This window comes from Roseateles sp. (assembly GCF_965262435.1).
Lineage (GTDB): Bacteria > Pseudomonadota > Gammaproteobacteria > Burkholderiales > Burkholderiaceae_C > Paucibacter_A.
The window spans coordinates 5295530-5410872 of the sequence record NZ_OZ253537.1; the positions used below are offsets into that span (position 1 = coordinate 5295530).

Sequence of the window (115343 nt, forward strand, 5' to 3'; positions counted from 1 at the left end):
GCTCATCTGCTGGGCGAAGAACATGGCCGACACATTGACCCCAACCACCTGCCCGTCTTCGTCGACCACCGGACCGCCGCTCATGCCCGAGTTGATGCTGCCCGAGTAATAGATCAGCGGGTCAAAACTGCGCTCAACCAGGCCGTTGAAGGTGCCCTCGACCACGGCGAAGGCCACGTCGTGCGGGTTGCCCATCGAGTAGATGCGGTCGCCCTTGGCCAGTGGCCGCTCCACGGGGCGGAAGCTCAGGGCGCCCCGCCCCTTCAAGGCACCGGTGGGCGCACGCAGCAAGGCCAGGTCGCGGCGCACATCGAAATCCAGCAGCTCCAGCTGACCTTCCTGGCCCTCGGTGCTGGCAAAGCGCAGGCGATAACGCTCAGGCTCCAGGGCAAACTGGCTGATCACGTGGTAATTGGTCAGCACATGGCCATCTTCGCTGACCAGAAAGCCCGAGCCGACCGAAGCCTGGCTGTCCTGGTTCTTGAGCAGGGTGCGGATCTGCAGCAACTGGCCGCGCGTGCCCTCGTAGACACGCCTGGCCGTCGCCGAGACAGCCGCCGGTGGCGCCGATGCGGCCGCTGCAGGCGCCGGCACTGACGCTGGGGTGGGCTCAGGGGCCGCTTGGCTGACGGCGCCGCAGAGCAACAGAGCCAGCGTCAGCAGCCCACGCCAGGACGGCGCGCGCCGCGTCGGATTCAAGGTCGTCAATTGCAAGAGGAAACTCCTCAAGTTCCAGGGAAGCGGCGATGCTAGCCGGTTTGCGCGCCCGGCATGGGCCGGAACACGGCCGCATCGGCATAGAAGTCGGCGGTTTCATTGCCGGGCCACCAACCTGGCACGCCCAGAACCGGCAGCGGCAGGAAAGGCTTGCTGGCCAAGGTCTCGGCCGCCATCCAGGCACCGGGCCGCGCGGGATCGGCCATCTCGGGCAAGAGCAGCACATGGGCGCAGATGGGCTTGCGCGGGTGCATCAGCTTTTCCAGCAAGGCATGGCCGAACAGATGCAGCCGCGCCTGCTGCCACAAAGGCCGCATAGGACCGAACAAGCGGAGCCAGTCACGCTGACGCAAGGCATCTTCCAGCGCGCGGGGTGCTTGCAGAAAGGCAGCGTTTTCGTCGAACAAGGTCAGGGCATCGCGCAGCGGCCCGCGCCGGGTCTGTACGCCACCGCTCTCGGCCAAGGCTTGCTCATGCATGGCGTTGAGGCGGGTCTTGATGGCCGGCCAATGCAGCCAGATCAGGCCGTTGAGCAAGTCATGCGCGTTGTCGCGCGTGGGCACCCGGGCCGTGCGGTGGATGAAAGCCTCGTAGGCCTCGCCCTCGGGCAGCTCGTCCTGGGCAACAAAGCGCAAGGCACCGGCCGCCAGCGGGATGGGCTGGGCACGCAGCTGGTCGTTCAGCGCCTCGGCGACGCTGGCGCCTGCAGCCAAGGCGGCACTCAAGACCTGACCCCGCTGCCGGTAGGGCGCCAGCCAGGCGGCGCCCCAGTCGATGTCCGCCGAGAGCCTCGCGTTCAGAGCAGCTTCCAGCCCAGGGTTTCGCCGCCGCGCAGCGGCTTGATCTCGGCTGCGCCGAAGGGCACAGCGCTGGGCAGGGCCCAGTCCTGTTTGACCAGGGTGACCTGGCCGGTGTTGCGCGGCAAGTTGTAGAAGTCGGGGCCGTTGAAGCTGGCGAACGCTTCCAGCTTATCCAGCGCACCCATGGCCTCAAAGGCCTCGGCATAAAGCTCAAGCGCCGACATGGCGGTGAAGCAACCGGCGCCGCAGACCGAGTTTTCCTTCATTTGCGAGGCGTGCGGCGCGCTGTCGGTGCCCAGGAAGAACTTCTTGCTGCCCGAGGTGGCGGCCTCGATCAAGGCACGGCGGTGCAGCTCGCGCTTGAGCACGGGCAGGCAGTAGTAATGCGGACGCAGGCCGCCGGTGAAGATGGCATTGCGGTTGTAAAGCAAGTGCTGAGGCGTCAGCGTCGCGGCGGTGAAGTCGTCGGCGCTGCTGACGTAATCAGCCGCTTCCTTGGTGGTGATGTGCTCGAACACCACCTTGAGCTCAGGCATGTCGCGGCGCAGCGGCTGCATCACGCGGTCGATGAAAACGGCCTCGCGGTCGAAGACATCGATGTCCGGGTCGGTCACCTCACCGTGCACCAGCAGCAGCAAGCCGGCGCGCTGCATGGCCTCTAGGGTCTTGTAGGTTTTGCGAATGTCGGTCACGCCGGCATCGCTGTTGGTGGTGGCGCCTGCGGGGTAGAGTTTGAGGGCGACGACACCGGCATCCTTGGCGCGCTGGATCTCCTCGACCGGTGTCACATCGGTCAGGTACATGGTCATCAGGGGCTGGAAGCTCAGGCCTGCGGGCACGGCAGCGAGGATGCGCTCGCGGTAGGCGACGGCTTGCGCGGCCGTAGTCACCGGCGGGCGCAGATTGGGCATGATGATGGCGCGGGCGAATTGGCGGGCTGTGTAGGGCAGCACGCTTTGCAAGGCCGCATCGTCCCGGACATGCAGATGCCAGTCATCGGGCCGGGTGATACTCAAGGTCTGAGGAGCCGCCGAGACGGCCGCAGACGAGGACGAAGATGTGGAGGGGGAAGATGTATGCGCCATGAGCTTGATTGTCCCAAATCCTGCCGCGCCCTGGGCGGCTGTGCCGGCTTCGGCCTAGAAGCAGCCAACCTGGCCGCGGCGCAATGCAAACCCGGCCGGCCATGAACGCAACGCCCCCCATGGACCCCGAGCTGCAACGTGCCTATGGTCTGCTCGACCAAGGCCAGCTGGCAGCCGCCCGCGACTTGGCTCAAAGCTGCCTGGAAGCGGCCCAAGACGACGAGTTGGCCACCAGCCGCGCCGCCATCGCCCTGGGCCTGATCGCTGCCTATGACTCGCGCCACGAGGAGGCCATGCAGCGTTTGCTGCCTCATGTGCCGGTGCTCGAAGCCACTGAAGCCCGCCAGGAGCTGGGCCGGGCCTACAGCATCCTCGGCTTCTCGCTCGGCATGCTGGGCGACCCGGAGCGCGGCCTGGAATGGGCCAGCAAGGCCCTGGCCCTGGCCGAACAGCAGGGCGCGGCACGTGAGCTGGTTCGGGCCCACCTGAACCGCGCCGTGCTGATCAGCCAGATGGGGGACTGGCAGCTCGCCGAGCAGAGCCTGAGCATCGGCATCGAGCAAGCACAAACCCATGGCTACGGTCTCTCGGCCTGCGCCGGCCTGGCCAATCTGGCCGAAATCCATCTGGCCCAGGCCTTGCGCTGCCGCGAGCTCCACGACGACGCAGCCGCCAGCCGCCATGCCCAGGACTGCAGCCGCTGGTACGAGCGGGCCGCCGAAGCCTGCATCCTGCATGGCCACAAAAGCATCCTGGGCGAGACCCATGTCAAACACGCGCGCGCCCTGGTCCTGCAGGGTCAGCTGACCGGTGTGCCGGCTTTGCTGCAGCTGGCCGCCCCGGTGGCCGCCGAGAACGCGGCCCTGCGCGCGGAGCTGGGCCTGACACGCGGCATGGCTGCGGCCGAAGGGGGCCGCGAGCAGGAAGCTCGTGAGGCCCTGGAGCGCGCGCTGGTGACCGCGCAAGAATGCCGCGAACCCGATTTGACCCATCAGATCCTGTTCGAGCTCAGCCACCTGGAGCGCAGCTACGGCCATCTGCAAGCGGCCCTGCAACGCTACGAACAACGCCATCAGCTGATGATGGAGCACTACAAGCGCCGCCTGCGCATGGTGGCTCGTAGCGCTGAGGTCTGGGCCGAGGCCGAACAGGCGCGCCTGAGCGCACGCGCAGCCATCCAGCGCGAAGCCGCGCTGATCCGCAGCCAGACCGAGCTGATGGCGCGCGCCGCCCAGCTGCAACAAGACGCCATGTGCGATGGGCTGACCGAGCTGCTGAACCGGCGCGGCCTGGAGGCGCAGGCGCGAGCCCTCTGGGACGCAGGCCTCGTTCACAGCCAGCTCACCTTGGCCTTGATCGATGCCGACCATTTCAAGCATGTCAACGACCAGTGCGGCCATGCCGTTGGCGATGCCGTGCTCAAGCAGCTGGCCCGGCTGCTGCAGCAGGACATCCGCGCCAGCGATGTGCTGGCGCGCCTGGGTGGCGAGGAATTTGTTCTGCTGCTGCCGGAGCGGCCCCTGGGCGAAGCTCGGCAGATCTGCGAGCGCGTGCGTCAACGCGTGGCCGACTACGACTGGTCGCGCTGTGGCACCTCGCTGCCGGTCAGCGTCAGCATCGGTGTCGCACAACGCCAGCCCGGCGATGACCTCGAAGCCTTGCTGAGCCGAGCCGACAAAGCCATGTACGCTGCGAAATCAGGCGGGCGCAACTGCGTCTGCGAGGCCGGCGCCTGAAGGCGTGAAGCCACGCGAACAAGTCCACAAAGCCCTTGCGACTCACGCCAGCAAACTGGAGCGAAGCGTGGCAGCATCGAGCCACCCGGGTGCAGCAGCTCGGAGCTTCTATCTTTCCGCTTCAGGAGTGCATTTCATGACCTCGACCCCTTTGCGTTTCAACGCCGCCCTGGCCCTGCTGGCTTCGGTCGGCTTGGCGGCCTGCAGCAGCATGCCCGAAGAGACTCCGGGACCGGCCGCCAAGGAAATGATCTACGCCGTCACCAGCGCGCAGCAGCTGATCCAGTTCAATGCCGGCCAACCACAAGTGCTGCTGAGCAGCAAACCGCTGCGCGGCCTGGCGCCGCAGGAACGCCTGCAGGGCATCGACTACCGCGTCGCCAAAGGCCAGCTCTACGGCTTGGGCGCGAGCGGCCAGCTCTATCGCATCAACACCCAGGACGGCAGCGTCAGCGCCGTCGGCACTCCCTCCGCACTGCCCTCGGAAGGCGCGCAAGAATGGGGTTTTGACTTCAACCCGACCGTGGACCGCATCCGTGTGGTCAATGACGCGGGCTTCAATCTACGCCTGCATCCCGACACCGGCGCGGTGGTGGACGGCAATGCCGAGCAAGCAGGATTGCAGTTTGACGGACGGCTGGCTTTTGATGCCGGTGATGTGAATGCCGGGAAGCCAGCAGCCATCGTCGCCGCGGGCTACAGCTACAACAAGCGCGACGAGAAGGTCACCACCAACTACGCGCTCGAGGGCCGGCAAGGCCTGCTGGTGCACCAGGGCAGCAAGGAAGGCGTGCAGCCCATGATCTCGCCCAACAGCGGCCGCTTGTTCACCATCGGCTCGCTGGGCCTGGGCGCCTTCGAGCGAGCCACGCTTGATGTGTCGGATGTATCGAACACGGCGTACTCGGCGATCAGCCGTGGCGCCGGCTCGGTCTGGTACCGCATCGACCTGGAGACCGGCCGGGCCACGCGCATCGGCACGATTGGCGGCGGCGCGGCGGTGGTGGGAGCGGCGATCGAGCCCTGAAGCCGCGGCAAGGCCGAGGCACAGCCGGTGACCTGGGCTGGAAACCCGGGCCATCGGCACCCGTCAATGCTGCAGGATCTTGGCGAGGAAGTCCTTGGCGCGCGGTGAGCGCTCCTCGGGTTTGCCGAAGAAGTCTTCGCGCTTGCAGTCTTCGACGATCTTGCCGGCGTCCATGAAGATGACGCGGCTGCTGACCTTTTTGGCGAAGCCCATCTCGTGGGTCACGCACATCATGGTCATGCCTTCCTGGGCCAGCTTGACCATCACGTCGAGCACCTCGCCGACCATTTCCGGGTCCAGCGCCGAGGTGGGCTCGTCGAAGAGCATGACGATGGGGTCCATGCTGAGCGCCCGCGCAATGGCCACGCGCTGCTGCTGGCCGCCGGAGAGCTGCCCCGGGAACTTGTCCTTGTGCGCCGACAGGCCGACGCGATCCAGCATCTTGAGGCCGCGGGTCTTGGCCTCGTCGGGCGTGCGGCCGAGCACCTTGATTTGCGCCAGAGTCAGGTTCTCGGTCACGCTCAGGTGCGGGAACAGCTCGAAATGCTGAAACACCATGCCCACACGCGAACGCAGCTTGGGCAGATTGGTCTTGGGGTCAGCCAGCGAGATACCGTCAACGACGATGTCACCCTTCTGGAAAGGCTCCAGTGCATTGACGGTCTTGATCAGGGTGGACTTGCCCGAGCCCGAGGGGCCGCAGACCACCACCACCTCACCTTTTTGGATGCTGGTGGAACAGTCGGTCAGCACCTGGAAGCTGCCGTACCACTTGGAGACGTTCTTGATGTCAATCATTTGAAATTCCTATACGGCGCATCAGCGGATGATGGCGATCTTCTTTTGCAGGCGGCGCACCAGCATGGACATGCCGAAGCAAATGGCGAAATAAACCACCGTGGCCACCAGATAGGTCTCGACCGGGCGATTGAAATTGCGCCCTGCAGTCTCGAAGCCTTTGAGCAGGTCATAGGCGCCGATGGCGTAAACCAGGGAAGTGTCCTGGAACAGGATGATGGTCTGGGTCAGCAGCACCGGCAACATGTTCCGGAAGGCCTGGGGCAAGACCACCAGCTGCATGGTCTGGCTGTAGCTCATGCCCATGGCGTAACCAGCATGGGTCTGGCCCTTGGGCACACTCTGGATGCCCGCGCGCATGATCTCGGCGTAGTAGGCTGCCTCAAACAAGGTGAAGGTCAGCACCGCCGAGATCTCGGCACCCAGCGGCCGGCCGATGACGAAGGGGATCAGCAGGAAGAACCACAGAATCACCATCACGAGCGGAATGCTGCGCATGGTGTTGATGTAGGCGGCAGCCGGCAGGGCCAGCCAAGGCTTGCTGGACAGACGCATCAGGGCCAGCACCGTGCCCAAGGCGATACCGCCCACCATGGCCACCAAAGTCAGCTGCACCGAGAAGTAAAAGCCCTGCAGCACATAGCTGCCGATGACGGGCCAGTCGAGAAAAGCGAAATCGAGATTCATTGGGCGCTCCCCACCATGCCGGGCACACGGGCACGCAATTCAATGAAACGTGCCAAGGCGAAGATGGCGATCGAGGACACAAAGTACAGGCCGGTCACGGCCAGATAGATCTCGATGCCGCGCGAGGTTTCTTCCTGGGCCTGGCGAGCAAACATGATGAGCTCAGGCACCGACACCGCAAAAGCCACCGCCGAATTCTTGACGATGCCCATGGCCTCGCTGGTCAGCGGCGGGATGATGATGCGCAGGGCCACCGGCAGCAGCACATAGCGGTAGGTCTGCGGCAAGGTCAGGCCCATGGCCAGGCCGGCATTGCGCTGACCACCGGGCAGACTCTGGATGCCGGCCTTGACCTGCTCGGAAATGCGCGCCGAAGTGAAGAAGCCCAGGCCCAGCACCACCAGCAAGAAGCTGGGGACCGTCTTGAGCACAGGCAGCAACTCTGGAATCACGAAGTACCAGAGGAAAACTTGCACCAGCACCGGAATATTGCGAAACAGCTCGGTCCAAGCATCGCCGATCAAGACCAGCGCGCGGCTGGGCGTGGTGCGCAGAATGCCGACCAGCAAGCCGAAGAACAGCGCCACGATCAAGGCCAGGCCGGACACTGAAAGCGTCCAGCCCCAAGCCGACATCATCCAATCCAGGTACGTGATTTCGCCTGCATTGCCCATGCAACGCGGCATCACCTCCTGGTCTATGGTGTTCTTGCAGAACACCTGCCAATCCCAAGTCGTCGCCACAGCAGCTCTCCGATCAGAAAAACAGCGAGGCCACCGGGCGCGAAATCCCGGCAGCCTCGTTCATGCAGACAGCAAAATCCGTCTGGCTTCAGCTTGCGCTGCTCAGACTCACTTCTTGGCGTAGTCCTCGGCCGGCTTGTCGTTCGGGTGGGCCCAGGCGTTCTTGGTGTTGTCGTTGGCCGGCATGCCGACCTTGGTGTTGGTCGGCGGGATGGGCTGTTCGAACCACTTGCTCCAGGTCTTGGCGATGTCGCCCGACTTCATTTGGGCCGTGATGCTGTCGTCCACAGCCTTCTTGAAGGCCGGGTCGTCCTTGCGGATCATGATGGCGATCGGCTCGACCGACAGCACTTCACCGACGATCTTGAAGTCGGCCGGAACCTTGGCCTTGGCGATATTGCCGGCCAGGATGGCGCCGTCCATCACGAACGCGTCGGCACGACCCGACTCCAGCAGCAGGAAGCTGTCGGCATGATCCTTGCCGAAGACTTCCTTGAAGTCCACGCCGGTGGCGCGCTCATGCTTGCGCAGCAACTGCACCGAGGTGGTGCCGGTGGTGGTGGCGACGTTCTTGCCGTTCAGTTGGGCGATGCTGTTGATGCCCGAGCTGGTCTTGACGGCGATGCGCACTTCTTCGACAAAGGTGGTGACCGCGAAAGCCACATCCTTCTGACGCGAGGCGTTGTTGGTGGTGGAGCCGCATTCAATGTCCACGGTGCCGTTCTGCACCAGCGGAATGCGGTTCTGCGAGGTGACCGGCTGGTACTTCACGTCCAACTTGGCCAGGCCCAGCTGCTTTTGCACATCGGCCAGCACCTTTTGGCAGATCTCGACGTGGTAGCCCACGTACTTGCCGTCGCCGAGGGTGTAGGACAAGGAGCCCGAAGACTCGCGCACACCCATGGTGACGCTGCCGCTGTCCTTGATTTTCTTCAGCGTGTCCTGAGCCTGAGCCAGGCCGGTGGCTGCGAACAGGGCGAGTACAAGCAGGGATTTCTTGTTCATGAATGAGCACTCCAGAATCAAAAGACTTCAGTTGCGGGAAGGAGAAAAGCGGCGGCCGCAGGCAATGACAGAGCAGACCACGTGCGGGCCCGCTGCCAAATACGTGTTTTTACGAAGGCCCCGACAGCAATAGCAGGCACTCAGACGATTTTCTGCTGGGTGAGGAAGTCCCAGAGCGCTTGAACACCTGGTTTGCTGCGCCGGCACAGCTCAGGCCGCTCGCGGTAGATGCGCAGCTCCATGGTCAGTTCGAACTGTCCCGCAGGCGCGGCCTGCACCAAGCGCTGAGCGTGAAGCTCTTTCTTGACCGAACTGGCCGGCAAGAAGGTCAGCCCGTGCCCCTCCAGCGCCATGGCCTTCAGGCCTTCGGCCATATCGGTTTCGTAAATGGCGTCCAGATTCAAGGGCAAGGGCGAGGCCTTGACGATCAGCTCGACCAAACGACCCAGGTAGGCGCCCGAGGCATAGCTGAGGAATGGAATCTTCTGACCTGGATGCCCGGGCAGACGGAACATGGGCTCGCCATGACCGTCGGCGCGAGCATAGGCCGCCAGCGTCTCGTGGCCCAAAGAGGCCATCTGATAGCGCTCGGGATCCAGCTGCAAGGGCTGGCTGGCATGGTGATAGACGATCAGCAGGTCGCAATTGCCTTCGCTGAGCTGCAACATGGCGTCGTGCACGTTCAGGGCGTTGAGGCGGCACTTCAGGGCGCCAAAGCGCTGGCGCAAGTCCATCAGCCAATGCGGGAAGAAGCTGAAGGCCAGAGAATGCGGCACGGCAAACTCAATCATGTCCTGTCCGGCGGACTGGTGGCTGCGCAGCATATTGCGCGTCGCCTGCAAGTTACCCAAGATCTCCACGGCCTGTGCCAGCAGAGTTTCACCGGCCCCCGTCAGTCGCGTGGGGTAGGAGGAGCGATCGACCAAGTCCACTCCGGCCCAGGCCTCGAGCGCCTGAATGCGGCGCGAGAAGGCCGGCTGGGTGACATGCCGGAGCTGGGCTGAGCGCGAGAAGCTGCGCGTCTCGGCCAGACTGACGAAATCTTCGAACCACTTGGTTTCCACGGTTTCAGTGTAGCCGCGCTGGCCACCCCCCATGAAAACCCTCTGCCGCTTGAATTTCCGGGCACGCAGCCCCCTCAAGTGGAGGGGGCCAGGTCACGCCATCCGTGCATGTCTGTGATTACAGTCGAGCCCAGGGGAAAACGGACACCACGGTAGCTTCGCAGGATGCAGCCGTCACCCGGCATCACTGCAACTCACTACCCATCAATCAAATCAACGGGATAGTTTATGAACGCTTTCAAGACATTGGTGGCATCCGCCGTGCTGGCCGTCGCCGCACCGGCCTTCGCTGGCGCCGTGATTCCTCAGCTGACGTTTGAGACGATCGGCGACATGGCGAATTTGAGCCAAGCGGGCAACAACCCCTACGCTGGCCTCGGCATCGGCTTTTCCGGCAATGCATTCGGAATTCGCAGCAGTCGCGATGCTGGCGGCTCGGGCAACTTTTTCCGCGACCCGGTGAATTTGGGCGCGCTGGCGATGTTCAACGACAGCCCGACACAAGAGAACGTGCTGACCTTGACAGTCGAAGGCGGCTTCGCAGATTTCTTCGCAATCGAGTACACCGGCCGGCGTGGCGCCAGCGGGCGCGTTGAGCTCTATGACGAGCAAGGCCAAATGCTCAGCAAGGAAGATTTCAAGCCGACGGCTGGCTCTTGCCCCAGCAGCAACGACGACCTGTGCATCTGGGAAACCACCAAGTTTGAGTTCACTGGCATGGCCCATTCGATCAAGCTGTTTGGAAGCACTGCAAATTACTTCTTCGACAACATCCAGATGGGCCAGCCCGGTTCGACCGTGCCAGAGCCAAGCAGCTTTGCACTTGGCTTTGCTGCCTTGGCAGCCTTGAGCCTGAGCCGTCGCCGCAGCGCTCGCTGATTTCAAGCAGTATGCAGGCCAGCCCCAGTGGGGGCCTGGCACCTTTTCAAACGCCGGACCTGGCAACAGGCCCGGCGTTTTGCTTGGCGCGCACCGTTCTTGCGGACGGTTTTGCCTCAGTCGCCCGACGCGCCCCCGGCCTGCTGCAAACGCCACATCCGGGCGTACTCGCCCTGCAAGGCCAGCAATGTGGCATGCGAGCCGCGCTCGACAATGCGGCCGGCCTCGAGAACCAGGATTTCATGCGCGTCCACCACCGTCGACAAACGGTGCGCCACGACCAGCACCGTCTTGTTCTGTGCCGCGGCCTCCAGCTCGGCCTGAATCGCTCGCTCGTTGCTGGAATCCAGGGCTGAGGTCGCCTCGTCAAAAATCAGCAAGGGCGGGTTTTTCAGCAAAGTGCGGGCAATCGCGACTCGCTGCTTCTCGCCCCCGCTGAGCTTCAGCCCACGCTCCCCCACCATGGTTTCATAGCCCTTGGGCGTGGCACTGATGAAGCCATGAATATGGGCCGCGCGCGCCGCTTCCTCGACCTCGGCCTGCGTGGCTCCCGGTCGCCCATAGGCGATGTTGTAGGCCACCGTGTCGTTGAAGAGCACCGTGTCCTGCGGCACGATGCCAATGGCACGACGCAAGCTGGACTGTGTGACCGAGCGCAGTTCTTGGCCGTCGATGGTGATCCGCCCTGAGTCCACGTCATAGAAACGGTAAAGCAAGCGGGCCAGCGTGCTTTTGCCTGCGCCGCTGGGGCCCACCACAGCCACCTTCTTGCCCGCCGGGATCTCGAAGCTCAGCTCATGAAGAATCGGGCGGCTGGGGTCATAGGCGAAGCTGACTTTATCGAAGCGGACGGCCGCCCCTGTGACCTGCAGTTCGCGCGCATCGCTGAGGTCGGCCACTTCGCGCTCGCGCTCCAGCAAGCTGAACATCTTGTCGAGGTCGGTCAGGCTTTGCTTGATCTCGCGGTAGATCACGCCGAGAAAGTTCAGCGGGATGTAGAGCTGGATCATGAAGGCATTGACCATGACCAGATCGCCCAGGCTCATGGTGCCCGCCACCACGCCGGCCGTGGCGCGCCACAGCATCAGCACCAAAGCGCTGGCGATGATCAGCTGCTGGCCGGTGTTCAGCAGCGACAGCGTGGACTGTGACTTCAGCTGAGCGCGGCGCAACTTCTCCAGGCTTTCGTCATAGCGCCTCGCCTCGAAGTCTTCGTTGTTGAAGTACTTGACCGTCTCGTAGTTCAGCAGCGAGTCGATGGCCTTGCTGTGTGCCACCGAATCGAGCTCATTGAGCTGCTTGCGAAACTTGGTGCGCCACTCGGTCACCGTGATGGTGAAACCGATGTAGAGCACCAGGGCGCCGAGCGTGATCCAGGCGAAAGATGCGTCGAACTTGAAGGCCAGCAGGCCCAGCACCAAGGCCACCTCGATCAGCGTCGGCACGATGCTGTAGAGCGAGTACGAGATCAGCGAATGCACGGCGCGCGTGCCACGCTCGATGTCCCGGGTCATGCCGCCGGTCTGGCGCTCGAGATGGAAACGCAAGCTGAGGTCGTGCAGATGGCGGAACACCTGCAGCGAAATGCTGCGTGCCGTGCCCTCGGTGGCCTTGGCGAAGATCAGCTCACGCAGCTCGGTGAACAGCGAGGTCGACAGGCGCAATCCGCCATAGGCGATCAGCAAGCCCAAGGGCAGCACCAGCATGCTTTCGGGCGAGCCCGGCTTGATCGCCAAGCTGTCCACCAAAGACTTGAGCAAGAGCGGTACGCCCACATTGCTGAACTTGGCTGCCAGCATGAAGCCCAGGGCCAGGCCCACACGCCAGCGGTAGCGCCAGAGGTAGGGCAGCAGCTTGCGGATGGTGGCCCAATCCGATCGCACAGGGGCCGCCGCAGGTGCGGAAGCCGGGGGGGCTGTCAAGGCAGCAGTTCGATCACGCATGTGTTGTCGTCGTCAAAAATCGGCAGGCTTCGGCCAAGAGGAGGCGGCCCTGCCGCATCGGGTGTCAGGGCTGGATTCTCGGCGCTTTGTTCGCCAGAGGCCGAGCCGTCGCCAAATAGGGACGGCAGTCCAGCGCAGCCGCAGACTCAGCCAACTGCGGCCGATTCGATTGGCGGACAATTCAGGTCTTCTCGAATCAGGAAACTCCATGAGCAGCAGCAGTACGCCCACCGACAGCACCCCAGCCGCATCCGCCAGCACCGGCGCCCCAGCCCTGCCCCGCGAGCTGGTGTTGCGCGTGATGCCCATGCCGGCCGATGCCAACGCCAACGGCGACATCTTCGGCGGCTGGATCATGGCGCAGGTGGACTTGGCCGGCTCCGTGCAGCCGGCGCGTTTGTCGCGCGGCCGAGTCACCACAGTCGCTGTCAACGAGTTCATCTTCAAGCAGCGCGTCTCGGTCGGCGACCTGCTGTCCTTCTATTCGCAGATCACCCGCATCGGCCGCACCTCCATCACCGTGCACGTCGAGGTGGTGGCCGAACGCAACCCCATGGACCCACAGGTGGTCAAGGTCACTGAGGCCAATCTGACCTATGTGGCCATCGACGACCAAGGCAAGCCCCGCCCTTTCGCTGAGCAAGCCTGATCAAGAGAACGCCTCCAACAGACCCATGAGCTCATCGGTTCTGATCCTCGGCGGCGGCGCCATTGGCAGCGCCGTGGCGGCTTATCTGTCCGAGGGCGGATGGCACGGCGAGATCCGTGTGCTGGAGCGTGACCCGAGCTATGCCCAGGCCTCATCGGCCCTGTCGGCCGCCTCGATCCGCCAGCAGTTCTCCACGCCGCTGAACATCGCCCTGTCGCAGTTCGGTCTGAAATGGCTGCGCGCTCATCCGGAATGCGGCCTCAGCGAGCAGGGCTACCTGTATCTGGCCGACACGGCCGAGCGCGCCGATGGACTGCGGGCACTTCATGCAATCCAAACCGCGGCCGGCGCCGACATCGCACTGATGCCGCCAGCCGAATTGAAGCAGCGCTGGCCTTGGCTGGCCTGTGAAGACTTGCACTTGGGCAGCTGGGGCCGCAGCGGCGAGGGCTGGTTTGACGGCTGGGCCTTGCTGCAAACCTTGCGTGCGCAAGCGCTGAGTCAGGGCGTGCGCTACTTGGCCGATGAAGCGGTGGAACTACAGCGAGAAAGCCACGGTGCGCTCAGCGGTGTGCGCACACGACAGGGTCAGGTCTTGCAAGCGGACCTCTATGTGCTGGCCACCGGCGCCTGGTCGGGCAGCCTGGCGGCCACGGCGGGCCTGGACCTGCCCATCAGCGCCAGGCGGCGCAGCGTTTACGTCTTTCGCAGCCCCGAGCCTGCGCCGGGCTGCCCGCTGCTGATCGCCCCAAGCGGCCTCTGGTTGCGGCCGGAAGGGCCGAACCAGTTCATCTGCGGCGGCACGCCGCTGAACGACGCGCCCGGCCTGCTGCTGGACCCGGAGGCCGGCCTGTTTGAAGAGTCGCTCTGGCCCGCCATGGCCCAGCGGGTGCCGGGCTTCGAGAGCCTGCGCCTGGAACGGGCCTGGGCCGGCTACTACGAGATGAACGACTTTGACCACAACGGCCTGGTCGGCGCCCTGCCCGACTGCGCCAATCTGCTGCTGGCCTGCGGCTTCTCGGGCCATGGCCTGCAGCATGCGCCGGCCGTGGGTCGCGGTCTGGCTGAGTGGATACGCAGCGGCCGCTTCGAGACCCTGGACCTCAGCCCCTTGAGCCCGGCGCGGTTGGCAGCGAACCAGCCCTACCGCGAGCTCAATGTCATATGAACTGGGTGCTCAGTCAAATTTGGAGAAGTCCGGCGCGCGCTTTTGGAAGAAGGCCTGGAAGGCCTCCATGGCCTCGGGTGAGCGCAGCTTGGCGGCGAAAATCTCAGCCTCGACCTTGATCACCTCGTTCAACTGCTCCTGGCTGTGGCGGCGCATCAGGCGCTTGCTTTCGCGCACGGCACCGGGCGCCAGGGTGTTGAAACGCTCCGCCACGCGGCGGGCATGGGCCACCACCTCGCTGCCGGGCAGCACGGCGTTGGCAATGCCGCATTCCACCGCATCAGGGCCGGTGAAGGGGTCGCCCAGCAGCAGCTTCTCAGCCGCCTTGACATGGCCCATCAGGCGCGGCACGACCAGGCTGGAGCCGAACTCGGGCACCAGGCCCAGGCCGACAAACGGCATGGCGAGGCGTGCGTCATCGGCCACGAACACGAAATCGCAATGCAGCAGCAAGGTGGTGCCGATGCCGATGGCGGCGCCATTGACGGCGGCAATCACCGGCTTCTCGCAACCCAGCAGGGCACGCATGAACTGGAACACCGGCGCGTCTTCATCGCGCGGCGGGCGGCTCATGAAGTCGTCGATGTCATTGCCCGAGGTGAAGATATTGGGCTGACCCTGGATCAGCACGGCACGCACGGTCTTGTCGCTGTTGACGGCGATCAGGGCCTCGGCCATGGCTTCGTACATGGCGCCGGTCAGCGCATTTTTTCTTTCCGGGCGGGCGATCTCGATCGTCGCCACGCCATTGACCACTGCCGTCTTGATGCTCATCTCAAACTCTCCTTGCAAGCCTGCCATTGTGCAGGCTTGGGTTTCATGCGGGCGGCTGCACTCAGGCCGGCGGCTTGAGCTGCTGCCAATGGTTGGCCAGGTGCATCAGGTGGGCACGCTCGTACTGGGCGCGCGTCAACTCACCGTAGGCGAAGTGCAGGGCGTAGGCGCCCTGGTGGCTGCTGAAAGCCTCCATCGCGTCGAGCAGGCGCTGCACCGCCGTCTTCAAGGACAGCGCCGGGTCCAGCGCGGCCGCGCCGGGAATCGGCTCGTCCAGGCTGTGCGACATGGCGCCGCGCGCATCGAACCAGCTCCAGGCGGCCGCCCCCGCCGTGGCGCGAAACCAAGCGGGCTTGAGCTCAGGAAAGCCGCGCACCGAGTACTCGATGCTCTGCGCCGTGTGCTGCAGCATCTGCACCAGATTCCACTGCGCATTGCCGTGCAGGCGCGGCTCACCGAACAGCAACTCCAGCACCGCCTCGCGGGCATAACGCCAAGTCTTGAAGGACTGCAGCTCGCCGCTGCAGCCCGCCAAAGCGGTAGGCGCCAGCAGCAGCGCGCTGGCGCGCAGAAACCGGCGCCTTGCAGCGCCGTGCGGCTGCGACATCAGAGGCGCTCGAGGATACCGGCGGCACCCTGACCTGCACCCACGCACATGGTCACCATGCCGTACTTGCCACCGGTCCGGCGCAGTCCGTGGATCACGCTGGCGGCGCGAATGGCACCGGTGGCGCCCAGCGGGTGGCCCAGGGCAATGGCGCCGCCGTTCGGGTTCACTCGTGCGCGATCCAGCACGATGCCCTTGCTGTCCAAGTCATTCAGCACGGCCAGCGACTGGGCCGCGAAGGCTTCGTTCAGCTCGACCCAGTCCAGATCGGCAGCGGTGATGCCGGCCAGCTTGAGCGCCGCAGGGATGGCCTCGATCGGGCCGATGCCCATGATTTCCGGCGGCACGCCGCGCACGGCGAAGCTGACGAAACGGGCCAACGGGGTCAGGCCAAAGCGCTTGACGGCGGCTTCCGAAGCCACGATCAGGGCGCCGGCGCCGTCCGAGGTCTGCGAGCTGTTGCCGGCAGTGACTGACCCACGGGCAGCGAACACCGGCTTGAGGCGGGCCAGACCTTCGATCGAGGTATCCTTGCGCGGACCTTCGTCGATGCTGACGCTGCGACGACGCTCGATGATGGAGCCATCGGCCAGATTGGGCAGGCGTTCGATCAATTCAAACGGCGTCATCTCGGCAGCGAAGTGGCCGGCCTCGATGGCCGCCAGGGCGCGGCGGTGCGACTCGGCAGCGAAAGCGTCCTGGTCTTCGCGGCTGATCTTCCACTGCTGAGCCACCTTCTCGGCGGTCAAGCCCATGCCGTAGGCGATGCCGATGTTCTCGTCACGCTCAAAAATCAGCGGCGACAGCGAAGGCTTGTTGCCGCCCATGGGCACCATGCTCATGGACTCGACACCGGCGGCGATCATCACCTCGGCCTCGCCGACGCGGATGCGGTCGGCGGCCATTTGCAAGGCGGTGATGCCCGAGGCGCAGTAGCGGTTGACGGTCACGCCGCCGACGCTGTTGGGCAGGCCCGCCAGCACCGCACCGACGCGGGCGATGTTCATGCCCTGCTCGCCTTCGGGGAAGGAGCAGCCGACGATGGCGTCTTCAATCGCGGCCGGGTCCAGACCCGGCACCTGGGCCAGGGCCGCCTGGATGGCGCGCACCAGCATCTCATCGGGGCGGGTGTTCTTGTAGTAACCACGGCCCGACTTGCCAATGGGCAGACGGGTGGCGGCGCAGATATACGCTTCTTGCACTTGCTTTGCCATGATGTTCAACCAACCTTTCAGTTCTTGGGGGTCTTGGGTATCCAAGCCCAGACAAATTCACATTCAACCGGGTTCACACCGGCCTCATCCGTCACCACCACCGACACCGTGACCTCACCCTTGGGCTCGGCCAACATCAGCTCGCGCTGGGCAGCGCTCAGCGTGGCGCGTGCCCGCATCGCACCGCTGGCGCGCTTCTTGAAATCCACATGCATGGATTTGCACAGCGGCAGGCAGTCGTCGCGCACATTCATGCCGACCACCATGCCCGTCGCCGTCTCAGCCAGCAAGCCCATCGCCGCGGCATGAACGCCGCCGATGTGGTTCTGCACCGGCCGTCGATTGGCGATGGCGATCTCCGCCACTTCCGTATCCAGGCGCACAAAGTCCAGCTTCGCCGTTCCCGTGAAGGGCACGGCTCGGCGCAGCGCCAGATTGCGCGCCATCGGCCGCACAGCCGCTGGCCAGGCATCGAGCTTGGCCAAGGTACGTGCGAGGCGGTTGGGAGCGGTGTTCATCGGATCGAGGAATCTAAGCAGTGTTGCGGGGCGTAGCGAGCGAGCATCAGGCGAGGCGGACGGAGCGCAGGAACCGGAACGACCTTGAGGGTCGTGAGGATTCCGAGCACCGCCCAACGACGCATGACGTTCGCGCAGTAGCCCTTAGTTACGTACAGGCTTTCCGGTTTGGAGCATGCCCATGATCCGTTCCTGCGTCTTGGGGTGTTCCAGCAAGCTGCAGAAGTGCTTGCGCTCCAGCGACATCAGGTACTCCTCGTCGACCATGGAGCCGGCTTCCACCGCACCACCACAGACCACATCGGCGATCAGGGCGGCCAGATGGAAATCGTGCGCACTGACGAAACCACCGTCACGCATATTGGCCAGCTGGCCCTTGATGGTGGCGATGCCCGAGCGACCGGCCACCGGGAACAAGGCCTTGAGCGGCGGGCGATAGCCCGACTCGAACAAGCCCTTGACCTGGGCGCTGGCCACGTGCAGCAGCTCGTCCTTGTTGGGCACGATCACATCGCTGTCGAGCAGGAAGCCGTTCTTCTTGGCCTCCAGGGCCGAGGTCGCCACCTTGGCTGTGGCCGCGGTGGTGAAGCCGTCCTTCAGGAAGGCGAACAGGTCGACGCCGGAGTTGCCGGCCGCTGCCATTTCGGCCGCACGGCGGGCGATATAGGTCAGGCCGCCGCCACCGGGGATCAGGCCCACGCCCACTTCCACCAGACCGACATAACTTTCCATGTGCGCGACACGGCGCGCGCAATGCACGGCCAGCTCGGCGCCGCCACCCAGGGCCAGACCGCGCATGGCAGCCACCACCGGGACCTGGGCGTAACGCACGCGCAGCATCATGTCCTGCAGCTTCTTCTCTTCCGGCGCGATGCCCTTGGCACCCGACTTCATGAAGACCGGCATCAGCGCTTCCAGATTGGCACCGGCCGAGAAGACATCGTCCGGACTCCAGATCACCAGGCCCTTGTAGCCGCTTTCCGCGATCTCGACGGCCTTGAGCAGGCCCTCGGTCACGGTCGGGCTGATCAGGTGCAGCTTGGCGGTGATGGAGGCGATGACCACCTCGTTGTCCAGCGTCCAGACGCGCACTTCCTCGTTCTTGAACAGCTCGGTGCCGGCCTTCAGCGGCTCGACGGCGCCTTCGCCGACCAGACGCTCCGGGAAAGCCTGGCGGGCATAGACCGGCAGTTCGGCACGGGCCTTGAACTTGCCTTCAGCGGCGCTCCAGGAACCGTTGACGCTGTGCACGCCACCGTTCTCGGCCACCGGGCCTTCGAACACCCAGGCGGGCAGCGGCGCGCTGGCCAGAGTCTTGCCGGCAGCGATGTCTTCCTGGACCCACTCTGCCACTTGCTTCCAGCCGGCGGCTTGCCACAGCTCGAAGGGACCTTGTTGCGAGCCGAAGCCCCAGCGCATGGCGAAGTCGATCTCGCGCGCGGTGTCGGCCACGGTGGCCAGGTGGACGGCCACATAGTGGAAGCTGTCACGCAGGATGGACCAGAGGAACTGGGCCTGCGGATTGCTCGATTCGCGCAGCAGCTTGATGCGATCGGCAGCCGGTTTTTTGAGCATGCGGGCGACGATCTCGTCGGCCTTCTTGCCGCCAGCAACGTACTCGCCCGTGGCGAAGTCCAGGCGCTGGATGTCCTTGCCGACCTTTTTGTAGAAGCCCGCGCCGGCCTTCTGGCCCAGGGCGCCCTTCTCGATCAGACCGGCCAGCACTTTGGGCGTAGCGTAGGTGCTGAAGAAGGGGTCGGCCTGCAGCGTGTCCTGCATGGTCTTGACCACATGGGCCATGGTGTCCAGGCCGACCACGTCCGCGGTGCGGAAGGTGCCGCTGGAAGCGCGGCCCAGCTTCTTGCCGGTCAGGTCATCGACCAAGTCCACGGACAGGCCGAACTTCTCGGCCTCGATCATGGTGGCCATCATGCCGGCGATGCCAACCCGGTTGGCCACGAAGTTAGGCGTGTCATTGGCGCGAACCACGCCCTTGCCGACGGCGGTGGTGACGAAGCCTTCCAGCTGATCGATCACTTCCGGACGGGTCGTCGGGGTGTTGATCAGCTCCACCAGGTACATATAGCGCGGCGGATTGAAGAAATGGATGCCGCAGAAACGCGGCTTGATTTCTTCCGGCAGCACTTCGCTCAGCTTGGTGATGCTCAGGCCCGAGGTGTTGGAGGCGACGATGGCGTGCGGGGCGATGAAGGGCGCGATCTTGGTGTACAGATCGAGCTTCCAGTCCATGCGCTCGGCAATCGCCTCGATGATGAGGTCGCAGTCCTTGAGCAGCTCGAGGTGCTCTTCGTAATTGGCTTGCTGGATCAGTGCGGCGTCGGCCACATCACCCAGCGGCGCGGGCTTGAGCTTCTTCAGACCGTCGATGGCCTTGGCCACGATGCCGTTCTTCGGGCCTTCCTTGGCCGGCAGGTCGAACAGCACGACCGGTACCTTGACGTTGACCAGATGCGCAGCAATCTGCGCGCCCATCACGCCAGCGCCGAGCACGGCAACTTTGCGAACTTGGAATCGACTCACGTACTTCTCCTTGGAAGAGGCTTGGCTTTTTCTAGGGGTCCGGCGCCGCTCTCAGGCACCGGACTCGGGTTCGGGAGGGAACACGCGCGCAGGCGCAGTCCGCTCATCGTGACTTCACTTCACTTCATTCGACGCGTTGCCAGACCTGGGTGCGGTAGAAGAAAGCGATGTAACCACGCATCTCCATCTTCTTGCCACCTTCAATCGGTGTCAGGCGCGCCTTGTAGGTTTTGCCGCTGTTGGGGTCCAGGATTTCGCCACCGGTCCAATGCTCTTTGTCGCTGGCGTCTTGCTTGACGTTGCGCAGGATGGTCAGGCCGAGCACCGGCTTGTCCTTGCGTTCGTCGGCGCATTTGTCGCACTTGGCGTCTTGCTTGGCCGGATCGAAGACTTTTTCGATGGTGCCGGTCAGCACACCACCGCTCTCGGTGATGCGGACCAGGGACTTCTCGGTCTTGCCGTCGTCGTCGATGGTCTTCCACAGGCCCACCGGGGTGGTCTGGGCTGAGGCCATTGCGGCAACAAGGCTGAGTACGGCAGCGGCGAACAAGTTCTTCATGGCGTCTCCTGGTTTCGGTGTGAAAAGCCCGGCTCTGGCGGCCGGGCTGGGGTGCTAGGTGAACGTGTGGCTTAGAACAGCGCCTCGTCCATTTCCATCAAAGGCTGCAGACCGGCACGGGCGGTGCGAATCAGCGTGGCCGTTTCCGGCAGCAGCTTCGCAAAATAGAAGCGGGCTGTCGAGAGCTTGGCGCTGTAGAACTTGTCGCCGCTGGCTTGCTTCTCCAACGCCACCTTGGCCATGCGGGCCCAGAAGTAAGCGAAGGTCAGGTGACCGACGACACGCAGGTAGTCGACCGCAGCAGCGCCCACTTCATCGGGGTTCTGGAAGGCCTTCATGCCGATCTCGGTGGTCAGCTTGGTGACCTTGTCGCCAATATCGGCCAGCGGGTTGATGAACTCCTGCATGGCTTCATTGGTGCCCTCCTCCTCGACGAAGGCGGCGATCTTCTTGCCGAACTTCTTCAGCTTCGCGCCGTTGTCGCCCAGGATCTTGCGGCCCAGCAGGTCCAGAGACTGGATGGTGTTGGTGCCTTCATAGATCATGTTGATGCGCGCGTCGCGCACGAACTGCTCCATGCCCCATTCGTGGATGAAGCCGTGGCCACCGAAGACCTGCATGCAGTGCGAGGTGGCGATCCAGCCGTTGTCGGTGATGAAGGCCTTGATGATGGGCGTCAGCAGCGCGACTTCATCATCGGCGGCCTTGCGTTCGTCTTCATCATCGCTGGCCAGGGCCTTGTCCAGGGTCACGGCCACATAGGTCGACAGGGCACGGCCGCCTTCGGCGTAGGCACGTGCGGTCAGCAGCATCTTGCGCACATCGGGGTGGACGATGATGGGGTCGGCCGCCTTCTCGGGCGCCTTGGGGCCGCTCAGCGCGCGCATCTGGATGCGGTCCTTGGCGTAGGCGGCAGCGTTCTGGTACGCCACTTCGGTCAGGCCCAGAGACTGGTTGCCCACGCCCAGGCGGGCGGCGTTCATCATCACGAACATGGCGGCCAGGCCCTTGTTCGGCTGGCCGACCAGGGTGCCGACCGCGTCTTCCAGCACCATCTGGCAAGTCGAGTTGGCGTGGATGCCCATCTTGTGCTCGAGGCCGGCGCAGAAGATGCCGTTGCGGGCACCCAGGCTGCCGTCGGCATTGACCAGGAACTTGGGCACGATGAAGAGCGAAATGCCCTTGGAGCCTTCGGGTGCGTCCGGCAAACGGGCCAGCACCAGATGGATGATGTTCTCCACCATGTCGTGCTCACCGGCCGAGATGAAGATCTTGGCGCCGTTGATCTTGTAAGTGCCGTCGGCTTGCGGCTCGGCCTTGCTGCGCAGCAGGCCCAGGTCGGTGCCGCAATGCGGTTCGGTCAGGCACATGGTGCCGGTCCATTCGCCGCTGGTCAGCTTGGGCAGGTAGGTGGCTTGCTGCTCGGGCGTGCCATGGGCATGCAGGCACTCGTAGGCGCCGTGGCTCAGACCCGGGTACATGGTCCAGGCCTGGTTGGCCGAGTTCAGCATTTCATAGAAAGCCTGGTTGACCACCAGGGGCAGGCCTTGGCCGCCGTACTCAGGGTCGCAACCCAGGGCTGGCCAGCCGCCTTCCACATACTTGGCATAGGCTTCCTTGAAGCCCTTGGGCGGGGTCACTTCATGGGTGGCCTTGTCCAGCTTGCAGCCTTCCGCGTCGCCGCTGAGGTTCAGCGGAGCCAGCACCTCGGCCGCAAACTTGCCGCCTTCTTCCAGCACGGCATTGATGGTGTCGGCATCGATGTCAGCGTGCTTGGGGCACTGCTTGAGCTCGTCGACGATGTTCAGCACTTCGTGCATCACAAACTGCATGTCGCGCAGCGGCGGGTTGTACTGGGGCATGGTGTGCTCCTGGTTTCGAACGGAAAGGGATAAAGGATCAGGTTCGGCGGCTCTTGGCCGCCGGCTTGGGTGACTGCTCGGGTGAGTTCAAGGCGGCCTCGGCCTGCAAGCCGGCCTCGGTCGCGTAAAACTGGACGGTTCGCTCAAAGCCCACACCGGCCCGGTCGAGCGCGCCAGGCTTGCGCATGAAACGGGCGTCGTGGTGCAGAGACAGGATCAGGCCGTGCAGCTCAAACAGAATCTGCTCAACATCAGCATCGGCATGCAGATGCCCTTCCTGCTGCGCCAGGACGATGGCTTTGTGCAGGGCGGCATGCCAGGCCTTGACCATGGCCACCAGAGCATCGCGCACCGGACCGGGCCGGTCGTCGAACTCGACCGCGCCGCTGATGTAGATGCAGCCCGAGTCGATTTCCACCGAGACGCGGCGCACCCAGCGCTCGAACAAGGCGCGCAGGCGCGGCAGGCCGCGCGGCTCGCGGATGGCGGTGTAGAACACCTCTTCCTCAAACTTGGCGTGGTATTCCATCACTACGGCGATTTGCAACTCTTCGCGCGATCCGAAATGGGCAAACACGCCCGACTTGCTCATCTTGGTCACATCGGCCAGGGCGCCAATCGACAGGCCCTCGAGACCCATGTGCGAGGCCAGCCCCAGGGCTGCTTCCAAAATGACAGCACGTGTGTGCAAACCCTTCTGCAGCGACCGGGTCACGCGCGCAGGCTTGACCGCAGGCTCAATGGCCTGGGCAGTGCTGGAACGGATCGGATCGGCAAGGGCCACGGGCGGGTTCCTGGGTGAGGTGTTCTGAGGTACAGGCTGACTGGCTAGCGCCGGCGGATTCCCGTGGACCTGCCGACTACGCTTCGCATAATAAAACGAACGATCGTTCTATTTTGCAGAAAGCGAAGCCATCCAGGCAAGGTTTTCGCCCGGATTTTTAGAGGATTTAGCCTAAGCCACGGTGTTTTTGACCCGCTCGTGAAAAGCGACCGTGGCAACGGGTCGGCGGTAGCAGGCTCGCCACAGTTCGCCGGTATCCAGGGCCAAGCGGGCCGCCAGCACAGCAAAACTTGAGTCCGGCACCGTTCTTGCAGTACGCTCCGAGCAGGAGGTTCGCCCCGTGGATGTGCTGCAACTGGATGTCTCTGGCCGGCCGCAGGCCTGGATCACGACCCGTGAAGCGGCCGTGATCTACGCCAGCGACGGCGTGGCCTGGACCCTGGGCCAGCCCTGCCAAGTGCTGCGAGGCGGCCTTCAGCGTCGCACCGGCTTGCAGTCGCGCATCGAGGTCCACCCCATCATTGCGGTTCGCGGTGCCGTACCCAGCCGCGCCTGGCGGCAGGCTCCGGCGCTGTCCAACAACAAGCTGTTCGCCCGCGACCGCTTCATCTGCGCCTACTGCGGCCACAGCTTTCACCCGGACGACTTGACGCGTGAACACATACAGCCCAGTTCACGCGGCGGCGCCGACAGCTGGATGAACTGCATCACCGCCTGCCGCGGCTGCAATGGCCGCAAGGGCAGCCGCATGCCTGAAGAGGCCCATATGAGCCTGCTCTACCTGCCCTATGTGCCCAATCTGCACGAAGACATGATTCTGCGCGGCCGCCGCATCCTGGCCGACCAGATGGACTTCCTGCTCGCTTGCGTGCCGCGCAGCAGCCGCCTGCACGATTGAGTCTCTGAGGCAAGGTGCATGCACCGCGCCCGGCAGCGGCAGTGCCCGGTACCTGCCCGGGCGCCCCGTGCCGAACGGATGACATCGGTCAACGACTGCACAATGGATCCCGTTGCACCCGCATCCACGTGCAGCATCCAGGAGATAGAAAGCCATGAACAAGTCCCTCATCAGCGCCAGTTTGATCGCCCTCGCCGCCCTGAGCGCCTGCTCGACCACCAGCCCCGACGTGATCCAGCGCAACGAAGCCCAGCGCATGGCTGTGGTCCAGGACGCCACCGTGCTGAGTGTGCGCAGCGTCACCGTTGACGGCTCGCAAAGCGGCGCCGGCGCCGTCACCGGCGGTGTCGTCGGAGCAGTCGCAGGCTCCTCGGTGGGCGGCCGTCGTGAAGGCCAGATCGTCGGCGTGCTCGGTGCCGTGGCGGGCGCGGTGATCGGCAATGCCATCGAACGCAGCTCCACTCGCGAAGAAGCGATCGAAGTCCTGGTCCAGTTGCGCAACGGCGAGCGCCGCTCCGTCGTCCAGGCCAAAGGCAATGAAACCCTGAACCCCGGCGAAGCCGTGATCCTGGTGACCACCGGAGGCAAGACCCGTGTCACACGCGCCCCGCAGGTGCAGAGCGCACCGAACGCTCACTGAGCTCCTCCTGGGCTGCCCGCTTCGGCAGCCCCGCCAGCAACACCCAGCCGCCGCCGAGCTTTGCGCTCGCGGCGGTTTTTTTGCGTCTGTATTCGCCGAGCAACAGGCGGTCGTCATATTCACTTTCCCGGCAAGTGTGGCGATTAGCTTGCTAAATTGCCTCTTTATCCGGCTTGCTAGCAACAGGTAGGCCGGGGAGACTGAATTTCCAGCAAGTCAGAGCGGCCCCCTTGGTCGTGCGCAGATGGGCCAGACCCATTGCAGAAAGGCAGAGCGGATGAGTCCCCCCCTCAGAGGCGCCCCATGGGCCGCACACAGGCCCGGCCTCCGGGGCGTACTCGATGTGCGTTTGGGCCTGCCCTTGCTGATCTTGAGCTTGCTGACTGGCTGGCTGCTCTGGCAGCGCGACTGGCCCGCCGTGCTGCTCAGCGCCGCCGCAACAGGCCTGCTCTGGGCACGCCGCGACACCGATTCCACGGTCCAGGCCCCACTCGCCGCCCCACCTTCGCTCGATGCCGGCGTACGCCGGATGGCAACGGCTGTGATACCTGCTTGGGCCCGGCAGCTGAGCGCCATTCAATCCACCACCCAGAACGGTGCGCAGGAGCTGCTGGCCAGCTTCTCCAGCTTGCTGGAACTGCAGGATCAGCTCGAAAAGATGCTGGCGCGCCAGGCCACGCGCGAAGAGCTCCAGGCACTCAGCCGGGACATGCAAACACTGAGCGAGCAGGCCATGCACGGCCTGCAGTTCGGCGACCGTTTGGCGCAGATGGCCGACATCTTGCGCCTGGACACCGAGCAGTTTTTGGCCCGCATGCCGAGCATGGCGGACGTGACCGACAACAGCGCCCAGGACTGGCTGAACGCCCTGGAAGCCCGCTTCACCACCGAAGAACAACGGCAGTTCCACCATGGCCAGCCGGCTGCCCCCAAGGCCGACAAGGTCGACTTCTTCTGACCTCCCCCCATCTGACTGACATTTCCCGAGAGGACCTGCGACATGAGCAAAACCATTCTGGTCGTTGACGATTCCGGCAGCTTTCGCACCGTCGTCAAGCTGGCACTGCAGAAGGCCGGTTACAGCGTGATCGAAGCGGTAGACGGCCAGGACGCCGTCGGCAAGCTGACCGGCGCCAAGATCAATCTGATCGTCTGCGACGTCAACATGCCGAATATGGACGGCCTGACCTTCCTCAAGCATGTGAAGTCCCAGGCGGCCTACAAGTTCACGCCGGTCATCATGCTGACCACCGAGTCCCAGGAATCCAAAAAGGCCGAGGGCCGCAGCGCCGGCGCCAAGGCCTGGATCACCAAGCCTTTCCAGCCCTCGCAGTTGGTGGATGCGGTCAACAAGCTGTGTGTCTGAAGCCTGCTAGATCGACGTGACTGCGCCCGGAACCACTGAGGCGCGCGAAGGATGACGTCCATGTCCGAAACACAAGACGGCTCGACCGCCCTGGTCTGGCCCCTGGGGCCTGAGTTGACGATCGCACAAGCCAGCGAGGTCCACCAAAAGCTCCTGGAACTGCTGCCAGCGCTGCAGGGCGACCTGAGCCTGCAGCTCGCGGCGATCAGCGAGTTCGACAGTGCCGGCATCCAGCTTTTGCTGTCCGCGCGCCGGACCCTGCAGCTGCGCGGCGCCCACCTGCAACTGCTGGAGCCCAGTGCCGTGGTCCTGGCGGGCCTGCGCTGCTACGGCCTCGACGCCGATCTGGAGCCGCAAGCCGCGGCCAGCGAGGAGGAAGCGCCATGTCCATGACTGACGACGATGCCGAGATCCTGGCCGTTGCCCGCGCCGGCTTTCTCGATGAAGCGCAGGACATGCTGCGCCAGTTCGAGCAAGGCTTGCTGGTGCTGGAGAGCGAACCCGGCGACAGCGAGAGCCTGAACTCCGCCTTCCGGGCCGCCCACACCATCAAGGGCACGGCCGGCATGTTCGGCTGCGACGCGGTGGTGGCCTTCACCCATGAGGCCGAAACCCTGCTCGAGGCCTTGCGCTCGGGGCAGCGCCAGCTCGACGACACCGTGGTCGCCGCCCTGCTGGAAAGCCGCGACCAGATGGAAGCCCTGCTCGAAGAAGTGCGCAGCGGCCAGGAAGACCCGGCGGTGAAAGCCAGCAGCCAGGCCCTGGCAGCCCGACTGCGTGCCTTGCTGGGTCAGACCGAGTCAACCAAGCCTGCCGAGCCAGCCAGCACGCCTGCAGCGTCGGCCATGCAGCAGTCCGCTGCGAGCGATGCGGCGGTGCGCAGCTGCTGGCATCTGTCCCTGCGTTTCCATCAGGACGCCTTGCGCAACGGCCTGGACCCGCTGTCCTTTCTGCGCTATCTGGCCACCCTCGGCGATGTGCTGGCGGTACGAACCCAGGTTCAGGACGTGCCGGCGCTGGAAGACCTGGACGCCGAAGCCTGCCATCTCGGCTTTGAGGTCCGTTTCGACAGCCCGGCCAGCCGCCAGGACATCGAACGCGTGTTCGAGTTCGCGGTCGACGACAGCGACGTCCAGATCCTCGCGCCCGGCGCCCCGCCGGCCGAGTTCGAGGCCCTGGCCAGCCTGCGCTGCGGCGACGACGCGGCCGCGCGTGCCGCGCTGTTCGACTGCTGGCACGGCATGGGCCTGCGCTTTGAACTGCGGCTGGCAAGCGTGGCCGTCGCCGACGAGAACGACAGCGACCTTGCGGAACCGCAGCTCGTGCCCCATATCGAGCGCCGTGCCGCCACGCCCGAACCCAATGCCGCGCGCGGCAGCGACCGGCGCAGCGGCGTCGGCGAGCGCCGCGAGGGCGGCCGCGACCGCCGCGCGGGCGACGAGACCCGCTTTGTGCGGGTGCGCGCTGACAAGCTGGACAAGCTGATCGACCTGATCGGCGAGCTGGTGATCGCCGGATCGGGCGCCCAGATGATTGCCCACTTGGAGGGCAACGAAGCCCTGGTGGAAGCGAACTCGCGCGTCATGGACCTGGTGCAGGAAACCCGCGATGGCACCCTCGCCTTGCGCATGGTGCCGATCGGCGAAACCTTCGCGCGCTTCCAGCGTGTCGTGCGCGACATCTCCAAGCAGCTCGGCAAGGAGGTCGAGCTGGTCGTCACTGGCGGCGACGCCGAGCTCGACAAGTCCATGGTGGACGCCATTGCAGACCCGCTGATGCATCTGGTTCGCAACAGCATGGACCATGGCCTGGAGGCGCCGCCGGAACGCTTGGCGGCGGGCAAACCGGCCCTGGGTCGGCTGGCCCTGAATGCCTTCCATGAAGCGGGCTCCATCGTCATCGAAGTCAGCGACGACGGCCGCGGCCTGGCCCGCGAACGCATCCTGAACAAGGCCATCGAACGCGAGCTGATCCATGACAACCAAGTGCTGTCAGACCATGAGGTCTGGCAGCTGATCTTTCTGCCGGGCTTCTCGACCGCCGAAGCCATCACCGACCTGTCCGGGCGCGGCGTCGGCATGGACGTGGTCAAGCGCAGCATCGAAAGCCTGCGCGGCACCATCAGCCTGAGCAGCAGCAGCGGCCGCGGCACCTTGACCCAGATCCGCCTGCCCCTCACCTTGGCCATGATCGACGGCTTCCTGACCCTGGTCGGTGGCGTCAACTATGTGCTGCCCCTGGCGGCGGTGGCCGAATGCATCGACGTGCCCGCGGAATGCGAGCGCGAGGCCGAACGCCCGGTCGGCCAGCGCCGCATCAGCGGCACCTTCAATCTGCGCGGCGAGGTTCTGCCCTGGCTGGACCTGGCGCGCTTCTATGGCATCCAGCAAGACAGCGAGGCCGCCGGCACATCCACGGCCCATGCCCTCGACCGACGGCGCCGCAGCGTGGTCGTGGTGCGCGATGGCCAGACCCGGCTGGGCCTGATCGTTGACCGCCTGATGGGTGAGCACCAGACCGTGATCAAGCCACTCTCAGGCATCTTCCAGCACCTCAAGGCCTTGGCCGGCTCGACCATCCTGGGCTCGGGCGAAGTCGCCCTGCTGCTGGATGTGCCCGGCCTCACTGCCGCGGCCATCCGCGGCGGCCAGCGCGAACGCGAACAGGCCAAGCGAGGCCTTGAGCGGCAGGCACAGCCCGCCAAGCCCAACTGAAATGACGCGTTAGCTCACCTGCCCTCGAAAGCCGTCGCCATGCAGAACACCCTCCGTCACCTCATGTTGTGGCAGCGTTTTTTGCTGCTGGGTCTGCTCAGTCTGCTGGCATGCGGCATCCCGTCCATCATGGTGCTGCAAGACCGAATGGCCCAGGTCGCGAGCGCCGTCAATGAAGGTCTGGGGCTCAATCCTTTGAAGGCCTCGGTGGTGGTCTTGCAACATCTGCAGACGCACCGCGGGGTGGCCAGCCGCATGCTCAATGGCGACGACAGCGCGCAGGCGCCGCGCCTGGCGGCGGAGAAACAGCTGCAGGACAGCCTGACGGCCTTGCAGCAGTCGATTCCCGAAGGTGAGCACTACCAACTGGTGCGGGAGAGGGTCAAACAATTCGACGACAGCTGGCGCGGTTTGCTGGGCAAGATCAAGGCACGAGGCATCGACAGCAGCGCCAGCTTCGCGGCCCACACCGCCCTGGTCGACGCCCTCTTTCTGCTGATTGAGAGAGTGACAGACGTCTCAGGCCTGTCCTTGGACCCGGTGGAGGAAAGCTACTTCCTGGTCACGGCCTTGGCCGAGTACATGCCTCGCCTGACCGAGGCCGTCGCTCAAGGTCGGGGCAAAGGTGCCGCGATGCTGGCCACAACCGCAGCCGGGCGAGAGGTCGATGACAGCGAACGCCAGGCCCTCGGGCAAACCATGCGTGAAATCAATTTCTGGCGCGAACGCAGCAAGCGCCAGATCGACAAGGCCGTCGCCGCCGCACCCGAGGCCCTCAAGTCCTTGCGCGCGCCCTTCGACGCAGCCGACCAGGCGGCGGAGAACTTTGGCAGCCACCTGCAACAGGAGCTGCGTGCTGGCGCCAAATCAAGAAAGACCGCGCAGGAACTGTTCGCCGATGGCAGCGTTGCCGTCGAAGCCCAGCTCTCACTAATCAACACGACGGCCGGTGTGCTGCAAGACATGTTGCAGCAGCGAGCTAACACCCTGCGTCAGCAGCGCAACTTGATTCTTGGCGCGCTGGCGGGCTTGATGCTGATGAGCCTGGGCCTGGGCTACACCATCGTGCGCTCGGTCACCCGGCCGCTCGCAAGAGCCCTGGCAGCCGCTGACGCGGTGACACAGGGCGATCTGGACTTCAACACCGAAGACACCGCCCGCGACGAAGTCGGCCGCTTGCTCCACAGCCTGCGTGCCATGCAGGGCAATCTGCGCGAGCGCCTGAATCGAGATGCCCATGTGGCGGCCGAAACCGGTCGGGTCAAACAGGCGCTGGACCGCTGCTCCACCAATGTGATGGTGGCCGACGCAGACGGCATCATCGTCTATGCCAACCCATCGGTTCTGCAGATGATGCAGCGGAACGAGGCCACCTTGCGGCGCGAGTTGCCGGGTCTGGATGTCTCCCGCCTGATTGGCCAAAACTTCGACGTTTTCCACCGCAACCCGGCGCACCAGCGAAATCTGCTCGCCGGCCTGCGCGACGAACACCGCGTGCGCATCCAACTGGCCGGTCTGAGCTTTTCGCTGATCGCCAACCCCATCACCGACGCGCAGGGCCAGCGCCTCGGGACGGTGGTCGAGTGGCAAGACCTGACGGCCGAACTCGCCGCACGCGAGGCCGAGCAGAAACTGGCGGCCGCCAACGCGCGCATCAAGCAAGCGCTGGACGTGGCCGACATGCCGGTGCGCATCTCCGACGCGGAGGGCACCGTGGTCTACGCCAATGAAGCCCTGATGAGCATCCTGCGCCGCGACGAGGCGGCCTTCCGCCAGGAGCTGCCGGGCTTCGATGCCAACCGGGTGATCGGTGGATCAATCGGCATGTTCTACCGCGACCCGCAGGCCGCCATGGAGCGGCTGCGTCAGCTCACGCAGACCGCGCGCAGCGCCATGGTGCTGGGTGGCCGCCACTACGACGTCACCACCTCGCCGATTCGGGACGCAGCCGGAGCCCAGCTGGGTACGGTGGGCCAATGGCAGGACCGCACCGAACAATTGGCGGCCGAACGCGAGTTCGACAGCCTGGCCAGTGCGGCGGCGGACGGCGACCTGAGCCAGCGCATTGCCCTGGACGGCAAGCAGGGCTTCTTCCGCCAGATTGGCGAAAAGTTCAATGCCTTGATCGACATCATCAGCCAGACCATCGTCGATGTGCGTGCGGCGGCGGACCAATTGGGCAGCGCCTCAGACCAGGTCTCGCAGACCTCGCAGTCACTCTCGCACTCGGCTTCACAGCAGGCCGCCAGTGTGGAGGAGACCACCGCCTCGCTGCAGGAGATGGCTGGCTCGGTCAAGCAGAACGCCGACAGCGCCACGTTGACCGATGGCATCGCCACCAAGGCTGCGGCCGAAGCGGTCGAGGGCGGCCAGGCCGTCGGTTCCACGGCCGAGGCCATGAAGCAGATCGCCACCAAGATTTCCATCATCGACGACATCGCCTACCAGACCAATTTGCTGGCCCTGAATGCCGCGATTGAGGCCGCCCGCGCAGGCGAGCATGGCAAGGGATTTGCGGTGGTGGCGGCTGAGGTGCGCAAGCTGGCCGAACGCAGCCAAGCCGCGGCCCAAGACATCTCCAAGCTGGCCGGCTCCAGCGTCGACCTGGCCGAAAAGGCCGGGCATCTGCTCGGCGGCATGCTGCCCTCGATCCGCCGCACCTCGGAGCTGGTTTACGAAATCGCCACGGCCTCAGGCGAGCAGTCCCAGGGTGTGAGCCAGATCACCAGCGCCATGCACCAGTTGTCCAACATCACCCAGCAGACCGCATCGGCATCCGAGGAGCTGTCTGCCACGGCCGAGGAGCTCTCGGCACAGGCCAGCCAACTGCAGGAGCAGATGGCTTTCTTCAAGCTCAAGGTGACACCAGCTTCACCTGCCTCGGGTGCCCGTGTTCGAGCGCGCTGATCACAGGCGATCCGCCTCTTTTTTTGGGAGTCAAACAATGTCCATCACAGACATGAAAGTGGGTCAGCGCCTCGGGCTGGGTTTTGCCATGGTGCTGAGTTTGCTGGCCCTGTTGGTGGGGCTGGCTTGGCGTGATTTGAATCACCTCCAGCACATGCTGCATCACCTGGTGGACGAAAACTTCACCCGCATCGTGCAGCTCAATGAGGTGTCCGAGCAGACGCATGTCGAACAACGCTTGATCCGCAGCGCCATCCTGCGCAGTGCAGCCGATGCAATCGAGAGTGAAAAGCAGAAGATCGCCGAATCCCGTAGCGAATTTGATACCGCCATGGGCAAGCTGGTGAAAAACTCGACGCGCGAAGAGGATCGCGAGCTCCTCAAACAGATACAGACCCTGAGTGCCCAAACCCGAGCGCTGGATGATCAGGTCTTCGAACTCGCACGCCAGAACAAGGACAACGAAGCTGCCGAGCTGCTGCTGAACAAGGCCAGTCAGGTGGCCAAGGCGCTGCAGACAGCGGTTCACGAAGGTCTGAGCCTGCAAGTCGCTGACGCCGAGATGGATGCAGCGGAAAGCACGCGGGAGTATGAGTTGATACAGAAGTTCATGGCCGGCCTGACTGCCGCTGCCCTGATCTTGGGCGCGACGGCTGCCTGGCGGCTGACCCGCAGCGTCACGCGGCCGTTGGCCATCGCCAGCCAGGTGGCTGAAGCCATCGGACAGGGCGAACTGAACAAGCAATTCCGCAGCGAGGGCAAAGACGAAACCGCACGACTCCTGCAGGCCCTGGAGAAGATGCAGGCCCAGCTGCGCGAGCGCAATGAACGCGACAGCCGGGTGGCGGCGGAAAACGGCCGAGTGCGCCAGGCACTGGATCGCTGCTCCACCAATGTGATGGTGGCCGACCCGGACGGGAATATCGTCTACACCAATGCCTCGGTGATGGCGATGATGCAGGGCAACGAAGCGGCCCTGCGACGCGAATTGCCGCAGCTGAATGTCCAAGAGCTGGTCGGCCAGAACTTCGACAAGTTCCATAAAAACCCGGCGCATCAGCGCAATCTCTTGGGCAATCTAAAGGCTGAATACAAAACCGAAATCAAGGTGGCCGGGCTGACCTTCAGGCTGATCGCCAACCCCATCATCGATGCCCAGGGCACACGCCTGGGCACGGTGGTCGAGTGGCAGGACCGCACGGCCGAGCTCGCCGCACGCGAAGCCGAGCTGGCCCTGGCGGCCGAGAACGCACGCATCAAGGAAGCCCTGGACGTGGCCGCCATGCCGGTGCGAATCGCCAATGCCGACGGCACCATCGTCTACATCAACCAGGCGCTGAGCCAGCTGGCCTTGCGCGACGAGAGCGCCATCCGTGCCGAGCTGCCGAACTTTGATGCCCGCCGCATCGTCGGGGGCTCCGCCGGCATGTTCTACCGCGACCCGCAAATGGCCTTGGCCCAGCTGCGCTCGCTCACTGCCACGGTGCAGGACGAACTGCAGCTGGGCGGGCGCCACTATGCCGTCACGACCTCGCCGATTCGCGATGCCGCCGGCCAGACCGTGGGCAGCGTCGGCCAATGGACCGATCGCAGCGATCAGCTGGCCGCCGAACGTGAGTTCGATGCCCTGGCCAGCGCAGCCACCGAGGGTGATCTCAGCCAGCGCATCCCCCTGGAAGGCAAACAAGGTTTCTTCCGCCAGATTGGCGAGAAGTTCAACAGCCTGATCGACACCGTGGCCGAAACCATCGTCGAGGTGAGGGCCGCGGCCGAACAGCTGTCGAGCGCGTCGGACCAGGTGTCGCAGACCTCGCAATCGCTGTCTCACTCGGCCTCGCAACAGGCCGCCAATGTTGAGGAAACCACGGCCTCGCTGCAAGAGATGGCGGCCTCCGTCAAGCAAAACGCCGACAACGCGCACATCACCGACAACATGGCCACCCAGGCTGCGACCGAAGCCATGGAAGGCGGCCAGGCCGTCAGCATGACGGTGGACGCGATGAAACAGATCGCCACCAAGATTTCCATCGTCGACGACATCGCCTATCAAACCAACCTGCTGGCCCTGAATGCCGCGATCGAGGCGGCGCGCGCGGGCGAGCATGGCAAGGGTTTTGCCGTGGTGGCCGCCGAGGTGCGCAAGCTGGCCGAACGCAGCCAGGTGGCCGCACAGGAGATCGGCAGCCTGGCCAGTTCCAGCGTACGACTGGCGGAAAAAGCCGGGGTCCTGCTCAGCAATATGGTGCCCTCGATCCAGAAGACGTCGGCGCTGGTGCAGGAGATCGCGGCTGCCTCGGGCGAGCAGTCGCAAGGTGTGACCCAGATCACCAGCGCCATGCACCATCTTTCAAGCTCGACGCAGCAGACCGCTTCGGCCTCCGAAGAGCTCTCGGCCACCGCGGAGCAGCTCTCGGCCCAGGCCGCCCAGCTGCAAGAGCAGATGGACTTTTTCAAGCTGGTCCAAGCGGGAGCGGCGACCCAAGGCCGAGGCGGCCAACGCACGGGCCGCCCTTGAAGCTCGGCATGCGCCGCAGTTACAGATCAACCGGACGATGGGACTCAGAGCATGCGCACCAACCTACCAGTGACCGAACGGGAATACCTGCTGCGCGATGGCATGACCATCGTGTCGCGCACGGACCTCAAGGGCCGCATCACTTACATCAATGAGGACTTCATCGAAGCCAGCGGCTTCAACGAAAGCGAGTTGATCGGTCAGCCCCACAACCTGGTGCGCCACCCGGACATGCCGGAAGAAGCCTTCCTGGACATGTGGACGGTCCTGAAGGCCGGCAGGCCCTGGACCGGGATGGTCAAGAACCGCTGCAAGAACGGTGACTTCTACTGGGTGGTGGCCAATGCCACGCCGGTCAAGGAAGGCGAAGCAGTGGTCGGCTATATGTCGGTGCGCACCCGGCCCAACCGCGACCAGGTGGAAAGCGCGGAGGCGCTCTACCGTCGCTTCAAGGAAGGCCGGGCCCAGGGCTGGTTGATCCGCGACGGCCAAGGTGTGCGCACCGGTCTTGCCGATCGACTGAACCAGGGCCTGGCCCGCCTGAACCTGCGTGCCAAGTTGGCTTTGCTAGCGATCGCTTTGTTGTTCGGTGCGGCGCTGCTGGGCTATGCGGCGGCCCTGAGAGACCCCTGGTTTGCTGTGGCCGGTGCGCTGATGAGTCTGCTTTCCCTGTGGGGACTGAGCCGCATGGCTGGGCGTTTGAGCCGCGTGCTGCCGGCTGCTGCGGCACAGTTCGAACTGTTCGGCCAAAGCCGCTTCGATGGCATCGTGCCGGTCGACGGCCGCGATGAACTGGCCGGCATGATGCTGGCCATGAAACGGGTGCAGACCCGTCTGGGCTTCGAGTTTGCGGATGCCCGCCGCCGCGCTGACGATGCCGAACGCATTCGCCAGGCCCTGGATGTGGCCGCCACCAACATGATGGTGGCCGACCCCGGCTACAACATCATCTACGGCAACGCGTCCTTGCAGGCCATGCTCAGCGCCGCCGAGGCAGACATCCGCAAGGATTTGCCGCGCTTCAGCGCCGCCAGCCTGATCGGCACCAATATCGACACCTTTCACAAGAACCCGGCGCATCAACGTGGCATGCTGGACCGCCTGAGTGGCGTCTTCAAGACCCGCCTGAACATCGGCGGGCGGCGCTTTGACCTGATCGTCAACCCGGTGCTCGCCCGAGGCAAGCGCCTGGGCACGGTGGTCGAGTGGCGCGACATGACGGCCGAGCTGGCAGCCACCGAAATGTCTGAGCAACTGGCGGCAGAAAATGCGCGCATCAAACAGGCCCTGGACTGCTGCTCGACCAATGTGATGATCGCCGACCCGGACGGAAAGATCATCTACAACAACAGCTCGGTCGCCCAGATGATGCAGCGCAACGAGGGCGAGCTGCGCAAGGTCTTGCCCAGCTTCGAGGCGCGCCGCATCGTCGGCTCCAACTTCGACCAGTTCCATCGCAACCCCGGCCACCAGCGCCAACTCCTGGCCGGCATCAAGAGCGAGTACAAGGCCGAAATCCAGGTTGGCAGCTTGCATTTCTCCCTGACCGCCAATCCGATCAACGACGCACAAGGTCTGCGCCTGGGAACCGTCGTCGAATGGTTGGACCGCACCGTGGAGGTCGCAGTGGAGGCCGAAATTGGCAATATGGTGGACGGCGCCTCCCACGGTGATTTTGCGCAGCGTGTGCCGCTGGAGGGCAAGCAGCCGTTCTTCCGCATGCTGGGGGAGAAGTTCAACACGCTGGTCGAAACCGTGAGCCAGACCATACGCGAGGTTCGCACCGCGGCCGAGCAACTGTCCAGCGCGTCGGACCAGGTGTCGCAGACCTCGCAGTCGCTCTCGCACACGGCCTCGCAACAAGCCGCCAGCGTCGAGCAGACCACGGCCTCGCTGCAAGAGATGGCCGCCTCGGTCAAGCAGAACGCCGACAGTGCCAACCTGACCGACGGCATGGCCACGAAAGCAGCCACCGAAGCCATGGAAGGCGGCCAGGCCGTCAGCATGACGGCCGACGCCATGAAGGCCATCGCCACCAAGATTTCCATCATCGACGACATCGCCTACCAGACCAATCTGCTGGCGCTCAATGCGGCCATCGAGGCAGCACGCGCCGGCGAGCATGGCAAGGGATTCGCGGTGGTCGCGGCCGAGGTGCGCAAGCTCGCGGAGCGCAGCCAGGTGGCGGCACAGGAGATCGGCAATCTGGCCGCTTCCAGTGTCAAACTGGCCGAGAAGGCCGGCGGCTTGCTGAACAATATGGTGCCGTCGATCCAGAAGACCTCGGAGCTGGTCCAGGAGATTTCCGCCGCTTCGGGCGAGCAGGCGCAGGGCGTGGTGCAGATCACCGGCGCCATGAACCATCTCTCCAACATCACCCAGCAGACCGCGTCGGCATCGGAGCAGCTCTCGGCCACGGCCGAAGAGTTGTCGGCACAAGCCGCACAGCTGCAAGAACAGATGGCCTTTTTCCAGCTCGGTGACGAAGCGACTGCGAGCGGAGCGTCGACGCGCGGCAAACCAGCGCTCCCGGCAAAGGCCGGGGTCGCCCGGCGGCCCGCACCGGCAGCACCCAGCCTACAGACCCATGCGCCCATGAGCGATGTGCAGCGCAAAGTGGCCGAATTCAAAGCCAAGCAAAGTCAAGCCCAGCAGTCGGCCAAGCGCAGCGGAGCGCAGCCCAGCGCTTCCGGTTCGGCAAGCGACGAGATCGACGAATCGCACTTCAAGCGCTTTTGAACGCATCAGGAATCACGCATGAATCCCGCTCAAAAAACCCAAGCAGGCGCACCGGCCGACCTGCTGCGCGGCGCCATCGCCGAAGCCCAACAGGCGGGACCGCCCCTGCAGATGCTGCGCATGGCCGTCGGGCGAGAAAACCTAACCGTGCCGATCAGCGCGGTGCGCGAGATCCTGGAGGTCGGCCGCATGACACCGCTACCGCAAACACCCGACTTCGTGCGCGGGGTGATGAATCTGCGCGGCGCGGTGGTTCCTGTGATCGACCTCGGCGCCCGCTTCGGCTTCGGTCCGACCCAGATCGGCCGACGCTCGGCCATCATCGTGGTGGAAGCGCGCGGTGATGAAGACTTCGACCGCTTGATCGCCGGCGTGCTGGTGGATGCGGTCTACGAGGTGCTCGAGGTGGACAGCCAGCGCATCGAGACGGCGCCCAGTCTGGGCGTGGCCATCGCCGCCGAGTTCATTGCCGGCATGATCAATGTCAGCAGCGGCTATGCGGTGCTGCTCAATCTCGACCAGGTACTGTCCCCATCCGCATTGTCCCAACTGATCGCCGAGAGCCAAGGCGCCTGAGCGGCGCGGCGCCCACCACCATGGCCCAGTTCAGCGACGCCGCCTTCAAGTCCATCAGCGACTTGTTCCACCGCATCTCGGGCATACGCCTGACCGACAACAAGCGCGCCCTGGTGCAAAGCCGTTTGCAGAAGCTGGCCGTGGACAACGGCGAGCCTGACCTGAACCAATTCGTGCAGAAGATCGTACGCGGCGATCTGCCCGAGTCATTGCTGGTCCAGGTGGTGGACAAGCTGACCACCAACGAGACCTATTTCTTTCGCGAACCCGCCCACTTTGAAGACCTGGCCCGGCGCGCCGCCGCGCACCCCGCGGGGCAGGAGTTCCTGGTCTGGAGCGGGGCCTCCTCGTCCGGAGAGGAGGCCTACAGCATTGCCATGGTGCTGGCCGACAAGCTGGGCCTGAGCAGCGCCCGCCCCTGGTCCATCAAGGGCACCGATCTGTCCACGGCCATGGTGGCCAGCGCCAGCCGCGGCCTCTACCCCATGGAGCGCGCGCGCATGATGGCGCCCGACTACCTGCGTCGCTACTGCCTGCGCGGCGAAGGGCCTTACGAAGGGCAGATGCTGATCAGCCGAGAGCTGCGGGCGCGCGTGCAATTCCAATGTGCGAACCTGATGCAGCCGCTGCCGGCGCTGCCGCGCTTCGATGTGATCTTTTTGCGCAATGTGTTGATCTATTTCGACCTGGAAGCCAAGCAGGCCATCGTCAGCCGGGTGATCGAACGGCTCAAACCCGACGGCGTGCTCTACCCTGGCCACGCCGAATCACTGGCCAATCTGAACCTGCCTTTGAAAGCGGTGGCACCTGCCATCTACCAACATGCATAAGGACAGGAACACCGGTTCCGACACCCACAAGTCGGCAGGCAGCCATGCCCTGATCAACTTGATGCCGGGCCAATGGCATTTCGGCCGCGACGCCACCTTGCGCACCTTGCTCGGTTCCTGCGTTGCCATCACCTTGTGGCATCCACAGAAGCACTGCGGTGGCATGTGCCACTTCCTCCTGCCCAGCCGCAGCAGCCGCGGCAGCACGCCCCTGGACGGACGCTACGGCGATGAAGCCGTGGACTTGCTGCTCGCCGGCATCAAGCAGAGCGGCACCCAGCCCGCGGACTACCTGGCCCATCTCTACGGCGGCGCTGACACCATGCCGGACGCCGCCAACGTCAAGTTCAATGTCGGCCAGCGCAATATCGAGCAGGGCTGGGCCCTGATCGACCGCCTGGGCTTCCAGCTCCAGGACGTGGACGTTGGCGACAGCATTCCGCGCACCGTCAGCCTCAATCTGAGCACGGGGCAGGTGGACGTCAAGCGCGGCCAGACCACGCTGATGCCGCCGCCGCGTCGCTGAAACCTCACTCGCACCATGTCACGCCCTTCGCCTTTGCCTGTCCCATCCCCTGCTGCTGCCGGCGGCCCGCTGCGGGTCGCGGTGATCGATGACTCCGCGGTCGTGCGCAAGCACCTCAGCGCCTTGCTGGAGGCCGCCGGCATCGAAGTCAGCATCACCGCCAGCGACCCCTTGTTCGCCTGGCCCAAGCTCGAAGCCGCCTGGCCCGATGTCATCGTGCTCGACGTCGAGATGCCGCGCATGGATGGCATCAGCTTTCTCAAACGGGTGATGGACGAACGCCCGACTCCGGTGGTGATGTGCTCAACCCTGACCGAGGCCGGCTGCGAGACCACCATGGAGGCACTCGCCGCCGGCGCGGTCGGTTTTGTCACCAAGCCCAAGCTCGGTCTGCGCGATTTTCTCGAGGACCCCGGCAATGGCCTGGTCCAGGCCGTGCGTGCAGCCGCTCGGGCCAATATGCGGGCCATGCCCAAGCCAATGGCTGCGGCCCTGGCCCGCCCGAATGCAAAAGCGGCCGGCGCTGAAGCGCAGCTCCGCCCTGCGGCCATGGCCCAGACCACCGACCGTGTGATCGCCTTCGGCAGCTCGACCGGCGGCGTCCAGACCATCGAGGCTGTGCTGCGCCAGCTGCCGCGCACCATGCCCGGCATCGTGCTGGTGCAGCACATGCCGGAAAAGTTCACCCATTCCTTTGCCGCGCGCTTGGACAGCACTTGCGCACTGGAGGTGATGGAGGCCAAGGACGGCGACCGGGTCATCAACGGCCGCGTGCTGGTGGCGCCCGGCGGCCGCCATATGCAGCTGCGCCGCAGCGGTGCGCAGTATGTGGTTGAGGTGCGCGACGGGCCGCTGGTGGGCCACCACAAGCCCTCGGTCGATGTGCTGTTCAAATCGGTCGCCCAGGCTGCCGGACGCAATGCCATCGGCGCCATCTTCACGGGCATGGGCGAGGACGGCGCGCGCGGCCTGCTCGACATGCGCCGGGCTGGCGCCAGCACGCTGGCGCAGGACGAGGCCAGCTGTGTGGTTTACGGCATGCCCAAGGCAGCCGCCGAGCTCGGCGCCGCCGAGCACATCGTCGGCCTGAGCGATATGCCGCTCACTTTGCAGGTCTTGGCGGGCCTGCTGCCGTAACGCCTAACTTCAGCGAATGACTTTGCTGATGACCTTCATCAGCTCCAGCGGGCTGAAGGGCTTGATCAGATACTCATCAGCACCGGCCTTGGCGCCGGCCTGCTTGTCGGCCTCCTGGCCCCGGGCGGTCAGCAATACGACCTTGGTGCGTTTCAGTCCAGCATCGGCCTTGACCTTCTGGCAGACCTCCAGGCCATTGAGGCCGCCCGGCATCATCACATCGAGCAGCATCAGGTCCGGTCGCAGACGCTGTGCCTGGGCCAAGCCTTCCGTGCCATCGGCGGCTTCGTGAATCTCGTAGTCATCAAATTCCAGGGTCACGCGAATCAATTCGCGGATTTCTTCCTGGTCTTCAACAATCAAGATCTTTTTCGCCATATTCACCCCGAGACGTGGCAAGCAATGCCTGCCATGATGCCTCATGCAGCACATGCTCGGCCCCGTGAAAGCGGCAGTTTTTTACATGCCACTACCAGGCCATAGCGCCCGAACAAGGGCTCAAGTTGGCGCCTGGGTGGGCCGATGAGGATCCAGGGCATCCTCTGACCGGGAGGCCGCCGTATCCGCCAGTCAAAGGATCAGGTTCGCATGAATGCTCACCCAGCACTGCACCAAGGCAACCGGACTCAGGATCGTTTCCTGGTGGCGGTCATCGCGGCGAACGCCCTGCTTGCCATCGGTTTGGGCTATGGCTACGGGCAACTTGGCACCGCCTTGATGCTGGGCCTGGGCTGCTTGCTAGGCGCTGGCGCAGCGCTGCATTTCTGGAGCGGCCGGCCGAGCTGCCGGCATTTGCTGGCCACGCTGCTGGTGGTCTTGGTGGCCAGCCAATTGCAGATCAGCCGCGGCGACACCACCATCCACGCCAATGTCTATGTCACCCTGTGCCTTGTGCTGCCCTATGGCGACTGGAAGCTGATCGCCTACACCGGCGTCTTGCTGGTCGCGCATCACCTCGGCTTTGAGGCCGTCACCAGCAGCGCCATGCCCTTGTTCGTGCACGAAAACGACAGCCGCCTGGCTGACCTCGCGGACATCGGTTTCATCCTGGTTCTCGGTGGCTTCCTGGTCCACGCGGCCATGGGCATGAACCGCCGGGCCAGCGAACGCTTCGAGCTCGAATTCCTGGTCAACGCCATGGGCCGCGACGGTCCGATTCGACTCAATCTCGATGTGGTGCGCACCGATTCCGCGGTGGGCCACCGTCTCAAGCATGTGCAGGGCCGCATGGCGGCCGCCTTGCGCCAGGTGCGCGACGCAACGGTCAACGTCCACGGTGTGGCCCAGGAGGTCGGAGACAGCAGCGGCGAGCTGATGGCGCGCACCGACCGCACGGCCAACGGCCTCAAGGACGCGGCCATGTGTCTGGAGCAGATCACGGTGATCGTGCAAGAAAGCGCACGCGCCTCCAAGCAAGCAAGAGAACTGAGCCATGCCTCCTCGGCGCTGGCGGTGCGCGGAGGCGCGGTGGTGACGCAGATGGTCAGCACCATGGAGGAGATCGACAAATCCTCGCGTCGCATCACCGACATCATCGGCACCATCGACGCGATTGCCTTCCAGACCAATATCCTGGCCTTGAACGCTGCCGTTGAAGCGGCGCGCGCGGGCGAGCAGGGCCGGGGTTTTGCGGTCGTGGCCAGCGAGGTGCGGCGCCTGGCCGGCCGCTCGGCCGAAGCCGCGCGGGAGATCAAGAACTTGATCTCGGCCTCCATAGAAACCGTCGAACGCGGCACCCAACTGGCCAGCGCAGCGGGCAGCACCATGGAAGAGCTGGTCAGCTCGGTGCAAAGCGTGGGCACCGTGTTTGAAAGCCTGACTGCCGACAACGCCGAGCATGCGCAAGGCATCGAGGTGGTGGCCGCCTCCGTGAAGGAGCTGGACGAGGTGACACGGCAGAACGTCCATGTGGCCGAGCGCTCCAGCCAGATCGCCGATGAGCTGCTGCAGCAAGCGGCAACGCTGGCCGAGGTGCTCAGCACCTTCCGGCTGGGTGACGATGCCGCCGTCAACGAGTTGCTGCGCAAAGCGCAGCAGACGGCTGCGGCGGCAACAGCCAAGCGTCAGGAGCGCACGCAGCACACGGCGAGCGCGGGCGACTCGGGCGGCGGCGCCGGCATCGATTTCTTCTGAACCACAGGCACATCCAAACAGGAGCCTCTCCATGAGCGCCAACACATTCCAAAGCCTGGGCCGCCGCCTGCTGTCCTGCCTGAGCTTGCTGGGCCTGGGATTGAGCGGCGTCGGCGCCCTCGCGGCCGACGAGCCCAGCTACCGGTTCTCACCCGTCAACCAGGCCAGCATTGCGCTGACGGCGGACTACTGGAATCCCATCATGGCCTATGTCTCGGAGAAAGCCGGCGTGCGCCTGGTGCTGAAGATCGGCCGCACCTCGGCCGACACCACGGCCTATGTGCTGGCCCAGGAAGTGGAGTTCGTCTTCAGCAACCACCTGTTCAGCCCCGAGCGGGAGAAACTGGGTTGGAAAGTGATCGGCCGCCGCCTGACTCCGGCCATCCAGGGTCAGCTGATCGTGCCCGCAGATTCACCCGTGACCGACATGGCGCAGCTGGCCGGCAAAGATGTGGTCTACCCCGGCCCGGAAGCTTTTGTCTCCTACAAAATGCCCTATGCCCAGCTGATCAACCGCAAGATCGACGCCAAGGTGGTGTTCGCCGGCAACACCGATGGCGCCTTGGCCCAGCTGTTCAGCGGCAAGGTCGCGGCAGCGGGCGTCAACTCGCAGCTGGCCGAGAACTATGGCCGCCGTGAAGGCAAAAAGTACCGCGTGCTCTGGAGCTCCGAACCCTTGCATGATCTGGCGCTGATGGCGTCGGCCAAGGTGCCGGAGAAAGACGTGCAAGCGGTCGCACGCGCCTTTGCCGGCATGCACAAGGACCCCAAGGGCCAGGCGATTCTTCAGGAGGTGTCCAAGCACATCGGCCTGACCGAGGAGGCCTACTTCATCGCCTCGGACGGCAGCGAGTACGCGCCCTATCGGCGCTTTTACCAAAGCGCACCGGCGCAGGTGCGCTGAAGCGCGGGAACCGCAATGCCTGGGCTGAAGTCACTGCTGGGGCGACTGTTGCCCTCCAGCCTGATCGGGCGGGTTTTTCTGCTGTATCTGCTGTCGCTCTTGCTGTTCATGGGCGGGGCACTCGGCTGGTATGCGTCCCGCAGCTTCAGCAGCAGCATCAGCAATGCCCAGGATTCGGCCGATACCTTGATCAGCCTGCTCGGCCCGGCCGTCGCCGAATCGGCGGTGATCGGCGACTACGACACCATCGAACGAGCGCTCACCCGCACCTCCAAGCACTCGGACATCAGCGCCGCCCTGTTCATCGACCTCAAGGGCGGCCGGATCGAGCGCAGCGTGCGCGAGGACCCCAAGCTGCGTGTGCCCAGCTGGCTGAGCGAGGCGGTCAGCAAACAGCTGCCGGAACTGAATCTGTCCATCGTCGCCGGCGGCAAAGATTACGGTGTGCTGCGCCTGCGCTTCAACACCGCCCATATCGCCAACACCTTCTGGCAGCAGTCCATGGTGGCGGTCGGCCTGGGCGTGCTCAGCCTGCTGGCCGGCCTGGCCATGGTCTGGTGGCCGCTCAATCGCTGGCTCGGCAACCTCGGCCAGATTCGCACCTTCGGCGAACAGCTGAAGGTCTCGGGCGGTGCGCTCAGCCCCATGCAGGCCGAGGATGCACCGCTCGAGTTCCGTCAGACCTTTGAAGTGCTCAACCAGGCGGCGAGCTCTTTGCAACTGGAGCGTGAACGCGCGGCGGTGACCTTGACTGCCATTGGCGACGGCATCGCCACCACCGACGCCGAGGGCCGCATCTTGCTGGCCAACCCGGTGCTTGGCAGTCTGCTCGAATGCCCGGCCGAGAGCCTGCTGGGCCAGCGCATCCAAGCCGTGCTGCCGGACCTGGTGGACCTGGCGGACAGCCAGGCGCTGCCGCAGTCGGGCCGCTGGAAGGCCCGGCTGCGGCTCAGTCCAAGTGCTCAGGGTGCCCACGTGCTGGACCTGAGCCGCACCGAGATCGCCGGCGGCAGTGGCTGGGTCTATGCCTTCCGCGACATCAGCCAGCAGCAGGCCCTCGACGACCGCTTGCAAGAAGAGCTGCAGGCACGCGCCCTGGCCATGCAGACCATGCGCCAACTGCTGCAGGACTTCGCCGCGCCGCAGCTGAACACGCCGCGGTCCACCGTGGCCGGCAGCAGCGAGGAAAGCGCCGCCTTGCTGCAGCTGGTGCAGGAACTGATCCAGCGCCTGCGCGAGCGCGGCGAGCAGCTGGCGGCCATCTTCGCCCTCAGCCCCGATGGCTTTGTGTCCTTTGACGCCCAGCACATCACGCGTTATGTCAGCCCGGCCTTCAGCCGCCTGGCCGCGTTGGCACCCGAGCAGGCCTTGGGCCTGCACGAGGAGGCCTTGCTCGGCTGCCTGCTGAGCCTGCGCGGCGCGGACGCCCGCGCCATCAGTATTCAGGAGCTGCGCCAGGGCAAGCTGCGCATCGAGCTCGAACGCCCAACCCGGCGCGTGCTCGAACTGGCCCTGCATGAAGGCGTGACCAGCGCCGGCGGCGCTGCAGCCCAACTGCTGCACCTCAGCGATGTGACCCACCAGGTCGAAGTCGAGCAGATGAAGAGCGAATTCCTCTCGACCGCGGCCCACGAATTGCGCACGCCCATGGCCAGCATCTTCGGCTTCACCGAGCTGCTGCTGATGCGCGAACAGCCGCCCGAGCGCCAAAAGGAAATGCTCGGCCGCATCCACCGGCAGTGCCAGTCCATGATTGCCATCCTCAACGAGCTGCTGGATCTGGCCCGCATCGAAGCCCGGCGCGGCCAGGATTTTGAGCTTGAAGTGCTGGACTTCAACGCCCTGGTCTCGGAGGTGGTGCAAGACTTCAGCCCACCCGAAGCGCGCGCCTTGCCCGAGCTGAACCTGCCCGCCCTGCCCTGCCGCGTCCACGCCGACCGCCAGAAGCTGCAACAGGTCTTGCGCAACCTGCTCTCCAATGCCTACAAATATTCACCCGGCGGCGGTCTCGTGCAGGTGGAGCTGAGCCAGGAAGCCGGCATTGACGGGCGCCCGCCGCAGGTCGCGCTGTCGGTACAGGACCATGGCATCGGCATGAATGCCGAGCAGCTGTCCCATGTCACCGAGCGCTTCTACCGCGCGGACAAGTCCGGAACCATCCTGGGCACGGGCCTGGGCATGAGCATCGTCAAAGAAATCGTCGAGCTGCATGGCGGCAGCCTGGATCTGGCCAGCCAACCTGGTGAGGGCACGACAGCCACGGTGCGCCTGCCCAGTCTGTAACCGGGCAGCTCGACGCCCGCAGCCCTGGGGAAGCTCTTTCACCTGAACCGGACGCCCGAAGACGGTGCGGTGGGCATCGATCCCGGCACGCTGCAGCAGGCGAAAAGGAACATTTTTTCCAATGCTTACAAATCCTCACCATTGGGCGAGCGGGTGCAGCTGGGCGGACCAGATGCCGGCGGACTGCACGCAGTCGGGGGCACATGCATGGGCATCCGCCTGGGCATGAGCAACGCCAAGGAAGGCAGCGCGCTGATGCCGAGCCGGCTGAGCCTGGCCCGTGCCACGGCCAAGCTGGCGTGCTCAGCGTCTGGCTGCTGCGGGCTCCGCCCCATGACAGCGGCACAGGCCCGGCCTGAGACCCAGAGCCAGCGCGCAAATGGCCTGTTGTTTCGCGCATCCACGCGGGCTAACCCGGGGTCAAATCGTGCACTTGGACCGGTCCCGCGGGGCAAACACCGGCCGCGCTCGGTTTACAGTCCTGGCTGGCTTGCCGCGACGCAAGCCGGCGGCACTGACTGCCCCACCTGTCCATTAGCCCTGCGAGTCTGAACTACACCGTGGAACCCACCCTGGCCGAGCCGCCTCAGTCCGCCCTTTCCGGCGTGGCACGCATGCTTGTGCATGCTGGAAAGCTGCAGGCCAAAGCGGCCGAAGACCTGATGCGCCAAGCGCGCGAGAAGAAGACCAGCTTCGTCAACTCGGTGATCGCCGCCGGTCTGGTCAGCTCCTCCGACCTGGCTCATACCCTGTCCACGGCCCTGGCCGTGCCGCTGCTGGACCTGAACGCGATGGACGTTCAGCGCATGCCGCAGAACATCATCGACAACAAGCTGGCCCAGCAATACCAGGTGGTGGTGCTGGGGCGGCGCGGCAGCCGCCTCTTCATCGGCGGCGCCGACCCGACCGACCAGGACGTGGTCGAGCGCATCAAGTTCGCCACCCAGCTGACGCCGGAATGGGTGATCGTCGAGCACGACAAGCTGACCAAGCTCTTGGCCGGCACCAGCAGCAGCGCCAGTGAAGCGCTGGAGACCATCAACGGTGGCGACTTCGACTTCGACATCGCCGAGGAAGACGCAGCACCGCAGGAAACCGCGGCCGAGCTGGCCGATGTCGAGGACGCGCCCGTGGTGCGCTTCCTGCAAAAGATGCTGGTGGACGCCATCAATCTGCGCGCCTCCGACCTGCACTTCGAGCCTTACGAGTTCCATTACCGCGTGCGTTTCCGGGTCGACGGTGAGCTGCGCGAGATCACCCAGCCGCCGATCGCCATCAAGGACAAGCTGGCGTCGCGCATCAAGGTGCTGTCGCGCCTGGACATCGCTGAGCGCCGCGTGCCGCAAGACGGCCGCATGAAGCTCAAGTTCGGCGCCAAGGCCATCGACTTCCGGATCAGCACCTTGCCGACCTTGTTCGGCGAGAAGATCGTGATCCGTATTCTTGACCCCTCCTCGGCCAAGCTGGGCATCGATGCTCTGGGCTACGAGAAGATCGAGAAGGAGCGTCTGATGGCCTGCATCACCCGCCCTTACGGCATGGTGCTGGTCACCGGGCCCACCGGCTCGGGCAAGACCGTGTCGCTCTACACCTGCCTGAACATTCTCAATCAGCCCGGCGTCAACATCTCGACCGTCGAAGACCCGGCCGAAATCAACCTGCCCGGCATCAACCAGGTCAATGTCAATGACAAGGCCGGCCTGAGCTTCTCGGCCGCGCTGAAGTCCTTCTTGCGCCAGGATCCGGACATCATCATGGTCGGCGAAATCCGCGACCTGGAGACGGCCGACATCGCCATCAAGGCCGCCCAGACCGGCCATATGGTGATGTCCACCCTGCACACCAATGACGCGCCCAAGACCCTGACACGGCTCTTGAACATGGGCGTGGCTCCTTTCAATATCGCGTCCAGCGTGCTGCTGATCACGGCCCAGCGCCTGGTGCGGCGCCTGTGCGAGAACTGCAAGGCGCCGGCCGAGTACCCACGCGACGCCCTGCTGCGCGCCGGTTTCAAGGAAGACGAGCTGGACGGCAGCTGGAAGCAATACCGGGCGGTCGGCTGCAACAGCTGCAACAGCGGCTACCGCGGCCGGGTCGGTCTCTACCAGGTGATGCCGATCACAGAAGCCATCCAGCGCATCATCCTGGCCGAAGGTTCGGCCATGGACATCGCCGCCCAAGCCCAGTCTGAGGGCGTGCGCGATCTGCGCCAGTTCGGCCTGGTCAAGGTGCGGGCCGGCGTGACCACGCTCGAAGAAGTGCTGGCGGCAACCAATGAATAGACTTTTCGCGCCAAGGCGGAAACAAGGGCCTGAGGCCAGGAGGTGGTATGGCGACTAGTGCGGCAGCCAAGAGCGCGAGCGAGTTCGTGTTCGAGTGGGAAGGCAAGGACCGCAACGGCAAGATCGTGCGTGGTGAACTGCGTGCCGGTGGCGAGGCCATGGTGAGCGCCACCCTGCGCCGCCAGGGCATCCTGGTCAGCAAGGTCAAGAAGCGCCGCATGAGCGGTGGCAAGGCCATCAAGCAAAAAGACATCGCCGTCTTCACCCGCCAACTGGCCACCATGATGCGGGCCGGCGTGCCCTTGCTGCAGTCCTTCGAGATCGTCGGCCGCGGCAGCACCAACCCGCGCCTGACCCGATTGCTCAACGACATCAAGCAAGACGTCGAGACCGGCACCAGCCTGTCCAATGCCTTGCGCAAGCAACCGCTCTACTTCGACGCGCTCTACTGCAATCTGGTCGAGGCCGGTGAAGCCGCCGGTATCCTGGAGTCGCTGCTCGACCGCCTGGCCATCTACCAGGAGAAGACGGTCGCGCTGAAGAACAAGATCAAGTCAGCCCTGACCTACCCGATCGCGGTCTTTGTGGTCGCCTTCGTGGTGGTGGCGGTGATCATGATCTTCGTCGTGCCCGCCTTCAAGGACGTGTTCAAGAGCTTCGGCGCCGACTTGCCCGCACCCACCCTGGCCGTGATCGCCATGTCGGAGTTCTTCGTCTCTTACTGGTACCTGATCTTCGGCAGCATCGGCGGCGGCCTCTACTTCTTCTTCCAGAGCTGGAAGCGCTCGGTCAAGATGCAGCACACCATGGACCGGCTGCTGCTCAAGATCCCCATCTTCGGCGACCTGCTCTACAAATCGGCCGTGGCACGTTGGACCCGCACCCTGTCCACCATGTTCGCCGCTGGCGTGCCCCTGGTGGAAGCGCTCGACTCGGTCGGTGGTGCCGCCGGCAACGCTGTTTTTGCAGAAGCGACCGAGAAGATCCAGCGTGATGTCTCGACCGGCACGGCCCTGACCACGTCCATGCAGACCACCGGCATCTTCCCGACCATGGTGATCCAGATGGCATCGATCGGCGAAGAGTCGGGCTCGCTCGACCACATGCTGGGCAAGGCCGCCGAGTTCTTCGAGGACGAAGTGGACGAGGCCGTCAGCGCCCTGTCCAGCCTGATGGAGCCCTTCATCATCGTCTTCCTGGGCACCATCATCGGCGGCATCGTGGTCGCCATGTACCTGCCCATCTTCAAGCTTGGTCAGGTGGTCTGAAGCATGCTCATGAATCCGGACGACTACGCCTGGCTGCTCAGCCCCCTGATGCTGGGCCTGCTGGGCCTGTGCATCGGCAGCTTTCTCAATGTGGTGATCCACCGCCTGCCTCTGATGATGGAGCGCCAATGGCTGGCCGACTCGGCGGCCCAGCTCAGCGACGCGGCCGAGCTGCAAAAGGCAGCGACCTGGAAGTCGGCCGAGGCCGAGGGCTTGGCCCGTTCTGCGCAAGCGCTCGGCCTGCAGATGGAAAAGTTGCCCCACCTGGGCATCGCCACACCACGCTCGCGCTGCCCGCATTGCGGCCACCAACTGGCCTGGCATGAAAACCTGCCCTTGCTGGGCTGGCTGCGTCTGGGCGGCAAATGCGCATCCTGCAAGGCGGCGATCTCCAAGCGCTATCCGCTGATCGAGCTGGCCACCGGCCTGCTGTTCGCGGCCCTGTCCTGGCGCTTTGGCGCACGACCCGAGACCCTGCTCTGGTGCGGTTTTGGTGCCGCCCTGCTGGCCCTGGCCGCCATCGACTGGGACACCACTTTGCTGCCCGACTCGATCAACCAGCCCTTGCTCTGGGCGGGCTTGAGCTCCGCGCTGCTGGGCTACACCTTGCCCCTGGATGCCGCCTTGATCGGCGCGCTGGCCGGCTACCTCTCGCTTTGGTCGGTCTACTGGCTGTTCAAGCTGGCCACCGGCAAGGATGGCATGGGCTATGGCGATTTCAAGCTGCTGGCCGCGCTGGGAGCCTGGCTGGGCTGGCAGATGATTCTGCCCATCGTGCTGGGCGCATCCCTGATCGGCGCCCTGGTCGGCATCGCCATGAAGATGAACTCGGCCCTGCGCGAGGGCCGTTATGTGCCCTTCGGCCCCTTTCTGGCCGGCGGCGGGTTCGTCGTCTTGTTTGCCGGGCCCGAACGTGTGATGGGCTGGCTGGGCTGGGTTTGAAGCGCAGCCAGGTTCTGCGCATCGGCCTGACCGGTGGCATCGGCAGCGGCAAGAGCACGGTCGCCGGATTCTGGCTGGAGGCCGGTGCCAGCCTGATCGACACCGACGCGATCTCACGCCAGCTGACCGCCCCCGGCGGCAGCGCCTTGCCGGCACTGGCGGCCGAATTCGGCCCGAGCCTGGTCAGCGCCGAAGAAGGTCTGGTGCGCAGCGCCATGCGCGCCCTGGTGTTTGAAGATCCGGCAGCGAGGCAGCGCCTGGAGGCCATCCTCCACCCCATGATCAGCGCCGAGACCGCCCGCGCGGAGGCCGCCGCCGCCAGCGACCTGATCGTCTTCGATGTGCCCCTGCTGGTCGAGTCGGGCCGCTGGCGCCAGCGCGTCGACCGGGTGCTGGTGGTGGACTGCCCCGAGGCCCTGCAGATCGAGCGCGTCATGCAGCGCTCGGCGCTGAACCGGGAGGCCGTGCAAGCCGTGCTGCAGGCCCAGGCCACGCGCGCGCAACGACGCGCCTGCGCCGACGCCCTCATTCACAACGAAGGCTTGAGTCTGGACGCGCTGCGGGGGCAAGTCCTGACCCTCGCACGACTCTGGCGGCGCACAAAATAGCGCCGGCCCTGAAGCGCTGAAGCGTCGGGCGGCGATTGGCTGTGAAACAATCACCGCCTTGGGAGCGCAGCCGCGCCCCGCATGCGAGCAACGCTGACCGACAGGGATGGCCGCCTTGGTCCTATACGAGTACCCATTCAACGAGAGCATCCGCACGATGCTGCGCCTGGAGCATCTGTTCGATCGACTCGGACAGCTGATGGCGTGCGAAACCCCGCTCGATCACCATTTCGCCCTGGTCACCATTTTCGAGATCATGGACGTGGCCTCACGGGCCGATCTCAAGTCGGACCTGCTCAAGGAGCTGGAGCGCCACAAGGTGCAGCTCAACGGCTACCGCGGCAACCCGGCCATTGCCGAGAGCGTGCTCGATGAAGTCATCGCCCGGATCGACCATGCCTTCGACGGCCTCAACAAGCTCTCCGGCAAGGCCGGTCATGTGCTGACCAGCAATGAGTGGCTGATGAGCATACGCAGCCGCATCAGCATCCCGGGCGGCACCTGCGAGTTCGATCTGCCCGCTTACTACACCTGGCAGCAGTTCCTGCCGGCCCGCCGCCGTAACGACTTGATGCAGTGGACGCAAAGCCTGATGCCTCTGGCCGAAGCCTTGCAGGTGCTGCTGGGCCTGCTGCGCGACAGCGGCTCGCCGCACAAGGTCGCGGCCGTGGCCGGCCAGTTCCAGCAAAGCCTGGGTGCCGGCCGCAGCTACCAGCTGTTGCGCATGCGACTGGACCCCAGCCTGGGCCTGGTGCCTGAGATCACCGGACACCGCTTGATGGTGTCCATCCGCCTGATGCGTCAGGACGAAGAAGGCCGGCTCAAGCCCGCCCACCAGGACGCCAGCTTCGAGCTGACGCTCTGCGCCTGATGCTCGTCCGAGCGCTGTTTTCCAAAGCCGACCCGACCATGGACTCCCAAGCCAAGCCCCGCATCGTGCGCTGCCCCCAATGCGGTGGCGATTCGATCTTCGCCCCCAGCAACAGCTGGCGGCCTTTTTGCAGCCATCGCTGCCGTCAGATCGACTTGGGCGCCTGGGCCAATGAGGAATTCCGCGTGGCTGCCAGCCCGCCGGTCGAGGACGACTCGCTACCTCACTGAGCCACGGGGCTGAGCAGGCCGCGCGCCTGCAGCTCCTCCCGTGCCTGTTCCGGCATGCGGAACAGCAGGGTCTGCCAACCGAGAGCCTGGGCTGCCTCGATATTGGCCGGATGGTCATCGAGGAAAAGACAGCTCTGCGCGTTCACACCAAACTGGCGGCAAGCCAGATCAAAGATCTCCGCGCGCGGCTTGGACACTTTGACCCGACCCGAGAACACGCCCTGCTCGAACCACTGCGCCAGCGGCTGGCTGCGCTCCAAATGGTCGGCGTACGGCTCGGGCATATTGGACAAGAAGAACAGGCGATGGCCGGCCTGCTTCAGCGCTTCAATCAAGGCCACGGTGCCCGCCTGGGCCTGCAATTCATCAGGCACGGCCGCCACCACCTGCGCCACCTCCTCGGCCGGCCAGCCGGTGCGCGCGGCGATGCGGGCGATCACGGTCGGTGCATCGATCAAGCCTTGATCAAACGCGCCCCAGTCGCCCCCGTAGTTCTGGAAGAACTCGGCCGCGATGGCGGCTCCTTGAACTTCGTCCGCCACCCGGTGCGGCCAGACGCGAGCCAGAAAGCTGGGCGGGTGCCAGCGGAACACGACCCCGCCAAAATCGAACACGATATTCATGGCGCCAGCAGATGGTTCAGCAGACCGGCCGTCGAGGCATCGAGGCCCTGGGTGTCGCCGCTGCTCAGGCGCGGCAGCAGGCTGCTGCACAAGGCCTTGCCCAGCTCCACCCCCCATTGGTCGAAGCTGTTGATGCCCCAGAGCGCGCCGCTGACGAAGACACGGTGTTCGTACATGGCGATCAAGGCACCCAGCGAGGTCGGGCTGAGGGCATCAAGCACCAAGGTCGTGCTCGGCCGGTTACCGGGGAAGCTGCGGTGGCGTGCCACCGTGGTCGGGTCAAGCTCCGCCGAAGCCGTGGGTGCTTTCTCGCCCAAGGCTTCCTCGAAGCTCTTGCCCTGCATCAGGGCCTGGGACTGGGCCAGGCAGTTGGCCAGCAGCTTGCGATGCTGGTCTTGCAAGCAGGACTCCAGATCACCCGTCGCATGGGCGCCGAAGTTCGGGTGCTTCACGGCGATGAACTCGACCGGAATCACATCCGTGCCCTGGTGCAGCATCTGGAAATAGGCGTGCTGGCCGTTGGTGCCCGCCTCGCCCCAGACCACGGGGCTGGTGTCGTAAGGCAAGGCTTGACCCTGCAGGTCCACGCCCTTGCCATTGCTTTCCATCTCCAGCTGCTGGAGATAGGCCGGCAAGCGGCGCAGGCCTTGGTGATACGGCGCCACGCTGCGGCTGCTGAAGCCGTGGAAGTTGCGATACCAGAGGTCCAGCACACCGAGCAGCACCGGCAGATTGCCCTCCAGCGGCGCCTCGGCGAAATGGCGGTCCATGGCATGGGCGCCGGCCAGCAGGGCGCGGAAGCTCTCAGCGCCGATGGCGATGGCGATCGGCAGGCCGATCACCGACCACAGCGAGTAGCGGCCACCGACCCAATCCCAGAAACCAAAGGCTGTGGTGATGCCGAAGGCCGCAGCGGCCGCGGTGTTGCTGCTGGTGGCGACGAAGTGGCGCGCCACGTCCGTGCCACCGGCGGCCAGGAACCAGGTCCGCGCCGCCAGGGCATTGGCCAAGGTCTCTTGGGTGGTGAAGGTCTTGGAGGCGATCACAAACAGCGTGGTCGCCGGATTCAAATGGGGCAGCAGCGGCGCCAGATCATGGCCGTCGACATTGGAGACGAAATGCAGCTTCAGCCCCGGCTGGGTGTAGGCCTGCAAGGCACCCACCACCATGGCCGGGCCGAGGTCGCTGCCACCGATGCCGATGTGCACCACATCGCGGATGCCGCTGGTGGCCGTGTCACGCACGCCTTCGGCAAAAGCCAGCATGCGGCTCAGCGAGGCCTGCACCTCATCGCTGTGCAAGCCCTGGCCGGCGGGCGCGCGCAGGGCCGTGTGCAGCACGGCGCGGCCTTCGGTCAGATTGACCGGCGCGCCGGCCAGCAGCGCATCGCGTTGAGCCTCCAGGCCGCAATCGCGCGCCAGTTGCAGCAACAGCTGCAGGGTCGGCGTGTCGATGCGGTTCTTGGACAGATCGGCAAACACCTCGGGCGCTTGCAGCGACCAGGCCTCAAAACGCGCAGCTTCGGCCGCAAAGGCCTGGCGCAGATCGAAATGCTGGCCGCTCGCCTGATAACGCTCATTCAGAGCGGCCCAGGCCGGGCTTTGGTCACAACGCAGATGCGGTGCTGGGGACATCTTCAACTCGCGATCATCTGATCCAGTTTGGCCGAGTCAATGGCAAACAGGCGGATGCCTTCGGCCAGCTTCTCGGTGGCCATGGCATCCTGGTTGAGGGCAAAGCGGAAGCCCGCTTCGTCGTAGGAAACAGCGGCAATATCGGCGGCACGTGCGGCGTCGGCATCCAGGGCGCGCGGCAGCGGCGCGTCCAGGGCCTGGAGCTGACTCAGCAGATCGGGGCTGATGGTCAGCAGATCACAGCCGGCCAGGGCCTGGATTTGGCCCACATTGCGGAAGCTCGCACCCATGACCTCGGTCTGGATGCCGTGCTTCTTGAAGTAGTTGTAGATCTGAGCGACCGACTTGACGCCCGGGTCGTTGGCACCGGCCTGGGCGGCTTCGTCCCAAGCGGCGCCAGCGCTCTTCTTGTACCAGTCGTAGATGCGGCCGACGAAGGGCGAGATCAGCTGTATGCCAGCGGCACCGCAGGCCACGGCCTGGCAGAAGGAGAACAGCAAGGTCAGATTGCAGTGGATGCCTTCACGCTCCAGCTCAGCGGCGGCCTGGATGCCTTCCCATGTGGCAGCGATCTTGATCAGCACGCGCTCGCGGCCGATGCCGGCGGCTTCGTACAAGGCCATGATGCGGCGCGCGCGGGCCACGGTGGCGGCGCGGTCAAAGCTCAGGCGGGCATCGACTTCGGTCGACACACGGCCCGGCACCACCTTGAGGATCTCCAGACCGAAACGCACCAGCACCTGGTCGACGATCTCGTCCAGCGGCTTGCCTTGATGGGCGGCCACGGTGTCCTTGAGCAGGGGCGCGTAGTCAGCCGACTGCACCGCTTTCAGGATCAGCGAGGGGTTGGTGGTCGCGTCGCGCGGCGCGAACTGGGCCAGCTGCAGAAAGTTGCCGGTGTCGGCGACGACGGTGGTCAGGGACTTGAGTTGATCGAGCTGGTTCACGGGGCACTCCAAAAAGGCGGTTCAAACCTCCATTAGAACCGCTCTTGCGCAGTCCCTGTCGCTGCAAGCCTGAGCCTGGGTTACAGCCGTCTCCTGGAGCAAACCCCCATGAGCGCCGTAAAAAAGGCCGGCCGCATTGACCGAATTACGAAACTCATGCATCATAATTCCAGAAACTTTGTTACATCAAGGGTTCATTTTTTCGATGAACCGCAACAGGGCCCATCTCATGTCTTTCGATCTCGTTTTCTTCGGCGGCACTGGCGACCTGACCTGGCGCAAGCTCATGCCCGCCCTGTTCCAGGCCTTTCGCCACGGCAAGCTGCCGGCCGGCGGCCGCATTCTGGCCGTGGCCCGTGACGAGATGACAGACGAGCGTTACCGCGAATGGCTCAAGGAACGCTTCCGTGAGGTGGACGGCTCCAAGCGCCCGAACGAGGAAGAGTTCGAGCGCTTCGCCGCCCTGCTGCACTACCGCCGCATGGACCTGTCCCAGCCCGAGCACTACCAGCGCCTCAAGGACTGGCTGGACGAGCGCAGCGCCGACACTGTGGTGCTCTACCTGGCCACCAGCCCGCATCTCTTCACCCAGATCTGCCAGCAACTCGGCGAAGCCGGCCTGAACCACGAGCGAGTGCGCGTGGTGCTCGAAAAACCCCTGGGGCACGACCTGGCCAGCGCGCAGGAGATCAACGCCGTGGTGCGCTCGGTTTTCAAGGAAAGCCAGGCCTTCCGCATCGACCATTACCTCGGCAAGCCCTCGGTGCAGAACCTCTCGGCCCTGCGCTTCGGCAACGCCCTGTTCGAACCGCTGTGGCGCCGCGAGAGCATCGCCAACATCCAGATCACCCTGGCCGAAGAGCTGGGCGTGGGCACGCGGGGCGCCTTCTACGACGGCACCGGCGCGCTGCGCGACATGATCCAGAACCATGCCCTGCAGCTGCTGACCATGATCGCCATGGAGCCGCCCTCGACCAATGACGCCGACGCCATCCGCGACGAAAAGCTCAAGGTGCTGCGCTCGCTCAAGCCCTTCACGCCGGAGAGCGTGGCCCGTGATGTGGTGCGCGGCCAGTACCGCGCCGGCACGGTGGGCGGCGTGGCCGTACCCAGTTACCTGGACGAAGCCAAGGTGCCGGCCGACAGTCACTGCGAAACCTTTGTGGCCCTGCGCACCGAGGTGCAAAACTGGCGCTGGGCCGGCGTGCCCTTCTACCTGCGCACCGGCAAACGCCTGGCGGCCCGTGACGCGCAAATCGTCATCAACTTCCGCCCCGTGCCACACCCCATCTTCCCGGGCACCAACCAGGCCAACCGCCTGGTGATCAAGCTGCAACCGGAAGACGGGCTGGAGCTGCAATTGCTGGCCGCCAAGGGCGGCGCGCATGGCGAGGCGCTGTCGCCCGTGTCGTTGGACCTGGACTTCGACAAGGCCTTCGCCACCAACCGCGTCGGCGCCTACGAGCGCCTGCTGCTGGACGCCATCGCCGGCCGCCTGAACCTGTTCGTGCGCAGCGATGAGCAAGAGCAAGCCTGGCGCTGGGTCGAGCCCATCCTCGACGCCTGGAAGCAGGACAACACCGGCCCCCGCCCCTACACCGCGGGCTCCTGGGGCCCGGCCGCGGCCAGCGCCTTGGTGGCGCGCGACGGCTTTACTTGGTCTGAGGAAGCATGAGTATTCTCGAACGCGTCAAGGCCGCCCTGCCGGCCCTGCCGCCGGCCGAGCAGCGCGTGGCCAAGCTGCTGCTCAGCGACGCCCGGGCCTTTGCCAATCTGCCGGTCAGCGAGCTGGCCGACCGGGCCCATGTATCCAAGCCCACCGTGGTGCGCTTTTGCCGCAGCGTCGGCTATGACGGCCTGACCGACTTCAAGCGCAAACTGGCCGGCAGCGTCAACGAAGGCGTGCCCTTTGTGCACCGCGCAGTGGACGAGGATGAAAAGCCGGCCGACCTGATCGTCAAGGTGGTGGACAACGCGGTCGCCGCCCTGCTGCACTACCGCAATGACGCAGCCAGCCATGCGTTTGAGTGCGCGATCAATGCGCTGGCCGAAGCCGCACGGAGCCATCGGCGCATCGAGTTCTACGGCGTCGGCAATTCGGGCATCGTGGCGCAGGATGCGCAGCACAAGTTCTTTCGCCTCGGCATCAACACCGCCGCCTGCAGCGACGGCCATGTGCAGCTGATGAGTGCGACCATGCTGCAGCCGGGCGACTGCGCGGTCATCATCAGCAATTCCGGCCGCAGCCGCGACCTGCTCGATGCGGCAGAGATCGCGCGCAAAAAGGGCGCGACCACCATCATCATCACCGCCAGTGGCTCACCGCTGGCGCAGCTGGGCCTGAGCCCGGGCCAGGTCTTGCTCGCGGTCGACCACCCCGAGGACTATGACCGTTACAGCCCCATGGTGTCGCGCCTGCTGCACCTGACCGCCGTGGACATCCTGACCACCGGCGTGGCCCTGCGCCTGGGCGCTGACCTGCGGCCGATGCTGCAGGAGATCAAGCGCAATCTGCGCGGCAAGCGCTATATCAGCTGAGCAGCTCGGGCCACAGCAGTTCGGCGACGCCGTAGACGCGCGCCAGCTCTTGCAGCTTGGGCGGCACCTCGTGCACGCGCAGATGCAGGCCCTCGGCCGCACAAACGCGGCCGGCGCTGAGCAAGAGCGTCAAGACCGCCGAGTCAAAGTGCTGCAGCTCGGCCGCGCTCAGATGCAGCTCCGTGCCGGCAGCGCTGCGCACCTGGGCCGACTCGGCACGCAGGCTTTGATTGAGTGCCGGCCAGAGACGGCCGGCCTCATCCAGACGCACCGACGCCGGCAGCTTCAGCATGCTGGAGTGACTCGCCGGGCTGTTCATCAGGCTTTGCCGCCTGCGGCCTTCTGGTTGCGTTCGGTCAGTACTTTGATCAAGCCATCGATGCCGTTCGCGCCGATCTCTTGCGAGAAGCTGTTGCGGTACTGATCGGCCAACCAGATGCCCAACACATTGACGTCATAAATCTTCCAGACGGCACCGGACTTTTCCAGACGGTAGTCGAGCTGAATCGGGTCGCCCTTGCCGCGAATCTCGGTCTTGACCACCACCTCGGTGTCACTGGGCGATGCACGCAGCGGTCGCAATGCGATGGTCTGGTCCTTGACCTGGGTCAACGCGCCGGCGTAGGTGCGCACCAGCAAGGTCTTGAACTCGTCCTGCAAGCGCTGCTGCTGCTCAGGCGTGGCCTGGCGCCAGAAGCGACCGACCGCGGAGGAGGTCATGCGCTGGAAGTTGACGTGAGGCATGACCTTGCCGTCGACCAGGCTGATGATTTTCTGCAGATCGCCGCCCTGGATGGACTTGTCGGTCTTGACCGACTCCAAAGTTTCCAGAGACAGCTGGCGGATCAAGACATCGGGGCTGCTGGCATCGGCGGCCAGGGCGGGCTGCAGGGGCAGACCGAGGCTCAGGGCGCAGGCAGCTGCAAGCAGGCCGCGGTTCAGGACACGTCGCACAACATTCATTTCATCATTCCTTTCAAGCGAGGGCATAGAGCCGATCAAGGCCCAGCCTGCGGGCTGGATGCGGGCGCTCCGGCTGGCTCGGGTGTCAGCACTTCATATTCGTCGTCATTGCCAAAACTGCCGCGGCGCTGCAGGTAGGCGTCACGGATGAAGGTGTACTTGTCCAAAGCGATGCCATCGAGCATCTCACCCGCGCGCAGGAAGTTGGCACGGGCATTGATCAGCTGCAGGGCACCGAGCGCAGTCTTGCTGTAACCGTCCTTGACGACCAAGGTGGGTGAGGTGGCAATGCGGTCGAAAGGCAGCGCCAAGGTGTCACGCAGGGAAGACGGGCCAAACAAAGGCCAGACGATGTAGGCCCCGGTGCCGGTGCCCCAGACCCCGAAAGTCTTGCCCAGATCCTCGCTCTTGCGCTCCAGGCCGACTTCGGTGGAAATATCCAGCAAGCCGGCAAAACCCAGGGTCGAGTTGACGGCAAAGCGCATGCCCTGCTCCACGCTGGCCTTGAAGCGCCCCTGCAAGAGCAGGTTCACCGCCGACCAGGCATCGGCCACATTGCTGAAGAAATTGTCGGCTGCTTGGCGGACCGGCGCCGGCACCACATCGCTGTACAGCGTGGCCACAGGCTTGAGCACGCTGGCATCCAGCGCTTCATTGAAATTGAAGACCTTGCGATTCCAGCTTTCCCAGGGGTCCAGCTTTTGCCCTGGTGCACCGGGGCCGCGCAGACTGGCACAGCCGCTGAGCAACACGATGCCCAAGATCAAGAGAAGTTGGCGCAGGCTGTGATTCCACGTGCTCATGGCTTGGCTCCGCCGGCCGGCGTGCCGGAATCCGCGGCCTTGTTGTAGAGGAACTGACCGATCAGGTTTTCCAGCACCACGGCCGACTGGGTCTGGCTGATGTTGTCACCGGCGGCCAGGTTCTTCTCTTCGGCGCCGGCTTCCAGGCCAATGTACTGCTCACCGAGCAGACCTGCCGTCAGGATCTTGGCCGAGCTGTCCTTGGGGAACGCGACGTTCTTGTACAGCTTCATGACCACCTTGGCCTGGAAGCTCTTGTCGTCGAAAGTGATGGACTCAACCCGACCAATCACCACGCCGGCACTCTTGACCGCCGCGCGCGACTTCAGGCCGCCGATATTGTCGAACTTGGCCGTGACCTGGTAGGTCTCGTCAAAGTTCAGGCTCAGCAGGTTGCCGGCCTTGAGGGCCAGAAACAGCAAAGCCGCTCCGCCCAGCAGCACAAAGAAACCCACCCATGCATCATGCCTTGAGGCTTGCATCCTCTACCCCTAGAAATCAAATCGAGAACATCATCGCGGTCAGCACAAAGTCCAGTGCCAGTACCGCCAACGACGACATCACCACCGTGCGCGTGGTCGCCTGCGCCACGCCGTCGGGCGTGGGCTTGCAGGCATAGCCCTGCAACAAGGCCACAAAGGTCACGGTGACACCAAAAACCAGGCTCTTGACGACGCCATTGCCCACATCGGCCCAGACGTCGACGCCGCCCTGCATCTGCGACCAGAAGGCGCCGGCATCAATGCCGATCAGGGGCACGGCCACCAACCAGCCGCCGATGATGCCAATGGCCGAGAACAGGGCCGCCAGCAAGGGCATGGCGATGAAGCCGCCCCAGAAGCGCGGGGCCAGAACCCGGGTCAGCGGGTCCACCGCCATCATCTCCATGGCGGTCAACTGTTCGCCCGCCTTCATCAAGCCGATTTCGGCCGTCAGCGAGGTACCTGCGCGCCCGGCAAACAACAGAGCCGCGACCACCGGCCCCAGCTCGCGCACCAGGCTCAGCGCCACCAGCAAGCCCACGGCCTCGGCCGAGCCATAGCGCTGCAGCGTGTAATAGCCCTGCAAGGCCAGCACGAAACCGACGAACAGGCCCGACACGCCAATCAGGGACAGCGATCGATTGCCCAAGAAGTAGATTTGCTCACGCACCAGCGAAAAGCGCAGCAGGGCAGCCGGCGAGCGGGCCAGCAATTGCAGAAACAGGCGGGTGCTGGAACCCAGATCGACCAGCTGCTGACGCAAGCTGCGGCCGATGGTGGCCGAAAAATTGAACATCATGCGACCACCCCCAGGCCGAAATCCTCGGCCACCGGGCAGGCCGGCTGGTGGAAGCGCACCGGCCCGTCGGCATGGGCGCCCACGAATTGCTGCACCAGCGGGTCGCTGCTGTGGCGCAGCTCATCGGGCGTGCCTTGTGCCACGACGCGGCCGTTGGCGATCATGGCCACCTCATCCGCGATAGCAAAGGTCTCATGCAAATCATGGGAGACGATGATGCTGCTCAGGCCCAGCGCATCGTTGAGATCACGAATCAAGCGCGCCGCAACGCCGAGCGAGATCGGGTCGAGACCGGCAAAAGGCTCGTCGTAAAGCACCAGATCCGGATCCAGGGCAATGGCTCGCGCCAAGGCCACGCGTCTCGCCATGCCGCCGGAAATCTCGGACGGCAGCAGATCACGTGCGCCACGCAAGCCGACGGCATTGAGCTTCATCAGCACCAGGTCGCGGATCATGGCCTCGGGCAGGCGGGTGTGCTCGCGCAGCGGGAAGGCCACGTTCTCGAACACCGTGAGGTCGGTGAACAAGGCGCCAAACTGGAACAACATGCCCATGCGCCGACGAACGGCATAGAGTTCATCCAGGTTCAAACCCGCCAGATCAACGCCGTCGAACAGCACCTGGCCGGAAATCGGCTTGATTTGCCGGCCCAGAAGCCGCAGCACCGTGGTCTTGCCGCCACCGCTGGTGCCGATCAGGGCCAGCACCTTGCCGCGCGGGATGCGCAGATTCACGCGCTCCAGAATCACCCGATCGCCGTAACCGCAGCTGACATCACGCAATTCGATCAGAGGCGTTTCCGGTGCGGAAATGGAAGTGGATGAATAGGGGGCCATGAGCCTCGGGCAGGCGGGCACAGGCCCGTTTTTGACAAAGATCACATCATAGGGGAAACACCGATCGCGCACCGAGCCGCCGAGAAGCACCCCAAATAGTTCACATTTCCGGGCCTGACTCCGACCAGCGCGAGGGACAGTCTGATAGGCGGCTACACAAGCGAAATGCTGCGGCCGAAAATCAATTCCAACCAGGAGCACTCCATGTCAGCACGCGTCACCTCTTCTCAATCACGTCCGGATCAGGGCTTCACCCTGATCGAGGTGATGGTGACCGTGGCCATCATCGGCATCCTCGCAGCCGTGGCCCTGCCGTCCTACAGGGCTTATGTGGTCCGCGGCAAGATTCCTGAGGCCACGGCGGGTCTGGCGACACGGCAGGTGCGAATGGAACAGTTCTTCCTGGACCGCCGCACCTACAGCGGAGCTCCGGACTGCAGTTCCGACACGAGCAGCAGCAAGTTCTTCAATTTCTCCTGCTCCTCGTCCAGCGCATTGGCTTTCACCCTGCAGGCGGTGGGCAAGGACACGATGGCGGGCTTTACCTACACCGTCAATGAGGCGGGCGTGAAGACCACCGCCGCCCTGCCCAGCGGCTGGACCACGCCCAACCCCAACACCTGCTGGGCCACCAAGCAGGACGGATCATGCTGAAGACCCACATCAGCGCTGGGGCCCGAGCGCGCGGTCTCGGCCAGCTCGGTGTCACGCTGATCGAGCTGGTGGTGACCATGGCCTTGCTGGGCATCTTCATGGCCATGGCGGCACCGAGTTTTTCCACCTGGCTGCAAAACGGCCGTATCCGCAACACCGCAACAACCTTGAGCGCAGGCATCCAACTGGCCAAGGCCGAGGCTGTGGCGCGCAACACCGGCGTGCGCTTTCAGCTCACGAGTTCGCTGACCAACGACTGCACCATCAGCACCAGCGGCACCAACTGGGTGATCAATATGATCGGCGCCAACACGGCTGAGGATTCGGTCGAAGCCCGCTGCGCGTCGGCCCCCTCCGATACCGTGGCTCCGCGCATCTTGCACACCAAGCCCAGCAAGGATGGCAACGGCTCAGTCGAGATTGCGGCCACCGTGGGCTCGGTGGTCTTCAACGGCCTGGGCAAGCCCACGCCGGCGCCGGCCGCCAACATCACCATGGACGTCAGCAACGCAGCGGCGGGGTCCTGCGATGCCAACGGCGCGGCCGTCTGCCTGCGCATCGTCATCACGCCCTCCGGCCAGGTGCGCATGTGCAACCCCAAGCTGCCCAGCGCCGATGTTCAAAGCTGCTGAACAGGAGTTTTGGATATGACACACAAAACCCCTATTGCGACAGCTCGGCGCTCAGGCACGCGCCGCGCACGCGGCTTCATGATGCTGGAGGTGCTGGTCGCCTTGCTGGTGTTCGCCCTGGGCGTGCTGGGCTTGGTCGGCTTGCAAGCCACAGCGGTCAAGCAAGCCGGGCAGGCCAAACACCGCTCCGACGCTGCCCTGCTGGCCAATGAATTGATCGGCACCATGTGGGTGGGCAACCGCAATCTCGCCAATTTGCAAACCAACTACAGCAGTGCCACCCAGGGCAACGGTTACAAGCTCTGGCTGGAGAAGGTCAGCTCGGCGCTACCTGGCGTGGACGCCTACCCGCCGACCGTCACTTTCGCCCAGATCAACCCCTTGCCAGCGCTGGCAGGTACGCCCGCTGGCGGGCCTGTGTTGACGCCCAGTTTGCGCATCACCATCACCGTCAAGTGGGCCGCACCCGGCGAGAACCTCGGCAGCAACCCGCACAACTTGGTGATGATCACCCAGATGAAGTGACGCCGGAGACCGACTTGAAAACGACAACTTCACATTTTTGTTCTGCAGCACGGAACGAGCGCGGCTTCAGTCTGATCGAGCTCCTGGTCGGCGTGGTGCTGGGCATGATTGCCGTGATCGTGGTGATGCAGGTGTTCTCGCTGTCTGAGCGCGGCCAGCGCACGGCCACCAGCGGCGACGAAGCCCAGACCAACGGCGCCATCGCCATTGCCCAGTTGCAGCGAGACATCCGCCAGAGTGGCCACGGCGCCGCCAACCTGGTGCTGGCCGGGTGCAATCTGACCCTGCCGACGGGGCGCGTGCTCAACACCCTGGGGCCGGTGACCATCAACCATGCCGACATTCCGGCAGGCGATCCCCGCAGCGACACCTTGCTGGTGGTCTACAGCAGCGGCAATGGCGCGCCCGAGGGCGACCGCATCACCGCCGAACCCGATGCCGTGACCTACTCGGTGGCCACCGCCTCGGCATTCACGAACAATGACCGGGTGATTGCCGCCAATCAGGTGCGCCCGGCCGCCTGCAATCTGCTGCTGGACCAAGTCAGTGCACTGCCCGTGGGCGCCAATGTGGTCGTCGCCACTGGAGCGGTCGGCATCCAGGACACTTTGTACAACTGGGGGGCCAGCCCCAAGGTGCTCGCCTATGCAGTGCGCAACGGGCGCCTGACCCAGTGCGACCTGATGGTGAGCAACTGCGGCACCGTGACAGCGCAGGCCTGGGTGGAGATCATCGACAACGTCGTCAATCTGCGGGCGCAATACGGGCGCGACACCACCGCGGCACCGATGGACGGCACGGTGGACCTCTTCGACCAAACCACACCCAGCACGCCATGCCAGTGGGCGCGGATGTCGGCGCTGCGCCTGGCCGTCACCACCGTCAGCGGCCAAAAGGAGAAGACGGCGGTGACCGTGGCCGCCAACGCGCCGACCTGGGCGGGTTCCGCCGATGCGCCCATCAACCTCTCGGCTGATGCGGAGTGGCAGTACTACCGCTACAGAGTCTTTGAAGCCGTCGCGCCCTTGCGCAATATGGCTTGGCAGGGAGCGCAAGCAACATGCTGATCCACCAACGCCCCTTGCCTGGCCGCCGCGCTGCTGTGCGCAGCGCCTGGCCGCAGCCGGCGCGGCAGCGCGGCATCGTGCTGATGCTGGCCATCGTCGTGCTGGTGATCATGTCACTGGCCGCTGTCGGCCTGATGCGCTCCATGCTAAGCAGCAACAAGGTGGCCGGCAATCTGGCCTTCCAGCAGTCAGCCATTCAGTCTGCCGATCTGGGCATCGAGACCGCCGTGGCCTGGCTGGAGCAGAACAACATCGCCACCAATCTGCACAACAGCATCACCATCGCCGCCGGGCGCCCCGTGGGCTACCTGGCCCTGCGGCAAGACCCGGCCGCGGGCCAAAGCTGGGAAACCTTCTGGACCACGGTCCTGGTGCCCAGCAACACGGTCAACACCCTGGCCGCCGATGCGGCCGGCAACACAGTGTCTTTTGTGATCCAGCGCCTGTGCAACGGTCAGGGCGCCCCGACCTCGGGCATCGGCTGCGAAGCTGCGCCCGCCACCGACCCCGGCGAGGGCGGTAGCAAGCGCGCCAACAGCGGCACGCCCATTGGCATCCCCAACCAACGCTATTACCGCATCACGGCCCGCGTCGCCGGCCCGCGCAACACGATTGGCTTCGTCCAGGCCGTCGTGGCCCTTTGAGCTCCGGCCTTGCCGGTGCTTCACCCCAGATCCGATTTGGAGTTACCCATGAGCAGCAAGCAACGCCTCTTTGCCCTTTGGCTCGGCTTGGCCGCACTGCAGCTGAGTGGCACGGCCGGTGCCGCAGCCACCGATATTTCAAGCACCCCGCTGGTCGTGGCCACCCCCAATGCCGTGCAGCCGAACCTGATGTTCGTGCTCGACGACTCGGGCTCCATGGGCTTTGACTTCATGCCCGACCATGTCAATGGCGACTCCACGCCCGATCCGAAGCTCTGCCGATCGGCCGGCGCCACGTCCACCAACAGCGGCAGCTTCGGCAACACCTGCTGCCAGGGCGGCGACAGCAGCAACGCCTGCTGGCGCGGTGCGCCACCGTTCGGCACCTTGCGCGGCCACCCGCCCTTTCTGAGCGCCAGCTTCAACAGCATGGCCTACAACCCGGCCATACGCTACACGCCGCCCCTGAATGCGACCGGCGGCAGCTGGTCCAGCATGACCGAAACCAACACCAGCGGCTGGACGGTGGTCGCCAACGACGCCTTCGGCATCCAGAGCACCAGCAACATCAACCTGCTGACCAGCTACCCCGATACCGAATGGTGCACGGACATCAGCTACACCGACTGCCTGCGCAACGACAACTACATCCTGCCCGGCATCGTCAACAACAAGAGCTACACCACCTTCCACGCGACCACCGCGAGCGGCAACGGCAACAAGGCCACCGGCGCGCCAGACCGGCCCGGCACCAGCGCGCAGGCCTGGGGCCCGCACTACTACAACATCATTCCGGCTGAGTACTGCGACAACATCAATCTGCGCAATTGCCAGACCACGGAAACCGCGACCTTCAAGTACCCCGCGCCCGTGCGCTGGTGCAACACCGACGCCAACGCCCGCGCGGCCACACCGGCCTCAGGCTCCTGCCAGGCGGTGCGCAGCAACAATTACCCCGAGGCACGCTACCCCACCAAATTCTTCACGTCCGGGACAGTCGGGATTCCTGCCACCCAGGAGACCCGCGCCACGGCCGTGCTGACGATCAATACGATCGCGGACAAAAACGGCAATGGCTGCTTTGTCTCCATCAACTCCCTGAAGTCTGGCGCCATCCAACTGCTGTCCAGTGCCACCAGCCTGGAGTCGAACCGCTCCAATCTGGCGGCCTCGCTGACCTCGCGAATCAACAACGGCGGCACCGGCTACTTCGCAACCCAGGCCAACCGCACCGTCACCATCACCGCACCTGCGGGTGTGACGGCGCCAGGCGCGATCTCGCTGACCACGTCTTCGGCGACCTGTTTCCTCAGCATCAGCCCGACCACGCCCACGTTCTCGGGCTACCGGGCACCGAGCCCCGGCACGCCGGGCATTGCGGGGGGCTACCCAGGTGGCTTCCAGCGGGTTGACATCATCCCCACGCGCGACAGCTACCCCAAGGCCGAAACCCGCACGGATTGCACCGGCAACAGTTGCAGCTATGCCGAGGAAATGACCAATTTCGCGAACTGGTGGACTTACTACCACACGCGCATGCAGATGATGAAGTCCTCGACCAGCCAGGCCTTCTCTGCCGTGACGAGCAATTTCCGCGTCGGCTATATGAGCATCAACAACAGCCAGGGCAATGCCTTCCTGAACCTCGCAGACTACAGCGGCGCCAACAAATCGGACTGGTACAGCCGACTCTTCAGTGCACTCCCGAGCGGTTCCACGCCGCTGCGGCGGGCTTTGAATGATGCCGGCCGCCTCTACGCCGGCAAGCTGACCGGCAGCTACAACGGCGGCACCATCAAAGACCCGGTGCAGTACTCCTGCCAACGCAACTACACCGTGCTGTCCACGGACGGCTTCTGGAACGAAGCCGTCACGCTGACGCAGCTGGACGGCAGTGCCCTGGGGGACCAGGATGGCGCGATGGCCCGCCCGCAGAAAGACGGCAACGCGGTTTCCAACACCCTGGCCGACGTGGCGGCCTACTACTACAAGGCTGATCTGCGCACCGGTACCGATGGCCAGCCCGAATGCACCAGCGGCTCGGGCAACAGCGCCGATGTCTGCGGCAACGGCACGCTCAGTGCCCAGCAGCGCATGGTGAGCTTCACGCTGGGCCTGGGCGCATCTGGCTATATGCAGTACCAGTCCGACTACCTGCGCGCCACCAGCGGCGACTACTTTGCCGTCAGCCAGGGCAGCAGCCCCAATGTGGCGGCAGGCACCTGCACCTGGCAAGCGAGCGGAGAATGCACCTGGCCCACGCCGGCCTCCAACACCCTGACCACCATCGACGACCTCTGGCACGCGGCCGTCAACGGCGGCGGCACCTACTTCAGCGCCAGCAACCCGATAAGCCTCTACAGAGGACTGCAATCGGCCCTGAACAACATTGCCGCAGATGACGGTGCGGCAGCTGCCGCCACCGCCAGCAATCCCAATGTTTCTGCAGGCGACAATCAAATCTTTGTCTCGAACTTCAAATCCGGCGAATGGACAGGGCAGCTGAAGTCTCAACGCATCGATCTGGATACCGGGGCCATCATTGCGGCTGGCGGCTGGTCTGCCGGCACCTTGCTGGATAGCAACAACAGCCGCAAGATCTATATGTTCAGCGCGGGTGCAGGCAACCGAAGCGAGTTCACCTGGAACAACCTCAGTGCCACCCAGAAGGCTTACTTCAACCTCGCCACGCTGACCGCCGCAGGCAACAACCTGATTCAGTTCTGCGGCTCGGGCGACTTCTGCCTGAGCAACAGCGACCAAAGCACGGCTGCCGGCGAGCGTCTGGTGGACTATTTGCGCGGCAGCCGCAGCGATGAGGGTACGCTGGCTGAGCCGACGAAATTCTTCCGTCAGCGCACCCAACTCCTGGGAGACATCGTCAACTCCGAGGCGGTCTATGCAAAGAACGCGCAGATGAACTACACCGACGCCGGCTTCGCGGCACACAAGGATTCGATGGCCTTGCGCGAGGGCATGGTCTATGTGGGAGCCAATGACGGCATGCTGCACGCTTTCAGTGCGGCTAGCGGCAACGAGCTCTGGGCCTATGTGCCCAGCCAGGTCATGCCGCGACTCCACAAGCTGGCCGACAAGAGCTATGGCAACAAGCATCAGTATTTCGTCGATGCCAGCCCGGTGGTCCAGGAAGTGAAGATTGGCAGCGACTGGCGCACGGTCCTGGTCACAGGCCTTGGCGCCGGTGGCCGGGCCTACATCGCGATTGACGTCACCTCGCCCACCGACCCCAAGCCGCTCTGGGAGTTCACCCACGACAATCTCGGCTACACCTTCGGCAAGCCCGAGATCAGCAAGCTGGTCGACGGCAGCTGGGTGGTCATCGTGCCCTCGGGCTACAACAACGTGACGCCGGGCGATGGCAACGGTCGCCTGTTCGTACTCGATATCGCCACGGGCGCGCCCATCTCGACCCTGCCCAACGGCATTCCCACCCTGGTCGGCGGCCTGGCCGTCGGCAGCGCCGGAACGCCCAGCGGACTCGGCCACATCAGTGCCTGGGCCGACAACTCGGACAAGGACAACACCGCCCTGCGTGTCTACGGCGGAGACAACTTGGGCAATGTCTGGCGTTTCGACATCAACAACAACGTGGGCGCGGCCGGCTACGAGGCGCAGCGCATCGCCACCCTGCGAAACTCACTGGGCCAGGTGCAGCCCATCACCTCACGCCCGGAGTTGGGCATGGTGGGCATCTACCCCATGATTTTTGTCGGCACCGGCCGCTACCTCGGGGTCAGCGATCTCAGCGACGCCACCACGCAAAGCATCTATGCCATCAAGGACCGACTGAGCGCCAGCGACTTTGGCAACCCGAGGCTGGTGGCCAACAATTTTGTCCAGCAGACCCTGAGCAACGGCACCTGCCCGGCCAACTCGGCCATTTGCAGCCCGGGCTCGCCGATCCGCAGCAATGGCAACCCGCAGGCGGTGGATCTGCTCGAGAAGAACGGCTGGTATGTGGACCTGCCCAGCACCCGCGAACGGGTCACCAATGAGCCCGTGCTGGTCGGCGGTGTCCTGGGCGTGACCTCGAATGTGATCAACTCTTCGGGCATCTGCACCGTGGGCGGCTCCAGTTGGATCAACTACTTTGACTACCGCACCGGCGGCGCCGTCGACAGCGCCCAGTCCATCGTCAGCATCTCGCTGGGCAATGCCATTGCCACTCGGCCCTCGACGGTGAGGTTGCCGAACAACAAGGTGATCGATCTGGTGCGTCTGTCGAATAACACCACCGTCACGCCGCTTCGCCCGCAAGGTCTGAGCAACAGCAACACCCGCCGCCTGTCCTGGCGCGAGTTGACGGATTGAGTGCATGAGCGCTTCGGCGAGGGGGTGGCTTTGACTGCCGCCAGCAGCTTGCTTGCTGGCGCTCACCGGGTGGCACGTTCACCCGGGCTGCCCTCCACCCTCGACCGACGGCTGCTCTGGAGCCTGATCGGCGCTCTGACTCTGCACGTGCTGATTGGGGCCTTCAGCTGGCCACGTAGCGAAGGGGCGGATGCAGGGCGAGCACTCGACAACACCATGACGGTTCGCTTGCTGAGCGACTCCAGGCGAGGGGAGCAAGTCCCGCAAACAAAGAACACCGGTGAACCGCCAGTCGGCGCGCGCACTGGGTCCCAAGCGGATGAGCGACCAGGTGCCGAGTTGATCCGGCCCAAGGAAGCGTCGCAGGATCTGGCAGAAGCCACCCAGGGGTCATCTGCCCGTCGCGCCCCCACGGCTGACGAGGAGGACGAGGACGAAACCACGCTGCCCAACTACCGCCCTGCCGAGACACTGACTGAAGCACCGAGGCTGTTGGACGGCGCGAGCCTCTCCCTCAGCCATCCCGACGAAGCCCTGCCTGAGGGCCGCGCCGATGTACGAGTGGCGCTCTTGATCAGCCAGAGCGGGCAGGTGGACGACGTATTGGTTCCGGCTGACCGCTTGCCCCCACGCTTCGTCAAAGCAACTCAACGGGCCTTTCTGGGCCAGACCTTCAAGCCTGGCAGGCTCGGCGAGCAAGAAGTCGCGGCCCGTCTCTGCGTGGTCGTGCGATTCCAGGAAAACGAACGCCCCCGCTGGGATCTCGTCACAGCGGGGGCGTTGATGAACTTGATTGGGCCGAGCGGCACGGGCTGCGAGCCCGAGGGCTCAACGCGGTAGATCGCTGCTGCCCATCAGGAACTCATCCACTGCGCGCGCTGCTTGACGGCCTTCTCGGATCGCCCAGACAACCAGTGACTGACCGCGGCGCATGTCTCCAGCGGCGAAGACCTTGTCGACATTGGTCTTGTAGCCACCGCTGAAATCAGTGCTGGCCTTGGCGTTGCCGCGCGCGTCCTTGCTGACACCAAAGGCATCAAGCACGGTGGCGACCGGTGCGACAAAACCCATGGCCAGGAAGACCAAGTCGGCCTTGATGATCTGCTCGGAGGCCGGCACCTCGACCATCTTGCCGCCCTGCCATTCGACACGCACGGTCTTGACGCCGGTCAGCTTGCCTTTTTCACCGACAAACTCCTTGGTCGAAATGGCGAACTCGCGCTCGCAACCCTCTTCATGGCTGCTGGAGGTGCGCAGCTTGAGCGGCCAGTAGGGCCAGGTCAGCGGGCGGTCTTCCACCTCGGGTGGCTGGGGCATCAGCTCGAACTGGGTGACGCTCTTGGCGCCATGGCGGTTGCTGGTACCGACGCAATCGCTGCCGGTGTCGCCGCCGCCGATCACGACCACATGCTTGCCGTCGGCTCGGATCTGGCCCTTGAGCTTGTCACCCGCATTGACCTTGTTCTGCTGCGGCAGGAATTCCATCGCGAAATGGATACCGCTGAGCTCACGACCGGGCGCCGGCAGATCGCGGCTGGCTTCAGAGCCGCCACTGAGCAAGACGGCGTCGAACTGCGATTTGAGCTCGTCCGGGCTGATGCTGTCCTTGGCCCAGTTGGTGACCTTGGAGCCTTCCGGCATGGATGCGACCAGCACGCCGGTGCGGAAGACCACGCCCTCGGCTTCCATCTGCGCCACACGGCGGTCGATGTGGGACTTCTCCATCTTGAAGTCGGGGATGCCGTAGCGCAGCAGGCCGCCGACACGGTCGTTCTTCTCGAACACGGTCACGCTGTGGCCGGCGCGCGCCAGTTGCTGGGCAGCCGCCAGACCGGCCGGGCCGGAACCGACGATGGCCACCGTCTTGCCGGTCTTCAGCTTGGGCAACTGCGGCTGCACCCAGCCTTCGGCCCAGGCGCGGTCGATGATGGCGTGCTCGATGGACTTGATGCCCACCGCGTCGTCGTTGACATTCAGCGTGCAGGCCGCCTCGCAGGGCGCCGGGCAGATGCGGCCGGTGAACTCGGGGAAGTTGTTGGTGCTGTGCAGGACGGTGATGGCATTGGCCCAATCCCCTTGGTACACCAAGTCGTTGAAGTCCGGAATGATGTTGTTGACCGGACAGCCGCTGTTGCAAAACGGCGTGCCGCAATCCATGCAACGGGCGGCCTGCTGCTTGGACTGCTCAGCACTCAGTCCGATCACGAATTCCTTGTAATTCTTGACCCGCGCAGCGACCGGCTCATAGCCCTCTTCCAGCCGCTCAAACTCCATGAAGCCCGTAACCTTGCCCATGCTTCGCTCCTGATCTTCACTAATTAGGGTCAGAGTCATTTTTCAAACTCTGGCACTTCAATTCTCACAATTAGGGTCAGAGTCATTTTCTGACTACCAACCCCGATTCGCTTCACGCCACTGGGGCGACCGACCCTCGCTCAGGCCTTGACGGCTGGCTTGGCGCTGGCCGGAGCCTTGGCGTGCTCAATGGTCGACGCCGCCTGCTTGGCCGCGTGGATCTCGCCCAGCGCGCGGCGGTACTCGTGCGGGAAGACCTTGACGAACTTGGCGCGCGATTCGGCCCAGTGGTCGAGGATGTGGCGGGCCCGCGCGCTGCCGGTCCAGCGGTGGTGGTCTTCCAGCATCTTCTTGAGGATGGCCTCGTCGGTCTGCGCCTCGGCGTCGCCGAGGTGATGCCAGACGGCACGGTCAACGGTGGCCTCTTGCTCATGCGAGGGCAGCAGTTTGTCCAGCGCGACCATGCTGGTGTTACAGCGCTTGGCGAACTGGCCGTCTTCGTCGTAGACGTAGGCGATGCCGCCGCTCATGCCGGCAGCGAAATTGCGACCGGTCTTGCCCAACACAGCCACGGTGCCGCCGGTCATGTACTCGCAACCATGGTCACCCGTGCCTTCGACCACGGCCGAGGCACCCGAGAGCCGCACCGCAAAGCGCTCACCCGCCACGCCGCGGAAGAAAGCCTCGCCACGCGTTGCTCCGTAGAGCACGGTGTTGCCGACGATGATGTTTTGGGTCGCATCACCGCGGAAGTCGATGCTGGGGCGTACCACCACACGGCCGCCGGACAGGCCCTTGCCGGTGTAGTCGTTGGCGTCACCGATCAAATAGAAGGTGATGCCCTGGGCCAGGAAGGCGCCGAAGCTCTGGCCACCCGTGCCTTCCATCTGGATGAAGATGGTGTGGTCGGGCAGGCCTTCAGGCCGGCGGCGGATCAGCTCGCCGGACAACATGGCGCCGACGGTGCGGCGCACATTGCTGACTTCCTGCATGAACTGGACCTTCTCGCCCTTCTCAAAGGCAGGCAGACACTTCTCGATCAGCTTCACATCAAGCGCGCGGTCCAGGCCATGGTCTTGCACATCAACGTGCGTGCGGGCCACATCAGCCGCCAGCGCCGGGCGGTGGAACACCCGGCTGAAGTCCAGACCCTTGGCTTTCCAGTGGGTGATGCCCTTCTTGGTGTCGAGCAGATCGCTGCGGCCGACCAGGTCTTCGAACTTGCGCAGGCCCAGCTGGGCCATGATCTGGCGCGCTTCCTCGGCGACGAAGAAGAAGTAATTCACCACATGCTCGGGCTTGCCGGTGAACTTGGCACGAAGCAGCGGGTCTTGCGTAGCCACACCCACCGGGCAAGTGTTGAGGTGGCACTTGCGCATCATGATGCAGCCTTCGGCCACCAGCGGCGCGGTGGCGAAGCCGAATTCGTCAGCGCCCAGCAGCGCACCGATGACCACATCGCGGCCGGTCTTCATCTGGCCGTCGGCCTGAACCCGCACACGGCCACGCAGGCGGTTCAGCACCAGGGTCTGCTGGGCCTCAGCCAGGCCCAGCTCCCAAGGGGTGCCGGCATGCTTGATCGAGCTCCAGGGCGAAGCGCCTGTGCCGCCGTCATGGCCGGCAATGACCAGATGGTCGGCCTTGGCCTTGGTGACGCCGGCGGCGATGGTGCCGACGCCGACTTCCGAGACCAGCTTGACCGACACATCCGCCTTGGGGTTGACGTTCTTCAGGTCGTGAATCAGCTGGGCCAGGTCCTCGATGGAATAGATGTCGTGGTGCGGCGGCGGCGAGATCAGGCCGACGCCCGGCACCGAATAACGCAGCATGCCGATGTACTCGCTGACCTTGCCGCCGGGCAGCTGACCGCCCTCACCCGGCTTGGCGCCCTGGGCCATCTTGATCTGGATCTGATCGGCGCTGACCAAGTACTCGGTGGTGACACCGAAGCGGCCCGAAGCGACCTGTTTGATCTTGGAGCGCAGGGAATCGCCTTCCTTGAGCTCGTAGTCGACGGCGATGACCTTGTTGCCGATCACATCGGACACCTTGGTGCCGGCCGTGATCTTGATGCCCTTGAGCTCGTTACGATAACGCGCCGGGTCCTCGCCACCTTCACCGGTGTTGCTCTTGCCGCCGATGCGGTTCATGGCCACGGCCAGAGTGGCATGGGCCTCGGTCGAAATGGAGCCGAGCGACATCGCGCCGGTGGCGAAACGCTTGACGATCTCGGACGCAGGTTCCACTTCGTCCAGCGGAATGGCCTTGCTGGGGTCGAACTTGAACTCGAACAGACCACGCAGCGTCATATGGCGCTTGCTCTGGTCGTTGATGATTTGCGCGTATTCCTTGTAGCTGTCGAACTTGCCGCTGCGCGCGCTGTGCTGCAGCTTGGCAATCGCGTCCGGCGTCCACATATGTTCCTCACCGCGGGCACGCCAGGCGTATTCGCCGCCAGCATCCAGCATGGTGTGCAGAACTGGGTCGTCGCCGAAAGCGGCGCGGTGCAGGCGAATCGCCTCTTCTGCCACCTCGAACACGCCGATACCACCCACTTGCGTGGGCGTGCCGCGGAAGTACTTCTCCACAAAGTCCGACTTCAAGCCGATCGCCTCGAAGATCTGCGCGCCGCAGTAGGACATATAGGTGGAGATGCCCATCTTGGACATGATCTTGGACAGACCCTTGCCGATGCCCTTGATGTAGTTGTAGATGGCCTTATCGGCGGACAAAGCGCCCGGCAGGCCGGCGGCGATTTCGGCCAGGGTTTCCAAGGCCAAGTAGGGATGAACCGCTTCGGCACCGAAGCCAGCCAACACGGCAAAGTGGTGCACCTCGCGGGCACTGCCGGTTTCGACCACCAGGCCGGCGGTCGTGCGGCGGCCTTCACGCACCAGGTGGTGGTGAATGGCGGACAGGGCCAGCAAGGCGGGGATCGCCACACGGCTGTCGCTCAGGCCGCAGTCGGTGATGATGAGGATGTTGTGGCCGCTCTTGATCGCATCGACCGCTTCGGCGCACAGCGAAGCCAGCTGTGCCTCGACGCCTTCGTGGCCCCAGGCGAGCGGGTAGGTGATGTCCAGCTCGTAGGACTTGAACTTGCCGTGGGTGTGAGCCTCGATCTGGCGCAGACGGGCCATGTCCTTGAAGTCCAGCACCGGCTGCGACACCTCCAGGCGCATGGGCGGGTTGACCGCGTTGATGTCCAGCAGATTGGGCTTGGGACCGATGAAGCTGTTGAGCGACATGACGATGGCCTCGCGGATCGGGTCGATCGGCGGGTTGGTCACCTGGGCGAACAACTGCTTGAAATAGTTGAACAGCGGCTTGTCCTTGCTCGACAGCACGGCCAGCGGCGAGTCGTTGCCCATGGAGCCCAGGGCTTCTTCGCCGGTGGCGGCCATGGGCGCCATCAGGAACTTGATGTCTTCCTGGGTGAAACCGAAGGCTTGCTGGCGATCGAGCAGGCTGGCGCTGAAGCTGGCCGCCGAGGTGTCGGCCACCTCGATGTCGTCGAGCTTGACGCGCACGTTCTCGATCCACTGGCGATAGGGCCGGGCGTTGGCGTACTGGTTCTTGAGCTCTTCGTCATCGATGATGCGGCCCTGCTCCAGGTCGATCAGGAACATCTTGCCGGGCTGCAGGCGCCACTTCTTGACGATCTTGTTTTCAGGCACAGGCAGCACGCCGGACTCGGAGGCCAAGATGACCAGATCGTCGTCGGTGACGCAGTAGCGCGCTGGGCGCAGGCCGTTGCGGTCCAGCGCAGCGCAGACCTGGCGGCCATCGGTGAAGACCATGGCCGCAGGACCATCCCAGGGCTCCATCATGGCGGCGTGGTACTCGTAGAACGCGCGGCGGCGCAGGTCCATATGCTCATGCTGCTCCCAGGCTTCCGGGATCATCATCATGGCGGCATGGGCCAGAGGGTAGCCGGCCATGGTCAGCAGTTCCAGAGCGTTGTCAAAGGTGGCCGTGTCTGACTGGTGCTCGAAGCTGATCGGGTAAAGCTTGTTCAGATCTTCACCCAGCACCGGCGACTTCATCACGCCTTCGCGCGCGCGCATCCAATTGAAGTTGCCCTTGACCGTGTTGATCTCGCCGTTGTGGGCGACCATGCGGTAGGGGTGGGCCAGCGGCCACTCGGGGAAGGTGTTGGTGGAGAAGCGCTGGTGGACCAATGCGATGGCTGAGACCACACGCGGGTCGGCCAGGTCCTTGTAGTAGCTGCCCACCTGATCGGCCAGCAAAAGGCCCTTGTAGATGATGGTGCGGCAGCTCATGCTGGGCACGTAGTACTCGCGGCTGTGCGTCAGTTGCAGCGCCTGGATGGCGCTCGACGCCGTCTTGCGGATCACATAGAGCTTACGTTCCAGAGCATCGGGCACGATGATGTCCGGACCGCGGCCGATGAAGATCTGGCGAATGATGGGCTCTTTGTCGCGCACCGTCGGCGACATGGGCATCTCGGCATCAACCGGCACATCGCGCCAGCCCAGCAAAACCTGACCCTCGGCCTTGATGGCGCGGGCCAACTCCTGCTCACAAGCCAGGCGGGAGGCGTGCTCCTTGGGCATGAAGATCATGCCGACGCCGTACTCGCCAGGGGGCGGCAGTTCCACGCCCTGCTTGGCCATCTCGGCACGGAAGTATTCGTCGGGGATCTGGATCAGGATGCCGGCGCCGTCGCCCATCAACTTGTCGGCACCGACCGCACCGCGGTGATCCAGGTTCTCAAGAATCTTCAGACCCTGCTGAACGATGGAGTGCGCCTTCTGACCCTTGATGTGCGCCACAAAACCCAGGCCGCAAGCGTCTTTCTCGTTCTGCGGCCGGTACATGCCGTGGGCGGCCAGATCTTGGATCTCGGCATGTTGGTCTGCTGCGTTCTGGCTCATGGCGCTCTCCGACGTAATTCAGTTACGGGGACGGAGATTAATGCGCCGCAGCAAAAGCCTCAAGCAAAAAGAATTAGGGTCAGAGTCGATTTTCCATCAATCAACCGGTTGCCACCCATTTAAATGGGGTCAGTGTGATTTTTCGAGGGTAAAGATTGGGAAGATTGATCGCCGTCGACGATCATTTTTCTCGGTCTACCGCGGGCTTGAGGCTGCACGCGGCGCTGCGTCTGATCCGCCAGAGCACGCAGAAAGCCACTGGTTCCCAAAGGCCAGCCCTTCAGGGTTGCCTGGGTGATGCTGAGGCGCTCGGCCTCCGCGCAGCCTTCCATCAACAATTCGCGGTAAGCCATCTCCCTCTCGAAAGGCGTGTTGCCGAGGGTCCAGTACAGAAGATGCTCGCTCAGCAAGGCATCGCTACGCCGGCCGAGATGACTGGCGCAACTTGACCAAGGAAAGTCTTCCGGCAGGGCACAGAGCCCTGCGCGCACGGGGTTCAGTTCGACATAGCGCATACAAGCCAGAAAGTAGCGTTCGCTGTCGATGACCGTGGCACGGAAGCGCCCTTCCCACAAGGTTCCGGTCCGCCCGTACTTGTGGTTGAACCACGCCACATAGCGGCGGCCCAAAGACTGCATCATCTTGCTGATGCCCTGCTCGTCTTCAGGCGTAGCCAGCAGATGCAGATGGTTGTCCATCAACGCATAAGCATGGATGGCGACCTTGTACTGGCGTGCACCGTCGCGCAGGAACTCCAAGATTTGCTGCCGATCCGCATCGGCGTGAACGATGGGCTGGCGGTTGTTGCCGCGCAACATCAGATGGTGAGGCTGGCCGGGCAGCAGCAAGCGTGGGAGGCGAGCCATGGTGAATTGTTCCAAAAGGCGAGTTAAATGACACTGACCCTATTTTGAGAGACTTCTACGCGGCTGACGACGAAAATCGTCGAGGGAATCCATTCAATTGACTCTGACCCAATTTAGGGGGCTCGGTCCCGATTCGGAGGCAGCTCAGAACAACGTCAGGCCCGTCAGACGTTGATGTTCGCGCAAGGCGAAACGGTCTGTCATGCCGGCAATGTAGTCAGCGCAAGCGCGCGGGGCATCGGTGGCGCCAGCGAAGTCGGGCGGGAGTTGCGCCGGCTCGCTGGTGTAGATACGAAACAAGTCGCGCAGGACCTGCTCGGCCCGCAAGCGGGTTTGCTGGACCTGGCTGTGGCGATACAGCTTGGCAAACAAGAAGCGCTTGAGTTCGGTGCTTGCTTTGCGCATTTCCGGGCTGAAGCGAATCAGCGGTGGAGCTGCGCGAACGGCGGCCAGATTGGCAATGCCCTCGCCTTCTGCCAAGGCCAGCCGGGTGGCATCGATGATGTCGTAGACCTGGGCCGAGAGCATGCGCCGTATGGTCTCGAACAGCAGGCGCTTGCCGTCCAGATTCGGGTATTCGACCAAGGCCTCGCGCAAATAGAAGTGCACCAAAGGCACTTCCTCCAGTTGCTCAAGAGTCAGCAGGCCGGAGCGCACACCGTCATCGACGTCATGGGCGTTGTAGGCGACCTCGTCGGCCAAGTTGCAGAGCTGCGCTTCCAAGCTCGGCTGCCCACCGTACAAGAATCTGCGGGCGACACCGTCGGGCTCGGCGGCCTCCAGCAGTTCTGCATTGCGTCGCGCGCAATGTTTCAGGATGCCTTCGCGGGTCTCGAAACTGAGGTTGAGCCCGTCGTACGCGGGGTAGCGCAGTTCCAGCTTGTCCACCACGCGCAGCGATTGCAGATTGTGCTCAAAGCCGCCGTGGGCCTTCATGCATTCGTCCAGCACATCCTGCCCAGCATGGCCGAAAGGCGTGTGGCCCAGATCGTGAGCCAGTGCGATCGCCTCGATCAAGTCTTCATCGAGACCCAAGCTGCGGCCCATGGAGCGACCCAGCTGGGCCACTTCCAGGGAATGTGTGAGCCGCGTACGGAACAGATCGCCCTCATGGTTCATGAAGACCTGCGTCTTGTAGACCAAGCGACGAAACGCCGTGCTGTGGATGATGCGGTCGCGGTCGCGCTGGTATTCGCTGCGGGTCGGCGCTGCAGCCTCCGGATGGCGCCGGCCACGACTGTTCGCAGGGTCGCAGGCGTAAGGGGCGAGTGGCATGGTGCGCTGAGTTCCTCGGTTGACTTTGGCGTTCAGCGACTGGGCCCGGGTGACGGACTCACTCGCAATGGGCGGCAAGCACTTCAGCCACCAGCGCATCTGGCGCGCCGTGCATGCCGGCCCGGCCCAAGGCTTCGATCAGCACAAAGCGAATCTCACCTCCCTCGGCCTTTTTGTCCACGCGCATCAGCTCCAGATAGCGCTCAGCTCCCAAGCGCGGCGCGCGCACCGGTAAACCTGCGCGCTCGATCAGCTCGCGCAAGCGGGGCAGAAAAGCTGCCGGCATCAAGCCCTTGCGCACCGACAGATCAGCCGCCATGACCATGCCACAACCGACGGCCTCGCCGTGCAGCCATTGCCCGTAGCCCATGCCGGTCTCGATGGCGTGGCCGAAGGTGTGGCCAAAATTGAGGATGGCCCGCAAACCTTGCTCGCGTTCATCCTGGCCCACCACCCAAGCCTTGATCTCGCAACAGCGTTTCACGGCATAGGCCAGTGCCGACTTGTCACGCGCCAGCAATGCATCCAAATTGACCTCGATCCAGGTCAGAAAATCACCATCGGCAATCGGCCCGTACTTGATGACTTCGGCCAGGCCTGCCGCCAGCTCACGCTGCGGCAAGGTATCCAAGGTATCGAGATCGGCGATCACACGCTCGGGCTGGTAGAAAGCACCGATCATGTTCTTGCCTAGCGGATGGTTGATGGCCGTCTTGCCACCCACCGAGGAGTCCACCTGCGCCAGCAGCGTCGTCGGAACCTGCACGAAGGGCACGCCGCGCATATAGATGGCAGCAGCGAAACCGGTCATATCACCGATAACGCCACCGCCGAGCGCGAACAAGACCGTCTTGCGGTCTGCGGCACGCGCCAGCAGGTGGTCAAAGATGAGATTCAGGCTGGCCCAGTCCTTGTGCTGCTCGCCATCGGGCAGTTGCACGAACTCGACCCGCGCATAGTGGGCACCGAGTTGGGCTTGCAAGCTCTGCAAATACAGCGGCGCCACGAGCTCATTGCTGACGATCAGCGCGCAAGCTGCTTTGGGCAAACCATGCCAAGAGTCAGGCGAGCTCAGCAAGCCTGGGCCGATGTGGATGTCGTAGCTGCGTTGGTCAAGTGCAATCGAAACGCACTGGACAGCGGAATGATGAGGGGCCGAAACAGTCATCTGCCAAGTGTACGGCGGCCGACACGAGGGGCCGACTGAGCTCAGCAGGGTTCGGCGCCGACCGTGGCAGCAACCCGGGACGGATCGATCATACCCGCCAGCTCCAGCTGCATCAAAGCCATATTGACCAAGCCGTGAACCGAGGGACGGCCCGTCTCCAACACAAAGTGCGCACAGCTGCGATAGAGCGGGTTGCGCTGAACATAGAGCTCACGCAGCTTCTGCAAAGGATCGCGTACCTGCAGCAAAGGCCGCTGGGTGTCGTGACGCAGGCGCCGGAACAGTTCCTCCGGCGTCGATCGCAAGTACAGGACAGTGGCAGCGCTGTGCAAGAGCTGCCGGTTGGCTTCACGCAGCACGATGCCGCCGCCGGTGGCCAGCACCAGTTCGCCGCTGCGCGTCAGCAGTTCAGACAGAACCTGACTTTCGATATCGCGAAAAGCCGCTTCGCCCGAACGCTCAAAAAAAACGCGGATCGGCTCCCCGATCCGCGCTTCGATTTCTGCATCCGTGTCGACGAAGCGCATGCCCAGCTGGCGGCCCAGCTGGCGGCCGACGGTGGACTTGCCACCGCCGGGCATGCCGACAAGGGCGATCACGAGGCTTGCTGCGCTCATGCAGAAGAACAGCGCTTCAGTTCGGGCTCGAGCAACTTGCGACTTGGCCGTAAGGGCTGATGACGAACGGGGGCGTACCTTCGGCCTTGATCACGTCCACGGGTACACCGGTGTACTGTTCGGTGCCCTTCAACGTCAAAAGCGTGTCACCTTCTGAAGCAATGCGGCCGAAGAAAGCGGGTGGGCTGACCACGCCCGAAGCGCTCACACGAATGGCAAATTCCGTCCAACTGCCATAACTCTGGGGATACTCAATGCGCATGACCGCCAGCCCGCTGGAGTCCGTGCGCGTGCTGCCCACCATGGTGATGGACACGTCTGATTTACGCGGATCCAACTGGCCGTTGGTATTGAGGTCTTCCCCGGTTTCGATCGTGCCATTGCGGAAGCCCCTGCCGACCGAGCTGTCCTCAGACAGACAATTCTGGGTCACGACTTGAATCCACTTCTTCAAACCGAGATCGTAGAAGTAAAAGCCCTTCTGGTAGCTCGGGAGGTCGATCAAGGGCGCGACCTGCACATCCGACTTCGGATTGCCAGCCGAGTCAACCACCAGCACGGTGAACTCCAGGAAGTAGGTCAGCTTGTTCGCTCCTGTACCGATCAAGGCATTGGTACCAATAGACACCGACACCGGCTGTTCCACCACCGTCAGCGAGACGGTTCGGAGACGGTCAGCAGGGCAGGCGGCAATGGTCTCCACCGTGTCGGTCTTGGAGAAGCAGGCATACACCTTCACCTGATCTGTCGGACTCGGCCGTTGGCCGGCCACAAAACTGGTGACCGCAATTCCGGTCGCATCCGAAATGATGATTTTGTCGTTGCCAGAACTGATCACCCCATCGGAGCCGGAGTTGTTGGTACCAAAACCAATGCGTGCCCGCACGTTCGGAACCGGTTCATTCTTGTCACTACGGAACAGCAGGCGGAGCTCAGAGCGATTTTCACTGCTTCCGACCAAATTGACCGCAACGACAGCAGGCGAGGCTGTGAACGTCGCAGAGCCGATGGTCGTAGCCACAGGGACATCCGACACCGTGGCATCGATCTGCACCGTGCTCTTGACCGAGGTGCCGCCTGCCGTTGCCGAGATCTCGGTCGGGCCACTGCCTGAGGCCTTGTAGCAGTAGGTGTACTTGCCCTTGCCATCCGTAACGGCTTCAGCCGGAGCGGCGCTGCCAGCGCACGCGACCGCGGCGCCTTGGCTGCCGCCAACAGAGACCGCAACGCCGACCATCGGACTGATATTGACATCCGACAGCGTGTATTCAACAGCACCCACATCGCCATTGCGCAGGGTCGCAGGCAAAAGCTGGGCCTGAAGCTTGGCTCCCGTCACCTTGAATGAAGCACGACGCACCAGTGCGTCGCTGGTGGCGGTCACGGTCACCGTGCGATTGGAACGATCGGCGCCGACCAAGACCGAGGCCTTGGCCACACCATTGGCATCGGTCACCAGATTTCCGGGAACCAGAACCGCGCCGCTGTCGACCGAGAAGGTCACCTTGATGCCAGGCACCGCATTGCGCAAAGCATCCACGGCGGTAAGCACCACATCGACCGACTCGCTGCCGGCGTTGCCAACCGTGCTCTTGCTCAGGGTCATGGTCAAGTCACTGGCCTTAGGCACAATGGACACGGCCTCGATGACGTCGAAGCTGATGGTTCGCACCACCGTGCCGCTGGTGGCCTGCACCGAAATGGCGCGAGGGGACTTGCCCTTGTTGATCACCAGACTGATGTCTGCAGTCAGGACGCCAGAAGTGTCGTCTGTGGAGGTCTTGCCGAACGAGTTGACAATGGATCCACCTGAGACAGGGTCAACCAGTGCCAAGGACACCGGCGAGCCGCCAATGGCGCTATTGAAGGCATCGACTGAAGTCACGCTCAGCTTGGCCACTTGAGTGCCGTCATTGGGCAAGCTGACCTTGTCCACGACCAAGCGCAGGTCGGCGACCTTGCTGCCATTGACGCTGTCCACCACATCGAAACTGGAAGTCTTCTTGACTGTGCCGGAGCTGACCGTCAGTTTGACAGTGCGGCTGGTCTTGTCGGTGAGTTGAACCACGGCGGTGATCTTGCCGTTGTCCTTGCCTGTTACCTTGGCGGAAGGGGTGACGATCGCCCCACTGTCCACCTCCACGGTGACCGGCGTCTCCACGCCGGTCAAGGCTGCATTGCCCGTGGTCAGCGCCGTGATGGTGAACGTCACGTTCTCCAAGCCGGAGTTTGGCACTGTCGTCTTGTCTGCAACGATGGCCAAGTCGGTCAGCGTCGTCGGTGTGGTCGGCGGCGTGCCCGTTCCCGGGTCAAACACGGACTTCCCGGAATCGCCACCACCTCCTCCGCAAGCTGCCAAGGTCATAGCCAAAAGCAAGGCCGCAGCGCTGCCAGCCATTCGACGCCATGACATGCGACCGGTAACCATTGATGTATTCATTTCTGCAAACTCCTGCATTGCCGCGCGTTCATGCGCGCGGCCTCTCCCGATATCGCTTGCGCCTCAGCGCACCGTGGCCCGATCACTGACCACCTTGGGGGTCAGGAAGATCAAGAGCTCGGTCTTGCTGGTGGTGCGGCTCTTGCTCTTGAACAAATTCCCCAGGTAAGGGATGTCCCCCAGCACCGGCACCTTGGACTCGCTCTCGCGCTCATCCTGGGTAAAGATGCCGCCGATCACCACCGTGCCGCCGTTTTCGACCAGAACCATGGTCTTCACATGCTTGTTGTTGATCGCATAACCCTGGGGCGTCAGCGTGCCGCGGCTGTCTTTGTTGACGTCGACATCCAGAATCACATTGCCTTCAGGCGTGATCTGCGGCGTGACTTCCAGCTTCAGCACGGCCTTCTTGAACTGAATCGAAGTCGCACCACTGGAGGTGGCCACCTGGTAGGGCAGCTCTTCACCTTGCTCGATCAAGGCTTTGACCTGGTCGGCGGTGATGACGCGAGGGCTCGAGACGATCTTGCCCTTGCCGTCAGCTTCCAACGCAGACAGTTCCAAGTTCAAGAAGCGGTTGGCGCTGGCGTTGAACAGTGACAAGGCAAAGTTCGCGACATTGGCGCCACCGAAACTGTCCGAAGACACATTGGCTGGCAAGTTGAGGAATTGCGTGTTGTAGCGGCCACTGGAATCCAGGCCGACATTGCCGCCAGGCTGCAAGGTCTGTCCGGCAATGCCGTTGAGGCTGCCGCCCAGGGTCAGGTAATTGTTGCCGCCGACCGAGTAGCCTGGAATACCGCCGTTGAGGCCACGCAGATCAGCACTGCCCAACTTGACACCCAAGGAGCGACCGAACTTGTCGTCAGCCTCGACGATGCGGGCTTCAATCAAGACCTGGCGCACCGGGATGTCGATCTTGGCGATCATGGCCAGGATCTCCTCCAGCTTGGAAGGAATGTCGGTGACGAACAACTGGTTGGTGCGCGACTCGAAGATGACACTGCCGCGCGGCGACAAGATGCGTGCCTGGTTCTGCCCGCCCGAGCCACCACCCCCACCGGTCGAGTTTTGACCGGTCAGCCCCTTGGCGACTTCTTCCGCCTTGGTGTAATTCAGCTGAATCGACTGGGTGCGCACCGGCTCCAAATTGGCGATCTGCGCCTTGGCTTCGAGGTCGAGTTTTTCCTTGGCGGACAGTTCGTCCTTGGGCGCAATCCACAGCACATTGCCGGACTTGCGCAGGCCCAGGCCCTTGGCCTGCATGATGATGTCCAGGGCCTGATCCCAGGGCACATCCTTGAGGCGCAGGGTGACGCTGCCTGTCACGGTGTCGCTGGTCACCACATTGAAGTTGGTGAAATCGGCAATCACCTGCAGCAGTGCGCGAACCTCGATGTTTTGGAAGTTCAAGGACAGTTTGTCGCCGGCGTAGCCGGGGCCGGTGGTCAGCTTGTTAGGGTCCTGCTTCTGGTGGCGCACCTCGAGCACAAACTGGTTGTCGCTTTGATACGCACTGTGCTCCCAGGCTCCCTTGGGCTCGATGACCATGCGGACGCGGTCACCGTTTTGGGTGGTCACCACCGACTGCACCGGGCTACCGAAATCGGCCACATCGAGCTTGCGACGCAGGCCCGGAGGCAAGGTCGAGCGCAGGAACTCCACCACCAAGTTCTGGCCTTGCTGCTGGATGTCCACGCCCACCTGATTGCTCGGCAGGTTGACGATCACTCGCCCGGAGTTGTCCTGACCACGGCGGAAGTCGATGTCACGAATCGCTTGCGCCTCGGCGTTGAGGCTCTGCGAGAAATGCACCGGCTCATTGGCGGCCTGAGGTGCTGCTGCTGCGTTCTCAAGAATGAGCAGCAGTGCGTTGTCCTGCAACTCGGCGCGGTAGCCCGAAGGCGTGCGCAGATTCAGCACCACCCGCGAACGTTCACCGGCCTGGGCGATATTGGCCGAGCGCAGATTGCCCTGATTGATTTCCACCACCGAGCGCCCCACGGCGTTGACCACCCCAGGAAGGTCGATGGCGATGCGCGGCGGCGTCTGCACGGTGAAGCCGCGCGGAATTTCCGTCAGCGGCTGGCTCAACTCGATACGCACCACTTCCACACCCGATTGCTGGGTGCTGTTGATGGAACGGATGGCAGTCTGGGCCTGTGCCGGCGCGACCATGGCCAGCGCCGTCAGAACGAAGGCCGAGGCCGTAGCCCATTTGCGCCAATGGCTCATCCTCGATGTCTCCTGGAAATTTTTCATCGTCCCTTCTCCTGCAGCTGGAGGGTACTGGTGCGTTCAATCCACTCGCCCGCAGCGTCCTGGACGACTTCTCGCAATCCGATTTCGGTTTCGCTGATCTTCATCACCCGCCCAAAATTCAAGCCCAGGTAGTCGCCACCCTTGACCTGATAGAGCAGGTTGTCCACACGCAACAAGGCGTAGCGCTGGCTCTGGCGCGTGATGCTGCCCACCATGGACATGCTGTCCAGCGGATAGGCCTCTAAAGGCTGACGCGGCCGCTTCATCTCGGCCGCCAACAAGGAGTTGGGCAGCGAGGCTTCTTGCTTCACCGCCACGCTGAGCTTCTGCGGACTGAAGGGCTCGACACCCAAACTCGCCTCGTAGGGCTGAGGCAGGAACTTCTTGGGCGGAACCAAGGGCACGACATTGGCCCGGGCGTCCTTGCGCTGCTGCTCCATCCATTGCTGCAGCTCGTCCATATCGGCGGAACAAGCCGCCAGGCCCAAACCGATCACTACGATGCTGCAGAAGCGAACGGCTTGACCACCCTTCCGGAGGCTGTGCTTCATTCGGGCGCTCATTTCTTCGCTCCAGCCGCTGTCTTGGCGGCCAGCTTCTTCTGCTCAGCCACTTCCAGCGTGTCCAGGTAGCGGTAGGTGCGCGCGGTGGCCTCCATGCTCAGAGCGCCATTGCCCACCTCTTTGCCCGACGGCGCCAGCACATTGAGGTTGTGCAGAGTGACGATGCGGGAGAGGTTGGAAACGTCAGCCGCGAATGCGCCGATGTCGTGGTACCGCCCGGAAACGCGCAAGGAAATGGGTTGCTCAGCGTAATAGTCCTTGACCAGCACCTGGCCCGGCCGGAACAGCTCGAACTGCAAACCGCGACCGACACCTGCCTGATTGATGTCGGACAACAAGGCATCCATCTCGGCCTTGCCGGGCAGCTGCTTCTCCAGTTGGGTCACGTACTCCTCGACCTGGCTCTTCTGCTTGCGCAGCTCTGGCAGATTGACGGCCTGAGCCAGCTTGGCCGTGTAGTCCTGGCGCAAACCTGGCTCCTTGGCCACCTCAGCATCAAGCAAGGCTTGCTCGTCAGACAGCGCGAACACCCAACCGAGAACCAAAACCAAGGCGGTTACCCCGACAAAGGCCGCCAGTTTGGGCAGCCAGGGCCATTGCCCCGGCTCATTCGGGTTCAGACCGCGGAACTGATCCGCCAGCTCACCCGCCCAGGCATTGGGGTCAAACTTGAAATTCAAAGACGTACTGGCCATGCTTGCCTTCAGGACTTGGGCGCCGCAGCGGGCTTGTTCGGGATGCCGGGCGCGGCCTCGCGGACCGGCTCCTTGATCGACACCCGCATGGAGAAGTCAAAGAGGCGCTTCTGATCACGGCCGTTAGTGCTCAGATTGGCCACCTTGATCTCCACCAGATCGGGTCGCTCCAGCCATTCCGAGCTGCGCGAGGTGTTACGGATGAACTCCGAGACGCGCTCATTGGTTTGAGCCACGCCGCTGATCGTCACCACCTTGTCGGCCTGTCGTATCGCCGTCAGGTACACGCCCTCGGGCGTGTGCCGTGCCAGCTCGTTGAGCAGTTGCACCGGCGTGTTGCGATCGCTCTGCAAGTCCTCCACCGCCCGTTGCCGGGATTTCAAAGACTCGAGCTCCGACTTCAGATTGGCAATGTCCTTGATCTGTTCGTCGAGCTTGGCGATCTGGTCGCTCAGATATTGGTTGCGGCTGCGCTGTTCGGCATTCAGATGCTGGTACAGGGCGTAGCCGGCCATCAAAAGGCCGACACCCACCAGGGCCGACAAGCCCAGGCCGGCAAAGAAAGCACTCTTCCGGCGCTTGCGCTTCTCTTCCCGGTGGGGAAGCAGATTGATCAAGATCACTGGTAGAACCTCCGCATCGCCAGGCCGCAAGCGGTCAGATAGGCCGGCGCTTCACGGCGCAGCTTCTGCTCTCGCACGGAAGAACCCAGCTCCATGTTCTCGAACGGGTTCACAACCATGCAGGCAAAGCCGGTCAACTCAGTCACCCGCTCCTTCAAGCCCGGCAGGGTGGCCGTGCCACCCGCCAACATCACGTAGTGCACCTTGTGGTGCGGCGTGCTGGTGAAGAAATACTGCAGGGCTCGGCCGATTTCCTGAGACAAGCTGTCCACAAAAGGATTGAGCACCGCAACCTCAAAGTCTTCGGGCAGGTCATTGGACAACTTCTTCTGCTCCGCCTCCTCGAACGAGAAGCCGTATTGGCGCGAAATCAGCTGCGTCAGCTGAGAGCCGCCAAAGGCCTGGTCGCGGTCGTAGAGCATCTCGTCATCGCGCAGCACCTTGAGGCTGGTGGTGTCCGCACCAATCTCAAACAAAGCCACCAGCGCATCCTTACCAGCATTGGGCAGGTTGGTGATCAAGCGACCCATGGCCATGCGTGAGGCGTGCGACTCGATGTCCAGCACCACAGGTCGCAGGCCGGCCGCTTCAGCCAAGCCCTGGCGATCCTGCACGCGGTCCTTGCGCGAGGCGGCGATCAGGACTTCAACATCACCAACCGAGGTCGGGCTGGGCCCGATCACGCAAAAATCCAGACTCACTTCGTCGAGTGAGAAGGGGATGTACTGATTCGCCTCAGCCTCGACCTGGATCTCCAACTCTTCGTCGCGCAGGCCCGCTGGCAACATGATTTTCTTGGTGATGACGGCCGACTGCGGCATTGCCAGCACCGCATCGCGGGTGCGGCTGCCACTGCGAGCCACCACACGCCGTACGGCGTCAGCCACCTCGTCGAATTTCTCGATTTGGCCGTCAGTGATCCAGCCTTTCTCGAAAGACTCGGTGGCAAATCGCTCCAACACCAGTTCACCGCTGGCGCTTTGGCCCAGCTCCACCAACTTGACACTCGACGAACTGATATCGAGGCCAATCATCGGCGGATGCTTTCGACCCAATAAAACGTCAAGTATGCCCATGACGCGAATCCCCCAACGTTTGTGCGCCGGACTGTTAATAAGTTACTTGAATGCTAGCAGCAAAGGTGTTGATCGCCCAATGAAAAGCGGTCACAGCTGGTAACAGCTCGTTGCGTAACATACACGGGCGGCGCCGGTCTGGCTGCCCCGAAAAACACCAAGAAACTCGGCTTTTTTATTGCCGAAAGCAACTCACTGGAATGGCTTCATCCTAATTCTCCCGTCGGACGGCTTGAAGTCAGAGCCTGACAAGCAGGCAAAACCCCCGATTCATTTCAGCCCGGAAACTGGGGCCTCGTGCCGCCTCTGCTTGGATTTGCCCTTCCTATAATGCGCCGACCCATTCGGAGGCCCATGAGCGACGCCAAGAAGAACTCCCCGCAGCAGCCCACATCTGAGACCCGGCCAGCCGCGCGTAGGCCTGTCGCTCATGTCTTGCTCAAAGCACTGACTTGGCTGCTCGGCATGGCCGCAGCCGGAACCTTTGCGGTGCTGATGCTGCTGGCCCTGGCCCTGGCCACCGCCTACCCGAACCTACCCGACATCAGCGGCCTGACCGATTACCGCCCCAAGCTGCCGCTGCGCGTGCTGTCCAGTGACGACACCCTTTTGGCCGAATTTGGCGACGAAAGACGCAACTTCCTGCCCATCAAGGAAATTCCCAAAGTCATGCAGGACGCCGTCCTGGCGATCGAAGACGCGCGCTTCTACCAGCACGGCGGCGTGGACTACCTCGGCGTGATCCGCGCAGGGCTGGCCAACTTCACCGAGTCACGCAGCCAAGGTGCTTCCACCATCACCATGCAGGTGGCGCGCAATTTCTACCTCTCGACCGAGAAGACGCTGACCCGCAAGATCTACGAGATCTTGCTGGCACTGAAGATCGAGAACGCGCTGAGCAAGGAGCAGATCCTCGAGATCTATATGAACCAGATCTTTCTGGGGCATCGCGCCTATGGTTTCGCCGCCGCCAGCGAGGTCTATTTCAGCAAGCCGATCCAGGACCTCACGATTGCTGAGGCAGCCATGCTGGCCGGCCTGCCCAAGGCCCCTTCCGCCTACAACCCGATCAACAACCCGCGTCGGGCCACCATACGTCAGCAGTACATCATTGAGCGCATGTTGGAGAACGGCTACATCACCGAGGAGCAACGCGACAGCGCCAAGGCTCAGAAGCTGCGCCTGCGCCCAGTCAATGAGACGCCCAGCCATGCCGAGTTCGTGACCGAAGCGGCACGCCAGTTGATTTACAGCCAATACGGCGAAGAAGCCTACACGCGCGGCCTCAATGTCTATCTGACGCTCAAAGCCGAAGAACAAAACGTCGCCTACCGCGCCCTGCGCCGTGGCATCCTCAATTTCGAGCGTCGTCAGGTCTACCGCGGCCCCGAGGCCTATGCCGATCTGCCCGCCAACCCGACCGAGCTGGACAGCCGCATCGCTGAAGCCCTGAACGACCATCCCGCCAATGACGAACTGCTGGCCGCCGTGGTGCTCGAAGCCAGCCCGAAAAAGGTGGTGGCCGCATTGCAGAGCGGTGAAACAGTCGCCATCACTGGCGAGGGCCTGAAGCCGGCCACCTCTGGCTTGGCCGAGAACGGCAACCCCAAGACCCGGGTGCGCCGCGGCGCCATCATCCGTGTGGTGAAAACACCGGTTCCCAGCAAACCGAACCAGGAAGAATGGACCATCACCCAATTGCCCGTCGTGGAAGGCGCCTTCGTCTCGCTCGACCCGCGCAACGGCCGGGTGCGCGCCATGGTGGGCGGTTTTGACTACGCCAAGAACAAGTTCAACCATGTGACCCAGGCTTGGCGCCAGCCGGGCTCCAGCTTCAAGCCCTTCATCTACTCAGCGGCGCTGGAAAAAGGCTTCACACCCAGCACCGTGGTCAATGACGCACCGCTGTTCTTCGACGCCGCCACCACCGGCAGCCAGCCCTGGGAACCCAAGAACTACGACGGCACCTTCGATGGCCCCCTGCCCTTGCGCAAGGCCTTGGCCAAGTCCAAGAACATGGTGTCCATCCGCGTGCTCAATTCCATAGGCGTGAACTACGCGCAGGAATGGATCACCCGCTTCGGTTTCGAGGCCGAGAAGCATCCGGCCTACCTGACCATGGCCCTGGGCGCCGGCTCGGTAACGCCGATGCAGATGGCACAGGGCTACGCCGTGTTCGCCAACGGCGGCCACCGCATCACACCGCAACTGATCGCGCGCTTGACCGACAACAAAGGCCGAGTCATCTACGAGGCGCCGCAGCTGAACCTGGGCGAGGACAGCCGGGTGATCGAAGCTCGCAACGCCTTCCTGATGACCAGCCTCTTGCAAGAAGTGACGCGCAGCGGCACCGCCGCCAAAGCCCAGGCACAACTCAAGCGGCCAGACATCTACGGCAAGACCGGCACCACCAACGACTCCATGGACGCATGGTTCGCTGGCTACCAGCAAGAGGTGGTGGCCGTGGTGTGGATGGGCTACGACCAACCCAAGAAACTGGGCGACCGGGAAACGGGCGGGGGTTTGTCGCTGCCGATCTGGATTGAGTACATGAGCCAGGCGCTGAAAGGCGTAGCGGTCAGTGAAATGACGGCGCCCGAGGGCGTGGTCAACCGCAATGGCGAGTGGTACTACGACGAGTACACCGGCACCGCCGGCGTGCGCGAGCTGACTCAGTCAGAAGGAAAGATGCCGGGTGCCGCCACCGAAGACGAGAAGAAGAGCATCCTCGACCTGTTCAAGCGCTAGGCCTTGCCTGGCGGCGCCCACTGGGGACCGTCAGGCCGCCTTGAATTGCAGCGCCTTGCCGCCCTGGGCACTGGCCAGTTCGGACAGCAGTTGATGGAACTCCACGCCGCTGCGCGTGTCCAACCATTGGCCGTCGACATGCCGAAAATGGAAGCCCCCGGCTCGCGCGGCCAGCCACAACTCTTGAAGCGGCGCCTGGGTGTTCAAGATGATCTTGCTGCCGCCAGGAAAGCTGAGCTCCAAGAGGCCGCCGCTGCGGTGGCTGTCGATGTCAATGAAGTCGGCATCCAGCCAAGCGTCCACGGTCGCCTCGACCTGGTCCAGCACACGGCGCGTGCGCGCCTGGTAGTCCACATCACTGAGCGGCGTGGCGGCAGGAACGGCGGAGGTGGAGGGGGCGGAAGGCTGCGACATGATGGCAAGAGCTGACGGCACGCGGAGATAAACTGCGGCCATGAAAGCAAACAACAAGGAAGTCCGCAGTGTAGGCCCGCAGGCCGGCACCGCTCGCCCGCCAAGGTCTTTGGGCCGATGCGGCGCCGCCCTCGTGCTGGGCCTTGGTCTGAGCCTGGGCTTGCTCAGCGCATGCGGCCAAAAAGGCCCGCTCCAACCGCCCAAGCCAACGGCAGGCAAGGCCGCAGCGCCAGCCGCCAGCGCCGCACGACCCTGATGCGCTGAGCATCCAGGGCGCTGCTGCGCGGCGACATTCAGATCCGGCCTTCCTCCACCGCGTGGCAGGCCACACGGACACCCTTGATCTCCAGCAAGGCCGGTCGTTCGGCCTTGCAGCGCGGGCCGGCGTGGGGACAGCGCGGATGAAAGCTGCAGCCACTGGGCGGGTTCAATGGGTTGGGCACCTCGCCCTGCACCGGGGTGCGTGAACGGCCGCTCATGTGAATGTCGGGAATCGCATCCAGCAGCATGCGGGTGTACGGATGCCGTGGTCGCGCAAACAAGTCAGCCTTGTCCGCCAGCTCGACCAGCCGCCCCAGATACATCACACCGACCTGATCCGAAACATGGCGGACCACGGCCAGGTTGTGAGAAATGAAGAGATAGGTCAACCCGCGCGCGCGCTGCAGGTCCTTCATGATGTTCAGGACCTGGGCCTGAACGGACACATCCAGGGCCGAGGTCGGCTCGTCACAAACCAGGAACTCCGGCTGCGTAGCCAAGGCTCGGGCGATCGAAATGCGCTGACGCTGACCGCCGGAAAACTGGTGCGGGAACTTCTCGCGGTCGGCTGCCGTCAAACCCACCGACTGCAGCAACTCTGCCACCCGGGCACGCTGTGCCTCCTGGCCGGCGATCAAACCATGTTCACGCAGCGGCTCGGCGATGATGTCCTGCACTTTCCAGCGCGGGTTCAGCGACGCATACGGATCCTGGAAAATCATCTGCATACGCCGGCGCAAAGCCAGAGCGCCATTGGACGCCAAGGTCTTGGCGGTGTCGGCACCGTCGAACTCGACGCTGCCACGGGTCGGCTCATACAAGCCCACCAGCAAGCGCGCGACCGTGCTCTTGCCGCAGCCCGACTCGCCCACCAGAGCCAGAGTCTTGCCGCGTTCGATGGAAAAGCTCACGCCGTCCACGGCATGAACGAACTGGCGCGGCTTGCGCTCCACCACCCGGTTCAACCAGGGCGGCGACACATCGAAGATCTTCGCGAGGTCCTTGACCTCCACCAGGGGCCGGCTCATCGCGCACCCTCCAGTTCGGATTCAGGGGCCTGCGCATGCAACCAGCACGCAGCACGCCCCGCGCCGACGCGGACCAATTCGGGCCGCTCCTTGCGGCAGCGCTCGAAGACCCGAGGGCAGCGTGGGTTGTAGGCACATCCAGTCGGGATGGCATTGAGTCGCGGCATGGCACCATCGATCTGCAACAGGCGCTCGCGGTCCTCGTCCATGGCCGGGATGGAGCCCATCAGGCCGGCGGTGTAGGGGTGGGCCGGCTTGTGGATGACATCGTGCACTGGGCCGATCTCGGCCACGCGCCCAGCGTAAAGCACGGCCACGCGGTCGCAGGTCTCGGCAATCACACCCATGTCATGGGTGACCAGCATCACCGCCGCGCCCTGCTCTTTGCAGATGCGCTTGAGCAAGGCAATGATCTGCGCCTGGATGGAGACATCGAGCGCCGTGGTCGGCTCGTCGGCGACGATCAACTTCGGGCTGGCCGCCAAGGCCAGGGCGATCACCACGCGCTGGCGCATACCGCCCGAGAACTGGTGCGGGTACTGGTCGATGCGCTCAGCCGCGGCGGGGATGCCGGTCTGCTCCAGCAACTCAATGGCACGGGCCCGGGCCAGCACCTGGCTCAGGTCCAGATGCGTGGTGATGGTTTCGATCAGCTGCTGGCCCACGGTGTAGAGCGGGTTCAGCGAGGTCAGCGGGTCCTGGAAGATCGCGCCAATCTGGCGACCGCGGATCTTGCGCATCTGCTCGTAGGGCAGGTTGTCGATCCGCCGGCCTTCCAGCAGGATTTCGCCTGAAGCGATGCGCCCCGGTGGATCCAGCAAGCCGATGATGGCTGCGCCGGTCAGCGATTTGCCAGCGCCCGACTCACCCACCACGCCCAGGATCTCTCCAGGCGCGATGTCGAAATTGATGTCGTCCAGCGCCAGCAAAGTGCCGCGCCGGGTGGGGAATTCGACCCGCAGATGGCGGACCTCAAGCAAAGGTGTGCTCATGGGCAGGAAAGTTTGCAATTCAACGCAGGCGGGGATTGAGCGCATCGCGCAGCCAGTCCCCAAGCAGGTTCACCGACAGCGCGATCAGCACCAGCATGGCGCCAGGCCAGATGGTGATCCACCATTCGCCGGAGAACAGAAAGTCGTTGCCCACACGGATCAAGGTGCCCAGCGAGGGGCTGGTTGGCGGCACGCCGACACCGAGGAAAGACAAAGTCGCCTCGGTGATGATGGCCGAGGCCACCTGAATGGTGGCCAGCACCAGCACCGGGCCCAGCACATTGGGCAGCACATGGCGGCGCATGATGCGCAGCGGCGTGACACCGATGACGCGCGCCGCCTGCACATACTCCTTGTTGCGCTCGACCATAGTGGTGCCGCGCACTGTGCGCGCGTACTGCACCCAGCCGGTCAGCGAGATCGCCAGGATCAGCACCAAAAAGGCCAAGGTGTCGTGCGCGTTCGGGAACATGGCCCGGCCGACCCCGTCGATCAGCAGGGCGATCAGGATGGACGGGAAGGACAGCATGACATCGCAGACGCGCATGATCAGCGCGTCAATCCGGCCGCCGACAAAGCCCGCCAGCAAACCCAGGCCGACCCCGAGCACCATGCTTAAAAGCACCGAGGCCAGGCCCACGAACAGCGAGATGCGGGCGCCGTACATGAGGGCCGAGAGAATGTCCCGCCCTTGATCGTCGGTACCGAGCAGGTACTTGCTGCTGCCCCCCTCCATCCAGGCCGGCGGCAGGCGCGAATCCATCAGCTCCAACGATGCCAAATCAAAGGGGTTGTGGGGTGCAACGAACTCGGCGAACACCGCGCAGAAGACGCAAATCAGCGCGATCACCGCGGCCAGCATGGCCACCGGCGAGCTGCGGAAGGAATGCCATACGTCGCCGTCGAAAAAACGCTGCAGCGCATTCGGTGCTGAGGGCGCGGGCGGGCTTGAAGGTTGGCTCATCGGTTCGATGCTTCTCTGGAATCAGGGTCGGGGCAGCTTGGCAGATTCAAGCGCTTCAATGGGCCTTGCCCTGCGTACGCAAACGCGGGTCGACCGCGAAATACAGCAAATCCACCAGCAAGTTGATGGTGACGAAAATGAAGGAGATCAGGCACAGATAGGCGGCCATGACCGGGATGTCAGCGAACTGCACAGCCTGGATGAAGAGCAGACCCATGCCCGGCCACTGGAACACCGTCTCGGTGATGATGGCAAAGGCAATCAGCTGGCCCAGCTGCAGCCCGGTGATGGTGATCACCGGCACCAAGGTGTTCTTCAAGGCATGGCCGAAGTACACCGCCCGGTTGCTCAGGCCGCGTGCGCGGGCGAACTTGATGTAGTCGGTGCGCAGCACCTCCAGCATTTCGGAACGCACCAAGCGCATGATCAGGGTCAGCTGAAACACCGACAAGGTGATGGCCGGCAAGAGCACATGGCGAAGACCATCGACGGTCAGCAAGCCCGTGGTCCAGCTGCCAATAGCGATGACATCACCGCGACCAAAGCTGGGCAGCCATTTCAGCCAGACTGCAAACACCAGGATCAGCAGGATGCCGATGAGAAAGGTCGGCAGGGACACGCCCAGCAGAGACAGCATCATCAAGAGCTGCGAGCTCGCCTTGCCCCGCCGCAAAGCCGCGTAAACACCGAGTGGAATGCCCACACCCAGAGCAATCAGACCTGCCACCAGAGCCAACTCCAGCGTGGCCGGCAGACGCTCAGCGATCAGGTCCGAGACCTTGCGCCCCTGACGCAAGCTCAAGCCGAATTCACCTTGAACCGCATTGCCGACGAAGCGGGCGAACTGAACCGGGAAAGGCGCATCCAGGCCCAGATCGCGGCGCAAGGACTCGCGCTGCTCCTGCGTGGCGTCCTGACCCAGCAGATTGGTGACGGGGTCGCCCACATACTGGAACAGCATGAAGGACACACAGGCCACCGTGAGCATCACGATCAATGACTGGACCAGGCGGCGAAGAATGAAAACTAGCATGTCGGTTCTGAGGGAAGTCTGCCGCTACGAATGCTGACCCCGACACGGTCAAGCGCTCGGCTCCCCCCATGCACGAATCAGCCGCGTCCGAGCCTCCTGGGGCTCGGCTCGTTCAGTGATTGAATTGATCTGGCCGCCAGCCACCTTCTCGGCGGCAATGGGGCCCGCGTCATGATGGCGAAGAGCACGCTCGGCCACAAACGGGAAAGTCCCGATGCGCGTCAGGCAATCGTCTCAAAAGCGCAAGCTGCCATCCAAGGCCCGCGCTGCATCGTCGAGCAGCAAGATCTCACCATAGCAGGCCTCGGCGCGGCTGCCCGTGTTGTCGGCATCGGTCATCAGGGCCAGTGAAACCAGGCGACCGGGCGCTTCGCCAAACGCACGCTGGTAGTCGGCCTGCACGTCGCGCTGGAGCTGATGCCAGGCAGGCGGACCCTTGCGACCTGAGCCCACGACGATCTTGCGAATGCGGTCGCTGCGCGCACTGACCACCAAGGTTTCCGCTGGCGCTGTTGCATCCCAGACATACATCAGCGTGGCGAATGGGGGCGCCTCCCCGGTTAAGGTGCGGACCAGTTCGAACTGCATGCGATTAGCCATGGACAGACGCCCCTCGTCGCCATCGAAGCCCAGCAGAATGCGGGCCGGCGCGTCATCCGTCTCGGCTGCCGTCACCGTAGCCTGCTGCGCATGCTCACCGATCCAGACATCAAATCGAAGCTGTTCGACCTGATCGGCAGGGAGGTCCAGCGGCCGACGCCAGAGGCTGACCGACTGCTTGGCCTGCCCGAGCACACAGGCGCGGCCGCCGCGCTGCACGAAGGAATAGTTGGTCAGTCGTTTGCCAGGAAGGGAGCGCGGCGACCAGGCTGACAAGTGCTCAGGCATGGGCGACTGCGGCGCTGGCGGGCTGGCGCAGGCCACCAAGAGCGAAAGAATGACCGCTGACGGAACCCATGAACGGCAATGCAGAGAGCTGGACATTCGAAAACCTGGAAGCAAATAAAAAAGGCCGCACACGGCGGCCTGGATTCAAGCATAAATTCGCGTCAGAAACGGTGACGGATGCCGGTGCTCAAGCCGACCCGGCTCTTGGCCGTGTTGTCAAAACTGACCGCACCGCCGAGTTTGGAATAGTCGGCCTCAGCATACACATCCGTGCGCTTGGAGAAGGCATAGTCCGCCACTGCGGCCAAGAAGCCCGCCTTGCTTGAGCCTGTCAGGCGATGATGAGTCTGCTTGGCATACCAGCCTTGCAGTCCGAGGTTCAGCTCCTTGCTGAACTGGTACGTGAAGCCTACGGCCAGCATGTCTCGCTTCTTCACGTCCAAACCGGCCGCATTGAGACGGCTGGCCGGGCTGATGGTGTAGTTGTTGGTGTAGGCGGCTTGAAGCACATCCGTACCCAAGTCAAACTTGTTCTGCCCCCAAGACAGGTTGACGTACAAAGGACCCGCCGTATAGGCGCCACCCACGGTCAGGCCACGAACCTTGCGCCCGGCCGTGTCCTCAACGTCCATCACGCCAGCGCCAAAGGCCAACTCGTCTTTGGAATAGCGCAGCATGGCGCCAACGGTCTTGTCCGGGCTGGCCCCCTCCCCGGCGCCGACCTGCAACTCACCCCGGAAGGGGCCAGACTCGGCCAAATACTTGACCATATTGCTTTGACGCCCCGCCATGGCCATGGCTGTTTCCGGCCGGAAAATCTCGATGTACGGCGAATATTTGTACGACGAGAAGGTACTCGTATAGACATCGAACAAGACGTTGTACTGGCGACCCAGGGTCAGACGGCCATATTCCTTGGACTCCAGGCCCACCCACGACTGACGCCAGAATTCGGCCGCAGTTTGCGTGCCGGTATCGGAGTTGAGCCGATGCTCCAAATTGGCGATGGCCTTGAGTCCACCGCCCATGTCTTCACTGACATTGACGCCGAGACGGCTGTTGGACATACCGCCGGGAATCACTTGAGACAAAGAATCGCCTTTCCGAGCGGCGGTGGTCCCTGAGTTGGTCGTGTAACGCACACCCACGTCCAGGATGCCATACAGGCTCACGCTGGACTGAGCCCAACCAGCGGACGAGAAAGTGGCCAGGAGGCCCAGGACCAAAGCAGTCTTCTTCATCGATGTCTCCTTGTAGTGAATGTCTTGTAACGACTGACCCATTCTGTGCGAATGACACCTACCAAGCGAGTCCGATGTTGCGACCCTCCTACACGCGCAAACCCTCCCATCCTGCGTCAGGCATGTGCAAGTTTGGCTACTCCGAAAACAAAAAAGCCGCCCGAAGGCGGCTTTCAGATCAAGCTTGCTTACGCAGCCTGGGATCAGAAGCTGTGACGCACGCCGACGTCGAAGCCACCCGAACCGCCACCAGCAGCCATTGTGGGGGTATTCAGCACGCCAACCTTGCCGCCGAGCTTGTTCTCGATCTTGGACACGGTGGTGTACAGAGCGGTGCGCTTGGACAGGTTGTGGATGTAACCGGCCGACAGGTGGGTTGCATCGTAAGCAGCCTTCAGGGTTTCAGCAGCGCCGTTGGCATCAGCCTTGGTCCACGAAGCCCAGACACTACCGGCACCCAGAGGAGCGGTCACGGCGGCGGTGATGACGGTCTGCTTGGCGGCGCCAAACTTGTTGGTCGAGAAGGTCAGCGAAGGCTTGGCGACACCCAGGTCGTAAGAACCACCGAAGGAACTCAGCTTGTACTTGGTGCCCACGCCAGCTTGCAGGAAGGCAGCGCTGACATGCAGGGGGCCAGCCACGTAGCCAGCACGACCGCTGAATGCCTTGCCAGCGTTGGTGCCTTCACCAGCAGCCACGTCAGCGGCGCCATAGAAGCCAGCCAGATTGCCCGGCAGCGAGTAGGAGACCATGTTGTCGAAGCGAGCCACGCTCACGCCGCTGCCCAGGGTGCTGTACAGCTGGTTGGCCTTGCCCAGACCGGTGGTCGAAGTCGGATCGAATGCTTCGATGTGCAGTTGTGCCACGGACTTGTTGCGGCCCAGACGCACTTCACCGAATTCGCCAGCCAAGCTCACCGTGGCGCGACGGCCCCAGAACTTGCTGGTGTCAGCGGTACCGGAGTCAGCGTTCACGGCGCCTTCCAGCCAGAAACCAGCCTTCAGGCCGCCGCCCAGGTCTTCTTCACCACGCACGCCCAGACGGCTGCTGGTGTTGCCATCGGTTGCCAGGCTCTTCAGCGTTTTGCCATTGGCCTTGGTGTAGCGTGCGGCCACGTCGATCACGCCGAACAGGGTCACCGACGATTGAGCCGATGCCACGGTCGCGAACGAACCCAGAACTGCCAGTGCAACGATTGATTTCTTCATTCGATACTCCACAAAAAATAATTCAGGCTTCGCTCGAAAGCTGGGCCTCGCTAAAAAGACGCCTCCAGGTTGGCACTTGCCAACCTCCCCGCGTGGGATCTGAAGCTTACGGCTCGATATTCAAGCCGGGCGCTCCGAAAAAGCCCGCTGCGCCAACCCCCTGCAGCGGAAGTTGTCGTATTACACAAGACCTTGATCACCCCTGAACACCTTCGACCGTCATATTCAGGGTTTGCGTTGTTGACACGCAACGAGAAAGTTGGTTCATAAACTATTCACAAATGCTTTCTGGTGGCCCCAAAAGGCTCACGCTGCGCCACTCATCATTAAACTGAAGAGTCGCTTCCCCCGAACCTCATGCCCAACTCTCCAGCTTATTCACCCGCCTCCACCCGCCTTACGGTCCTCGACCGCTTGCTGGTCAGCGTCGACCATGGCATGCGCACGGTATTTGCCAAGCCGCGTGCGGCGCGCCCCTCGCCAGCTCGCGACTGCGAGCCGGTGCAGTTGAGCTCTGAGGAGGCCCAACTCTCTGGCGCGCTGATGCGGGTCAACCATGTCGGCGAGGTTTGCGCCCAGGCGCTGTACCAGTCGCAAGCCTTATTCAGTCGCGACCCGGAACTGCGCCAGCATTTCAAAGCCGCGGCCCAGGAAGAAATCGACCACCTGGCCTGGACCCAGCAGCGCCTTGATGAGTTGGGCAGCCACCGCAGCCACCTGAGCCCACTCTGGTACAGCGGCGCCTTTGCCATCGGCAGTGTGGCGGGCCTGATCGGCGACCGGGTCAGCCTCGGCTTTGTGGTGGAAACCGAGCGTCAGGTCGAGCAGCACTTAGCCTCGCACCTGCAGCGCCTGCCCGAGGCCGACCAGGCTTCACGCGCCATCGTGGCGCAAATGAAGCTGGAAGAAGCCAGGCATGCCGACGAAGCCCAGGCAGCAGGCGCACTGCCCCTGCCAGCACCGGTGCAGCACCTGATGCGCTTGGCTGCGCGGGTCATGACGAGCACCGCGCACCGCATCTAAGCCGTTCGGATCAGGCCAGAACTCAGCCTCAGTCTCCTCCCGGAGATCGTGGCCGGGCCTTCGCCAGCCACGGCCTCCTTCCGGTGTCCGAGTACGGGCTCAGCCCGTCCACTGGTATCGCGGCCGGGCCTTCGCCAGCCACGGCCTCCTTCCGGAGTCCGTGCGCGGGCTCAGACCTCGACAATCTCCACCGAGGTTGACATCGCCGCCGTCTTGCCGAGCATGATGCTGGCTGAGCAGTATTTCTCGTGCGACAAGGCCACGGCGCGCTCGACCGCTTCTTGCTTGAGGCCTCGGCCACTGACCACGAAATGCATGTGGATGGCAGTGAACACCTTGGGGTCCTCCTCGGCACGCTCGGCCTTCATCTGCACCTGGCAACCGCGCACATCATGGCGGCCGCGCTTGAGGATGAGCACCACGTCATAAGCCGTGCAGCCGCCGGTGCCGGCCAACACAGTCTCCATGGGCCGCGGCGCCAGGTTGTGGCCACCACCCTGCGGTGCGCCGTCCATGGTCAACATATGGCCACTGCCGGTCTGCGCCACGAATGCCATGCCATCGGCGCCCATCCAGTTGATCGTGCATTCCATCTTGTGTGTGCTCCAAACGAAAGTGGCGAGCCCAGCCGACTTTGCACTAGAGCTCTGGGACTAATTAAAAGGCGCTAAAAATATTGCACCGCAGCAATTGCTGCAGCTAAAATTCTAGCCAAGCGATCCTCTTGCGCGCAGCCGCACGGCGTCAAAGCCCTGGCGCGCAGCAGATTCAAGCATCGGGCTCTCGCACCGTTTGTCTCCTCCACCGCCTCCATGGTGGATTCAACCCGAGCTTGCAAAAGCTCGGGTTTTTTTTGGCCCAATAGGTGCCAAGCCGAGCTGGAATCGCCTCCATACAACCCTGGCTTATCATGTTGCGCCGCAACAGATCTGTATCGGAGACCCCATGGCCGGCCCCGCCCGCACGCTCAAGAGTGGCACCCGCCACGCCCGCAAACCCGTCGCCAAGACCGTGACTGCGGCCGGCATGCCCGACCTGACTCCCTCCGACAACAGCTATCTGCAGCGAATTCTGAACGCCCGCGTCTACGAGATCGCCAAGGAAACCTCACTGACGCCAGCCAAAAGCCTGAGCAAGCGCCTGGGCAACAAGGTGCTGCTGAAGCGCGAGGACGAGCAGCCGGTGTTCAGCTTCAAGTTGCGAGGCGCCTACAACAAGATGGCCCATCTGAGCGCCGAACAGCTGGCCCAGGGTGTGATTTGCGCCTCGGCCGGCAACCATGCCCAAGGCGTGGCCATGTCGGCCAAGAAGCTGGGCTGCCGGGCCGTAATCGTGATGCCGGTGACCACACCCAAGGTCAAGATCGACGCCGTGCAAAGTCATGGCGGCGAGGTGGTGCTGTTCGGCGACAGTTTCACCGACGCCTATGGCCACGCGTTGGAGCTGGAAAAAGCCCAAGGCCTGAGCTTTGTCCACCCCTTCGACGACCCCGATGTGATTGCCGGCCAGGGCACGATCGCCATGGAACTGCTGCGCCAGCATCCTGGCCCGATCGACGCCATCTTCGTGGCCATCGGCGGCGGCGGGCTGATCTCCGGCGTGGCCGCCTACATCAAGGCGGTGCGCCCCGAGATCAAGGTGATCGGCGTGCAGACCAAGGATTCGGACGCCATGGTCCGCTCGGTGAAAGCCGGCAAGCGGGTGCTGCTGAACGATGTCGGCCTGTTCTCCGATGGCACGGCCGTGAAACTGGTCGGCGAAGAGACCTTCCGCATCACACGCGCCTTGGTCGACGACTTCGTGCTGGTGGACACCGACGCCGTCTGCGCCGCCATCAAGGACGTGTTCGAGGACACGCGCAGCATTCTGGAGCCCGCTGGCGCACTGGGTGTAGCGGCGGTCAAGCAGTACACGGCCGAGCATGGCTGCAAGGGCCAGACCTTCATCGCCATCACCTGCGGCGCCAATATGAACTTCGACCGCCTGCGCTTCGTCGCCGAGCGGGCCGAGGTCGGCGAGCATCGCGAGGCGCTGTTTGCCGTCACCATTCCCGAGGAACGCGGCAGCTTCAAGCGTTTCTGCGAACTGCTGGGACCGCGCAGCGTCACCGAATTCAATTACCGCATCTCCGATTCTGCCCAGGCCCACATCCTGGTCGGTGTGGCCACCCAGAAGCGCGAGGAAGCAGCCAAGCTGGCACGCGCCTTTGCCAAGGGTGGCTTCCAGGCCCTGGATCTGACCGACAACGAGCTGGCCAAGCAGCATTTGCGCCATATGGTGGGCGGCCGCTCCGAGCTGGCGCGCAACGAGCGCCTTTACCGCTTCATCTTTCCCGAGCGGCCGGGCGCGCTGATGCGCTTCCTGTCCAGCATGCACCCGGACTGGAATATCAGCCTATTCCATTACCGCAACCAGGGCGCCGACTACGGCCGCATCCTGGTCGGCATCCAGGTGCCACGCGGTGACAATGCGGCGCTGCGCGACTTCCTGAACTCGCTGAACTACCCTTTCGAAGACGAAAGCAACAACCCGGTCTATCAACTTTTCCTGCGCTGACGCAGACCCCCGAGCTGCCACGCTTGCCGCAGGGCAAGTGCGGATGTCGAGCCACCCTCACAGGCCCGACAATCCAGCCGCCCGCACCCGTTCAGGGTGAGCTGAACACTTCACATGTCCCTGCACCAGTCCCTGATCTCGCCGACCGCCAATCCCGAACTGGAAAAGGCCTTGCGCGACCGCGTCGACCGGCATGCCGCCATTGCCGGCGGCCTGGGCGAGCTGGAGCCTTTGGCGGTGCGGCTGGGCCTGGTGCAGAACTCACTGACGCCACGCTTCCGCGACCCGGTGCTGGCTTTGTTCGCCGCCGATCACGGCATGGTGGTGGACCGCATCGGCCAGCAATGGGGCCGCAGCACGCGTGAGCAGGCCCAGTTGGCCCTGCAGAACCGTCTGCCGGTTTCGGTGTTTGCCCGCCTGCAAGGCCTGCAACTCGCCGTGGTCGATTGCGGCATCGCCGAATCCTTGGCGCCGCACGCCCGGCTGATGGCGCGCAAGATCGCCCACGGCACCCGCAACACCCGCACCGGTCCGGCCATGACCTTGGAGCAAGCCCATGCCGGGGTCCGGGTGGGCATGGAAATTTCAGACAACCTGCCGGGCAATGTGCTGGCCTGTGCCGGCATGGGCCAGGGCTCGGCGGAGAGCGCCGCCCTGGTGCTGTCTCGCTTGATGGACCAGCCGGTGCGCGATTTCGTGCTGTCCGGCCCCGATATGCGCCAGGACGAGCTCGCCCACATCCTCGGCGTACTGCAGGCGGCGCAAGCGCGCCACCGCGAAGTCAGCGACCCAATGGAAGTGATGGCCGCCTTCGGTGGCTTCGAGCTTGCTGTGATGGTCGGCGCCATGCTGGTGGCGGCATCCAAACGCCATCTGATCATCATCGACGGCATCACCGCTTGCGCCGCGCTCAAAGTGGCCGCCAAGATTGCCGCACCGGTGACCGACTACGCCGTGTTCTGCCGCAGCCATGTGCACCGCGGCCTGGACGAAGCCCTGGCCACCTTCCACGCTTCAGCCTTGCTGGAGCTGGGCATGGACAGCGCCGACGGCACCGGCGCCGCCCTGGCCTGGCCCATGATTCGCAGCGCCGCCGCCTTGTTGACCGATCTGCACGATCTCGCCGAGCCGCGCGGCCCGAACACGGGCAGCGGCGTCGATTCGCTCAGCGGCGGCTACCGCGACAGCGGCAGCGAACCCCGCCTCAGCGCGTAGGCAAGGCGTTGGAGTCCAGCCCGCCGGGTGCCGGTGGCTGGCCGGGCGGCAGAGCGGGACGGAACGGCACTTGGGCTGGATCACCTTGCAACATGGGCTGGCCCCCGAGCACGGTCGGCGAATTGGCCGCAGGGGGCAAGGAACCGGTGGCGGCCGGCAGCGGCGGCGCCAGATTGAGCGTCATGCTGACCACGCCATCGCGCCCCAGCTGCGCGGAATTGCCCTGAACCGACAGCAAGCGCAGCTCACCATCCAGCACCGCGCCGATGCGCACGGTGCGCGGCACGCCGTCAACGGCAATCAAGGCCACGCCTTCGCCCGCCTGACTGGCCTGCAGATTCCTGGGCGCCACCACGCCGAGCAGGCTGAAACGGCTGTCTGCAGGCAAGGCGGCTTCGGGCGCGGCCACCGGCGCGGCACCGAACAAACGCGTCAGATCGGCCGTGCCGCTGCGCTGCTCCAGCACCGCCTGGGCATGGAGAGGCGCCGCCACGGGCCGGGCCATCAGCTGGATCAGCCAATAGACCGCGCTGCAAGCCAGCAAACCCCACACCAGAAAAGCCATCATTCGTGCAAGCATGGGCAGATTATGATTCATGCGCTTTGCTGATCCGCGGCCCCCGGCCCCGGTGCTAACCCTTCTTCACCACGCAGCCCGTCACGTTCACATGAATACAACGAACTCTCGCCGCCTCGCCCGGGGCTTCACCCTGATCGAGATCATGGTCGTGTTCCTCATCATCGGGCTGATGGGGGCCCTGATCGTGCCCAATGTGATGGACCGCCTGCATGAAGCCAAGGTCACGGCCGCCCGCGCCACCATCAACGACCTGATGCAGCAACTCAAGCTCTACAAGATCGACAACGGCCGCTACCCCAGCGGCGAGCAAGGCCTGGAAGCCCTGGTGCGCAAGCCCACCACCGGCACGCCGCCCGCCAACTGGAAGCCCTACATCGACAAGCTGCCGCTCGATCCCTGGAAGAACCCCTACCAATACGCCAACCCCGGTGTGAAAAACGAGATCGACATCTACAGCTTCGGTGCCGACGGCCGCCCGGGTGGCGAAGGCAATGACGCCGACCTCGGTTCCTGGCAATAAGCGCTTGCAAGCACAGCGCGGCTTCACACTGATCGAGCTGCTGGTGGTGGTGGCCATGGTGGCGATCGCCTCGGCCGCCGTCAGCATGGCCATGCGTGACCCGGCCGAAGCCCAGCTCGAACGCGAGGCCGAACGCCTGGTCGCCTTGTTCGAGACCGCCCGCGCCGAAAGTCGCAGCGCCGGCCTCGACGTGCAATGGCTGCCTCTGCAACAAAACGCCCGCGACCACTTCCGCTTTCAAGGCCTGCCCGAACGCATCCAGCTGCCCAGGCGCTGGCTGGCCGAAGGCGTGATCGCAGAGATCAGCAATGCGCGCAGCGTGCGCCTGGGGCCTGAGCCCATGATTGGCGCCCAGCAAGTCCAGCTGCGCCTGGGAAACCAACGCCTGCAACTGAGCACCGACGGCCTGGCCCCCTTCAGCGTCAGCCCGGTTCCGGCGCCATGAGGCGCACAGTCCCGAAGGCAGCTGAGCGCGGCTTCACCCTGATTGAGGTGATGGTCGCTTTGGTGATCGTCGCCATCACCCTGGCAGCCGGGGTCAAGGCCGCGGGCTCGCTGACCGACAACGCCAGCCGCCTGCGCGAAATGAGCGCCGCCCAGTGGTGCGCCGAGAACCAGCTGACCGAGCTGCGCCTGGGCAAACAATTCCCCGGCATCGGCGACAGCGACTTCAGCTGCGAGCAATTCGGCCAGGCCTACCGCGGCCGGCTGGTTGTCCGGCCCACGCCCAACCCCAACTTCCGCCGCGTCGACGCCTTGATCAGCGGCGACGGCGAGCGCACCCTGCTGACGCTCTCCACCATCATGGGGCGCTTCTGATGCGCGCCGGCCACCACACGCCGACCGGTTTCACCCTGATCGAGGTCATGGTGGCCCTGCTGATCATGAGCCTGATGACCGTGATGGCCTGGAGCGGCATCAATGGCTTGCTGAAGAGCCGGGAAGTGGCCCAGGCCCACCTGGACCACAGCGCCCGCTTGCAGACCGTGATGGCCCAGTGGGACAGCGACCTGCGCGCCGTGCAGGACAGCGGCAGCGTGCCGGCGATTGCCTTTGACGGCGCCTCGCTGCGCCTGACGCGCCAGCAGCCACAAGGCTTGCAGGTGGTGGTCTGGAGCCTGCGCGAGGGGCGGCTGCTGCGCTGGGAAGGCCCGCTGCAGCAGGGCGCGAACGAGCTGGGCCAAACCTATGAACGCAGCCTGCGTCTGCAAGCCCAGGACCGCGGCCAGCTGAGCACGCTCGAGGGCATCAGCGCCTGGCAGCTCTATTTCTACAGGGGCAATGGCTGGAGCAATGCCCAGTCCAGCGACGATGTCAGCAATGGCAGCGACAACATCCCGCCGCCGCCAGGGCCAGGGGCATCCGGCCCGAGCAAGGGCGCAGATGGGCAAGGCCAGGGCCAGGGCCAGGGCCAAGGCCAGGGAACAGGCGACAAGGACGGCAGCGGTCCGAGGCGGGCCATCTTGCCCAGCGGCGTGCGCATGGTGCTGCAGTTCGCACCCGACAGCGGCTTCAACGGCAGCTTGACGCGCCAGATCATCCTCGGGCCGCAATCATGATCAAGCGCCAGCCCCTGTCCCAACACCGAGGACAAGCAGGCGCAGCGCTGCTGACCGCCATGCTGATCGTCACTCTGGTGGCCAGCCTGGCTTCGGCCATGGTCTGGCGCCAATATCGGGCAGTACAGATCGAGGCAGCCGAACGGGCCCGGGCTCAATCAGCCTGGATCTTGCAAGGCGTGCTCGACTGGGCACGCCTGATCTTGCGCGAGGATGCGCGCGCCAACCTCAATGAGCCGGTCGACCACCTGGGCGAGGTCTGGGCCGTGCCCCTGGCCGAAGCGCGCCTGTCCACCTTTCTGGCCGCCGACGCCGACAACAAAGACGACAGCGGGCCCGAGGCCTTTCTGTCCGGCAGCCTTCAGGATGCACAGGCCCAGTACAACCTGCGCAATCTGCTCGGCGGCACCGAGGTCCCTGCGCTCGAACAACGGGTGCTGGAGCGCCTGTGCGACAGCGTCGGCGCGCCGCCCGGCAGCGCCCAGACCCTGATCCGCAAGCTGCGCCAGTCCGCCGACAGCAAGGACGGCGGCAAGGACAGCAGCAAAGGCCAGACCAACGCGGCCGACAACAGGAACCCTCCGCTGCCACCGCGCAATCTCGACCAGCTGGCCTGGTTCGGCCTGACGCCCGAAACCATCGAACGCCTGCGCCCGGTGCTGACCCTGCTGCCCCAACCCACGCCGGTCAACCTCAACACCGCGCCGCGCGAGGTCATCGCCGCGCTCTACGACGGCATGGACCTGGCCTCGGCCGAGCGGCTGGTGCGCTCACGCCAGACCCAGCCTTTGCGCAAGCTGCAAGACGCGGCCAGCTACTTCCCGAGCAACGCCAATCTGAGCGCGGAGCGGGCCGATGTGAAGTCGGCCTTCTTCATCATCAAGGGCCGGCTGCGCCTGGACGAACGGGTCATGGAAGAACGCGCCCTGGTACAAAGACGCAATCTGGAAATGCTGGTGATCGAACGCCAACGCGTCAACCAGCTGCAGGAAACCCGGAAGTGAGGCGCTGCGCGAGGCCGCGCCAGCCCGGCGTTTCATAGAGAGAAGCGCTAACTGATTGATTCCACATGATCCCGCAAAATACGCCACCTAGAATGCGCCCGCTTCCTCCGTCTCCATGAGTACTCTGCTCCTGTTCCTGCCCCCGCGCAGCCGCCTGCATGCCCAAGGCCGCCCCGCCCCGACCGTCGACGGCCTGGGCCGAGCGACCGGTCTCGGCCGTGGCGGCGAGGCCGCAGCCGACATCGACTATGTGTTGACTGCCGACGGACGCGAGCTGAGCGCACAAGGCAGCCTACCGGCCGCGCAGCTGCCGCACGCCGACCTGGTGATCGCCATTCCGGCCGAGTCCGACGTGGCCTGGCAGCGCGTCACCCTGCCGCGCGCCGGCCGTCAGATGCGCAGCGCCCTGGCCGGCCTGCTGGAAGACAGCTTGCTCGACGACGCCGAGAGCCTGCACTTCGCCATCGAAGCCGAAGCCCAGGGCGGCGACAGCGCCTGGGTCGCCGTCTGCTCGCGTGCCTGGCTGCAAGCGCAGCTGGCGGCACTGGACGCGGCGCAGATCGTGGTCGACCGTGTCTGCCCCTTGAGTTGGCCCGGCAGCCCGCCGCGCGGCTATTTCTACAGCACCGGCCAGGAATTCAGCCCGGTGGCCCTGCGCTGGAGCCACCCGGAAGGGGTCAGCAATCTGCCGCTGGAGGGCAGCCTGACGCGCCAGCTCTTCCCGGCGCCCCTGGTACAGAGCTCGCAGTGGCACGCCGCACCCGAGGTGGCCGCAGCCGCCGAACATTGGCTGGGCACGGCGGTGACGCCGCTGAGCCACGCCCAGCGCGCGCTGAGTGTGATCGACTGCACGTGGAATCTGCGCCAATTCGAACTGGCGCCGCGCACCCGCGGCATCCTCGCCCTGCGCCAGCTCTCGCGCGGCCTGATGCGGCGCCAGTGGCGCCCGGTGCGCATCGGCCTGGCCGGCCTGGTGGCCGTGCAGCTGCTGGGCATGAACCTGGCCGCCTGGCAGCAGAACGCCCAGCTCAAGGCCCGGCGCACCGCCATCACCCAAACCCTGACCCAGACCTTCCCGCATGTGCGCGCGGTGCTGGACGCGCCGACACAGATGCAGCGTGAAATCGACGGCCTGCGCGCCAGCGCCGGCCGCAGCGGTGACAAGGACCTGGAAACCCTGCTGGCGGCGGCCGCCACCGCCTGGCCCCAGGACCGCGGCCCGGCCGACAGCCTGAGCTTCGAAGCCGGCCGCCTGCAACTGTCCAGCGCCGGCTGGAGCGAGGCGCAGATCCAGCAATTCCGCAGCCAGCTGCGCAGCGAAGGCTGGCAGCTCGAAAGCAGCGAAGGCCAGCTGACCCTGAGCCGCATGCCCGCCGACGCGCCTGCGGTCCGCAACGTCCTCTCTGCCCAGGCCTCGCCCGGGTCCAAGACATGAGCTTCGACAAGAAACCGGCGCCCTGGGCGCCCCTGCAAGCCCAGGTCCAGGCGCAGTGGCAGCAGATGGGCGAGCGCGAGCGCAAGGCCGCGCAGCTGATCGCCCTGCTTTTGGGCCTGGCCTTGTTCTGGTTCGTGGCGGTGCAGCCGGCCTGGCGCACGCTGAGCCAGGCTCCGGCCCAGGCGGAAAGCCTGGAGCGCCAGCTGCAGCAAATGCAAGCCCTGGCGCAGGAAGCACAAACCTTGCGCGCCGCCCCGGCCGTGCCCGCCGCCCAAGCCGCTCAAGCCCTGCAGGCAGCCAGCGAACACCTGGGCCCGGCGGCCCGCTTGCAGCTCAACGGCGACCGCGCCGTGCTGACCCTGAACGGCGTCAGCAGCGAGGCCTTGCAGGCCTGGCTGGGCGAAGCGCGCAGCGCCGCCCGTGCCCGCCCTCTGGAGGCCAAGCTGCAGCGCGGCCCGCAGGGCTTCAGCGGCAGCATCGTGCTCGGCCTGCAAGGAGGCTCGGCCCCATGAATCCGCTTCGTTTCGGGCGAAGCAAGCGCCCCGGCGACGCGACCGGGTCCAGCCTGGGTGCACCGAGTCACTGGCAGGACCTGCCCACCGATGACCTGGGGCAGCGTGCCCGCCAGAGCCTGCCACGGCGCTGGAGCGTGGCCGGCGCCCTGCTGGGCGCTGGCATTGCCCTCGTGGCCTTTGCGCCGGCCAGCTGGCTGGCACGCGGCCTGGCCGCGGCCAGCAATGAACATGTGCTGATCACCGACAGCCGCGGCAGCATCTGGAATGGCAGCGGCGTGCTGGTGCTCAGCGGCGGCGCGGGCAGCCGTGACGCCGCCATCCTGCCCGGCCGCCTGAGCTGGACTCTGGGTTTCAAAGGCCTGGGCCTGGCTCTCCATGCCCGCCAGGACTGTTGCCTGAATGGCCAGCTGCAGCTCTTGCTGCGCCCGGGCTGGGGCCGCTTCGAGCTGGCCGTGGCCAACAGCGGCGAATGGCTGGCGCGTCTGCCGGCAGGCCTGCTCTCGGGCCTGGGCACGCCTTGGAACACCTTGCAGCTGGGCGGCTCGCTGCGCCTGAGTGCTCGCGATCTGCGCCTGGAATGGCTGGGCGGGCAGTGGCGCCAGTTCGGTCAGTTGGACCTGGACCTGCTCAATTTGTCTTCCCGCGTCTCGACACTCGCGCCGCTGGGCAGCTACCGTTTTTCCCTGCTGGCCATGCCCGCCAGCCCAGGCCAGACCGGCGGCGGGAACAACGTCAGCCAGATGAATCTGAGCACCCTGGAAGGCGCCCTGATGCTGAACGGCCAGGGCACGCTGACGGCCGGCAAGCCGCGCTTCACCCTGGAAGCGTCCGCCGCGCCCGGCCGGGAAGCCGCCTTGAACAACCTCCTGAACATCATCGGACGGCGCCAAGGCGCCCGTTCCGTCTTTTCGATCGGATGAGCATGAACGACCACAAGCGGGCGCCCATCGCGCCTCGGCGACAGCAAGCGGGCGTGTCCCTGCTGGCCCTGGCCCTGCTGGCCACGCCAGCCCTGAGCCCGGCCGCCACCAACAAGCCGCGCGGCAGCGGCCCGGCCGTCAAGGCGCCGACGCCGGTGACCCTGAACTTCGTCAACGCCGACATCGAGGCCGTGACCCGCGCCATGGGCGTGATGATGAACCGCCAGTTCATCATCGACCCGCGCGTCAAGGGCCAGGTCACGGTCTACAGCGAGCAACCGGTGACGCCGCGCGAGGCTTACCTCAACTACCTGGCCGCCCTGCGTGGCCTGGGCTTCACCGTGGTGGAGAGCGCCGGGCTGTGGAAGGTCGTGCCCGAGGCGGACGCCAAGCTGCAGGCCGGCTCGGTGGCCGTGGACAGCAGCAAGGAGCGCGGTGACCAGATCCTGACCCAGGTCTACCGCCTCAATTTCGAGAACGCCAACAACCTGGTGGCGGTGCTGCGCCCGCTGATCAGCCCCAACAACACCATCAACGCAAACCCCGGCAACAACAGCCTGGTCATCACCGACTACGCCGACAACCTGCAGCGTCTGGGCCGCATCATCGCCGCCATGGACACGGCCGGAGCCACCGACATCGAGCTGGTGCCGCTCAAGCATGCGGTTGCCGCCGACCTGGCGCCCCTGGTGCTGCGCCTGACCGAGGCCGGCAATGCCGCCGCGGCGGCGCCCGGCCAAGGCGGCAGCGGCAGCGTCAATGTGGTGGTCGACCCACGCAGCAATGCCCTGATCGTGCGCGCCGCCAACCCGACGCGCCTGGCCTACACCAAGGGCATCATCGCCAAGCTGGACCAACCTTCGCTGGACAACAACCCGGCCGGCAATATCCGCGTCGTCTACCTGAAAAACGCCGACGCCACCAAGCTGGCCACCGTGCTGCGCGCCGCCTTTGCGGCGAACAGCGGCGGCGGTGCCGGCGGCGCCAGCAGCGGCAACAGCGCGGGCGGCGGCTTGAGCGGTCTCAGCGGCGCCGGTGGCCTGGGCTCAGGTAACCTCGGCGGCACGCAGCAAAGCGGCATGGGCAACAGCAGCGGCAATACCGCCTCCGCGGCGGCGACCACCCCGGTCAGCGCCTCGGCCGGCCCGTCGACAGGCGGCTTTGTACAGGCCGATCCGTCCACCAACGCGCTGATCATCACCGCGCCCGACCCGCTCTACCGCCAGATCCGCCAGGTCATCGACCAGCTCGACGGCCGCCGCGCCCAGGTCTATGTCGAGACCCTGATCGTCAAGGTCGACGCCAGCAAGAGCGGCAACTTCGGCGTGCAGTGGCAGAACCTGTTCGGCAACAAGGGTGACAGCAACATCACCGGCGCCGGCACCAATTTCGGCACCGGCCCGGGCAACATCATCCAGGGCACGGCCGCGCTGTTCGGCGGCACCACCGCCATCGCCAGCGTCGTCAAGGATGCGCCCACCGGCCTCAACATCGGCCTGCTGAAGAAATTCGGCGACCGCTACACCCTGGGCGCTATCGCCAATTTCCTGGAGGCCGAGGCTGGCGCCAATGTGCTGTCGACACCCAATCTGGTGGCCCTGGACAACGAGGAAGCCAAGATCGTGGTGGGCCGCTCGGTACCCTTTGTGACCGGTTCTTACACCAACACCGGCAGCGGCAGCAGCACCGGCTCGGTCAACCCATTCCAGACCTTTGACCGCAAGGATGTGGGCATCACCTTGCGCATCCGCAGCCAAATCGGCGAAGGCGGCACGGTGCGCATGACGGTGCAGCAGGAAAACTCCTCGGTGGATCCGACCACCAAGGCCGACACCAGCGGACCGTCGACCGAGAAGGCATCGATCGAAACCACTGTTTCGGTGGACGATGGCCAGATCCTGGTGCTGGGCGGCCTGCTGAAGGACGAGTTTGCCGACAGCGAGGGCCGCGTGCCCGGCCTGGGCAGCCTCCCGTTGATCGGCAATCTGTTCAAGAACACCGGCCGCAGCCGCGTCAAGACCAATCTGATGGTGTTCCTGCGCCCGGTCATCATGCGCAGCCAGGAAGCGGCCGACCGCATCACCATGGACCGCTACGACCACTTCCGCACCCTGCAGGAATCGGTCAAGCCGGAGTCCAAGTTCGCCCTGCCGGACACCGGCACGCCGCTGCTGCCGGCCAATCCCACCGCACCGATCGGCACGGCCAAGCCGCCGGCGGGCGCCACGGACAAGGTGGGCCAGTGAGCGCCATGCGCCACCCCTTGCCTTACGCCTACGCCAAGGCCAATTCGGTGCTGCTGGAGGACGACGGCGCCAGCCTCGTGCTCTGGGCGCCGGCCGAGGTCAGCCTGGCCACCTTGTCCGAGGTGCAGCGCCTCTACCTGATCGACCGCTTCGAACAAGAAGCGGCCAGCAGCCTGGCCGAGCGCATCAATGCCGCCTATGCCGGCAGCGAATCGAGCGCGGCCGTGGTGATCGGCGAGGTCGAGAGCGCGGTGGACCTGAGCCGCATGATGCAGGACCTGCCCGCCGTGGAAGACCTGCTGGAAGCGGCCAATGACGCGCCCATCATCCGCATGCTCAACGCGCTGCTGACGCAGGCGGCCAAGGACGGCGCCAGCGACATCCACATCGAACCCTACGAGCGTGCCAGCTCGGTGCGCTTCCGCGTCGACGGCACGCTGCGCGAGGTGGTGCAGCCCAACCGCGGCCTGCACGCGGCCCTGATCTCGCGCCTGAAGATCATGGCCGAGCTGGACATTGCCGAAAAGCGCCTGCCGCAGGATGGCCGCATTTCCTTGCGCATCGGCGGCCGCGCCATCGATGTGCGCGTCTCCACCCTGCCCAGCGCCCACGGCGAGCGCGCCGTGCTGCGTCTGCTGGACAAGACCGAATCGAAGTTCACGCTCGAAGGCCTCGGCATGAGCGGCGATGTGCTGGAGGCCTTCAAGCGCCTGGTGCAGCAGCCGCACGGCATCGTGCTGGTCACCGGGCCCACCGGTTCGGGCAAGACCACCAGCCTTTACGCCTCCTTGCAGACCGTGGACACCAGCACCACCAATGTGCTGACGGTGGAAGACCCGATCGAGTACGAGCTGGCCGGCGTCGGCCAGACGCAGGTCAATGCCAAGATCGATCTGACGTTTGCGAAAGCGCTGCGCGCCATCCTGCGCCAGGACCCTGACGTGATCATGATCGGTGAAATCCGCGATTACGAGACCGCGCAAATTGCCATTCAGGCCTCGCTGACCGGCCACCTGGTGCTGGCCACCTTGCACACCAATGACGCCCCTAGTGCCGTCACTCGACTGACCGATATGGGCGTCGAGCCCTTCCTGCTCAGCTCCAGCCTGCTCGGCGTGCTGGCCCAGCGCCTCGTGCGCAAGCTCTGCCCAGTCTGCAAACGGCAGGATGGTGAAGGGCGCTACCACCCCGTCGGCTGCGAAGCCTGCAGCCGCACCGGCTACAAGGGCCGCACCGGCGTCTATGAGTTGATGGTGGCCGATGAAGCCGTGCGGCACCTGATGCATCAGCGCGCCGCAGAGAGTGAGCTTCAAGCTGCTGCACATGCAGCCGGCCTGCGCTCCATGCGCGAGGACGGCCAGCGCCTGATCGACGCCGGCATCACCTCGGTCGAAGAAGTGCTGCGCGTGACACGCGAATCCTGAGCCCGGTGTCGCTCCGCCCACCATGCCCGCCTACAAATTCGAAGCCCTGAACCCGGCCGGCCGCTCCAGCAGCGGCCTGATCGAGGCCGACAACCCGCGCGCCGCGCGTGCCCAGCTGCGCGCCCAGAACCTGGTGCCGCTGAGCCTGGAGCCGGTGCAGCAGCAGGGCCAGGACGGCGGGAGCCGCTTCGCGCGCCGCGTCTTCAGCACCACCGCGCTGGCCGTCTGGACGCGCCAGCTGGCCGGCCTGGTCGGCTCGGGCCTGCCGCTGGAGCGGGCGCTGACGGCCCTGGCCGATGAATGCGAAGACCCGCGCCAGCGTGAGCTGCTCTCGCAGCTCAAGGCCGAGGTCAATGCCGGTGCCAGCTTTGCCCGCGCCCTGGGCACGGCACCGCGCGAGTTCGACGAGGTCTACCGCGGCGTGGTGGCCGCCGGTGAGCAAAGCGGCGCCCTGGGCCCCGTGCTGGAGAAGCTGGCCGACGATCTGGAAGAACGCCAGGACCTGAAGGCCAAGCTGATCGGCGCCATGGCCTACCCGACCATCGTCTCGCTGATCGCCTTCATGATCATCATCTTCCTGGTGACCTATGTGGTGCCGCAGATCGCCGCCACCTTCACCAGTTCCAAACGCGCCCTGCCCTGGCTGACCGTGGCCATGCTGGCCACCAGTGACTTCGTGCGTGAGTGGGGCTGGCTGATGCTGCTGGCGGCCATCGGCGGCGGCACGAGCCTGTCCTGGGCCCTCAAGCGCCCGGCCTTCCGTCTGCGCTTCGATGCCGCCTTTCTGAAAGTGCCGCTGCTGGGCCGGCTGGCCCGCGGCTACAACGCGGCCCGCTTCGCCGGCACCCTGGCCATGCTGGCAGGCTCGGGCGTACCCATCCTGAAGGCCTTGCAGGCGGCGGCCGAGACCTTGTCCAACCATGCCATGCGCGCCGATGCGCTCGATGCCCTGGTGCAGGTGCGCGAGGGCGCACCGGTCGGCTCGGCCCTGGCCGGCAAGAAGCGCTTCCCCGGCATCCTGGCCATGTTCGCCCGCCTCGGTGAGCAGACCGGCCAGCTGCCGCAAATGCTGGAGCGTGCCGCCAAGCAGCTCAGCGTCGAAGTGCAGCGCCGCGCCCTGGCCCTGGCGACCTTGCTGGAGCCGCTGCTGATCGTCGGCATGGGTGCGGTCGTGCTGGTGATCGTGATGGCGGTGCTGCTGCCCATCATCCAGATGAACAGCTTTGTGAAGTGAGTGAGTAGACATGCCGGCCAATCTCGACGGACAGCTGGTGGTGGCGATCTCCTCGCGGGCCTTGTTCGACTTCGAGGAAGAGAACCAGCGCTTCGAGGCCGGCAACGACCGCGACTACATGGCCTTACAGCAAACCCGCCTGGACCAGCCGGCCAAGCCCGGCGTGGCCTTCTCCCTGGTGCGCAAGCTGCTGGCCTTCAATGCCGATGGCGCGCCCAAGGTCGAGGTGGTGGTGCTCTCACGCAATGACCCGATCTCGGGCATGCGCGTGTTCCGTTCGGCCACCCATTACGGCCTCAACATCCAGCGCGGCGTGTTCACGCGCGGCGAATCGCCCTGGCGCTATCTTCGCCCGCTCAAGGCCCAGCTCTTTCTCTCGGCCAACGAGGCCGATGTGCGCAGCGCCCTGCAGGCCGGCGTGGCTGCAGCGCGCGTGCTGCCGCTCTCGGCCCATGCCTCCAGCGCCCACCCCCAAGAGCTGCGCATCGCCTTCGACGGGGACGCCGTGTTGTTCTCCGACGAGGCCGAGCAGGTGTTCCAGCGCGAGGG

Annotated in this window: 102 protein-coding genes (2 of these 102 running past the window's edge); 53 read left to right on the forward strand and 49 right to left on the reverse strand. The window is 64.4% G+C overall.

Annotated elements, in window-relative coordinates:
* The 3 genes from ACQY39_RS22730 to pyrC all read right to left on the reverse strand — a co-directional run.
* Positions 1-714 carry the 5' portion of a S1 family peptidase gene (locus ACQY39_RS22730; RefSeq protein ID WP_428510150.1) on the reverse strand. It extends 684 nt beyond the left edge of the window, so 714 of the gene's 1398 nt are visible here — the first part of the coding sequence; it begins with the start codon at positions 712-714; its stop codon lies beyond the left edge, outside the window.
* 35 nt (positions 715-749) lie between these two features.
* The gene (locus tag ACQY39_RS22735) at positions 750-1442 is read right to left on the reverse strand and encodes a DUF3025 domain-containing protein (protein ID WP_428510152.1); all 693 of its coding nucleotides are present in this window, start codon (positions 1440-1442) and stop codon (positions 750-752) included.
* Between the two features lie 71 nt (positions 1443-1513).
* Positions 1514-2602, reverse strand: coding sequence for a dihydroorotase (gene pyrC, locus ACQY39_RS22740; RefSeq protein ID WP_428510154.1), 1089 nt, complete (start codon positions 2600-2602; stop codon positions 1514-1516).
* Between the two features lie 101 nt (positions 2603-2703).
* On the opposite strand from pyrC, the gene ACQY39_RS22745 reads away from it, so the two are divergent.
* Positions 2704-4338 carry a GGDEF domain-containing protein gene (locus ACQY39_RS22745; protein ID WP_428510156.1) on the forward strand — a complete coding sequence of 545 codons (1635 nt, stop codon included), beginning with the start codon at positions 2704-2706 and terminating at the stop codon, positions 4336-4338.
* Between the two features lie 136 nt (positions 4339-4474).
* Entirely contained in the window at positions 4475-5365 is an 891-nt protein-coding gene (locus tag ACQY39_RS22750; RefSeq protein WP_428510158.1) for a DUF4394 domain-containing protein, read from the forward strand.
* Between the two features lie 63 nt (positions 5366-5428).
* Here ACQY39_RS22750 and ACQY39_RS22755 read toward each other — a convergent pair whose 3' ends face one another.
* The 5 genes from ACQY39_RS22755 to ACQY39_RS22775 form a co-directional block, all read right to left on the reverse strand.
* Positions 5429-6163 (reverse strand): amino acid ABC transporter ATP-binding protein, encoded by a 735-nt coding sequence (locus ACQY39_RS22755; protein WP_263518867.1) that lies wholly within the window; start codon positions 6161-6163, stop codon positions 5429-5431.
* A 21-nt stretch (positions 6164-6184) separates the two neighbouring features.
* On the reverse strand, positions 6185-6850 hold the full coding sequence (locus tag ACQY39_RS22760; RefSeq protein ID WP_428510160.1) for an amino acid ABC transporter permease: 666 nt from the start codon (positions 6848-6850) through the stop codon (positions 6185-6187).
* Complete coding sequence (locus ACQY39_RS22765; protein ID WP_428510920.1) at positions 6847-7536, reverse strand: amino acid ABC transporter permease; 690 nt, start codon at positions 7534-7536, stop codon at positions 6847-6849. The genes ACQY39_RS22760 and ACQY39_RS22765 overlap by 4 nt, the downstream gene beginning before the upstream one ends.
* 165 nt (positions 7537-7701) lie before the next feature.
* The gene (locus ACQY39_RS22770; RefSeq protein ID WP_428510162.1) at positions 7702-8598 is read right to left on the reverse strand and encodes a transporter substrate-binding domain-containing protein; all 897 of its coding nucleotides are present in this window, start codon (positions 8596-8598) and stop codon (positions 7702-7704) included.
* Positions 8599-8738: 140 nt separating this feature from the next.
* Entirely contained in the window at positions 8739-9662 is a 924-nt protein-coding gene (locus tag ACQY39_RS22775) for a LysR family transcriptional regulator (RefSeq protein ID WP_428510164.1), read from the reverse strand.
* A gap of 228 nt (positions 9663-9890) precedes the next feature.
* On the opposite strand from ACQY39_RS22775, the gene ACQY39_RS22780 reads away from it, so the two are divergent.
* Positions 9891-10541, forward strand: coding sequence for a PEP-CTERM sorting domain-containing protein (locus ACQY39_RS22780; protein WP_428510166.1), 651 nt, complete (start codon positions 9891-9893; stop codon positions 10539-10541).
* 116 nt (positions 10542-10657) lie between these two features.
* Here the strand turns inward: ACQY39_RS22780 and ACQY39_RS22785 are convergent, their stop codons facing one another.
* Positions 10658-12484, reverse strand: coding sequence for an ABCB family ABC transporter ATP-binding protein/permease (locus ACQY39_RS22785; RefSeq protein ID WP_428510168.1), 1827 nt, complete (start codon positions 12482-12484; stop codon positions 10658-10660).
* 208 nt (positions 12485-12692) lie between these two features.
* On the opposite strand from ACQY39_RS22785, the gene ACQY39_RS22790 reads away from it, so the two are divergent.
* Positions 12693-13133, forward strand: a complete 441-nt coding sequence (locus ACQY39_RS22790; protein ID WP_428510170.1) for an acyl-CoA thioesterase — start codon at positions 12693-12695, stop codon at positions 13131-13133.
* A 25-nt stretch (positions 13134-13158) separates the two neighbouring features.
* Positions 13159-14301 carry an NAD(P)/FAD-dependent oxidoreductase gene (locus ACQY39_RS22795; RefSeq protein ID WP_428510172.1) on the forward strand — a complete coding sequence of 381 codons (1143 nt, stop codon included), beginning with the start codon at positions 13159-13161 and terminating at the stop codon, positions 14299-14301.
* A gap of 9 nt (positions 14302-14310) precedes the next feature.
* On the opposite strand, the gene ACQY39_RS22800 is transcribed toward ACQY39_RS22795, so the two are convergent.
* The 8 genes from ACQY39_RS22800 to ACQY39_RS22835 all read right to left on the reverse strand — a co-directional run bounded on the left by ACQY39_RS22800 (position 14311) and on the right by ACQY39_RS22835 (position 23160).
* The gene (locus ACQY39_RS22800; protein ID WP_102766211.1) at positions 14311-15075 is read right to left on the reverse strand and encodes an enoyl-CoA hydratase; all 765 of its coding nucleotides are present in this window, start codon (positions 15073-15075) and stop codon (positions 14311-14313) included.
* A gap of 61 nt (positions 15076-15136) precedes the next feature.
* Positions 15137-15682 carry a DUF1569 domain-containing protein gene (locus ACQY39_RS22805; protein WP_428510175.1) on the reverse strand — a complete coding sequence of 182 codons (546 nt, stop codon included), beginning with the start codon at positions 15680-15682 and terminating at the stop codon, positions 15137-15139.
* Positions 15682-16896 carry an acetyl-CoA C-acyltransferase gene (locus ACQY39_RS22810; protein ID WP_428510177.1) on the reverse strand — a complete coding sequence of 405 codons (1215 nt, stop codon included), beginning with the start codon at positions 16894-16896 and terminating at the stop codon, positions 15682-15684. Before ACQY39_RS22810 ends, ACQY39_RS22805 begins: the two co-directional genes overlap by 1 nt.
* A 17-nt stretch (positions 16897-16913) precedes the next feature.
* Positions 16914-17414 (reverse strand): DUF4442 domain-containing protein, encoded by a 501-nt coding sequence (locus ACQY39_RS22815; RefSeq protein WP_428510179.1) that lies wholly within the window; start codon positions 17412-17414, stop codon positions 16914-16916.
* Positions 17415-17558: 144 nt separating this feature from the next.
* Entirely contained in the window at positions 17559-19955 is a 2397-nt protein-coding gene (locus tag ACQY39_RS22820) for a 3-hydroxyacyl-CoA dehydrogenase/enoyl-CoA hydratase family protein (protein ID WP_428510181.1), read from the reverse strand.
* A 124-nt stretch (positions 19956-20079) separates the two neighbouring features.
* Complete coding sequence (locus ACQY39_RS22825) at positions 20080-20514, reverse strand: DUF2147 domain-containing protein (protein WP_428510183.1); 435 nt, start codon at positions 20512-20514, stop codon at positions 20080-20082.
* A gap of 71 nt (positions 20515-20585) precedes the next feature.
* On the reverse strand, positions 20586-22376 hold the full coding sequence (locus tag ACQY39_RS22830) for an acyl-CoA dehydrogenase C-terminal domain-containing protein (RefSeq protein WP_428510185.1): 1791 nt from the start codon (positions 22374-22376) through the stop codon (positions 20586-20588).
* A 37-nt stretch (positions 22377-22413) separates the two neighbouring features.
* The gene (locus ACQY39_RS22835) at positions 22414-23160 is read right to left on the reverse strand and encodes a TetR/AcrR family transcriptional regulator (RefSeq protein ID WP_428510187.1); all 747 of its coding nucleotides are present in this window, start codon (positions 23158-23160) and stop codon (positions 22414-22416) included.
* Positions 23161-23500: 340 nt separating this feature from the next.
* Here ACQY39_RS22835 and ACQY39_RS22840 point away from each other — a divergent pair, with 340 nt between their 5' ends.
* From ACQY39_RS22840 to ACQY39_RS22900, 13 genes are all read left to right on the forward strand, one after another.
* Positions 23501-24058 (forward strand): HNH endonuclease, encoded by a 558-nt coding sequence (locus ACQY39_RS22840; RefSeq protein WP_428510189.1) that lies wholly within the window; start codon positions 23501-23503, stop codon positions 24056-24058.
* A gap of 154 nt (positions 24059-24212) precedes the next feature.
* The gene (locus tag ACQY39_RS22845) at positions 24213-24698 is read left to right on the forward strand and encodes a glycine zipper 2TM domain-containing protein (protein ID WP_428510191.1); all 486 of its coding nucleotides are present in this window, start codon (positions 24213-24215) and stop codon (positions 24696-24698) included.
* A 361-nt stretch (positions 24699-25059) separates the two neighbouring features.
* Positions 25060-25656, forward strand: coding sequence for a hypothetical protein (locus ACQY39_RS22850; RefSeq protein ID WP_428510193.1), 597 nt, complete (start codon positions 25060-25062; stop codon positions 25654-25656).
* 42 nt (positions 25657-25698) lie between these two features.
* The gene (locus ACQY39_RS22855; protein WP_428510195.1) at positions 25699-26064 is read left to right on the forward strand and encodes a response regulator; all 366 of its coding nucleotides are present in this window, start codon (positions 25699-25701) and stop codon (positions 26062-26064) included.
* Positions 26065-26124: 60 nt separating this feature from the next.
* Entirely contained in the window at positions 26125-26457 is a 333-nt protein-coding gene (locus ACQY39_RS22860) for an STAS domain-containing protein (protein ID WP_428510197.1), read from the forward strand.
* Entirely contained in the window at positions 26448-28778 is a 2331-nt protein-coding gene (locus ACQY39_RS22865) for a chemotaxis protein CheA (protein ID WP_428510199.1), read from the forward strand. Before ACQY39_RS22860 ends, ACQY39_RS22865 begins: the two co-directional genes overlap by 10 nt.
* Positions 28779-28817: 39 nt before the next feature.
* Positions 28818-31685: a methyl-accepting chemotaxis protein gene (locus ACQY39_RS22870; RefSeq protein ID WP_428510201.1), complete on the forward strand. Its 2868-nt coding sequence runs from the start codon at positions 28818-28820 to the stop codon at positions 31683-31685.
* Between the two features lie 37 nt (positions 31686-31722).
* Positions 31723-34200: a methyl-accepting chemotaxis protein gene (locus tag ACQY39_RS22875; protein WP_428510203.1), complete on the forward strand. Its 2478-nt coding sequence runs from the start codon at positions 31723-31725 to the stop codon at positions 34198-34200.
* Positions 34201-34251: 51 nt separating this feature from the next.
* Positions 34252-36939 carry a methyl-accepting chemotaxis protein gene (locus ACQY39_RS22880; protein WP_428510205.1) on the forward strand — a complete coding sequence of 896 codons (2688 nt, stop codon included), beginning with the start codon at positions 34252-34254 and terminating at the stop codon, positions 36937-36939.
* A gap of 18 nt (positions 36940-36957) precedes the next feature.
* On the forward strand, positions 36958-37515 hold the full coding sequence (locus ACQY39_RS22885; protein WP_428510207.1) for a chemotaxis protein CheW: 558 nt from the start codon (positions 36958-36960) through the stop codon (positions 37513-37515).
* A 20-nt stretch (positions 37516-37535) separates the two neighbouring features.
* The gene (locus ACQY39_RS22890) at positions 37536-38345 is read left to right on the forward strand and encodes a CheR family methyltransferase (protein WP_428510209.1); all 810 of its coding nucleotides are present in this window, start codon (positions 37536-37538) and stop codon (positions 38343-38345) included.
* Positions 38338-38871 carry a chemotaxis protein CheD gene (locus tag ACQY39_RS22895; RefSeq protein ID WP_428510211.1) on the forward strand — a complete coding sequence of 178 codons (534 nt, stop codon included), beginning with the start codon at positions 38338-38340 and terminating at the stop codon, positions 38869-38871. The genes ACQY39_RS22890 and ACQY39_RS22895 overlap by 8 nt, the downstream gene beginning before the upstream one ends.
* A 15-nt stretch (positions 38872-38886) precedes the next feature.
* Complete coding sequence (locus ACQY39_RS22900) at positions 38887-40008, forward strand: protein-glutamate methylesterase/protein-glutamine glutaminase (RefSeq protein ID WP_428510213.1); 1122 nt, start codon at positions 38887-38889, stop codon at positions 40006-40008.
* 9 nt (positions 40009-40017) lie between these two features.
* Here ACQY39_RS22900 and ACQY39_RS22905 read toward each other — a convergent pair whose 3' ends face one another.
* Positions 40018-40386, reverse strand: a complete 369-nt coding sequence (locus ACQY39_RS22905; protein ID WP_428510215.1) for a response regulator transcription factor — start codon at positions 40384-40386, stop codon at positions 40018-40020.
* 210 nt (positions 40387-40596) lie between these two features.
* On the opposite strand from ACQY39_RS22905, the gene ACQY39_RS22910 reads away from it, so the two are divergent.
* From ACQY39_RS22910 to ACQY39_RS22950, 9 genes are all read left to right on the forward strand, one after another.
* Complete coding sequence (locus ACQY39_RS22910; RefSeq protein ID WP_428510217.1) at positions 40597-42141, forward strand: methyl-accepting chemotaxis protein; 1545 nt, start codon at positions 40597-40599, stop codon at positions 42139-42141.
* Positions 42142-42172: 31 nt separating this feature from the next.
* Positions 42173-43045 carry a phosphate/phosphite/phosphonate ABC transporter substrate-binding protein gene (locus ACQY39_RS22915; RefSeq protein WP_428510219.1) on the forward strand — a complete coding sequence of 291 codons (873 nt, stop codon included), beginning with the start codon at positions 42173-42175 and terminating at the stop codon, positions 43043-43045.
* A gap of 15 nt (positions 43046-43060) precedes the next feature.
* Positions 43061-45328 (forward strand): ATP-binding protein, encoded by a 2268-nt coding sequence (locus tag ACQY39_RS22920; protein ID WP_428510221.1) that lies wholly within the window; start codon positions 43061-43063, stop codon positions 45326-45328.
* Positions 45329-45942: 614 nt separating this feature from the next.
* Positions 45943-47610 (forward strand): type IV-A pilus assembly ATPase PilB, encoded by a 1668-nt coding sequence (pilB, locus tag ACQY39_RS22925; RefSeq protein ID WP_428510922.1) that lies wholly within the window; start codon positions 45943-45945, stop codon positions 47608-47610.
* 47 nt (positions 47611-47657) lie between these two features.
* Positions 47658-48878, forward strand: a complete 1221-nt coding sequence (locus ACQY39_RS22930; protein WP_428510223.1) for a type II secretion system F family protein — start codon at positions 47658-47660, stop codon at positions 48876-48878.
* A 9-nt stretch (positions 48879-48887) separates the two neighbouring features.
* Positions 48888-49820, forward strand: a complete 933-nt coding sequence (locus tag ACQY39_RS22935) for a prepilin peptidase (RefSeq protein WP_428510225.1) — start codon at positions 48888-48890, stop codon at positions 49818-49820.
* Entirely contained in the window at positions 49811-50428 is a 618-nt protein-coding gene (gene coaE, locus ACQY39_RS22940; protein WP_428510924.1) for a dephospho-CoA kinase, read from the forward strand. The genes ACQY39_RS22935 and coaE overlap by 10 nt, the downstream gene beginning before the upstream one ends.
* Before the next feature lie 115 nt (positions 50429-50543).
* Positions 50544-51299: a cell division protein ZapD gene (zapD, locus tag ACQY39_RS22945; RefSeq protein ID WP_428510926.1), complete on the forward strand. Its 756-nt coding sequence runs from the start codon at positions 50544-50546 to the stop codon at positions 51297-51299.
* Between the two features lie 38 nt (positions 51300-51337).
* A complete protein-coding gene (locus ACQY39_RS22950; RefSeq protein ID WP_428510227.1) occupies positions 51338-51529 on the forward strand; it encodes a DNA gyrase inhibitor YacG in 192 nt (63 codons plus the stop codon).
* Here the strand turns inward: ACQY39_RS22950 and ACQY39_RS22955 are convergent.
* From ACQY39_RS22955 to tal, 3 genes are read right to left on the reverse strand one after another with little or no spacing between them, the layout of a single operon-like run.
* Complete coding sequence (locus tag ACQY39_RS22955) at positions 51523-52152, reverse strand: HAD family hydrolase (RefSeq protein WP_428510229.1); 630 nt, start codon at positions 52150-52152, stop codon at positions 51523-51525. The two genes, ACQY39_RS22950 and ACQY39_RS22955, sit on opposite strands and share 7 nt — an antisense overlap.
* Entirely contained in the window at positions 52149-53786 is a 1638-nt protein-coding gene (gene pgi, locus ACQY39_RS22960) for a glucose-6-phosphate isomerase (protein WP_428510231.1), read from the reverse strand. The genes ACQY39_RS22955 and pgi overlap by 4 nt, the downstream gene beginning before the upstream one ends.
* A gap of 2 nt (positions 53787-53788) precedes the next feature.
* Positions 53789-54733 carry a transaldolase gene (tal, locus tag ACQY39_RS22965; RefSeq protein WP_263564362.1) on the reverse strand — a complete coding sequence of 315 codons (945 nt, stop codon included), beginning with the start codon at positions 54731-54733 and terminating at the stop codon, positions 53789-53791.
* Between the two features lie 229 nt (positions 54734-54962).
* On the opposite strand from tal, the gene zwf reads away from it, so the two are divergent.
* Both zwf and ACQY39_RS22975 read left to right on the forward strand, forming a co-directional pair.
* Positions 54963-56408 carry a glucose-6-phosphate dehydrogenase gene (gene zwf / locus ACQY39_RS22970; protein WP_428510233.1) on the forward strand — a complete coding sequence of 482 codons (1446 nt, stop codon included), beginning with the start codon at positions 54963-54965 and terminating at the stop codon, positions 56406-56408.
* Positions 56409-56410: 2 nt separating this feature from the next.
* Positions 56411-57271, forward strand: coding sequence for a MurR/RpiR family transcriptional regulator (locus tag ACQY39_RS22975; RefSeq protein ID WP_428510928.1), 861 nt, complete (start codon positions 56411-56413; stop codon positions 57269-57271).
* Here the strand turns inward: ACQY39_RS22975 and ACQY39_RS22980 are convergent.
* The 6 genes from ACQY39_RS22980 to ACQY39_RS23005 are packed head-to-tail and all read right to left on the reverse strand — an operon-like array spanning position 57264 to position 61154.
* Positions 57264-57563, reverse strand: a complete 300-nt coding sequence (locus ACQY39_RS22980; RefSeq protein ID WP_428510235.1) for an STAS domain-containing protein — start codon at positions 57561-57563, stop codon at positions 57264-57266. The two genes, ACQY39_RS22975 and ACQY39_RS22980, sit on opposite strands and share 8 nt — an antisense overlap.
* Positions 57564-57589: 26 nt before the next feature.
* The gene (locus tag ACQY39_RS22985; protein ID WP_428510237.1) at positions 57590-58234 is read right to left on the reverse strand and encodes an MlaC/ttg2D family ABC transporter substrate-binding protein; all 645 of its coding nucleotides are present in this window, start codon (positions 58232-58234) and stop codon (positions 57590-57592) included.
* A gap of 35 nt (positions 58235-58269) precedes the next feature.
* A complete protein-coding gene (locus ACQY39_RS22990) occupies positions 58270-59037 on the reverse strand; it encodes an MlaA family lipoprotein (RefSeq protein WP_428510239.1) in 768 nt (255 codons plus the stop codon).
* Positions 59034-59519 (reverse strand): outer membrane lipid asymmetry maintenance protein MlaD, encoded by a 486-nt coding sequence (mlaD, locus tag ACQY39_RS22995; RefSeq protein WP_428510241.1) that lies wholly within the window; start codon positions 59517-59519, stop codon positions 59034-59036. Before mlaD ends, ACQY39_RS22990 begins: the two co-directional genes overlap by 4 nt.
* A gap of 16 nt (positions 59520-59535) precedes the next feature.
* The gene (gene mlaE, locus ACQY39_RS23000; RefSeq protein WP_428510243.1) at positions 59536-60315 is read right to left on the reverse strand and encodes a lipid asymmetry maintenance ABC transporter permease subunit MlaE; all 780 of its coding nucleotides are present in this window, start codon (positions 60313-60315) and stop codon (positions 59536-59538) included.
* Complete coding sequence (locus ACQY39_RS23005; RefSeq protein WP_428510245.1) at positions 60315-61154, reverse strand: ABC transporter ATP-binding protein; 840 nt, start codon at positions 61152-61154, stop codon at positions 60315-60317. The genes mlaE and ACQY39_RS23005 overlap by 1 nt, the downstream gene beginning before the upstream one ends.
* A gap of 204 nt (positions 61155-61358) precedes the next feature.
* Between ACQY39_RS23005 and ACQY39_RS23010 the strand changes: the two genes are divergently transcribed.
* From ACQY39_RS23010 to ACQY39_RS23040, 7 genes are read left to right on the forward strand one after another with little or no spacing between them, the layout of a single operon-like run.
* A complete protein-coding gene (locus ACQY39_RS23010) occupies positions 61359-61808 on the forward strand; it encodes a type IV pilin protein (protein WP_428510247.1) in 450 nt (149 codons plus the stop codon).
* The gene (locus ACQY39_RS23015) at positions 61802-62440 is read left to right on the forward strand and encodes a GspH/FimT family pseudopilin (RefSeq protein ID WP_428510249.1); all 639 of its coding nucleotides are present in this window, start codon (positions 61802-61804) and stop codon (positions 62438-62440) included. Before ACQY39_RS23010 ends, ACQY39_RS23015 begins: the two co-directional genes overlap by 7 nt.
* 15 nt (positions 62441-62455) lie before the next feature.
* Positions 62456-62965, forward strand: a complete 510-nt coding sequence (pilV, locus tag ACQY39_RS23020; RefSeq protein WP_428510251.1) for a type IV pilus modification protein PilV — start codon at positions 62456-62458, stop codon at positions 62963-62965.
* Positions 62966-62979: 14 nt separating this feature from the next.
* On the forward strand, positions 62980-64032 hold the full coding sequence (locus tag ACQY39_RS23025) for a PilW family protein (protein WP_428510253.1): 1053 nt from the start codon (positions 62980-62982) through the stop codon (positions 64030-64032).
* Entirely contained in the window at positions 64026-64676 is a 651-nt protein-coding gene (locus ACQY39_RS23030; protein ID WP_428510255.1) for a pilus assembly PilX family protein, read from the forward strand. The genes ACQY39_RS23025 and ACQY39_RS23030 overlap by 7 nt, the downstream gene beginning before the upstream one ends.
* Positions 64677-64724: 48 nt before the next feature.
* Positions 64725-69008 (forward strand): pilus assembly protein, encoded by a 4284-nt coding sequence (locus tag ACQY39_RS23035; protein WP_428510257.1) that lies wholly within the window; start codon positions 64725-64727, stop codon positions 69006-69008.
* Positions 69009-69848 (forward strand): hypothetical protein, encoded by an 840-nt coding sequence (locus tag ACQY39_RS23040; protein WP_428510259.1) that lies wholly within the window; start codon positions 69009-69011, stop codon positions 69846-69848. It abuts the gene before it with no gap.
* Here the strand turns inward: ACQY39_RS23040 and ACQY39_RS23045 are convergent.
* The 12 genes from ACQY39_RS23045 to ACQY39_RS23100 all read right to left on the reverse strand — a co-directional run bounded on the left by ACQY39_RS23045 (position 69837) and on the right by ACQY39_RS23100 (position 87786).
* The gene (locus ACQY39_RS23045) at positions 69837-71303 is read right to left on the reverse strand and encodes a glutamate synthase subunit beta (protein WP_428510261.1); all 1467 of its coding nucleotides are present in this window, start codon (positions 71301-71303) and stop codon (positions 69837-69839) included. The two genes, ACQY39_RS23040 and ACQY39_RS23045, sit on opposite strands and share 12 nt — an antisense overlap.
* A 140-nt stretch (positions 71304-71443) precedes the next feature.
* Positions 71444-76201: a glutamate synthase-related protein gene (locus tag ACQY39_RS23050; RefSeq protein WP_428510263.1), complete on the reverse strand. Its 4758-nt coding sequence runs from the start codon at positions 76199-76201 to the stop codon at positions 71444-71446.
* 119 nt (positions 76202-76320) lie between these two features.
* Positions 76321-77067 (reverse strand): transposase, encoded by a 747-nt coding sequence (locus ACQY39_RS23055; RefSeq protein ID WP_428510265.1) that lies wholly within the window; start codon positions 77065-77067, stop codon positions 76321-76323.
* Between the two features lie 144 nt (positions 77068-77211).
* Positions 77212-78342, reverse strand: a complete 1131-nt coding sequence (locus ACQY39_RS23060) for a deoxyguanosinetriphosphate triphosphohydrolase (RefSeq protein WP_428510267.1) — start codon at positions 78340-78342, stop codon at positions 77212-77214.
* Positions 78343-78400: 58 nt separating this feature from the next.
* A complete protein-coding gene (aroB, locus tag ACQY39_RS23065) occupies positions 78401-79510 on the reverse strand; it encodes a 3-dehydroquinate synthase (RefSeq protein ID WP_428510269.1) in 1110 nt (369 codons plus the stop codon).
* Positions 79511-79551: 41 nt separating this feature from the next.
* Positions 79552-80127 (reverse strand): shikimate kinase, encoded by a 576-nt coding sequence (locus tag ACQY39_RS23070; protein ID WP_428510271.1) that lies wholly within the window; start codon positions 80125-80127, stop codon positions 79552-79554.
* Positions 80128-80143: 16 nt separating this feature from the next.
* Positions 80144-82567 (reverse strand): Ig-like domain-containing protein, encoded by a 2424-nt coding sequence (locus ACQY39_RS23075; RefSeq protein ID WP_428510273.1) that lies wholly within the window; start codon positions 82565-82567, stop codon positions 80144-80146.
* Between the two features lie 63 nt (positions 82568-82630).
* Positions 82631-84802, reverse strand: a complete 2172-nt coding sequence (gene pilQ / locus ACQY39_RS23080; RefSeq protein WP_428510275.1) for a type IV pilus secretin PilQ — start codon at positions 84800-84802, stop codon at positions 82631-82633.
* Positions 84803-84825: 23 nt separating this feature from the next.
* The gene (locus ACQY39_RS23085) at positions 84826-85380 is read right to left on the reverse strand and encodes a pilus assembly protein PilP (RefSeq protein ID WP_428510277.1); all 555 of its coding nucleotides are present in this window, start codon (positions 85378-85380) and stop codon (positions 84826-84828) included.
* Between the two features lie 8 nt (positions 85381-85388).
* A complete protein-coding gene (locus tag ACQY39_RS23090; protein WP_428510279.1) occupies positions 85389-86087 on the reverse strand; it encodes a type 4a pilus biogenesis protein PilO in 699 nt (232 codons plus the stop codon).
* 8 nt (positions 86088-86095) lie between these two features.
* A complete protein-coding gene (locus ACQY39_RS23095) occupies positions 86096-86710 on the reverse strand; it encodes a PilN domain-containing protein (RefSeq protein ID WP_428510281.1) in 615 nt (204 codons plus the stop codon).
* A complete protein-coding gene (locus tag ACQY39_RS23100) occupies positions 86707-87786 on the reverse strand; it encodes a pilus assembly protein PilM (RefSeq protein ID WP_428510283.1) in 1080 nt (359 codons plus the stop codon). Before ACQY39_RS23100 ends, ACQY39_RS23095 begins: the two co-directional genes overlap by 4 nt.
* Positions 87787-88140: 354 nt before the next feature.
* On the opposite strand from ACQY39_RS23100, the gene ACQY39_RS23105 reads away from it, so the two are divergent.
* The gene (locus ACQY39_RS23105) at positions 88141-90534 is read left to right on the forward strand and encodes a penicillin-binding protein 1A (protein WP_428510285.1); all 2394 of its coding nucleotides are present in this window, start codon (positions 88141-88143) and stop codon (positions 90532-90534) included.
* A 30-nt stretch (positions 90535-90564) separates the two neighbouring features.
* Here the strand turns inward: ACQY39_RS23105 and cyaY are convergent, their stop codons facing one another.
* The gene (gene cyaY / locus ACQY39_RS23110; protein WP_428510287.1) at positions 90565-90948 is read right to left on the reverse strand and encodes an iron donor protein CyaY; all 384 of its coding nucleotides are present in this window, start codon (positions 90946-90948) and stop codon (positions 90565-90567) included.
* A gap of 40 nt (positions 90949-90988) precedes the next feature.
* Here cyaY and lptM point away from each other — a divergent pair, with 40 nt between their 5' ends.
* A complete protein-coding gene (lptM, locus tag ACQY39_RS23115; RefSeq protein ID WP_428510289.1) occupies positions 90989-91204 on the forward strand; it encodes an LPS translocon maturation chaperone LptM in 216 nt (71 codons plus the stop codon).
* A 37-nt stretch (positions 91205-91241) separates the two neighbouring features.
* On the opposite strand, the gene ACQY39_RS23120 is transcribed toward lptM, so the two are convergent.
* The 7 genes from ACQY39_RS23120 to ACQY39_RS23150 form a co-directional block, all read right to left on the reverse strand.
* A complete protein-coding gene (locus ACQY39_RS23120) occupies positions 91242-92237 on the reverse strand; it encodes an ABC transporter ATP-binding protein (RefSeq protein WP_428510291.1) in 996 nt (331 codons plus the stop codon).
* A complete protein-coding gene (locus ACQY39_RS23125) occupies positions 92234-93229 on the reverse strand; it encodes an ABC transporter ATP-binding protein (RefSeq protein ID WP_428510293.1) in 996 nt (331 codons plus the stop codon). The genes ACQY39_RS23120 and ACQY39_RS23125 overlap by 4 nt, the downstream gene beginning before the upstream one ends.
* A gap of 19 nt (positions 93230-93248) precedes the next feature.
* Positions 93249-94193, reverse strand: a complete 945-nt coding sequence (locus ACQY39_RS23130) for an ABC transporter permease (RefSeq protein WP_428510295.1) — start codon at positions 94191-94193, stop codon at positions 93249-93251.
* A 55-nt stretch (positions 94194-94248) separates the two neighbouring features.
* A complete protein-coding gene (locus tag ACQY39_RS23135; protein WP_428510297.1) occupies positions 94249-95226 on the reverse strand; it encodes an ABC transporter permease in 978 nt (325 codons plus the stop codon).
* A gap of 234 nt (positions 95227-95460) precedes the next feature.
* A complete protein-coding gene (locus ACQY39_RS23140; RefSeq protein ID WP_428510299.1) occupies positions 95461-96114 on the reverse strand; it encodes a DUF3047 domain-containing protein in 654 nt (217 codons plus the stop codon).
* Positions 96115-96275: 161 nt separating this feature from the next.
* Complete coding sequence (locus ACQY39_RS23145) at positions 96276-97397, reverse strand: porin (protein WP_428510301.1); 1122 nt, start codon at positions 97395-97397, stop codon at positions 96276-96278.
* A 161-nt stretch (positions 97398-97558) separates the two neighbouring features.
* A complete protein-coding gene (locus tag ACQY39_RS23150; protein ID WP_428510303.1) occupies positions 97559-98563 on the reverse strand; it encodes a porin in 1005 nt (334 codons plus the stop codon).
* 357 nt (positions 98564-98920) lie between these two features.
* Here ACQY39_RS23150 and coq7 point away from each other — a divergent pair, with 357 nt between their 5' ends.
* Positions 98921-99586, forward strand: a complete 666-nt coding sequence (gene coq7 / locus ACQY39_RS23155; protein ID WP_428510305.1) for a 2-polyprenyl-3-methyl-6-methoxy-1,4-benzoquinone monooxygenase — start codon at positions 98921-98923, stop codon at positions 99584-99586.
* A gap of 170 nt (positions 99587-99756) precedes the next feature.
* On the opposite strand, the gene ACQY39_RS23160 is transcribed toward coq7, so the two are convergent.
* Positions 99757-100179, reverse strand: a complete 423-nt coding sequence (locus ACQY39_RS23160; RefSeq protein ID WP_428510307.1) for an OsmC family protein — start codon at positions 100177-100179, stop codon at positions 99757-99759.
* 433 nt (positions 100180-100612) lie between these two features.
* Here ACQY39_RS23160 and ilvA point away from each other — a divergent pair, with 433 nt between their 5' ends.
* Entirely contained in the window at positions 100613-102142 is a 1530-nt protein-coding gene (gene ilvA, locus ACQY39_RS23165) for a threonine ammonia-lyase, biosynthetic (protein WP_428510930.1), read from the forward strand.
* 114 nt (positions 102143-102256) lie between these two features.
* The gene (locus ACQY39_RS23170; protein ID WP_428510310.1) at positions 102257-103357 is read left to right on the forward strand and encodes a nicotinate-nucleotide--dimethylbenzimidazole phosphoribosyltransferase; all 1101 of its coding nucleotides are present in this window, start codon (positions 102257-102259) and stop codon (positions 103355-103357) included.
* On the opposite strand, the gene ACQY39_RS23175 is transcribed toward ACQY39_RS23170, so the two are convergent.
* Positions 103347-103937 carry a hypothetical protein gene (locus tag ACQY39_RS23175; protein WP_428510312.1) on the reverse strand — a complete coding sequence of 197 codons (591 nt, stop codon included), beginning with the start codon at positions 103935-103937 and terminating at the stop codon, positions 103347-103349. The genes ACQY39_RS23170 and ACQY39_RS23175 overlap by 11 nt on opposite strands.
* Before the next feature lie 88 nt (positions 103938-104025).
* On the opposite strand from ACQY39_RS23175, the gene gspG reads away from it, so the two are divergent.
* From gspG to ACQY39_RS23235, 12 genes are all read left to right on the forward strand, one after another.
* Positions 104026-104457, forward strand: coding sequence for a type II secretion system major pseudopilin GspG (gspG, locus tag ACQY39_RS23180; protein ID WP_263519000.1), 432 nt, complete (start codon positions 104026-104028; stop codon positions 104455-104457).
* Positions 104429-104902, forward strand: a complete 474-nt coding sequence (locus ACQY39_RS23185; protein WP_263519002.1) for a pilus assembly FimT family protein — start codon at positions 104429-104431, stop codon at positions 104900-104902. The genes gspG and ACQY39_RS23185 overlap by 29 nt, the downstream gene beginning before the upstream one ends.
* The gene (gspI, locus tag ACQY39_RS23190) at positions 104899-105276 is read left to right on the forward strand and encodes a type II secretion system minor pseudopilin GspI (protein ID WP_428510315.1); all 378 of its coding nucleotides are present in this window, start codon (positions 104899-104901) and stop codon (positions 105274-105276) included. Before ACQY39_RS23185 ends, gspI begins: the two co-directional genes overlap by 4 nt.
* Positions 105276-106016 (forward strand): prepilin-type N-terminal cleavage/methylation domain-containing protein, encoded by a 741-nt coding sequence (locus ACQY39_RS23195; protein WP_428510317.1) that lies wholly within the window; start codon positions 105276-105278, stop codon positions 106014-106016. Before gspI ends, ACQY39_RS23195 begins: the two co-directional genes overlap by 1 nt.
* Entirely contained in the window at positions 106013-107020 is a 1008-nt protein-coding gene (gspK, locus tag ACQY39_RS23200) for a type II secretion system minor pseudopilin GspK (RefSeq protein WP_428510319.1), read from the forward strand. The genes ACQY39_RS23195 and gspK overlap by 4 nt, the downstream gene beginning before the upstream one ends.
* A gap of 115 nt (positions 107021-107135) precedes the next feature.
* Entirely contained in the window at positions 107136-108455 is a 1320-nt protein-coding gene (gene gspL / locus ACQY39_RS23205) for a type II secretion system protein GspL (RefSeq protein ID WP_428510321.1), read from the forward strand.
* Entirely contained in the window at positions 108452-108967 is a 516-nt protein-coding gene (gspM, locus tag ACQY39_RS23210; RefSeq protein ID WP_428510323.1) for a type II secretion system protein GspM, read from the forward strand. The genes gspL and gspM overlap by 4 nt, the downstream gene beginning before the upstream one ends.
* Positions 108964-109890, forward strand: a complete 927-nt coding sequence (locus ACQY39_RS23215; protein WP_428510325.1) for a type II secretion system protein N — start codon at positions 108964-108966, stop codon at positions 109888-109890. Before gspM ends, ACQY39_RS23215 begins: the two co-directional genes overlap by 4 nt.
* A 2-nt stretch (positions 109891-109892) precedes the next feature.
* Complete coding sequence (gene gspD / locus ACQY39_RS23220) at positions 109893-112136, forward strand: type II secretion system secretin GspD (protein ID WP_428510327.1); 2244 nt, start codon at positions 109893-109895, stop codon at positions 112134-112136.
* Positions 112137-112141: 5 nt separating this feature from the next.
* Positions 112142-113560: a type II secretion system ATPase GspE gene (gene gspE, locus ACQY39_RS23225; protein WP_263519014.1), complete on the forward strand. Its 1419-nt coding sequence runs from the start codon at positions 112142-112144 to the stop codon at positions 113558-113560.
* A gap of 22 nt (positions 113561-113582) precedes the next feature.
* On the forward strand, positions 113583-114794 hold the full coding sequence (gene gspF, locus ACQY39_RS23230; protein ID WP_428510329.1) for a type II secretion system inner membrane protein GspF: 1212 nt from the start codon (positions 113583-113585) through the stop codon (positions 114792-114794).
* 10 nt (positions 114795-114804) lie between these two features.
* Positions 114805-115343, forward strand: the 5' portion of a protein-coding gene (locus tag ACQY39_RS23235; RefSeq protein ID WP_428510331.1) for a 5'-nucleotidase. The gene runs 358 nt beyond the window's last position; only the first 539 of its 897 coding nucleotides appear in the window; the start codon lies at positions 114805-114807; its stop codon lies off the right edge, out of view.

Coding starts and splice junctions, on each gene's coding strand:
- pyrC (WP_428510154.1), bottom strand. CDS start 2,602: ATGGCGCATACATCTTCCCCCTCCACATCTTCGTCCTCGTCTGCGGCC.
- ACQY39_RS22745 (WP_428510156.1), top strand. CDS start 2,704: ATGAACGCAACGCCCCCCATGGACCCCGAGCTGCAACGTGCCTATGGT.
- ACQY39_RS22750 (WP_428510158.1), top strand. CDS start 4,475: ATGACCTCGACCCCTTTGCGTTTCAACGCCGCCCTGGCCCTGCTGGCT.
- ACQY39_RS22755 (WP_263518867.1), bottom strand. CDS start 6,163: ATGATTGACATCAAGAACGTCTCCAAGTGGTACGGCAGCTTCCAGGTG.
- ACQY39_RS22760 (WP_428510160.1), bottom strand. CDS start 6,850: ATGAATCTCGATTTCGCTTTTCTCGACTGGCCCGTCATCGGCAGCTAT.
- ACQY39_RS22765 (WP_428510920.1), bottom strand. CDS start 7,536: ATGCCGCGTTGCATGGGCAATGCAGGCGAAATCACGTACCTGGATTGG.
- ACQY39_RS22770 (WP_428510162.1), bottom strand. CDS start 8,598: ATGAACAAGAAATCCCTGCTTGTACTCGCCCTGTTCGCAGCCACCGGC.
- ACQY39_RS22780 (WP_428510166.1), top strand. CDS start 9,891: ATGAACGCTTTCAAGACATTGGTGGCATCCGCCGTGCTGGCCGTCGCC.
- ACQY39_RS22785 (WP_428510168.1), bottom strand. CDS start 12,484: ATGCGTGATCGAACTGCTGCCTTGACAGCCCCCCCGGCTTCCGCACCT.
- ACQY39_RS22790 (WP_428510170.1), top strand. CDS start 12,693: ATGAGCAGCAGCAGTACGCCCACCGACAGCACCCCAGCCGCATCCGCC.
- ACQY39_RS22795 (WP_428510172.1), top strand. CDS start 13,159: ATGAGCTCATCGGTTCTGATCCTCGGCGGCGGCGCCATTGGCAGCGCC.
- ACQY39_RS22800 (WP_102766211.1), bottom strand. CDS start 15,075: ATGAGCATCAAGACGGCAGTGGTCAATGGCGTGGCGACGATCGAGATC.
- ACQY39_RS22805 (WP_428510175.1), bottom strand. CDS start 15,682: ATGTCGCAGCCGCACGGCGCTGCAAGGCGCCGGTTTCTGCGCGCCAGC.
- ACQY39_RS22810 (WP_428510177.1), bottom strand. CDS start 16,896: ATGGCAAAGCAAGTGCAAGAAGCGTATATCTGCGCCGCCACCCGTCTG.
- ACQY39_RS22815 (WP_428510179.1), bottom strand. CDS start 17,414: ATGAACACCGCTCCCAACCGCCTCGCACGTACCTTGGCCAAGCTCGAT.
- ACQY39_RS22825 (WP_428510183.1), bottom strand. CDS start 20,514: ATGAAGAACTTGTTCGCCGCTGCCGTACTCAGCCTTGTTGCCGCAATG.
- ACQY39_RS22830 (WP_428510185.1), bottom strand. CDS start 22,376: ATGCCCCAGTACAACCCGCCGCTGCGCGACATGCAGTTTGTGATGCAC.
- ACQY39_RS22845 (WP_428510191.1), top strand. CDS start 24,213: ATGAACAAGTCCCTCATCAGCGCCAGTTTGATCGCCCTCGCCGCCCTG.
- ACQY39_RS22855 (WP_428510195.1), top strand. CDS start 25,699: ATGAGCAAAACCATTCTGGTCGTTGACGATTCCGGCAGCTTTCGCACC.
- ACQY39_RS22860 (WP_428510197.1), top strand. CDS start 26,125: ATGTCCGAAACACAAGACGGCTCGACCGCCCTGGTCTGGCCCCTGGGG.
- ACQY39_RS22865 (WP_428510199.1), top strand. CDS start 26,448: ATGTCCATGACTGACGACGATGCCGAGATCCTGGCCGTTGCCCGCGCC.
- ACQY39_RS22870 (WP_428510201.1), top strand. CDS start 28,818: ATGCAGAACACCCTCCGTCACCTCATGTTGTGGCAGCGTTTTTTGCTG.
- ACQY39_RS22875 (WP_428510203.1), top strand. CDS start 31,723: ATGTCCATCACAGACATGAAAGTGGGTCAGCGCCTCGGGCTGGGTTTT.
- ACQY39_RS22880 (WP_428510205.1), top strand. CDS start 34,252: ATGCGCACCAACCTACCAGTGACCGAACGGGAATACCTGCTGCGCGAT.
- ACQY39_RS22885 (WP_428510207.1), top strand. CDS start 36,958: ATGAATCCCGCTCAAAAAACCCAAGCAGGCGCACCGGCCGACCTGCTG.
- ACQY39_RS22890 (WP_428510209.1), top strand. CDS start 37,536: ATGGCCCAGTTCAGCGACGCCGCCTTCAAGTCCATCAGCGACTTGTTC.
- ACQY39_RS22895 (WP_428510211.1), top strand. CDS start 38,338: ATGCATAAGGACAGGAACACCGGTTCCGACACCCACAAGTCGGCAGGC.
- ACQY39_RS22900 (WP_428510213.1), top strand. CDS start 38,887: ATGTCACGCCCTTCGCCTTTGCCTGTCCCATCCCCTGCTGCTGCCGGC.
- ACQY39_RS22905 (WP_428510215.1), bottom strand. CDS start 40,386: ATGGCGAAAAAGATCTTGATTGTTGAAGACCAGGAAGAAATCCGCGAA.
- ACQY39_RS22910 (WP_428510217.1), top strand. CDS start 40,597: ATGAATGCTCACCCAGCACTGCACCAAGGCAACCGGACTCAGGATCGT.
- ACQY39_RS22915 (WP_428510219.1), top strand. CDS start 42,173: ATGAGCGCCAACACATTCCAAAGCCTGGGCCGCCGCCTGCTGTCCTGC.
- ACQY39_RS22920 (WP_428510221.1), top strand. CDS start 43,061: ATGCCTGGGCTGAAGTCACTGCTGGGGCGACTGTTGCCCTCCAGCCTG.
- pilB (WP_428510922.1), top strand. CDS start 45,943: ATGCTTGTGCATGCTGGAAAGCTGCAGGCCAAAGCGGCCGAAGACCTG.
- ACQY39_RS22930 (WP_428510223.1), top strand. CDS start 47,658: ATGGCGACTAGTGCGGCAGCCAAGAGCGCGAGCGAGTTCGTGTTCGAG.
- ACQY39_RS22935 (WP_428510225.1), top strand. CDS start 48,888: ATGAATCCGGACGACTACGCCTGGCTGCTCAGCCCCCTGATGCTGGGC.
- ACQY39_RS22950 (WP_428510227.1), top strand. CDS start 51,338: ATGGACTCCCAAGCCAAGCCCCGCATCGTGCGCTGCCCCCAATGCGGT.
- ACQY39_RS22955 (WP_428510229.1), bottom strand. CDS start 52,152: ATGAATATCGTGTTCGATTTTGGCGGGGTCGTGTTCCGCTGGCACCCG.
- pgi (WP_428510231.1), bottom strand. CDS start 53,786: ATGTCCCCAGCACCGCATCTGCGTTGTGACCAAAGCCCGGCCTGGGCC.
- zwf (WP_428510233.1), top strand. CDS start 54,963: ATGTCTTTCGATCTCGTTTTCTTCGGCGGCACTGGCGACCTGACCTGG.
- ACQY39_RS22980 (WP_428510235.1), bottom strand. CDS start 57,563: ATGCTGAAGCTGCCGGCGTCGGTGCGTCTGGATGAGGCCGGCCGTCTC.
- ACQY39_RS22985 (WP_428510237.1), bottom strand. CDS start 58,234: ATGAATGTTGTGCGACGTGTCCTGAACCGCGGCCTGCTTGCAGCTGCC.
- ACQY39_RS22990 (WP_428510239.1), bottom strand. CDS start 59,037: ATGAGCACGTGGAATCACAGCCTGCGCCAACTTCTCTTGATCTTGGGC.
- mlaD (WP_428510241.1), bottom strand. CDS start 59,519: ATGCAAGCCTCAAGGCATGATGCATGGGTGGGTTTCTTTGTGCTGCTG.
- mlaE (WP_428510243.1), bottom strand. CDS start 60,315: ATGTTCAATTTTTCGGCCACCATCGGCCGCAGCTTGCGTCAGCAGCTG.
- ACQY39_RS23005 (WP_428510245.1), bottom strand. CDS start 61,154: ATGGCCCCCTATTCATCCACTTCCATTTCCGCACCGGAAACGCCTCTG.
- ACQY39_RS23010 (WP_428510247.1), top strand. CDS start 61,359: ATGTCAGCACGCGTCACCTCTTCTCAATCACGTCCGGATCAGGGCTTC.
- ACQY39_RS23015 (WP_428510249.1), top strand. CDS start 61,802: ATGCTGAAGACCCACATCAGCGCTGGGGCCCGAGCGCGCGGTCTCGGC.
- pilV (WP_428510251.1), top strand. CDS start 62,456: ATGACACACAAAACCCCTATTGCGACAGCTCGGCGCTCAGGCACGCGC.
- ACQY39_RS23030 (WP_428510255.1), top strand. CDS start 64,026: ATGCTGATCCACCAACGCCCCTTGCCTGGCCGCCGCGCTGCTGTGCGC.
- ACQY39_RS23035 (WP_428510257.1), top strand. CDS start 64,725: ATGAGCAGCAAGCAACGCCTCTTTGCCCTTTGGCTCGGCTTGGCCGCA.
- ACQY39_RS23045 (WP_428510261.1), bottom strand. CDS start 71,303: ATGGGCAAGGTTACGGGCTTCATGGAGTTTGAGCGGCTGGAAGAGGGC.
- ACQY39_RS23050 (WP_428510263.1), bottom strand. CDS start 76,201: ATGAGCCAGAACGCAGCAGACCAACATGCCGAGATCCAAGATCTGGCC.
- ACQY39_RS23055 (WP_428510265.1), bottom strand. CDS start 77,067: ATGGCTCGCCTCCCACGCTTGCTGCTGCCCGGCCAGCCTCACCATCTG.
- ACQY39_RS23060 (WP_428510267.1), bottom strand. CDS start 78,342: ATGCCACTCGCCCCTTACGCCTGCGACCCTGCGAACAGTCGTGGCCGG.
- aroB (WP_428510269.1), bottom strand. CDS start 79,510: ATGACTGTTTCGGCCCCTCATCATTCCGCTGTCCAGTGCGTTTCGATT.
- ACQY39_RS23070 (WP_428510271.1), bottom strand. CDS start 80,127: ATGAGCGCAGCAAGCCTCGTGATCGCCCTTGTCGGCATGCCCGGCGGT.
- ACQY39_RS23075 (WP_428510273.1), bottom strand. CDS start 82,567: ATGAATACATCAATGGTTACCGGTCGCATGTCATGGCGTCGAATGGCT.
- pilQ (WP_428510275.1), bottom strand. CDS start 84,802: ATGAGCCATTGGCGCAAATGGGCTACGGCCTCGGCCTTCGTTCTGACG.
- ACQY39_RS23085 (WP_428510277.1), bottom strand. CDS start 85,380: ATGAAGCACAGCCTCCGGAAGGGTGGTCAAGCCGTTCGCTTCTGCAGC.
- ACQY39_RS23090 (WP_428510279.1), bottom strand. CDS start 86,087: ATGGCCAGTACGTCTTTGAATTTCAAGTTTGACCCCAATGCCTGGGCG.
- ACQY39_RS23100 (WP_428510283.1), bottom strand. CDS start 87,786: ATGGGCATACTTGACGTTTTATTGGGTCGAAAGCATCCGCCGATGATT.
- ACQY39_RS23105 (WP_428510285.1), top strand. CDS start 88,141: ATGAGCGACGCCAAGAAGAACTCCCCGCAGCAGCCCACATCTGAGACC.
- cyaY (WP_428510287.1), bottom strand. CDS start 90,948: ATGTCGCAGCCTTCCGCCCCCTCCACCTCCGCCGTTCCTGCCGCCACG.
- lptM (WP_428510289.1), top strand. CDS start 90,989: ATGAAAGCAAACAACAAGGAAGTCCGCAGTGTAGGCCCGCAGGCCGGC.
- ACQY39_RS23120 (WP_428510291.1), bottom strand. CDS start 92,237: ATGAGCCGGCCCCTGGTGGAGGTCAAGGACCTCGCGAAGATCTTCGAT.
- ACQY39_RS23125 (WP_428510293.1), bottom strand. CDS start 93,229: ATGAGCACACCTTTGCTTGAGGTCCGCCATCTGCGGGTCGAATTCCCC.
- ACQY39_RS23130 (WP_428510295.1), bottom strand. CDS start 94,193: ATGAGCCAACCTTCAAGCCCGCCCGCGCCCTCAGCACCGAATGCGCTG.
- ACQY39_RS23135 (WP_428510297.1), bottom strand. CDS start 95,226: ATGCTAGTTTTCATTCTTCGCCGCCTGGTCCAGTCATTGATCGTGATG.
- ACQY39_RS23140 (WP_428510299.1), bottom strand. CDS start 96,114: ATGCCTGAGCACTTGTCAGCCTGGTCGCCGCGCTCCCTTCCTGGCAAA.
- ACQY39_RS23145 (WP_428510301.1), bottom strand. CDS start 97,397: ATGGGTCAGTCGTTACAAGACATTCACTACAAGGAGACATCGATGAAG.
- ACQY39_RS23150 (WP_428510303.1), bottom strand. CDS start 98,563: ATGAAGAAATCAATCGTTGCACTGGCAGTTCTGGGTTCGTTCGCGACC.
- coq7 (WP_428510305.1), top strand. CDS start 98,921: ATGCCCAACTCTCCAGCTTATTCACCCGCCTCCACCCGCCTTACGGTC.
- ACQY39_RS23160 (WP_428510307.1), bottom strand. CDS start 100,179: ATGGAATGCACGATCAACTGGATGGGCGCCGATGGCATGGCATTCGTG.
- ilvA (WP_428510930.1), top strand. CDS start 100,613: ATGCCCGACCTGACTCCCTCCGACAACAGCTATCTGCAGCGAATTCTG.
- ACQY39_RS23170 (WP_428510310.1), top strand. CDS start 102,257: ATGTCCCTGCACCAGTCCCTGATCTCGCCGACCGCCAATCCCGAACTG.
- ACQY39_RS23175 (WP_428510312.1), bottom strand. CDS start 103,937: ATGCTTGCACGAATGATGGCTTTTCTGGTGTGGGGTTTGCTGGCTTGC.
- gspG (WP_263519000.1), top strand. CDS start 104,026: ATGAATACAACGAACTCTCGCCGCCTCGCCCGGGGCTTCACCCTGATC.
- ACQY39_RS23185 (WP_263519002.1), top strand. CDS start 104,429: ATGACGCCGACCTCGGTTCCTGGCAATAAGCGCTTGCAAGCACAGCGC.
- gspI (WP_428510315.1), top strand. CDS start 104,899: ATGAGGCGCACAGTCCCGAAGGCAGCTGAGCGCGGCTTCACCCTGATT.
- ACQY39_RS23195 (WP_428510317.1), top strand. CDS start 105,276: ATGCGCGCCGGCCACCACACGCCGACCGGTTTCACCCTGATCGAGGTC.
- gspK (WP_428510319.1), top strand. CDS start 106,013: ATGATCAAGCGCCAGCCCCTGTCCCAACACCGAGGACAAGCAGGCGCA.
- gspL (WP_428510321.1), top strand. CDS start 107,136: ATGAGTACTCTGCTCCTGTTCCTGCCCCCGCGCAGCCGCCTGCATGCC.
- gspM (WP_428510323.1), top strand. CDS start 108,452: ATGAGCTTCGACAAGAAACCGGCGCCCTGGGCGCCCCTGCAAGCCCAG.
- ACQY39_RS23215 (WP_428510325.1), top strand. CDS start 108,964: ATGAATCCGCTTCGTTTCGGGCGAAGCAAGCGCCCCGGCGACGCGACC.
- gspD (WP_428510327.1), top strand. CDS start 109,893: ATGAACGACCACAAGCGGGCGCCCATCGCGCCTCGGCGACAGCAAGCG.
- gspE (WP_263519014.1), top strand. CDS start 112,142: ATGCGCCACCCCTTGCCTTACGCCTACGCCAAGGCCAATTCGGTGCTG.
- gspF (WP_428510329.1), top strand. CDS start 113,583: ATGCCCGCCTACAAATTCGAAGCCCTGAACCCGGCCGGCCGCTCCAGC.